The 115,343-nt window shown below is 71.9% G+C and carries 92 protein-coding genes (2 of these 92 only partly in view); 42 read left to right on the plus strand and 50 right to left on the minus strand.

What is annotated here, in order from left to right; genetic code table 11:
* A protein-coding gene (locus tag BJ964_RS44710; RefSeq protein ID WP_188126321.1) for an NACHT domain-containing protein crosses the window boundary here: on the minus strand, positions 1 to 1,083 show its start. Its footprint begins 2,040 nt before the window's first position; only the first 1,083 of its 3,123 coding nucleotides appear in the window; it begins with the start codon at positions 1,081 to 1,083; its stop codon lies off the left edge, out of view.
* Between the two features lie 107 nt (positions 1,084 to 1,190).
* On the opposite strand from BJ964_RS44710, the gene BJ964_RS44715 reads away from it, so the two are divergent.
* Positions 1,191 to 1,481: a type II toxin-antitoxin system Phd/YefM family antitoxin gene (locus tag BJ964_RS44715; RefSeq protein WP_203832689.1), complete on the plus strand. Its 291-nt coding sequence runs from the start codon at positions 1,191 to 1,193 to the stop codon at positions 1,479 to 1,481.
* Positions 1,478 to 1,744, plus strand: coding sequence for a Txe/YoeB family addiction module toxin (locus tag BJ964_RS44720; protein ID WP_407650830.1), 267 nt, complete (start codon positions 1,478 to 1,480; stop codon positions 1,742 to 1,744). The genes BJ964_RS44715 and BJ964_RS44720 overlap by 4 nt, the downstream gene beginning before the upstream one ends.
* 50 nt (positions 1,745 to 1,794) lie before the next feature.
* Here the strand turns inward: BJ964_RS44720 and BJ964_RS44725 are convergent, their stop codons facing one another.
* Positions 1,795 to 4,053: a beta-galactosidase gene (locus BJ964_RS44725; RefSeq protein ID WP_229807133.1), complete on the minus strand. Its 2,259-nt coding sequence runs from the start codon at positions 4,051 to 4,053 to the stop codon at positions 1,795 to 1,797.
* Between the two features lie 209 nt (positions 4,054 to 4,262).
* Here BJ964_RS44725 and BJ964_RS44730 point away from each other — a divergent pair, with 209 nt between their 5' ends.
* The 6 genes from BJ964_RS44730 (at position 4,263) to BJ964_RS44755 (ending at position 10,869) form a co-directional block, all read left to right on the plus strand.
* Positions 4,263 to 5,576, plus strand: a complete 1,314-nt coding sequence (locus BJ964_RS44730) for an ABC transporter substrate-binding protein (RefSeq protein WP_188126323.1) — start codon at positions 4,263 to 4,265, stop codon at positions 5,574 to 5,576.
* Positions 5,577 to 5,634: 58 nt separating this feature from the next.
* Positions 5,635 to 6,606, plus strand: a complete 972-nt coding sequence (locus BJ964_RS44735; protein WP_188126324.1) for a carbohydrate ABC transporter permease — start codon at positions 5,635 to 5,637, stop codon at positions 6,604 to 6,606.
* Position 6,607: 1 nt separating this feature from the next.
* Positions 6,608 to 7,453 (plus strand): carbohydrate ABC transporter permease, encoded by an 846-nt coding sequence (locus BJ964_RS44740; protein ID WP_188126325.1) that lies wholly within the window; start codon positions 6,608 to 6,610, stop codon positions 7,451 to 7,453.
* Positions 7,454 to 7,467: 14 nt separating this feature from the next.
* Positions 7,468 to 8,484 carry a LacI family DNA-binding transcriptional regulator gene (locus tag BJ964_RS44745; RefSeq protein WP_229807132.1) on the plus strand — a complete coding sequence of 339 codons (1,017 nt, stop codon included), beginning with the start codon at positions 7,468 to 7,470 and terminating at the stop codon, positions 8,482 to 8,484.
* Positions 8,485 to 8,573: 89 nt separating this feature from the next.
* Positions 8,574 to 9,671: a glycoside hydrolase family 53 protein gene (locus BJ964_RS44750; RefSeq protein WP_188126327.1), complete on the plus strand. Its 1,098-nt coding sequence runs from the start codon at positions 8,574 to 8,576 to the stop codon at positions 9,669 to 9,671.
* Between the two features lie 94 nt (positions 9,672 to 9,765).
* Complete coding sequence (locus tag BJ964_RS44755; RefSeq protein ID WP_188126328.1) at positions 9,766 to 10,869, plus strand: glycoside hydrolase family 53 protein; 1,104 nt, start codon at positions 9,766 to 9,768, stop codon at positions 10,867 to 10,869.
* Positions 10,870 to 12,347: 1,478 nt separating this feature from the next.
* On the opposite strand, the gene BJ964_RS44760 is transcribed toward BJ964_RS44755, so the two are convergent.
* From BJ964_RS44760 to BJ964_RS44775, 4 genes are all read right to left on the minus strand, one after another.
* The gene (locus tag BJ964_RS44760; protein ID WP_188126329.1) at positions 12,348 to 14,534 is read right to left on the minus strand and encodes an MMPL family transporter; all 2,187 of its coding nucleotides are present in this window, start codon (positions 14,532 to 14,534) and stop codon (positions 12,348 to 12,350) included.
* A gap of 28 nt (positions 14,535 to 14,562) precedes the next feature.
* Positions 14,563 to 15,111, minus strand: coding sequence for a TetR/AcrR family transcriptional regulator (locus tag BJ964_RS44765; RefSeq protein ID WP_188126330.1), 549 nt, complete (start codon positions 15,109 to 15,111; stop codon positions 14,563 to 14,565).
* Between the two features lie 67 nt (positions 15,112 to 15,178).
* Positions 15,179 to 15,919: a hypothetical protein gene (locus tag BJ964_RS44770; RefSeq protein WP_188126331.1), complete on the minus strand. Its 741-nt coding sequence runs from the start codon at positions 15,917 to 15,919 to the stop codon at positions 15,179 to 15,181.
* Positions 15,912 to 17,483, minus strand: a complete 1,572-nt coding sequence (locus BJ964_RS44775; RefSeq protein ID WP_188126332.1) for an AAA domain-containing protein — start codon at positions 17,481 to 17,483, stop codon at positions 15,912 to 15,914. The genes BJ964_RS44770 and BJ964_RS44775 overlap by 8 nt, the downstream gene beginning before the upstream one ends.
* A gap of 91 nt (positions 17,484 to 17,574) precedes the next feature.
* Here BJ964_RS44775 and BJ964_RS44780 point away from each other — a divergent pair, with 91 nt between their 5' ends.
* Positions 17,575 to 19,203 carry an amidohydrolase gene (locus BJ964_RS44780; protein ID WP_188126333.1) on the plus strand — a complete coding sequence of 543 codons (1,629 nt, stop codon included), beginning with the start codon at positions 17,575 to 17,577 and terminating at the stop codon, positions 19,201 to 19,203.
* A gap of 4 nt (positions 19,204 to 19,207) precedes the next feature.
* Here BJ964_RS44780 and BJ964_RS44785 read toward each other — a convergent pair whose 3' ends face one another.
* Positions 19,208 to 19,864, minus strand: a complete 657-nt coding sequence (locus tag BJ964_RS44785; protein ID WP_229807131.1) for a hypothetical protein — start codon at positions 19,862 to 19,864, stop codon at positions 19,208 to 19,210.
* A gap of 231 nt (positions 19,865 to 20,095) precedes the next feature.
* Here BJ964_RS44785 and BJ964_RS44790 point away from each other — a divergent pair, with 231 nt between their 5' ends.
* Complete coding sequence (locus BJ964_RS44790; protein WP_188126335.1) at positions 20,096 to 20,803, plus strand: laminin G domain-containing protein; 708 nt, start codon at positions 20,096 to 20,098, stop codon at positions 20,801 to 20,803.
* A 37-nt stretch (positions 20,804 to 20,840) separates the two neighbouring features.
* Here BJ964_RS44790 and araA read toward each other — a convergent pair whose 3' ends face one another.
* From araA to BJ964_RS44815, 5 genes are all read right to left on the minus strand, one after another.
* On the minus strand, positions 20,841 to 22,325 hold the full coding sequence (gene araA, locus BJ964_RS44795; protein ID WP_188126336.1) for an L-arabinose isomerase: 1,485 nt from the start codon (positions 22,323 to 22,325) through the stop codon (positions 20,841 to 20,843).
* A gap of 37 nt (positions 22,326 to 22,362) precedes the next feature.
* Positions 22,363 to 23,367: a galactofuranose ABC transporter, permease protein YjfF gene (gene yjfF, locus BJ964_RS44800; protein ID WP_188127528.1), complete on the minus strand. Its 1,005-nt coding sequence runs from the start codon at positions 23,365 to 23,367 to the stop codon at positions 22,363 to 22,365.
* 11 nt (positions 23,368 to 23,378) lie between these two features.
* Positions 23,379 to 24,401 carry an ABC transporter permease gene (locus tag BJ964_RS44805; protein WP_188126337.1) on the minus strand — a complete coding sequence of 341 codons (1,023 nt, stop codon included), beginning with the start codon at positions 24,399 to 24,401 and terminating at the stop codon, positions 23,379 to 23,381.
* Positions 24,398 to 25,924, minus strand: a complete 1,527-nt coding sequence (locus tag BJ964_RS44810; RefSeq protein ID WP_188126338.1) for a sugar ABC transporter ATP-binding protein — start codon at positions 25,922 to 25,924, stop codon at positions 24,398 to 24,400. The genes BJ964_RS44805 and BJ964_RS44810 overlap by 4 nt, the downstream gene beginning before the upstream one ends.
* Before the next feature lie 69 nt (positions 25,925 to 25,993).
* Positions 25,994 to 26,977 (minus strand): ABC transporter substrate-binding protein, encoded by a 984-nt coding sequence (locus BJ964_RS44815; RefSeq protein ID WP_188126339.1) that lies wholly within the window; start codon positions 26,975 to 26,977, stop codon positions 25,994 to 25,996.
* 320 nt (positions 26,978 to 27,297) lie between these two features.
* On the opposite strand from BJ964_RS44815, the gene BJ964_RS44820 reads away from it, so the two are divergent.
* The 3 genes from BJ964_RS44820 (at position 27,298) to araD (ending at position 29,576) form a co-directional block, all read left to right on the plus strand.
* Positions 27,298 to 28,290, plus strand: a complete 993-nt coding sequence (locus tag BJ964_RS44820; RefSeq protein ID WP_188126340.1) for a LacI family DNA-binding transcriptional regulator — start codon at positions 27,298 to 27,300, stop codon at positions 28,288 to 28,290.
* A gap of 72 nt (positions 28,291 to 28,362) precedes the next feature.
* Positions 28,363 to 28,785, plus strand: coding sequence for a hypothetical protein (locus tag BJ964_RS44825; protein WP_188126341.1), 423 nt, complete (start codon positions 28,363 to 28,365; stop codon positions 28,783 to 28,785).
* 83 nt (positions 28,786 to 28,868) lie between these two features.
* Positions 28,869 to 29,576, plus strand: coding sequence for an L-ribulose-5-phosphate 4-epimerase AraD (gene araD, locus BJ964_RS44830; protein WP_188126342.1), 708 nt, complete (start codon positions 28,869 to 28,871; stop codon positions 29,574 to 29,576).
* A 1,086-nt stretch (positions 29,577 to 30,662) separates the two neighbouring features.
* Here the strand turns inward: araD and pstS are convergent.
* From pstS to BJ964_RS44860, 6 genes are all read right to left on the minus strand, one after another.
* Positions 30,663 to 31,736 carry a phosphate ABC transporter substrate-binding protein PstS gene (pstS, locus tag BJ964_RS44835; protein ID WP_188126343.1) on the minus strand — a complete coding sequence of 358 codons (1,074 nt, stop codon included), beginning with the start codon at positions 31,734 to 31,736 and terminating at the stop codon, positions 30,663 to 30,665.
* The gene (locus BJ964_RS44840; RefSeq protein ID WP_229807130.1) at positions 31,733 to 33,079 is read right to left on the minus strand and encodes a hypothetical protein; all 1,347 of its coding nucleotides are present in this window, start codon (positions 33,077 to 33,079) and stop codon (positions 31,733 to 31,735) included. Before BJ964_RS44840 ends, pstS begins: the two co-directional genes overlap by 4 nt.
* Before the next feature lie 76 nt (positions 33,080 to 33,155).
* Positions 33,156 to 34,358 (minus strand): esterase-like activity of phytase family protein, encoded by a 1,203-nt coding sequence (locus tag BJ964_RS44845; protein WP_188126344.1) that lies wholly within the window; start codon positions 34,356 to 34,358, stop codon positions 33,156 to 33,158.
* Positions 34,359 to 34,460: 102 nt separating this feature from the next.
* Positions 34,461 to 41,480, minus strand: coding sequence for a DUF4011 domain-containing protein (locus BJ964_RS44850; RefSeq protein WP_188126345.1), 7,020 nt, complete (start codon positions 41,478 to 41,480; stop codon positions 34,461 to 34,463).
* An 81-nt stretch (positions 41,481 to 41,561) separates the two neighbouring features.
* Positions 41,562 to 43,088, minus strand: a complete 1,527-nt coding sequence (locus tag BJ964_RS44855) for a hypothetical protein (protein WP_188126346.1) — start codon at positions 43,086 to 43,088, stop codon at positions 41,562 to 41,564.
* A gap of 165 nt (positions 43,089 to 43,253) precedes the next feature.
* Positions 43,254 to 44,249, minus strand: coding sequence for an NADP-dependent oxidoreductase (locus tag BJ964_RS44860; RefSeq protein WP_188126347.1), 996 nt, complete (start codon positions 44,247 to 44,249; stop codon positions 43,254 to 43,256).
* Positions 44,250 to 44,297: 48 nt separating this feature from the next.
* On the opposite strand from BJ964_RS44860, the gene BJ964_RS44865 reads away from it, so the two are divergent.
* The 5 genes from BJ964_RS44865 (at position 44,298) to BJ964_RS44885 (ending at position 47,857) form a co-directional block, all read left to right on the plus strand.
* On the plus strand, positions 44,298 to 44,921 hold the full coding sequence (locus BJ964_RS44865) for a TetR/AcrR family transcriptional regulator (RefSeq protein ID WP_188126348.1): 624 nt from the start codon (positions 44,298 to 44,300) through the stop codon (positions 44,919 to 44,921).
* A gap of 21 nt (positions 44,922 to 44,942) precedes the next feature.
* Positions 44,943 to 45,593, plus strand: a complete 651-nt coding sequence (locus BJ964_RS44870; protein WP_188126349.1) for an NADPH-dependent F420 reductase — start codon at positions 44,943 to 44,945, stop codon at positions 45,591 to 45,593.
* Between the two features lie 216 nt (positions 45,594 to 45,809).
* Positions 45,810 to 46,142 (plus strand): ArsR/SmtB family transcription factor, encoded by a 333-nt coding sequence (locus BJ964_RS44875; protein ID WP_188126350.1) that lies wholly within the window; start codon positions 45,810 to 45,812, stop codon positions 46,140 to 46,142.
* The gene (locus BJ964_RS44880) at positions 46,139 to 46,624 is read left to right on the plus strand and encodes an SRPBCC family protein (protein ID WP_188126351.1); all 486 of its coding nucleotides are present in this window, start codon (positions 46,139 to 46,141) and stop codon (positions 46,622 to 46,624) included. Before BJ964_RS44875 ends, BJ964_RS44880 begins: the two co-directional genes overlap by 4 nt.
* Positions 46,625 to 46,696: 72 nt before the next feature.
* Positions 46,697 to 47,857 (plus strand): methyl-accepting chemotaxis protein, encoded by a 1,161-nt coding sequence (locus BJ964_RS44885; protein ID WP_188126352.1) that lies wholly within the window; start codon positions 46,697 to 46,699, stop codon positions 47,855 to 47,857.
* A gap of 26 nt (positions 47,858 to 47,883) precedes the next feature.
* On the opposite strand, the gene BJ964_RS44890 is transcribed toward BJ964_RS44885, so the two are convergent.
* The 5 genes from BJ964_RS44890 to BJ964_RS44910 form a co-directional block, all read right to left on the minus strand.
* A complete protein-coding gene (locus tag BJ964_RS44890) occupies positions 47,884 to 48,498 on the minus strand; it encodes a TetR/AcrR family transcriptional regulator (RefSeq protein ID WP_188126353.1) in 615 nt (204 codons plus the stop codon).
* Positions 48,499 to 48,520: 22 nt separating this feature from the next.
* On the minus strand, positions 48,521 to 49,249 hold the full coding sequence (locus tag BJ964_RS44895; protein ID WP_188126354.1) for an ABC transporter permease: 729 nt from the start codon (positions 49,247 to 49,249) through the stop codon (positions 48,521 to 48,523).
* A 55-nt stretch (positions 49,250 to 49,304) separates the two neighbouring features.
* Positions 49,305 to 50,027 (minus strand): ABC transporter ATP-binding protein, encoded by a 723-nt coding sequence (locus BJ964_RS44900; protein ID WP_188126355.1) that lies wholly within the window; start codon positions 50,025 to 50,027, stop codon positions 49,305 to 49,307.
* Positions 50,028 to 50,102: 75 nt separating this feature from the next.
* A complete protein-coding gene (locus tag BJ964_RS44905; RefSeq protein WP_188126356.1) occupies positions 50,103 to 50,735 on the minus strand; it encodes a phosphoribosyltransferase in 633 nt (210 codons plus the stop codon).
* A gap of 8 nt (positions 50,736 to 50,743) precedes the next feature.
* Entirely contained in the window at positions 50,744 to 51,409 is a 666-nt protein-coding gene (locus tag BJ964_RS44910) for a dienelactone hydrolase family protein (protein WP_188126357.1), read from the minus strand.
* 326 nt (positions 51,410 to 51,735) lie between these two features.
* Here BJ964_RS44910 and BJ964_RS44915 point away from each other — a divergent pair, with 326 nt between their 5' ends.
* Positions 51,736 to 53,232: a family 43 glycosylhydrolase gene (locus BJ964_RS44915; protein WP_188126358.1), complete on the plus strand. Its 1,497-nt coding sequence runs from the start codon at positions 51,736 to 51,738 to the stop codon at positions 53,230 to 53,232.
* A gap of 314 nt (positions 53,233 to 53,546) precedes the next feature.
* Positions 53,547 to 54,698 (plus strand): RNA-guided endonuclease InsQ/TnpB family protein, encoded by a 1,152-nt coding sequence (locus tag BJ964_RS44920; RefSeq protein ID WP_223149717.1) that lies wholly within the window; start codon positions 53,547 to 53,549, stop codon positions 54,696 to 54,698.
* Positions 54,699 to 54,739: 41 nt separating this feature from the next.
* On the opposite strand, the gene BJ964_RS44925 is transcribed toward BJ964_RS44920, so the two are convergent.
* Together BJ964_RS44925 and BJ964_RS44930 are read right to left on the minus strand one after the other, a co-directional pair.
* Positions 54,740 to 56,122 carry a pyridoxal phosphate-dependent decarboxylase family protein gene (locus tag BJ964_RS44925; protein WP_188126359.1) on the minus strand — a complete coding sequence of 461 codons (1,383 nt, stop codon included), beginning with the start codon at positions 56,120 to 56,122 and terminating at the stop codon, positions 54,740 to 54,742.
* Between the two features lie 79 nt (positions 56,123 to 56,201).
* Positions 56,202 to 57,530 (minus strand): jacalin-like lectin, encoded by a 1,329-nt coding sequence (locus BJ964_RS44930; RefSeq protein WP_188126360.1) that lies wholly within the window; start codon positions 57,528 to 57,530, stop codon positions 56,202 to 56,204.
* Between the two features lie 160 nt (positions 57,531 to 57,690).
* On the opposite strand from BJ964_RS44930, the gene BJ964_RS49425 reads away from it, so the two are divergent.
* The gene (locus tag BJ964_RS49425; RefSeq protein WP_188126361.1) at positions 57,691 to 59,607 is read left to right on the plus strand and encodes a phosphatase PAP2 family protein; all 1,917 of its coding nucleotides are present in this window, start codon (positions 57,691 to 57,693) and stop codon (positions 59,605 to 59,607) included.
* 143 nt (positions 59,608 to 59,750) lie between these two features.
* On the plus strand, positions 59,751 to 61,094 hold the full coding sequence (locus BJ964_RS44940) for a phthalyl amidase (RefSeq protein WP_188126362.1): 1,344 nt from the start codon (positions 59,751 to 59,753) through the stop codon (positions 61,092 to 61,094).
* Between the two features lie 87 nt (positions 61,095 to 61,181).
* Here the strand turns inward: BJ964_RS44940 and BJ964_RS44945 are convergent, their stop codons facing one another.
* Positions 61,182 to 64,565, minus strand: coding sequence for a proline dehydrogenase family protein (locus BJ964_RS44945; RefSeq protein ID WP_188126363.1), 3,384 nt, complete (start codon positions 64,563 to 64,565; stop codon positions 61,182 to 61,184).
* A 105-nt stretch (positions 64,566 to 64,670) separates the two neighbouring features.
* Here BJ964_RS44945 and BJ964_RS44950 point away from each other — a divergent pair, with 105 nt between their 5' ends.
* Positions 64,671 to 65,579 (plus strand): LysR family transcriptional regulator, encoded by a 909-nt coding sequence (locus tag BJ964_RS44950; RefSeq protein WP_188126364.1) that lies wholly within the window; start codon positions 64,671 to 64,673, stop codon positions 65,577 to 65,579.
* A gap of 393 nt (positions 65,580 to 65,972) precedes the next feature.
* Here BJ964_RS44950 and BJ964_RS44955 read toward each other — a convergent pair whose 3' ends face one another.
* The 3 genes from BJ964_RS44955 to BJ964_RS44965 form a co-directional block, all read right to left on the minus strand.
* On the minus strand, positions 65,973 to 67,532 hold the full coding sequence (locus BJ964_RS44955; protein WP_188126365.1) for an HNH endonuclease signature motif containing protein: 1,560 nt from the start codon (positions 67,530 to 67,532) through the stop codon (positions 65,973 to 65,975).
* Positions 67,533 to 68,085: 553 nt separating this feature from the next.
* Positions 68,086 to 68,868, minus strand: coding sequence for a polyprenyl diphosphate synthase (gene uppS / locus BJ964_RS44960; protein WP_188126366.1), 783 nt, complete (start codon positions 68,866 to 68,868; stop codon positions 68,086 to 68,088).
* Positions 68,869 to 69,412: 544 nt separating this feature from the next.
* On the minus strand, positions 69,413 to 70,036 hold the full coding sequence (locus BJ964_RS44965; protein ID WP_188126367.1) for a maleylpyruvate isomerase N-terminal domain-containing protein: 624 nt from the start codon (positions 70,034 to 70,036) through the stop codon (positions 69,413 to 69,415).
* Positions 70,037 to 70,094: 58 nt separating this feature from the next.
* Here BJ964_RS44965 and BJ964_RS44970 point away from each other — a divergent pair, with 58 nt between their 5' ends.
* Both BJ964_RS44970 and BJ964_RS44975 read left to right on the plus strand, forming a co-directional pair.
* Entirely contained in the window at positions 70,095 to 70,685 is a 591-nt protein-coding gene (locus tag BJ964_RS44970; RefSeq protein WP_188126368.1) for an HAD family hydrolase, read from the plus strand.
* Between the two features lie 10 nt (positions 70,686 to 70,695).
* On the plus strand, positions 70,696 to 71,601 hold the full coding sequence (locus tag BJ964_RS44975) for a class I SAM-dependent methyltransferase (RefSeq protein WP_188126369.1): 906 nt from the start codon (positions 70,696 to 70,698) through the stop codon (positions 71,599 to 71,601).
* Here the strand turns inward: BJ964_RS44975 and BJ964_RS44980 are convergent.
* On the minus strand, positions 71,567 to 72,046 hold the full coding sequence (locus BJ964_RS44980) for an Lrp/AsnC family transcriptional regulator (protein WP_203832808.1): 480 nt from the start codon (positions 72,044 to 72,046) through the stop codon (positions 71,567 to 71,569). The two genes, BJ964_RS44975 and BJ964_RS44980, sit on opposite strands and share 35 nt — an antisense overlap.
* Positions 72,047 to 72,115: 69 nt before the next feature.
* On the opposite strand from BJ964_RS44980, the gene BJ964_RS44985 reads away from it, so the two are divergent.
* Both BJ964_RS44985 and BJ964_RS44990 read left to right on the plus strand, forming a co-directional pair.
* A complete protein-coding gene (locus BJ964_RS44985) occupies positions 72,116 to 73,132 on the plus strand; it encodes a Glu/Leu/Phe/Val dehydrogenase dimerization domain-containing protein (protein ID WP_188126371.1) in 1,017 nt (338 codons plus the stop codon).
* 15 nt (positions 73,133 to 73,147) lie between these two features.
* Positions 73,148 to 73,768 carry an RraA family protein gene (locus tag BJ964_RS44990; RefSeq protein ID WP_188126372.1) on the plus strand — a complete coding sequence of 207 codons (621 nt, stop codon included), beginning with the start codon at positions 73,148 to 73,150 and terminating at the stop codon, positions 73,766 to 73,768.
* On the opposite strand, the gene BJ964_RS44995 is transcribed toward BJ964_RS44990, so the two are convergent.
* The 6 genes from BJ964_RS44995 to BJ964_RS45020 all read right to left on the minus strand — a co-directional run bounded on the left by BJ964_RS44995 (position 73,756) and on the right by BJ964_RS45020 (position 79,922).
* Entirely contained in the window at positions 73,756 to 75,216 is a 1,461-nt protein-coding gene (locus BJ964_RS44995; RefSeq protein WP_229807425.1) for an aldehyde dehydrogenase family protein, read from the minus strand. The genes BJ964_RS44990 and BJ964_RS44995 overlap by 13 nt on opposite strands.
* 4 nt (positions 75,217 to 75,220) lie before the next feature.
* The gene (locus BJ964_RS45000) at positions 75,221 to 76,225 is read right to left on the minus strand and encodes a branched-chain amino acid ABC transporter permease (protein ID WP_188126374.1); all 1,005 of its coding nucleotides are present in this window, start codon (positions 76,223 to 76,225) and stop codon (positions 75,221 to 75,223) included.
* Positions 76,222 to 77,091, minus strand: coding sequence for a branched-chain amino acid ABC transporter permease (locus BJ964_RS45005; protein ID WP_188126375.1), 870 nt, complete (start codon positions 77,089 to 77,091; stop codon positions 76,222 to 76,224). Before BJ964_RS45005 ends, BJ964_RS45000 begins: the two co-directional genes overlap by 4 nt.
* Positions 77,092 to 77,164: 73 nt before the next feature.
* Positions 77,165 to 77,881 (minus strand): ABC transporter ATP-binding protein, encoded by a 717-nt coding sequence (locus BJ964_RS45010; RefSeq protein WP_188126376.1) that lies wholly within the window; start codon positions 77,879 to 77,881, stop codon positions 77,165 to 77,167.
* The gene (locus BJ964_RS45015; RefSeq protein ID WP_188126377.1) at positions 77,878 to 78,618 is read right to left on the minus strand and encodes an ABC transporter ATP-binding protein; all 741 of its coding nucleotides are present in this window, start codon (positions 78,616 to 78,618) and stop codon (positions 77,878 to 77,880) included. The genes BJ964_RS45010 and BJ964_RS45015 overlap by 4 nt, the downstream gene beginning before the upstream one ends.
* Positions 78,615 to 79,922: an ABC transporter substrate-binding protein gene (locus BJ964_RS45020; protein ID WP_188126378.1), complete on the minus strand. Its 1,308-nt coding sequence runs from the start codon at positions 79,920 to 79,922 to the stop codon at positions 78,615 to 78,617. The genes BJ964_RS45015 and BJ964_RS45020 overlap by 4 nt, the downstream gene beginning before the upstream one ends.
* 100 nt (positions 79,923 to 80,022) lie before the next feature.
* Here BJ964_RS45020 and BJ964_RS45025 point away from each other — a divergent pair, with 100 nt between their 5' ends.
* From BJ964_RS45025 to BJ964_RS45045, 5 genes are all read left to right on the plus strand, one after another.
* Positions 80,023 to 80,832, plus strand: coding sequence for an IclR family transcriptional regulator (locus BJ964_RS45025; protein WP_188126379.1), 810 nt, complete (start codon positions 80,023 to 80,025; stop codon positions 80,830 to 80,832).
* Between the two features lie 110 nt (positions 80,833 to 80,942).
* Positions 80,943 to 82,403, plus strand: a complete 1,461-nt coding sequence (locus tag BJ964_RS45030; RefSeq protein ID WP_188126380.1) for an aldehyde dehydrogenase family protein — start codon at positions 80,943 to 80,945, stop codon at positions 82,401 to 82,403.
* 75 nt (positions 82,404 to 82,478) lie between these two features.
* Positions 82,479 to 82,820, plus strand: coding sequence for a hypothetical protein (locus BJ964_RS45035; protein WP_188126381.1), 342 nt, complete (start codon positions 82,479 to 82,481; stop codon positions 82,818 to 82,820).
* 526 nt (positions 82,821 to 83,346) lie between these two features.
* Positions 83,347 to 84,174 carry an aldo/keto reductase gene (locus tag BJ964_RS45040; protein ID WP_188126382.1) on the plus strand — a complete coding sequence of 276 codons (828 nt, stop codon included), beginning with the start codon at positions 83,347 to 83,349 and terminating at the stop codon, positions 84,172 to 84,174.
* Between the two features lie 108 nt (positions 84,175 to 84,282).
* The gene (locus BJ964_RS45045) at positions 84,283 to 84,555 is read left to right on the plus strand and encodes a YggT family protein (protein ID WP_188126383.1); all 273 of its coding nucleotides are present in this window, start codon (positions 84,283 to 84,285) and stop codon (positions 84,553 to 84,555) included.
* Here the strand turns inward: BJ964_RS45045 and BJ964_RS45050 are convergent.
* Positions 84,536 to 86,470, minus strand: coding sequence for a hypothetical protein (locus tag BJ964_RS45050; RefSeq protein WP_188126384.1), 1,935 nt, complete (start codon positions 86,468 to 86,470; stop codon positions 84,536 to 84,538). The genes BJ964_RS45045 and BJ964_RS45050 overlap by 20 nt on opposite strands.
* 45 nt (positions 86,471 to 86,515) lie before the next feature.
* Positions 86,516 to 87,493: an acetylxylan esterase gene (locus BJ964_RS45055; RefSeq protein WP_188126385.1), complete on the minus strand. Its 978-nt coding sequence runs from the start codon at positions 87,491 to 87,493 to the stop codon at positions 86,516 to 86,518.
* 59 nt (positions 87,494 to 87,552) lie between these two features.
* Between BJ964_RS45055 and recD2 the strand changes: the two genes are divergently transcribed.
* Together recD2 and BJ964_RS45065 are read left to right on the plus strand one after the other, a co-directional pair.
* Positions 87,553 to 89,736: an SF1B family DNA helicase RecD2 gene (gene recD2 / locus BJ964_RS45060; RefSeq protein WP_188126386.1), complete on the plus strand. Its 2,184-nt coding sequence runs from the start codon at positions 87,553 to 87,555 to the stop codon at positions 89,734 to 89,736.
* Between the two features lie 160 nt (positions 89,737 to 89,896).
* Positions 89,897 to 90,541 carry a DUF4360 domain-containing protein gene (locus BJ964_RS45065; RefSeq protein WP_188126387.1) on the plus strand — a complete coding sequence of 215 codons (645 nt, stop codon included), beginning with the start codon at positions 89,897 to 89,899 and terminating at the stop codon, positions 90,539 to 90,541.
* Here BJ964_RS45065 and BJ964_RS45070 read toward each other — a convergent pair whose 3' ends face one another.
* From BJ964_RS45070 to dhaK, 5 genes are all read right to left on the minus strand, one after another.
* Complete coding sequence (locus BJ964_RS45070; protein ID WP_188126388.1) at positions 90,542 to 91,792, minus strand: YibE/F family protein; 1,251 nt, start codon at positions 91,790 to 91,792, stop codon at positions 90,542 to 90,544. It lies immediately after the preceding gene.
* Positions 91,793 to 91,846: 54 nt separating this feature from the next.
* Positions 91,847 to 92,518: an acetoacetate decarboxylase family protein gene (locus tag BJ964_RS45075; RefSeq protein WP_188126389.1), complete on the minus strand. Its 672-nt coding sequence runs from the start codon at positions 92,516 to 92,518 to the stop codon at positions 91,847 to 91,849.
* A 40-nt stretch (positions 92,519 to 92,558) separates the two neighbouring features.
* Positions 92,559 to 94,127, minus strand: coding sequence for a methyl-accepting chemotaxis protein (locus BJ964_RS45080; RefSeq protein ID WP_229807426.1), 1,569 nt, complete (start codon positions 94,125 to 94,127; stop codon positions 92,559 to 92,561).
* Positions 94,128 to 94,200: 73 nt separating this feature from the next.
* A complete protein-coding gene (gene dhaL, locus BJ964_RS45085) occupies positions 94,201 to 94,845 on the minus strand; it encodes a dihydroxyacetone kinase subunit DhaL (RefSeq protein WP_188126390.1) in 645 nt (214 codons plus the stop codon).
* Position 94,846: 1 nt separating this feature from the next.
* Positions 94,847 to 95,845 carry a dihydroxyacetone kinase subunit DhaK gene (dhaK, locus tag BJ964_RS45090; RefSeq protein ID WP_188126391.1) on the minus strand — a complete coding sequence of 333 codons (999 nt, stop codon included), beginning with the start codon at positions 95,843 to 95,845 and terminating at the stop codon, positions 94,847 to 94,849.
* A gap of 121 nt (positions 95,846 to 95,966) precedes the next feature.
* Between dhaK and dhaM the strand changes: the two genes are divergently transcribed.
* From dhaM to BJ964_RS45105, 3 genes are all read left to right on the plus strand, one after another.
* Positions 95,967 to 96,353: a dihydroxyacetone kinase phosphoryl donor subunit DhaM gene (dhaM, locus tag BJ964_RS45095; RefSeq protein ID WP_188126392.1), complete on the plus strand. Its 387-nt coding sequence runs from the start codon at positions 95,967 to 95,969 to the stop codon at positions 96,351 to 96,353.
* Positions 96,337 to 96,597, plus strand: coding sequence for an HPr family phosphocarrier protein (locus BJ964_RS45100; RefSeq protein ID WP_188126393.1), 261 nt, complete (start codon positions 96,337 to 96,339; stop codon positions 96,595 to 96,597). The genes dhaM and BJ964_RS45100 overlap by 17 nt, the downstream gene beginning before the upstream one ends.
* Before the next feature lie 136 nt (positions 96,598 to 96,733).
* Positions 96,734 to 98,101 carry an endo-1,4-beta-xylanase gene (locus BJ964_RS45105; RefSeq protein ID WP_188126394.1) on the plus strand — a complete coding sequence of 456 codons (1,368 nt, stop codon included), beginning with the start codon at positions 96,734 to 96,736 and terminating at the stop codon, positions 98,099 to 98,101.
* 666 nt (positions 98,102 to 98,767) lie between these two features.
* On the opposite strand, the gene BJ964_RS45110 is transcribed toward BJ964_RS45105, so the two are convergent.
* The 3 genes from BJ964_RS45110 to BJ964_RS45120 all read right to left on the minus strand — a co-directional run bounded on the left by BJ964_RS45110 (position 98,768) and on the right by BJ964_RS45120 (position 102,512).
* Positions 98,768 to 99,373, minus strand: a complete 606-nt coding sequence (locus tag BJ964_RS45110; RefSeq protein ID WP_203832807.1) for a hypothetical protein — start codon at positions 99,371 to 99,373, stop codon at positions 98,768 to 98,770.
* 2,233 nt (positions 99,374 to 101,606) lie between these two features.
* Entirely contained in the window at positions 101,607 to 101,948 is a 342-nt protein-coding gene (locus BJ964_RS45115; protein ID WP_188126395.1) for a hypothetical protein, read from the minus strand.
* 54 nt (positions 101,949 to 102,002) lie between these two features.
* Positions 102,003 to 102,512 carry a GNAT family N-acetyltransferase gene (locus tag BJ964_RS45120; protein WP_188127533.1) on the minus strand — a complete coding sequence of 170 codons (510 nt, stop codon included), beginning with the start codon at positions 102,510 to 102,512 and terminating at the stop codon, positions 102,003 to 102,005.
* 549 nt (positions 102,513 to 103,061) lie between these two features.
* On the opposite strand from BJ964_RS45120, the gene BJ964_RS45125 reads away from it, so the two are divergent.
* On the plus strand, positions 103,062 to 103,685 hold the full coding sequence (locus BJ964_RS45125) for a hypothetical protein (protein ID WP_188126396.1): 624 nt from the start codon (positions 103,062 to 103,064) through the stop codon (positions 103,683 to 103,685).
* 10 nt (positions 103,686 to 103,695) lie between these two features.
* Positions 103,696 to 104,112 (plus strand): hypothetical protein, encoded by a 417-nt coding sequence (locus tag BJ964_RS45130; RefSeq protein ID WP_188126397.1) that lies wholly within the window; start codon positions 103,696 to 103,698, stop codon positions 104,110 to 104,112.
* On the opposite strand, the gene BJ964_RS45135 is transcribed toward BJ964_RS45130, so the two are convergent.
* Entirely contained in the window at positions 104,096 to 105,016 is a 921-nt protein-coding gene (locus tag BJ964_RS45135) for a MaoC family dehydratase (protein WP_188126398.1), read from the minus strand. The two genes, BJ964_RS45130 and BJ964_RS45135, sit on opposite strands and share 17 nt — an antisense overlap.
* 1 nt (position 105,017) lies before the next feature.
* Positions 105,018 to 106,358: a 3-oxoacyl-ACP reductase gene (locus tag BJ964_RS45140; RefSeq protein WP_188126399.1), complete on the minus strand. Its 1,341-nt coding sequence runs from the start codon at positions 106,356 to 106,358 to the stop codon at positions 105,018 to 105,020.
* A gap of 51 nt (positions 106,359 to 106,409) precedes the next feature.
* Between BJ964_RS45140 and BJ964_RS45145 the strand changes: the two genes are divergently transcribed.
* The 3 genes from BJ964_RS45145 (at position 106,410) to BJ964_RS45155 (ending at position 109,572) form a co-directional block, all read left to right on the plus strand.
* Positions 106,410 to 107,687, plus strand: coding sequence for an acetyl-CoA C-acetyltransferase (locus tag BJ964_RS45145; RefSeq protein ID WP_188127534.1), 1,278 nt, complete (start codon positions 106,410 to 106,412; stop codon positions 107,685 to 107,687).
* A gap of 81 nt (positions 107,688 to 107,768) precedes the next feature.
* Positions 107,769 to 108,980, plus strand: coding sequence for an acyl-CoA dehydrogenase family protein (locus tag BJ964_RS45150; protein ID WP_188126400.1), 1,212 nt, complete (start codon positions 107,769 to 107,771; stop codon positions 108,978 to 108,980).
* A 73-nt stretch (positions 108,981 to 109,053) separates the two neighbouring features.
* A complete protein-coding gene (locus BJ964_RS45155; RefSeq protein ID WP_188126401.1) occupies positions 109,054 to 109,572 on the plus strand; it encodes a DUF6879 family protein in 519 nt (172 codons plus the stop codon).
* Here BJ964_RS45155 and BJ964_RS45160 read toward each other — a convergent pair.
* Positions 109,562 to 114,862, minus strand: a complete 5,301-nt coding sequence (locus BJ964_RS45160; RefSeq protein WP_188126402.1) for a DUF3320 domain-containing protein — start codon at positions 114,860 to 114,862, stop codon at positions 109,562 to 109,564. The two genes, BJ964_RS45155 and BJ964_RS45160, sit on opposite strands and share 11 nt — an antisense overlap.
* Positions 114,863 to 114,971: 109 nt before the next feature.
* Positions 114,972 to 115,343, minus strand: partial view of a bifunctional NAD(P)/FAD-dependent oxidoreductase/class I SAM-dependent methyltransferase gene (locus tag BJ964_RS49430; protein ID WP_188126403.1) — the end only. It continues 1,203 nt past the right edge of the window; the window shows 372 of its 1,575 coding nt (coding positions 1,204–1,575); its start codon lies off the right edge, out of view; its stop codon occupies positions 114,972 to 114,974.

Raw genomic sequence — 115,343 nt, forward strand, 5'->3', positions numbered from 1 at the left:
CACCTTGGTGAGAACCGATTTGCCGGCGCCCGGCTGGCCGAGCACGACGAGCGGCGCCGTCTGTGCCCGTGGGGACGTGAGATAGCCGGTGAGGTACTTATGCAGGTCGCCGCGAACGGGCACGTCCGCCCAGAATCGCTCGTCACTGGCCGGCTGGTCGGGCACCGCCTCCATAGCCCGGAACAGGGAGGGCAGATAGGCACGGCGCAATGTGGGCATGTCGACGTCAGCGGTCCGCTCGCCCGTGCCAACGACCGGCCGGTCCAACAAGCCGGCATAGGCGCGGGCCAGCGCCCGCGGCACCTCAGCCGCGGTAGCCGGGCCGGCGACGCTCCGCATCAACTGGTGGATGTCACGCACCGACTCCAGAAGGGCGCCGGTGTCCCAATCGCGGACCCAGAGATCCGCCTCCGGGCAGTCGGCCCGGAGGTCGAGGAGCATCCGTTCATAACGGACGAGGGCCCGGTCCGGGATGTCCGCCAATTCCCGATCCACGCGCTCCTCCTCACCCGGACTGAGTTCGTCCCAGACCGCGAGGCCGCGCAGGAAGCCGTTCACCGTGCCGGCGAGACGCTGGTAAGTGGACCGAAGCCGGGCGCGGTGATTCTGGCGCGGTCCGTGTGGTTCCGGCAGGTGAACCCCTGTCTGTAGGACGGCTCCGGCCAGATCGCGACCCCGAACCACCGCCGGGCCGAGAAGCCTACGGTCCTTCGCCCCTGCATCGGTGAGCCGAAGTTGATCGTCAGCGGTGATTCCCAGCGCCGAGGTGTCGAACGGCAGGTCCGCGCCGTTGAGGGCATCGAACCAGGCGGCGATCACGATAACCGTGTGGGCGGCGGCGATCCGCTCAGTCCGGTCGAGCCGGTGAGCGCCCACGAGGCGCTGCCCCACCGTACCGGCGAGTTGCTGTGACAGCCGGGCGAACACCGCATAGGCATCGAACCACTGGAGCACCGTCGCCGTCGTCACCGATGCGCCGAGCAGCGCTCCCCCGGTCAAATCGTTGAGGCGCCGCATCGACTCGGCACCGGACCCCTTGCCGAGGATCCGCACCGCCTGCGCATAGCTGAGAGCTTTGGGCACTGTTCCATCCTGTCGATGACCGACCGTCCCCGCCACTCCGAACTCCCCGTCGCGGCCTCTTGCGAAGTACGCTAGGTCGTACGTCAGGAGGTACAAGAATGAAGGTGATGACGGTCAGCGAGGTTCGGAAGAATTTCGCCGCCGTGCTCGACGCGGTGATCGACGATGCCGAGGAGACGGTGATTCCGCGCGGTGGCGGCCGGGCGGTGGTCATCGTCTCGCTGAACGAGTGGAACGCGATGCGGGAGACCTTGCACCTGCTCAACAACCTCGGCAACGCCCGGAGATTGCTGGAGAGCATCGCCCAGGCCGAAGCCGGCCTCTCGCACGAGCGCCAACTCGTCGACCCCGACACCTTGGAGGCCGAGGCGGGCGGCGACGCCAAGGCTGTTGCGTGAGGCTGAGCGTCAAGTTCACCCCACACGCCTGGGAGGACTACACCTCTTGGCGGGATCCCAAGGTCATCCGTCGAATCAATCGGCTCATCGCCGACATTCAGCGGGACCCGGACGGCACCGGGCTCGGTAAGCCGGAGCATCTGCGTGGCGCCCTGGCCGGCTGGGCGTCACGGCGCATCGATGAGGAGCACCGGCTCGTCTATCGGGTACGCGGCGATGTGCTGGAGATCGCCGCCTGCGCTGGGCACTACGAGGAGAAGTGACGCAGGGAGCGCGGCCCCGGGTGGGGCCGCGCTCCCTCCCCCCGTTCGGGTCAGAGGGTCACGGTGGAGATCGTGCGGGCCGTCACCTCGACCGTGTCGATGGCCAGCAGCTGGGTGTCGGTGGCGGCCAGCCGGGTGCGGGCCTCCTGCGGGACCGAGACCGGGGAGCCGGCGGCCAGGGGCAGCAGGTGCAGGGTGAGCTGGGCGCCGGCGCGGTAGCCGATGTCGGTGAGGTTGACCGTCCAGCCGGAGCCGTCCCAGTAGCGGTCGGTGACGGTCCGGCCGTCGACCCGCAGTTCGCCCACGTCGCCGGCCCAGATGACGCGCAGCAGCGGGTCGCGGGTGGGGTCGGCGGCGTAATCGGGCAGGCGCAGGCGGTAGACGGCGGCCAGTTCGTCGAAGACGTCGGCGGACGGGGCGGACGGGCGGCCCTCGTGCTTGCCGTAGCTGACCGGGACCGTGGGGGCGGCCGGGCGCAGCCGCTCGACGGTGACGTCCTCGGTCACCGGGGCGCTGTCCTGGGTCACCTCGACCGGGCGGAAGGCACGGAGCGCCGGGTCGTACACCCGTACGTCCGCGGTCTTGGCGGCCTTGACCGTCACCGTGCCGGAGGCGTCCCACTGGAGCTCGTCGTCGCTCAGCAGCAGGCGGCGGCCGCCGTCCTCGGGCGCCCAGACCGATCCGGCGACCTCGGCCGGGAGGACGAGGACGTCCGCGCCGTCGAGCCGGACCGGCTCGAAGCCGGGCGTGATGTCGTGAACGGTGCCGGCCACGGCGATCTGGGGTTCGATGCCCGGGGCGGCGATGAGGACGAGGGTGGGCACGTCGCCGGGCAGCAGGGTGAGCGCCGAGGCGGTGGCCCAGGTGATCGTGGTGCCGCCGAGGGTGAGGTTCAGCGGCCAGCGGGCCAGGGTGCCGGGCGGGATGTCGATCGGCCGCGCCGGGAAGTCGATCACGTGGTCGTCGGCGAGCGTGACCTGGAAGCGGGCGCCCCGGTAGGCGGGGAGCGGGAAGTGCGGCTGGTGCCGGGAGAGGAACAGGAAGCCGCTCTGCCCGTCGCCGCGCAGCGCCCACCGCAGGGTGTCGGAGTCCTCGACGTCGGCGGGCCGTACGTCCGGAAGGCTGGACGGCATCTCCGCGAGCACATGACCGAACGCGGACAGGAAGGCGTGCTGGCGGCGTAGTTCGGCGTGGCTCGGGGCGAGCGTGCCGGCCTCCCCGATCGGGGCGTGGAAGTCGTAGCCGAGGCGGGCGATGTCGTTGGGGTAGCCGCTGGCGTGCGACTCGTGCATGTCCGGGCCGGGGTTGGTGCCGCCGGCGTACATGTAGTAGCCCTGCCAGGCCGAGCCGTTGCCGATCTTGCAGTGGGCGATGGCCGCCACGTCGAGCGCCTCGGGCCGCGGCCGCCGGTGGTACGCGGTGGCCATGCCGCCGCCGAGCTCGCAGGTGGCGGGCGGGAACTCGTCGGACGGGGTGCGCGGGCCCCCGGAGGCGGCCGCGATCGCCTGGGCCCGGCGCACGTCGGCGCCGATGCCCGCGTCGTCCCAGACGTGGGAGAAGAAGTAGTGGTCGCGGAACGTCGGGTCCCACGGCGCGCCGGCGTCGACCCAGAAGCCGTCGCCGTAGCCGCCGTAGAGGGGCAGCACCTCGGAGGCGGGCAGGTCGGCGCCGCCCCACGCGGTGGCGGTCCAGAGCGGAGCGGACATCCCGGCCGCACGGGCCAGGCGCTTGAGCGTGACGAGGTGCCCGGGCTGGTCGTAGAGCTCGTTCTCCAGCTGAATGCCGATGATCTTGTCGAAGCGGGAGCCGACGGCGGCCGCGATGGACGCGAACCAGGGTGCGACCAGGTCGAGGTACGCCGGGTCGTCGGTGCGGTGCCGGACCGGGGCCTGCTGCACCCAGTCGGGGAAGCCGCCGTTGCGCGTCTCGCCGTGGCACCAGGGTCCGATCCGCAGGACCACGTCGAGGCCGATCTCGACAGCCAGGTCGACGAACGCGCCGACGTCCAGGTCGCCGTCGAAGCGGGTCTCCCCGGGCGTGGGCGCGTGGTGCAGCCAGAAGACGTAGCTGGCCACCACGGTCACGCCGCCGGCCTTCATCTGGCGCAGCCGCTCGGCCCAGCGCGCCCGCGGGACCCGGCTGTAGTGCAGCTCGCCGGAGACCGGGATGACCGGCACCCCGTGACGGCTCAGATAGCGGTTGGTCAGCGAGATGCCGTCCCGTACGTCTTCGGAGTTGCTCATCCGCGGCCGGCGCAGCGGCGTCGCCCAGGGTTGGTGGCGAACGGTGAGCGGCTCGAGCCACGACATGGGATCAGCTCCTTGCGGGTTTGACTGTAACCGGTCACAGGCCGGCAAGCCCGCACGATACACAGGCGTAACGGGTGGGACGCAAGGGCTTGACACAACGCCGTAACAGCAGCACTGTAACCGGTCACAGGGGCCGCACCGAGCGACACGCTTCCGGCGCGGCGCCGTCCCCGGCTTTCCGCTCCGGCCAAGCCGATCAAGGAGGATCAATGAAGACGAAATACGCCCCGCTCATGGCGGCCCTCACCGCCGCGGCTCTGTTTACCGGCACCGCCTGCTCCAGCTCCGACTCCTCGTCCGAGACGACCACCGACCCGAACGAGAAGGTCTCGCTGACCTACTGGACCTGGGCTCCGAACATGGACAAGGTCGCCGCGGCGTGGAACGCCAAGAACCCGAACATCCAGGTCACGGTCAACAAGCAGGACGGCGGCGACCCGGCCGTCACCAAGCTGCTGACCGCGATCAAGGCGGGCTCCGGCGCGCCGGACGTCATGCAGGCCGAGTACCAGAAGATCCCCACGCTGGTCTCCGCCGACGCGCTCGCCGACATCTCCGCCGACGCCGGCTCGCTCAAGGACAAGTTCCCGGCCGGCGCCTGGAACGGCGTGACCCTCGGCTCGGACGCGGTCTACGGCGTGCCGCAGGACACCGGCCCGCTGATGTTCTTCTACCGTTCCGACGTCTTCGAGAAGAACGGCCTCGCGGCCCCGAAGACCTGGGACGAGTACGCGACCGCCGCCGAGAAGATCCACAAGGCGAACCCGAAGCAGTACCTGGGCACCTTCTCGGCCACCGACGCGGGCCTGTTCACCGGTCTCGCTCAGCAGGCCGGCGCCTCGTGGTGGGGCGTGCAGGGTGACGCCTGGTCGGTGAAGATCGACGAGCCCGCCACCCAGAAGGTCGCCTCCTACTGGGGTGGCCTCGTGGAGAAGGGCGTCATCGACAACAAACCGATGTACACCCCGGAGTGGAACGCCGCCCTGAACGACGGCACCCAGGTCGGCTGGGTCAGCGCCGTGTGGGCGCCGGGCGTCCTGGAGGGCTCGGCCAAGGACACCAAGGGCAAGTGGAAGGCCGCCGCGATGCCGCAGTGGGACGCCGCTGCCCCGGCGACCGGCGCGTGGGGCGGTTCGGCCACCAGCGTGACCACCCAGTCCAAGCACAAGAAGCAGGCCGCCCAGTTCGTGTCCTGGCTGAACAGCGACCCCGAGGCCGTGAAGCTGCTCGCCACCGAGGCCAGCGTCTACCCGGCCGCGAACGAGGCCACCAGCGTGCTGACCAGCCCGCCGGCCTTCTTCGCCGACCAGGCCGACTACTACACCATCGCCGGTGAGGCGTCGAAGCAGCTCGCGCCGTTCACCTACGGCCCGAACGTGAACGTCGCCTACAGCGCCTTCAACGACGCCTTCGGCAAGGCCGCCGAGTCCAAGAAGGCGTCCGCCTTCACCGAGTCGCTGACGACCATGCAGAAGACGACGGTCGACGACCTGAAGAACGCCGGGTTCAACGTCGCCGGATGAGATCGTCTCCGGGCGGGCACGGCCCGCCCGGAGCGCTCCTTCGAAAGGAGAGTCGGCGATGTCGCTGATCACCACAGCCGCGCCCCGCACCACCGCCACCCCCGCGGCCACGGCACGCCGCCGGCCCGCCCGGAGCGCGGGCACCCCGTACGCCTTCCTCGCCCCCGCCATGATCCTGTTCGCCGCGTTCCTGGCCGCGCCGATCGTCTACGCGGCCTACCTGAGCCTGCGCAAGGTCAAGGTGAGCGGTCTCGGGCTGGGCGCGAAGTCGCGGACCGAGATCTGGGCCGGGCTGGACAACTACGCCCGGTCCCTGAGCGACCCCGACTTCCTGCCGAGCGTCGGGCGGATCGGCCTGTACGGCCTGATCGTGGTGCCCACCATGCTCGGCCTGGCCCTGCTCTTCGCGCTGCTGCTGGACGCGAACCGGACACGCCGGTCGGTCGGCAAGTTCGCCCGGATCTCGATCTTCCTGCCGTACGCGGTCCCCGCCGTCGTCGGCTCGCTGCTCTGGGGCTTCCTCTACCTGCCCCGGGTCAGCCCGATCACCGACGCGTTCGAGGCGGTCGGCATCACCGCCCCCGAGCTGCTCTCCCGGGACCTGACGCTCTGGGCGGTCGCCAACATCGCGGTCTGGGGCGGCACCGGCTTCAACATGATCGTCATCTACACCGCGCTGCGGGCCGTCCCGCTCAGCCTGTACGAGTCGGCCCGGATCGACGGCGCCTCCGAGGTCGCGATCGCCTGGCGCATCAAGATCCCGATCGTGACGCCGTCGCTGATCATGACGTTCGTCTTCTCGCTCATCGCCACGTTGCAGGTCTTCGCCGAGCCGATGACGCTGCGGCCCCTGGCCAACACGATCTCGACGACGTGGACGCCGCTGATGAAGGTCTACCGGGACGCGTTCACCCGCAACGACCTCTACGCGGCCGCCGCCACCTCGGTGATCATCGCGCTCGCCACGTTCATCCTGTCCTTCGGCTTCCTGAAGCTCGTCGGGCGCCGGGCCTTCAACCAGGAGGACTGAGATGTCGGTCATTTCGGCAAGAAGGCGCAGTCCACTCGCCACCACGATCCTTCTGCTGGGCGCCGCGTACTGCCTGCTCCCCGTGCTCTGGGTGCTGATCGCCTCGTCGAAGAGCTCCGGGGAACTGTTCTCCACGTTCACCCTCGCCCCGAGCACCCACCTGTTCGACAACCTCGCCGACCTCAGCGGCTACCGCGACGGCCTCTACTGGCGGTGGATGGCCAACACCGCCCTGTACGCCGGAGTCGGCGCCGCCGCCTCCACCCTGATCTCGGCGATGGCCGGGTACGCGCTCGCCAAGTTCGACTTCCCCGGCAAGAGCACGGTCTTCAACGTGATCCTGGCCGGCGTCCTGGTGCCCGGCGTCCTCCTCGCCATCCCGCAGTACCTGCTGCTGGCCAAGGTGGGGATGACCAACACCTACTGGGCGGTGCTGCTGCCCAGTTTCATCAGCCCGTACGGCATCTACCTGGCCCGGATCTTCGCGGCCGCGTCGGTGCCGACCGAGATCCTGGAGGCGTCCCGGATCGACGGCGCCGGCGACTGGCGTACCTTCTTCACGGTGGTGCTGCCGATGATGCGGACCGGCCTGGTGACCGTCTTCCTCTTCCAGTTCGTGGCGGTCTGGAACAACTTCATGCTGCCGTACATCATGCTCGGCGACGACCGGCTCTACCCGATCACCGTGGGCCTGAACGGTCTGCTCAACCAGGGCGCCAACCAGCCCGCCATGTACACCGCCGTGGTGACCGGGGCGCTCGTCTCGATCGTCCCGCTGATCGCCATGTTCCTCACGTTGCAGCGCTACTGGCAGGTCGACCTGGCCGCCGGCGGCGTGAAGGCCTAGCTATGATCCCGAAGGTGTCGCGCAAACGCCCCACCATCCGCGACGTCGCGGCTGAGGCAGGGGTGTCCTACGCGACGGTCTCCCGGGTGCTCAACGGCCGGGACTGGGTCAGCCCCGAGGCCGTCCGCGCGGTCCGCGACGCCATCTCCCGTACCGGGTACACCGCCAACCCGCACGCCCGGTCGCTGGCGACCGGGAAGTCCGGCTCGATCGCGTTCCTGCTCACCGAGCCGCAGCATCTGCTCTTCGAGGACCCGAACTTCTCGGTGCTGCTGCGCGGGGTGGCCCAGGCGCTCTCCGACCGGGAGCTGACGCTGATCCTGATGATCGCGTCGACCCCGGTGGAGCGCAGCCGGGCCATCGCCTACCTCTCCGGCGGCCACGTCGACGGGGTGCTGCTGGTGTCGCCGCACTCCGGCGACCCGCTGCTGCGGCAGCTCGTCGAGGCCGAGGTGCCGATCGTGGCCTGCGGTCAGGTGCTCGGCTTCGAGGACCGGATCAGCTCGGTGTCGGCGGACGACTGGGGCGGCGGCCGGTCGGCCGTCGAGCACCTGCTCGCCCAGGGCTGCCGGCGGATCGCCACGATCACCGGGCCGCAGGACACCTTCGGCGGCGTGTTCCGGCTGCGCGGCTACACCGACGCGCTGACGGCGGCCGGCATCACGGTCGACCCGGCGTACATCGTGCACGGCGACTGGAGCCGGGAGAGCGGCGCGGCCGGCATGCGGGCGCTGCTCGACCGGGTGCCCGAGGTGGACGCGGTGTTCGCCGCCTCGGACGCGATGGCCGCGGCCGCCCTGCCGGTGCTGCGGGAGGCCGGGCGCGAGGTGCCCGGCGACGTGCGGGTGGTCGGGTTCGACGACTCCGGGCTGGCGGCCACCACCGAGCCGCCGCTCACCACCGTCCGGCATCCGCTGGAACGGATCAGCGAAGAGATGGTCCGGCTGCTCACCGACGTGATCGCCGGGCGCACCCCGCTCTCCATCACCGTGCCCACCAGCCTGGTCGTGCGGGGCAGCTCTCCCGCCTGAGACCGGCCGGCCTCGATACACCCCCTTGATCGAGGCCGGTCTTGCACAAATACAGCCCCTTTTGTCATGGAAGACCATAAAGGAGCGTCATGAAACCATCCCTCACGGTCGCCGCCTTCCTCGCGGTGGCTCTCATCCCCGCACCCGCCGTCGCGCACGACAGTGACGCGTGGCGCATGCGCGGCGCGGACGTGTCGACACTCCAGCGCTCGCTGGAGCTCGGCCAGCGGTTCTACGACGTACGGGGGCGCCGCGACAACCCGTACGACATCCTCAAGCAGGCCGGCGCCAACTACGTCCGGCTGCGCATCTGGAACGACCCGACCAGCGGCTACTCCAACAAGGCGAAGGTGCTCGAGCAGGCCCGGGCGGCGAAGGCCCGCGGCATGAAGCTGCTCATCGACTTCCACTACTCGGACACCTGGGCCGACCCGGGCAAGCAGTACACCCCCGCGGCATGGGAGGGGCACGACCTCGCGCAGCTCCAGAAGGACGTCTACGACTACACGTACGACGTCTGCACCAGCCTGAAGAGGCAGGGCACCACCCCGGACAGCGTGCAGATCGGCAACGAGATCAACGTCGGCATGCTGTGGCCGGTCGGCTACGTGAACAACAGCGACTTCGGGCCGCTCGCCAAGCTGCTGAACGCCGGCTACGACGCCACCAAGGCGTGCAGCAAACGCACCGAGGTCATGGTGCACACCGCGCTGGCCGGCAACATCGGCGCGGCGCACTGGTTCTACGACGGCATCACGGCGGCCGGCGCCAGGTGGGACGTCACGGCACTGTCCTACTACTGCATGTGGCACGGGACGCTGGACAACCTGACCACGGTCATCGGCGACGTCACCGACCGATACGGCAAGCCCGTGGTGATCGCGGAGACGGCGTACCCGTACACCACCGAGAACTACGACCACCTCGAGAACATCATGCTCTCGGCCGCACCCTGCGACGGCATCCCCGCGACGCCCCAGGGCCAGGCACAGGAGTTCGCCGCGGTGCAGAACACCGCCCGGGCGGCCGGCGCGATCGGCGTCTTCTACTGGGAACCCACCTGGACCGCCATCGACGGCAACGGCTGGGACACCGAGGACATCGAGAACTCCGGCAACGCCTGGGAGAACATGGCCACCTTCGACGACAACGGGAAGATCAACCCGTACGTCCGCTGGCTCCGTTGATCTTGATCGTGGCCCGGGCTCGCACCGGGCCACGAGGCAAGCCGGCGTCCATCCCCGGCGCCGGAGATCCGTTCCTCGTCACTGAAGGAGCGCAATGAAACCGTCCCTACGAGCCGCCTTCTCGGCCGCGGTCCTCGCGGTCACGCTGGTGGCAGCCCCCGCCCCCGCACAGGCCGCCTCCCTCACCATGCTCGGCGCCGACGTGTCGTCGCTGCAGCGCACGCTCGACCTCGGCGGCAAGTACTACAACTCCTCGGGTGTCGCGGCGAACCCCTACGACATCCTCAAGACGGCCGGCGTCAACTACGCCCGGCTGCGCGTCTGGAACAACCCGGCCAGCGGTTACAACAACAAGGCCAAGGTGCTCCAGCAGGCCGCGGCGATCAAGGCCAAGGGCCTGAAGCTGATGGTCGACTTCCACTACTCCGACACGTGGGCCGACCCGGGCAAGCAGTACCCCCCTGCCGCCTGGGCGTCCTACTCGCTCACCCAGTTGCAGACGGCCGTCTACAACTACACCTACGACGTCTGCACCAGCCTCAAGTCGGCCGGGCTCACCCCGGACAGCGTGCAGATCGGCAACGAGATCAACGTCGGCATGCTGTGGCCCAAGGGCCAGGTCGTGAGCAGCAACTTCGCCCCGCTGGCGTCGCTGCTGAAGCAGGGCTACAACGCGACGAAGGCCTGCAACAGCGGCACACAGGTGATCATCCACACCGCGGACGCGGACAGCATGACCAACATGCGCTGGTTCTACGACGGCATCAAGGCGGCCGGCGTGACCTGGGACATCACCGGCCTGTCGTACTACTGCATGTGGCACGGCACGCTCGCCAACCTGTACAACGTGATCGTCGACGCCCGGACCCGTTACAGCAAGCCGGTAGTGATCGTCGAGACGGCGTACCAGTTCACCACGGCCGACGCCGACAGCGAGGCGAACTCCATCCCCGGAACCGTGCTCTGCGACAGCATCCCGGCCACCTCGGCCGGACAGGCCCAGCAGTTCACCTGGGTGCAGAACACGGCCCGCAACGCCGGCGCCATCGGTGTCTTCTACTGGGAACCCACCTGGTACGCCATCAAGGGCAACGGCTGGGACCCGGCGAACATCAACGGCACCGGCGACGGCTGGGACAACATGGCCACGTTCGACTGGTCCGGCAAGGTGAACCCGTACATCAAGTGGACCGCCTGACGTCCCCCTCCGCGGCCAGGTCCGGATCCCCGCCGAACCACTGACGGCCGCACCCCACGCGACCAGGTCCGGCTTTTGCCGGCCCCCTGACGGTCGCACCCCACGCGACCCGGTCCGGCTCCCCGCCGAACCACTGACGGTCGCACCCCACGCGACCCGGTCCGGCTCCCCGCCGAACCACTGACGGTCGCACCCACGGCGACCCGGTCCGGCTTCCTGCCGGGCCGGGCTCGCTGCCTTTCCCCGGTACGGGCTTCCCGAACCCGCCGTACCAGACCCGCGAGCCGGGTGGGTGGCCCGGACCGTGCCGCGCCCGCCGGGCGTGAGCGGTGTGTCACCCACCGAAACCCGGTCCCACCCTCTGCCGGGAACCGCAGGCTTGCCCCGGGCGGCCCGTATTCCGTCGCTGAGCCACATCTCAACCGCACGAGCCGCACCAAGCTCACTCACCGTAATCAAAGCGATGAGTGCGTGGAGGATCGTGGTTGCTCCTGAGCCTGTTTCCCGGCCGTGAGTGGCCGCGATGTCAAGTTGCGCATTCGAATGGCTGCGGCGTCATCCCGACTCGCCGGCGATCTTGGGTGATGGTGGCTGTCGGGCCGATCTTGGTTCCCGGTTGCCGCCCGGCGATCAATCATCGCCCATGATCCACTTCCGCTGGAAGACCTTGGGTTATCGGATACATCCGGGAGTCTTCTTCTTGGTCGCCCACGGCCGGATCCGCAATCCCTCGACAGCAGGACGCGTCACCCGGAGCGATCTTGAACGATTCACCACCCGAGGCGGTGGTAAATCGTTCAAGATCGCACAACAGCGGCACGTAAAGCGGGCGAAACGGGCACCCGTTTCCGGCGAAAGCCCCATTTCCGCCTAGCGCGGCGGACGGCGCCCCCATTTGGCGGTTCGCCCGACCGGGCGCTTGACAACCGGGAAAGAGACTCCCTGGCTACCCCTGCGCACCCACCCTCACGAAAGCGCGACCACCCGCACCGGGCGACCGGCGCAACGGCCGGGAGCAGGCAACCCCATGCCTGGCCGGCAAGACGGTGACCAACGGCCGAGCGTCACCGGCGGCAGGAACGGGGGCGAGGCCAGACTCCTAGGAGCGGCAGCGGGAGCGAAGCCAGACTCCTAGGAGCGGCAGCGGGAGCGAAGCCAGACTCCTAGGAGCGGCAGCGGGAGCGAAGCCAGACTCCTAGGAGCGGCAGCGGGAGCGAAGCCAGACTCCTAGGAGCGGCAGCGGGAGCGAAGCCAGACTCCTAGGAGCGGCAGCGGGAGCGAAGCCAGACTCCTGGGAGTGGCAGCGGGAGCGAGGGCAGAGCGACGCGCAAACGCAGGACGGGAACGCGGACCGGCCGTCGCCCTCCGGGCGACGGCCGGAGGGCGACGGCCGGAGAGCGACGGCCGGAGAGCGACGGCCGGAGAGCGACGGCCGGAGAGCGACGGCCGGAGGGCGGCGGCCGGTCGTACCGGAGCGGTCAGGCGGAGGTCACGGCCGGCTCGGACGGGAGCGGGTCGACCGACGGTGGGTGGCGCTCCAACGCGGCGCCCTCCACGTCCAGTTCCGGCAGCCAGCGCAGCCAGGCCGGGAGCCACCAGGCGGAGCTGCCGAGCAGGGCGAGCGCCGCCGGGACGGCGATCATGCGGACGATGAAGGCGTCGAAGGCGATGCCCACGGCCAGGGCGAAGGCGATCGGCTTGATGGTGTCGTTGCCTTCGGGGACGAAGGCGGCGAAGACCGCGAACATGATGGTCGCGGCGGCGATCACGACCGGGGCGGCCTGGCGGAAGCCGGTCACGATGGCCTCGCGGGGCGCCGCGCCGTGGGCGTGGGCCTCGTGCATGCGGGAGACCAGGAAGACCTGGTAGTCCATGGCCAGGCCGAACAGGATGCCCACGATGATGATGGGGGCGAGGCTCAGGATCGGGCCGGTGGAGCCGGCGTTGACGGCGTCGGCGGCCCAGCCCCACTGGAAGACCGCGACCGTCGCGCCGAAGGCGGCGCCGATGGTGAGCAGGAAGCCGAGCACGCCGACGACCGGCACGAGCAGCGAGCGGAAGACCAGCACCAGCAGCACGAACGCCAGGCCGACGACGAGCCCCAGGTAGACGGGCAGGGCGTCGTTGAGCTTCTGCGACACGTCGATGCTGACCGCCGTGTTGCCGGTCACGTAGACCACGGAGCCCTCGCCGCCCTCGACCGAGTCACGGATCGCGTGCACCACGGCGACGGTCCGGTCGTCCTCCGGGCCGGTGACCGGGATGATCGTGACGAGGGCGGCCGAGCCGTCCTGGTTGGGCTGCGGGGGCAGCACCAGGGTGCCCTTCGGCAGCACCTCGGTGAGGTGTTTCTGCACCCGGGGCGCGAACCGCACCGAGTCGGGGCCGTCGATCAGCACCAGCAAGGGGCTGCTGACGCCGGGGCCGAACCGGGTGTCGATGATCGCCTGGGCGCGGGCCTGGGTGGTGCCCTCGGCGGCGCGCTGGGCCAGGGTGGTCTTCATCGAGAAGAACGGGACGGCGACGACGGCGAGGGCGGCGACGGCCACGATCAGGCTGAGCCAGCTGTGCCGGGTGACCAGGTTCGCCCAGCCCCGGATGAAGCCGCGGCCGTCGGAGACGTCGGACGTGGCCGGGACTCCGCGCAGCTTCCGGGGCAGCGCCCGTACGCCGATGAAGCCGAGGATGGCCGGGACCAGGGTGATCGCGACCAGCACGGCGATCACGATGGTGGCGGCCGCGGCGATGCCCATCTCGGAGAGGAACGGGATGCCGACGACGGAGAGGCCGACCAGGGCGATGACCACGGTGAGGCCGGCGGTGACGACGGCCGCGCCCGCGGTGCCGACGGCCATCGCGGCGGCGGCTTCCACGGACAGGCCGCGGCGCAGTTCGTGCCGGAACCGGGTGATGATGAACAGCGCGTAGTCGATGCCGACGGCGAGGCCGAGCATGACGGCCAGGATCGGGGTGGTCGACTGCAACTCGGTGAACCCGGTGAGGGTGACGAGGCCGGCCGCGCCGATGCCGACGCCGACGATCGCGGTCAGCAGGTTCATGCCGGCGGCGACCAGCGAGCGGTAGGTGAGGGCCAGTACGAGGAGGGCCACCACGACGCCGAGGATCTCCGAGGCGCCGCCGATGTCGGCCGGGTTGCTGAGTGCCTCGCCGCGGGCTTCGACGGTGAGCCCGCCGGTCCGGGCCTGCTCGATCGCGGCGGTGACGGCTTCCCGCTGCTCGTCGGTGACCTCGGAGGGCTGCACCGGGTAGCGGATCGAGCTGTACGCGGCGGTCTGGTCCCGGGAGACGGCCGGCGCCTCGGGGTCGAGCGGGTTGGACGCGCCCGCCGCGCCGGGCAGTTTGCCGAGGACGGCGACGATCCGGGTCACCTCGGTGGCGTTCGCCGGGTCGGTGATCTTCTGGCCGGGCGGGGCCGCCATCACCACCTGGACCACTGCGCCGGCCGATGCCTCGCCGAACCTCTCCTTCATCAGCGCGAGCGCGGTGGTCGACTCCTGGCCGGGAATGCTGAACGTGTTGGCCGTGGCGCCGGAGAGCGTGCCGGCTCCCACGCCGACGGCGACCAGCGCCACGAGCCAGGCGACGGTGACGAGTATCCGGTGCCGTACTGACGCCAGCCCGAGCCGGTGCAGCAGCGTTGCCATGAGGGGTTCCTTTTTTCCGTGTGGGGCTTCAGTGACCGAGGGCGTCGAAGCCGACCTCGGCGAGGCGGGTCGCGGCGCCGGGATGGAGCTGGCCGCAGAGGGCGATGCTGGCCACCGCGACCGCGCCGAGCGCTCCGGTGACCCGCAGCGCCCGCTCGGTGTCGGCGTGCGGCTCGTCGCCGAACGCGCCGGCGATGGCTTCACCGATCACCGCGAGGGCCTCGCCGATCTCGCTCTCCGGCTCGGCGAGCAGGGAGGAGAGCAGCAGGGCGACCGTGCCGGGCTGGGCCACCGCGAGCTCGGCCAGCCCGGTGAGCACGGCCCGGTCCCGCTGCGGGCCGGGCGGGAGGTCCGCCACACCGGAGGCGGTGTCGTGGATCTGCTCGACGCAGCGCCCGATCACCGCGGTCTGCAACGCCTCCTTGGTCGGGAAGCGGTGCAGCAGGCCGGTCTTGGAGTAGCCGACCGTGTCCGCGATCCGCTGGACCGAGGTCTCCTTGAGCCCGTGCCGGGCGAAGAGGTGCGCCGCGGCCTCGAGGATCTCGTCGTCGATCTGCTGCTTGGTGGGGCGGGGCATGGGACCACCGTAGACCGTAATGGACCAACCTGGTCTGGGAGGGACCGTGTCGGTCCCCACACTCCTGTCAGTCCGCTTCTGATTGCCCACGGTGGCGGTCGTAAACATCACGGAGGTACGGGTCCGGCCCGTCCACCGCCCAGCCGAACACCAGCGGCTCGTCCTCGCACTCGACCGCGTAGACCGGCAGCCACACCGGGCGCGGGACGGCCGCGGTCACCTCGACGGGCACCGCCGGCCCGGTGAAGTCGGCGGCGTCCGGCCTGCTCAGCAACAGTTCGATGGCATCCGGGGGCAGCGGGTGGGCGGGGCCTACCGGGTCGAAGACGGTGCCGTCGGGCAGGGTCAGCGCGGGCTCGCCGAGCCACACCGAGTGGGTGGCGTGCGCGTACGGCACCGGCTCTCCCCCGCAGCCGTCGAACCGGAGGGTGATCCGGCGGCCCGGCGTGAGCACGTGGCGGCGCCCGTCGGCGACGGACAGGTGCCCGAGTTCGGTCAGCGCGAGGTTGTCCCCGTCGTACCGCAGGTGCCCGATCCCCACCAGGAACCGCACGGCCCGGGTGACCAGTGCCGGCTCCACCCCGAAGAACGCGGCCAGCTCGGCGGGGCGCCGCAGGCCGGTCTCGGCGACCGCCCGGCTCAGGTAGCGGTCGAAGACGTCGTACGAGTGCGCCTCCCGGACCTCCGCCACCACGTCCACGGCCCACATCGGCAGCAGCAGCGGCACGAACCGCCGCGGCCGCACGCCCGGCAGCGCCCCGGCCCGGCGGACCACCTCCCGCATCGGCAGGTGGGCCGCCTCAGCCACCCGGCCGCCCGGTGGCCGGCCCGGGGTCGCCGGGACCCGGCCCGGCCGGGTTCGCCGCCGGCGCGCACGCCGCGACCCGGTCGAACACGCTCCCGGTGAGCAGGCCGGTCAGCTCCTCGGCGTCCACCCCGGCCGGGCACCGGGCGGCCACCCAGGCCCGGGCCACCGCGACGTCACGCAGCGGCGGCCGCCCGGTCTCGCCGACCAGCACCGCCCGGCGGGCCCGGACCAGCGGCACCAGCGCGGCCGGCACCGCGACCCGGCCCGCGTCCTCCACGACGACCAGGTCGTACTCCAGGTCGGCGTGCTCCGGACGGCCGGCGCCCAGGCAGGTGGTGGCGACGACGTCGGCGTACCGGAGCAGCTCGGCGTGCAGCTGCCGGCTGGGCCGGGTGGCCCGCTGCCGCCACTCGCGCAGCAGCCCGGCCCGGCCGCGCAGGGTCGGCTCCAGCTCGCGGCAGCGCTCGGCGAAGCCGGTGAGCCCGGCCTGATCGGCGGTCCACTCGGGGCGTGCGGTGACGCCGTCGAGCATCCGGGTGAGCTGGTGGGCGGAGCGCTCGGCGGATTCCAGCGCGCGCCGCGCGGCCAGGTCGGCGAACGCGGCCCGTTCGGCGGCGGCCCGCACCACACTGTCGTTGCCGACCACGATGTCGTGGTCGCGAGCGCTTTCCGCGTACCCCGCATCGATCTTGTGAAAGGCCGACCGGGCAGCGGCCGCGTGCCGGACCGCGTGGCTCAGCGACGTCCGCAGCCGCCCGGCCTGCCACCGGCGCAGCCGGGAGGTCTCGGCGCGGCGCAACGCGGTGGTGAGCCGCTCCACCTCCCGGGCGGTCGCCGCGGCGGCCCGCTCGGCCGTCGCCCGCTCGCGCGCGATCCCGGCCAGCGGCGCGCCGAGCCGGTCCCGGGCGGCCCGCACGGTCGCCTCATGGTGCGCGGCGGCCCGCACGGCGCGTTCCCGTGCCTCGGCCGCCTCGGTGAGCGCGTTGTCCAGCCGGCGCAGCCAGGCGTGCGCCGGGGCGGGATCGCCGAGCCAGGGCTCCAGGGAGCGGGCGGCGACCTGCGAGCGGGCGAGGATGCGCTGCTGGACCGCGGCCGAGGCCGCGTCGATGCTGCCCGGCCCGGACCCGGTCTGGTCGGTGCGGATCACGGTGGCGCCGTCGGGCAGGCAGGCGATGACGGCGTCGACCGACGGCGGCACGGGCGCGGTGAGCAGCACCCGCTCGCCGCGTTCCGCGGCCTCGCGCACGATGTCCAGGACGGTCCGGGCGCGTGCCGTGCCGGGCGCCACGACCAGGCAGACCAGATCCGGTACGCCCGCCGCGAGCCGCCCCTCGGCCAGCAGCCGCAGCAGGCCCGGGTTGACCGCGGTGCCGGAGCGCAGCCGCCGGATCGCCTCCCGCTGGACGCGCTCGTCGAGGCCGGCGTCCCGGGACGCGCGCGGAGCGGGCACCCGGTCGGCGCCGGAGTCCAGCTCGCGGGCGGCCGCGAGGGCCAGCTCCAGGACGGCGCAGAAACCCTCGTTCCGGTACGGCGGTTGATCTAGATCGACAAGGGTCGACGCCATCCGCTCACCTTAGTTGTGCCGCATGCGGAGCATCAAACACCGCACGATTGAATGGGGCGTCGCCCGTCGCCGCACAGATCGGAATCGCCTGATGTCCCGTGACCACGCAGACCTGATCTTCGCCGGCGGGCCGGTGTTCTCCGCGGGCGCCGGGCCGGCCACCTCGGTGGCGGTCCGGAGCGGCCGGATCCTCGCGGTCGGCGACGACCTGAGCGGGCTGCGCGGCCCGGCGACCGAGGTGGTGGACCTGGCCGGGCGCCTGCTGCTGCCCGGCTTCCAGGACGCGCACGTGCACGCCGTGATGGGTGGCGTCGAGCTGAACCAGTGCGACCTGACCGAGACCACCGATCCGGACGAGTACCTGCGCCGGGTCGCGGTGTACGCGGCCGCCCACCCGGAGCTGGAGTGGATCTCCGGTGGCGGCTGGTCGATGGAGTCCTTCCCCGGCGGGGTGCCCGCCCGGGAGCTGCTCGACCGGGTGGTGCCGGACCGGCCGGTGTACCTGATCAACCGGGACCACCACGGCGCGTGGGTGAACAGCCGGGCGCTGGAGCTGGCCGGGATCACCGCGGACACCCCGGACCCGGCGCACGGCCGGATCGACCGGAACCCGGACGGCTCACCGGCCGGTGGCCTCCAGGAGGGCGCCATGGAGCTGGTCGGCGACCTGCTTCCGGAGGTGACCACGGCGGACCGGATCGCCGGGCTGCGCCGGGCGCAGGCGCTGCTGCACTCGCTCGGTGTCACCGCCTGGCAGGACGCCATGGTGTGCGCCACCAACGGCTACCCGGACGTGGCCGACGCCTACCTGGCGGCCGCGACCGAGGGCTGGCTGACCGCGACCGTGGTCGGCGCGCTGTGGTGGGACCGGGAGCGGGGCGCCGAGCAGATCCCGGAGCTGCTGGCGAAGCGGGAGCGGTTCAGCGTGGGCCGGCTGCGCTGCGACAGCGTGAAGCTGATGCTGGACGGGGTGGCGGAGAACTTCACGGCCGCGATGACCGAGCCGTACCGGGACGCGTGCGGCTGCGCCACCACCAACCGGGGACTCTCGTTCATCGACCCGGTATCTCTGCCCGGCTTCGTCACCGAGCTGGACGGGCACGGCTTCCAGGTGCACTTCCACGCGCTCGGCGACCGGGCGGTGCGCGACGGGCTGGACGCGGTGGCCGCGGCCCGGGCGGCGAACGGGTTCCGGGACACCCGGCCGCACCTGGCCCATCTCCAGGTGGTGCACCCGGACGACGTGCCGCGGTTCCGGGCGCTGGGCGCGACGGCCAACCTCCAGGCGCTGTGGGCGTCGCACGAGCCGCAGATGGACGACCTGACCATCCCGTTCCTGGACCCGGCACTGGTGGAGCGGCAGTACCCGTTCGGCGACCTGTGGCGGTCCGGGGCGCATCTGGCGTGCGGCAGCGACTGGCCGGTCAGCACGCCGGACCCGTGGCAGGCGATCCACGTCGCGGTGAACCGGGCACACCACGGCAGCGGGCTCGGCCCGTTCCTGCCGGGGCAGCGGCTCGATCTGGCCACCGCGCTGGCCGCCTACACAGCCGGTTCGGCCTACGTGAACCGGCTCGACGACACCGGGACGGTCCGCCCCGGCAACCGTGCCGATCTGGTGGTCCTGGACCGGGACCCGTTCGCCGCGCCGCCGGACGAGATCGCCGCCACCCGGGTCGCGATGACCTTCGTCGACGGGGATCTCGTCCACGGCGCGTGACGGGTTACCGGTCCTCGTCGTCCTCGTCGTCGTCCTGCTCCTCGGCCAGCTCCTCGGCGTGCGCCTGCGCGTGCCGGGCCTGGACCGGGGCGGCCTCGAGGACCTCGGCGACCGGCTCCTCCTCGACGTACTCGCTCATCTGCGGTGCGTCGACCCAGAGGGCGCGCAGCTGGCTCTGCATGAAGCCGGTGAGCCGGCCACGGTACTCGCGGTCGAACTGCTCCAGCGCCTCGATCTGTTGCTGGAGGGCCTCGCGCTTGGCGCCGAGGCTGCCGACCACGTCGTCGTAGCGCTGCTGGGCCTGGTACTTGAGCTGCTCGGCGCCGGCGATCGCGTCGGCGTTGACGGTCTCCGCGCGGGAGCGGGCGTCGGCCACGATCTTCTCGGCGGTGCGCCGCGCCTCCTCGGCACGCGCCTGCGCGTCGCGGGCCATCTGCTCGGCGCCGGCGCGGGCCTCGGCCAGCACCCGGTCGGCCTCACGGCGCACGTTGTTGGCGTGGGCCTGGGCGTCGCGGGCGATCTGCTCGGCGGCGGCCAGCGCGTCCGTACGGATCTTGTCCGCGTGGTGCTGGGCGCTGGCGACGTGTTCCTCGGCGGTGCGCTGGGCGAGGGCCAGCACCTGGAGGGCCTGGTTCGGCAGGCCGGGGTTCGGGGCGATCACCGCATGCTCCGAGGTCTCTCCGTTAGTCCCATTGAGCAGCACTTCGACACGATCCTTCTCTGCGAGGGGTGGATCCGGGGGGTTCACAGCGACGGCACCCGGCCATGATCGGCGGATGCTACCAAGCTGAACTCAAGGTTTGCGAGGCCTACTTTGTGAATGTCCGACAAATTGGACAACACTCGCATTAGTCTTGAATGGACCATTCTTCCTGCGCAGTGAGGACGAGCCTTGAGATACCGCCGCACACTGGCCGTCACGGCCGTACTGACCTGCGTGTTCGCCGCCGCAGCCACTCCCGCCCGGGCGTCCACCGGCTACGAGATGGCGGTCTGGAACCTGGACGAGAGCCGGGGCTCGCACTGGATGGCCGACAGCACCGGGCGCGGCCACACCGGCCGGATCGGACCGGAGGTCGGCATAGGTATGCCCACCGAGTCCAGCCGGGGCTACCGGTTCGACCGGCTGGAGCCGGACACCCCGCCCACCCGGCCCGGCCATCTGGTCAGTGTTCCCGACCATCCGGACCTCGATCCCGGCGATCGCGACTTCGCCGTCACGGTACGGCTGAGGACCACCCACAAGTTCGGCAACATCGTCCAGAAGGGCCAGGCCACGGTGCCCGGCGGAAGCTTCAAGATGCAGATCCCGAGCGGGCGCCCGACCTGCACCTTCCGGGGATCGGTGGGCACCCTCGAGATGTGGTCGCCGGTACGGATCAACGACGGCAACTGGCACACGGTGCGCTGTCTGCGGGTCCGGGACGGGGTGGCGCTGCTCATCGACGGGCAGGAGGTCGTCTCCAAGCCCGGCTGGACCGGCACCATCGCCAACACGTGGCCGGTAAGCATCGGCGGCAAACTGGACTGCGACCAGATCGACGTCGGCTGCGACTACTACGCCGGCGACCTGGACTGGATAGTGATCGAGGCGGCCTGAGCCCCGGGAATCAGGCCGCCTCGCCTCTAAATCCGGGTCAGCGGCCGAAGCCGCGGGCCAGGCGGTGGTACGCCTGGTTCCAGCGCACCTCCTTGGCGAACGAGCGCGTGGTGGTCGACCCGTCGATCACCAGCAGCTCGGTGCCCACCATCTCGGCCAGATCGGCCAACTCCTCCGCACCCACCGCCGACGACAGCACGGTGTGGTGCGGGCCGCCCGCGGTCAGCCAGCACTCGGCCGACGTGGACAGCGACGGGGCCGGCTTCCAGACCGCCCGGGCGACCGGCAGCTTCGGCAGCGGCGCGGTCGGCGCGACGACCTCGATCTCGTTGGCCACCAGGCGGAACCGCTCGCCCAGGTCGGCCAGGCCGAGCACCACGGCCGGGCCGGGCGCCGCGTCGAAGACCAGGCGGACCGGGTCCTCGCGGCCGCCGATGCCGAGCGGGTGGATCTCCAGCTTCGGGGTGCCGGCCGCGATGGTCGGGCACACCTCCAGCATGTGGGCGCCGAGGATGACCTCGTTGCCCGGCGTCAGGTCGTACGTGTAGTCCTCCATGAAGGAGGTGCCGCCGCCCGGGGCCATCGCCTTGAGCGTGTGCACCAGGACCGACGTCTTCCAGTCGCCCTCGCCGCCGAACCCGTACCCGTCGGCCATCAGCCGCTGGACCGCGAGTCCGGGCAGCTGCCGCAGCCCGCCCAGGTCCTCGAAGTTCGAGGTGAACGCCCGGAACCCGCCCTCGGTGAGGAACTGCCGCAGGCCCAGCTCGATCCGGGCGCCGTAGCGCAGCGAGTCGTGCCGCTCGCCCAGCAGCGCAGGCGCGATCTCGTAGGTGTCCCGGTACTCGGCGACCAGCTTGTCGATCTCCGAGTCCAGCACCTGGTCCACCACGGCGACCAGGTCGTTCACCCCGTACGTGTTGACCGAGACCCCGAAGCGCAGCTGCGCCTCGACCTTGTCGCCCTCGGTGACCGCCACGTCGCGCATGTTGTCACCGAAGCGGGCCAGCTTGAGGCTGCGCATCGCCGAGTAGCCGCGGGCCGCCTTGACCCAGGTGGCGATCCGCGCGACCACGGCCGGGTTGCTGACGTGGCCGGCCACCGTCTTGCGCGGCACCCCGAGCCGGGCCTCGATGAACCCGAACTCCCGGTCGCCGTGGGCGGCCTGGTTGAGGTTCATGAAGTCCATGTCGATCTCGGACCAGGGCAGCTCGACATTGTGCTGGGTGTGCAGGTGCAGCAGCGGCGCACGCAGCGCGTCCAGGCCGGCGATCCACATCTTGGCCGGCGAGAACGTGTGCATCCAGGCGACCACACCGAGCACGCCGGGCGTCGAGGAGGCCCGCCGGCAGACGTCCAGGATCTGTTCCGGGCTGGTGAGGACCGGCTGCCAGACGACGTCGGCGTCGAGCTGGGCGTCCAGCTGGGCGGCGATCTCACGGGACTGGGAGGCGACCTGCTCGAGGGTCTCCGGGCCGTACAGTCCCTGGCTACCGGTGAGGAACCAGATTTCCCCGTTGCTCATTTGACGCCCTTCTCACGCTTGTCGCGATTCATGTGGTTCATCTCGCCTTTCTCGTGACCAGACGCTGCAACACGATGAAGGCGAAGAGCAGGACGCCGACGATGATCCGGGTCCAGGCCGAGTTGAGGTCGCCCTGGAAGTTGATGATCGTCTGGATGAGGCCGGTGACCAGGACGCCGAGCAGGGTGCCCCAGACGTAGCCGGAGCCACCGGTCAGCAGCACACCGCCGATGACGCAGGCGGCGATCGCGTCCAGTTCGAGACCGTTGCCCTGGAGGGCCCAGCCAGAGGTGGAGTTGATGCTGAACAGCACGCCGCCGAGCGCCGCGCAGAAGCCGCTGAGGGTGTAGACGGCGATCTTCGTACGGCCCACCGGCAGGCCCATGAGCAGCGCCGAGTCCGCGTTGCCGCCGATCGCGTACACGTTGCGGCCGAACCGGGTCCAGGCCAGCGTGACCGCGGCGATCAGCACGGCGAGCATCGCGACGAGGGCGATCGGCTTGGTGACGACGCCCTCGGCGAGCACGATCCGGTACTCCGAGATCGCCTTCCACATGTCGTCCCGGATCGGGATGGACTGCTGGTTGATGGTCAGCGCCGTGCCCCGTGCCAGGAAGAGGCCGGCCAGGGTGGCGATGAACGGCTCCACCTTGAAGAAGTGGATGACCGCGCCCTGTCCGGCGCCGATCAGGGCGCCGAGGATCAGCACCGCCGGCAGCACCACCAGCGGGGGCCAGCCGCCCTTGAGCAGCGTCGCGGTCAGCACGGTGGTCAGCGAGATGACCGCGCCGACCGAGAGGTCGATGCCGCCGGTCAGGATCACGAAGGTCATCCCGACCGCGACCACGAGCAGCACGGCGTTGTCCCGGAACAGGTTGACGAAGACGCTCGGGTCGCCGAAGTTCTCGTAGTTCGCCACGCCGCTGCTGTACATGATCACCAGCAGCGACAGGGTCGCGATGATCGGGATGTACTTGGCATTCGGCCGGTAGATCCGCCGGCGCGGGTTGGTCGGCGTCCCCTTGTCGGTAACCGGGGTCATGTCGACGGTAGTCACGCGGGAACCTCCGCTCGGGCGGCACTACTCGGGGTGAGTCGCCCGAAGACCTTCTCCCGGAGGGTCGGCGACTGGAACAGACAGAGCGCCACCACGACGACCGCCTTGAACAGCAGGTTCGCCTCGGACGGGATGCCGACCGCGACCACCGTGACGGCGAGCGTCTGGATCAGGACGGCGCCCAGCACGGTGCCGGCGATCGAGAACCGGCCGCCGACCAGGGCGGTGCCACCGATCACCACGGCCAGGATGGCGTCGAGCTCGATGAGGTTGCCGGCCGAGATGCTGTCCGCGCTCTTGATGTTGGCGCTGTAGATCAGGCCGGCGAGGCCGGCGAGACCGCCCGCCACCACGTACACCATGATCGTGATCCGCCGGGCGCCGATGCCGGCCAGCCGGCTCGCCGTGGGGCTGCCGCCGACCGACTCCAGCAGCAGGCCGAGCGCGGTGCGCCGGGTCAGCAGCAGGATCAGGACGGTGGCCGCCACCGCGATGAGCAGGGCCACCGGCAGGGCGACGAAGAAGCCCGAGGCGATGGTCGCGTACGGGCCGGACTGCACGTTGATGATCTGGCCGTCGGTGATCAGCTGGGCGATGCCGCGGCCGGCCACCATCAGGATGAGCGTCGCGATGATGGGCTGAATGCCGATGATCGCCACCAGGGCGCCGTTCCAGAGGCCCATGAGCATCGACACCGCGATCGCGATCGCGATGATCAGCAGCACCGATCCGACGCTGTTCTGGTCGTCGAGTTCCTGGATCAGCAGACAGGCCACGGCCGCGGAGATCGCCATCACCGAGCCGACCGAGAGGTCGATGCCGCCGGTCGAGATGACCAGCGTCATGCCGAGCCCGACCAGGATCAGCGGCGCGCTGTTGCGCAGGATGTCGATGAGGGTGCCGAACAGGTGCCCGTCCTGGATCGTGACGAACTGCCGCGAGGTGAACATGTTGACGACCAGCAGCACCACCAGGATCGCCGCTGGCCAGAACAGCCGGTTCTTGAAGATGCTGGTCATGAGGTTGCTCCGCTGGCGATGGTCTGCATGATGCGGTCGGCGTCCACGCCGGCGGTGTTCTCCAGCTCCTCGATCAGGCGGCGGTCACGCAGCACGCCGATCTTGTGGCTGAGCCGGAGGACCTCCTCCAGCTCGGCGCTGACGAACAGCACCGCCATGCCGCCGTCGGACAGTTCGGCCACCAGCCTCTGGATCTCCGCCTTGGCGCCGACGTCGATGCCACGGGTCGGCTCGTCGATGATCAGGAGCTTGGGCTCGGTGATCAGCCACCGGGCGAGCAGCACCTTCTGCTGGTTGCCGCCGCTGAGGTTGCGCACCGGGCGCTCCGGGTCGGCGGGCCGGATCTGGAGGGCCTTGATGTACTTGTCGACGATCTCGTCCTGCTTCTTGCGCGGGATCGGCCGGGTCCAGCCCCGGGTCGCCTGCAACGCCAGGACGATGTTCTCCCGCACGGTGAGGTCGCCGATGATGCCCTCGGTGCGCCGGTTCTCCGAGGAGAAGGCGATCCCCTGCTTCATCGCGACCTGCGGGTTGCGCAGGTTCACCGGCTTGCCGGCCATCGCCAGCTCACCCTGGTCGGCCTTGTCCGCGCCGAACAGCAGACGGGCCAGCTCGGTACGCCCGGACCCGAGCAGACCGGCCAGCCCGACCACCTCACCCTCGTGGATGGTCAGGTCGTACGGGGCGATCGCGCCGGTCCGGCCCAGCCCCTTGGCCTCCAGGACCGGCTTGGCCTCGGCCGCCCGCTCCCGGTTGCGCTGCGCCTTGTCCTCCAGGTCCTCCAGCGCCGCGAGCTCCTTGCCGATCATCTTCTCGATGAGCTGCACCTGGGACAGCTCCTCGACCCGGTGCTCGCTGATCAGCTGACCGTTGCGCAGCACGGTGAGCCGGTCGGAGACCTCGTAGATCTGGTCCAGGAAGTGCGAGACGAACAGGATCGCCACGCCGCTCTCCTTGAGCTGGCGCATCACCCGGAACAGCTGCTCCACTTCGGAGGCGTCCAGGCTGGAGGTCGGCTCGTCGAGGATCAGCACCCGCGCCTCGACGTCGACCGCCCGCGCGATCGCCACCATCTGCTGGATGGCCAGCGAGTACGAGCTGAGCGGCGCCGACACGTCGAGGTCGAGGTCGAGCCGGGCGAGCAGCTCCGCGGCACGGCGCCGCATCTTGCCCCATTGGATCTTGCCGAACCTGCGGGGCTCGCGGCCGATGAAGATGTTCTCCGCCACCGAGAGGTTGGTGCAGAGGTTGACCTCCTGGTAGACCGTGCTCACGCCGGCCTGCTGGGCCTGCAGCGGCCCGGAGATGCTCACCGGGGCGCCGCCCAGTTTGATCTCGCCGCCGTCGATCGTGTAGACGCCGGTCAGGGTCTTGATCAGGGTGGACTTGCCGGCCCCGTTCTCGCCCATGAGGGCGTGAACCTCACCCGGGAACATGCGGAAATCGACGCCGTCGAGGGCGACGACGCCGGGGAAGACTTTTCTGATCCCGGTCATCTCGAGGACCGGGGACTGCTCGCCCATTGAGTGCTCCGTTTCGAGCGCCGCAGGCGCCCCGGCCGGTGCCGGCCGGGGCGACCGCGAGCAGATCAATCAGTACTGGCGGGTGGGAAGCGCGGCCTTGGCCTGCTCCGTGTTGAAGGTGGTCTCCTCGGTCAGGACCCGCTTCTCCACCGTCTCGCCGGCGTCGACCTTCTTGGCCAGCTCCATCAGCTGCGGGCCGAGGAGCGGGCTGCACTCGACGATGAAGTTGATCTTGCCGTCGGCCAGGGCGGTCATGCCGTCCTTGACCGCGTCCACCGTGATGATCTTGATGTCGGCACCGGGCTTCTTGCCGGCCGCCTCGATCGCCTCGATGGCGCCGAGACCCATGTCGTCGTTGTGAGCGTAAAGCACGTCGATGTCCGGGACGGACTGCAGGAAGGTCTCCATGACCGTCTTGCCGTCGGCGCGCTTGAAGTCACCGGTCTGCGACTTCACGACCTTCAGGTTGGGGTTCGCCGTGATCGCGTCGGCGAAGCCCTTCTGCCGGTCCAGGGCCGGGGCCGAGCCCGTGGTGCCCTGGAGCTCGACGATGTTGACCGGCTCCTTCGCGTCCTTGTACTCGGCGGCCAGCCAGACGCCGGCCTTCTTGCCCTCCTCGACGAAGTCCGAGCCGATGAAGGACGCGTACAGCGAGGTGTCCTGCGCGTCGACGGCGCGGTCGGTCAGGATCACCGGGATGCCGGCGTCCTTGGCCTCCTTGAGCACCGCGTCCCAGCCGGAGACAACCACCGGCGAGAAGGCGATGACGTCGACCTTCTGCGTGATGAACGAGCGGATAGCGGAGATCTGGTTCTCCTGCTTACCCTGCGCGTCGGAGAACTTCAGCTCGATCCCGGCGGCCGCGGCCGAGTCCTGGATCGACTTGGTGTTCGCGGTACGCCAGCCGCTCTCGGCACCCACCTGGGAGAAACCGAGAACCAGCTTGTCGTCGCCGCCACCCTCGGACCCGCTGTCCCCGCCGCCGCAACCCGCGAGCGAGGAGACCAGCATGAGACCACCGAGGACCGCGGCCGCGTAGTTCCTGCGCACCATAACCTCCCGAAACTGTTACCGTTCACAAATAATTAGCGGCTGGCGCATCCACGCCCCAGGCCGCGAAGATCGCGGTGTGTTGCGATCGCCGTCACAGCTTGCGTTTCGAGAGTGTTACCGTTCTCATCCCGCTCGTCAAGAGATCCTGATCGCTGTTTCGTAAAGGTTGCAAGAACGCCCACGTCACCGCTGGTGATCGGACACAAGCTGCTAGGAATCATCCAATGGCGACATCTGAGCCGGCCCCGGGAGCTCCCGAAGCCACCGCTGACCTGCCCGTACCCGTCCCCCGGCGATCGCCCAAGGAGCGCGGGAGCGTCATGCGCGACGTGGCCAAACTGGCCGGTGTCTCGCACCAGACCGTCTCGCGGGTCATCAACGAGCATCCCAACGTTCGGGCGGAGACCCGGGAGCGCGTCCTGGCCGCGATGCGATCGCTCAACTACCGGCGGAACCTCGCCGCGCGGACCCTGGCCACCCGGGAGTCGCACACCCTCGGCATCGTCGGCTTCGAGACCACCCTGTTCGGGCCGGAGTCCATGCTGTACGGCATCGAGAGCGCCGCGCGTGCCGCCGGCTACCTGGTCAGCGTCGCCACCGTCCGGGACCTGTCGCACCGCCCCGTGCTCGAAGCCGTCGACCGCCTCGTCCAGCACGGCGTCGACGGGATCATCGCGATCGCCCCGAAGCCGGCCGTCACCACGGCGCTCACCCACGCCCCGGCCGGGATGGCGTGCGTCGCGGTCGGCGGGGACGGGCAGGCCGGCTTCCCGACCGTACGGGTGGACAACACCGCCGGCGCCCGTCTCGCCACCCGGCACCTGCTCGACCTCGGTCACGCCACCGTCCACCATGCCGCCGGCCCACTCGACTGGCCGGAGGCGCAGGCCCGGGTCGACGGCTGGCGCGAGACCCTGTACGCGGCCGGCGCCGTCGTACCGCCGGTGACCGCCGGCTGGTGGGACGCCGCCGCCGGCTACGAGCAGGGCCGCCGGCTGGCCGCCGACCCGGCGGTCACCGCGGTGTTCTGCGCCAACGACCGGATCGCCCTGGGCGTGCTGCGCGCCATGCACGAATCCGGCCGCCGGGTGCCCGAGGAGGTGAGTGTGGTCGGTTTCGACGACATGCCTGACTCGGGATATTTCCTACCTCCGCTCACCACCGTCCACCAGGACTTCGCCGAACTCGGCCGGCGGGCGCTCGCCCTGCTGCTGCGCCACCTGGACCTGCCCGACGGCGACACCCCACCGGACGGCGTGGTCGTCGCCCCCCGCCTCGTCCCCCGGACCAGCGCCGCGGCCCCGGCCGGGTGACGGACGGTTGCGTCCTGGCCACGGAGCACTACAGTCCGAGGAGTGCTCAACGACGAGAACGGACGGTGAACAGTGGCCTCCGGGGCGGGCGGGTGGTTCCGGCGCAAGGTGCCCCGGCTCTCCGGCACCCTGCACATCCGTGACGTCACCGGGCACGAGCTGGTCGTGCCGCTGCGGGGCCGCGCCTCGGTGCTGACCGCGGGCGGCACCGGCCTGCGCGGCTACGGTGAGGTCTGGGCCGTGCACACCACGGCCGGCAGCCCCACGGCGGAGACCCGGCTGATGATCGTCTACGGACACGGCGACGTCGAGGGCGAGCGCATGTCCGGGCTCTGCGCGGCCGGCGAGACCATCGAGCTCGACGGGGTCCGGTTCACCTGGCGCGCGCCGTCGCTGCCCTCCGCCTCCACCCGGGTCCCGCAGCCACGGCCACCGGCCGGGAACGTCCCCCGCCACCTGGAGCGCCCCGCCCGCCGAGCCGGAGTTGATCGCTAACATCCCCCGCGTTTCAGACTTGTGTCTTCACGCGGAAGATCTCTATCGTTAGCGCTAACAATGGCGGTCGAGGAGACGACGACGTGACTTACGGTTCACCGGACCTGCGCCGGGCCGTGCTGCTGGCCAACCAGATGATCCCGGCGGCCGGGCTCGCCCAGCTGACCTGGGGCAACGTCAGCGGCATCGACCGCGACGGCGGCTACTACCTGATCAAGCCGTCCGGCGTGGCGTACTCGGACCTCACCGAGGACGACATGGTCCCCGTCGACCTGGAGACCGGCAAGGTCATCGAGGGCGGCCTGCGCCCGTCCGTCGACAGCGAGAGCCACCGCGCCTTCTACCTCGCGTGGCCGTCGATCGGCGGCGTCACCCACACCCACTCGACGAACGCCGTCGCGTTCGCCCAGGCCGACCGCGACATCCCGGTCCTCGGCACCACACACGCCGACACCTTCGACGGCCCGGTCCCGGTCACCCGCGGCCTCACCCCCGACGAGTGCGCCACCGACTACGAGCTCAACACCGGCCGCGTCATCGTCGAACGCATCGGCGACGACACGGCCGCCGCCGGCATGCCGGCCGCGCTCGTCGCCAACCACGGCCCGTTCACGTGGGGCGCCACCCCGAAGAAGTCCGTCGAACACGGCATCATCCTCGAAGCGGTCGCCGAGATGGCCATCAAGACACTCGCCCTCAACCCGGCCGCCTCCACCCCGCCCCACCTCCAGGAACGCCACTTCAAACGCAAGCACGGCCCGGGCGCCTACTACGGCAACCCCCGCCCCTGACGCGCGTTCCCGGGTGGCCAACCTTCCCCTTCGCCCCGGCCACCCGGGAACTGTGCTCGATTGCTCCGCTTCGCTCCGCGGCAAAACGCTGGGCCTAATTGCTCCGCTTCGCTCCGCGGCAAAACGCCTTGTAACCGGTGTCGAGGCAGGTGATTTCCCGCCGCCAGCAAAACCCGCTGGCGTCGGCAAATCAGCTGCCTCGACACCGGCGGCGTTTTGCGGGTGTGTGTGTTGAGTGTGCCGCCGGCCCGTTTGGTGCCGGGCGCGTGTCGTTCTTCAAACCCTTTTCGGTACGGGCTACGCCGCACCCGGCGCAACAGGGCCGTCCCGCCGAGCTCCGCGATCCTCTGCCGGGTCGAGGCTGTGCCGCGACCGCCGGGCTGAGCTGCCCGATCACCCTCACCCCGCCTTCACGCGATCTTGGACGTTGCCCACCCGCTCGAGTCTTCTTCTTGGGTGTTTGCGGTTCTACGTCAAGCGGCCGGTCGGGCGAATCGCCGAATGGGTCCACCGTCCGCCGCGCTAGGCGGAAATGGGGTTTTCGCCGGAAACAGGTGCCCGTTTCACCCGTTTTTCATGCCGACATTGTGCGATCTTGAACGATTTGCCACCCGACAGAGTCTTCTTTCTGGCTGCCCACGGGCGAATCCGGAATCCCTCGTCCAGCGGACGCGTCACCCTGAGCGATCTTGGTCGATTTATCACCGTCTCGGGTGACCAATCGTTCAAGATCGCAGAGCGTCGGCATGCAAAGCGGGCGAAACGGGCATCTGTTCCCCGCGAAAGCCCCATTTCCACCTAGCGCGGCGGATGGCGGCCCCTTCGCCGATTCGCCCGACCAGGCGCTTGACGTCGAACCGCAAACGCCCAAGGAGAAGACTCTCCGGAGCGACAAAACGCCCAAGATCGCGTTACGCGTGTCAGCGAGGGCCGGCGGTGGGCGATCTGGGACGTTTGGTTACCGGATGGGGTGGTCAAACGTCCAAGGTCGTGTAGCGCGGGGTTGGCAAGCGCGAGCGTGGGCGATCTTGAGCCTTTGGCTGCCGGGTGAGGTGGCAAACCGTCCAAGATCGTCGCGAATGCGGGTCAGCGGAGGGTGGAGAGGGTCTGGGCCACCCGGTCGCGAAGGGCCGGGGGCAGCGGGGTGAAGCCGGCGTGTTCGGCGGCGGACTGGCCGGGGCCGCTCGCCGCGTAGGCGAGGAAGCTGACCGCGGTCTCGGTGACGGAACCGCGGCACACCAGCTCGTAGGTGACCGACACGATGGGGTAGGCGCCGCCGGGCGCGGAGGCGTGGTCGATCTCCAGGCGCAGGTCGCCGCCGGTGCCGGTGACCTGAGCGGCGGCCACCGTGAGGCCGGCGGCGTGGTCGGACGGGCCGGTGAACCGGCCGTCCGCGGTGCCCACCTGGACGGTCGCCAGCGAGTCCACCCGCGCGTAGGAGAACTCCACGTACCCGATCGCCCCGTCGGTGCGGGCGATCGCGGCGGCGGCCCGCTGGCTGCCCCGGTACCCGGTGCCGCCGGGGACGGGCCAGTCGCCGCCGGTTCCGTGCGGCCAGTCGGCGGGGGCCGACGCCGCCAGGTAACGCAGCAGGTTGTCGGTGGTGCCGGAGCCGTCCGAGCGGTGGACGACCCGGATCCTCGTGGCGGGCAGGGCGGCGCCCGGGTTGTCAGCGGCGATGGCCGGGTCGTTCCAGGCGGTGATCCGGCCACCGAAGATCTTCGCGATGGTGGCCGGGGTGAGCCGCAGTTCCCCGACGCCGGCCACGTTGTAGGCGAGCGCGATCGGCCCGATCACCAACGGCAGGTGTACGGCCGGGCCGCTGCCGCACCGCCGATCCGCCAGGCTCTGATCAGATCCGGACAGCGGGGTGTCGGTCCCGGCGAAGTCACCGGTCCCGGCGAGGAAGGCCTTCACACCGGCGCCGGAGCCGGTGCTCGCGTACTCGATGGACGCGTCGGGGCAGGCGATCTGATAGCCCTTGATCCAGGCGTTGACCGCGTTGGTCTGCGCCGACGACCCCTGCCCGGCCACGGTGCCGGCCGCACAGGAGAACGGCGGCGCGGCCGGTGCGGCGGGCGCCTCGCAGCCGGTCAGCGCGAGCAGCCCCACGACCGCGAGGATCCGCGATCTCCTTCGGACGTTCGGAGACGGGGTCATCGGTATTCCGCCAATCGCCGGCGTACCCCGTACGGGATCAGAAGAGCGATCAGCGTGAGGGTCACGACGGGCAGGACCACCCACCCGGTCGTGGTGCTCTCCGCGGCGCGCAGCGCCCGGTCGAACTCCTGCTTGCGCGTCTCGGTGACGCCCGCCAGCGCCGCGTCGAAGTAGGCGAAGTCGAAGGCCGCGTCGCCCCGCCGGATGCCGGTCAGCAGCCGTACCGCCTCGGCGGTCCGGCCGTCGTCGGCCAGGGTGAGGATGCGCTCGTGGCCGGTCCGGTAGGCGGTCCACCGGTCGGCCGTCTCGGTTCCGGCCAGGCGGATGAGACCGCCGTGGGGCGAGGCGGCGGCCGGCTCGTTCTCCCAGGTGACGAGCGAGCGGCAGGCGGGCGTACCGGTGAGGCACGCCGACTTGCCGTCGAAATCGTCCCGGTAGTAGGCCAGATTGGCGCTGACCACATACCGCCCGGTGTCGGCGGCGGCGTCGTAGCCCAGCGCGCGCAGTTCGGAGAGTGCCAGGTAGGGGCCGAGGCCACGGTCCCGGCCGTCGGCGAGCTGCCCGGACTGGGCGTGCAGGACCACGATCGAGGCGAGCGCCAGGATCGCGCCGAGGACGGTCGCCACGGCGAGCGGTGGGCTCCACGTCCGGCGGAAGCGGCGGGCCAGCCAGATCTGGAGGCCGAGGAGGAGCCCGAGGAGCGCGCCGCCGCAGAGCAGGACGAGGGCCACCCCGGTGCCTTCGGTGGCGGTTTTCCGGGCGTACGCGTCATCGAGCCGTTCCGTACCCGCCTCCCGCAGCTGCCGGGCGGCCGGGAGCAGCCGTTGATGCAGCAGGTTGGTGGCCTGGGTGTAGTAGCCGAGGGCGTCCGGGGCGAGCCGCCCGGCGCCGGCGGCGGGGGTGGCGGCCTGGGCGGTGACGGCCTGCCCGACCCGCTGCCGGTAGACGGCGAGCCCGTCCATCAGGTCGAGCACGATCGCCCGCTCGGCCTCCCCGGCGCCGGTGGTCAGCGACCGTTGCAGGTCCTGGTCCACCTGGTGGCCGCGGTCCCGGTAGGCGCCGAGCGCGTCGATCCGGCTGCCGGCCAGCTCATCGCTGTCACCGGCCAGCAGGATCCGGGTGACCTGGGCGTCCAGGTCGCTGAGGGCGAAGTAGAGGTCGGCGGCGGTGGCGGCCTGCGGGGCGGCTTCCCGGCCGATGACCCCGATCTGGTCACGCACCTGGGCCATCACCAGGCTGACCGAGAGCAGCAGCACGACGGCCGCACACACCGCGGAGGCGGTCCACAGTCTCAGGCGTGCCGGTGTCTCGTTCCGGAACATCGCCTCGATAAACGCGGGCACGCCGTCAAGGTAAGCCATTACCGCAATTCCCCGACGGCGCGCCCGGTCGTTTCCTATTCGTTTACCGTACGTCTATCTAGCGGCCGTGAGCTGGAAAGATGCGCTTGTCCGGGTGCAACGAGGAGGGCAGCGCAATGGTGATCCACTCATTGTTGTCGGCCACTCCGGCGGTCCGCCCACTGGAGAAGGGGAAGTTGTTGTCGTTCAATACCGCGACGGTCTTCTCGTCCAGGACGACCACGTCCTCGATGGTCTGGAACGGGAAGGTGAAGGTCTCGCCGAAGCCGGCCAGCTTCCGCGGGTCGGCGATGTTCATCAGGTCGACGAGAAGGGTCTTGTCGAGCAGCCCGTCGGAGTCCCGGTCCCGCTTGTCGGCGAGGTAGAGCCGCTTGATCACGGCGGTGGCGCCCTGACCACCGTCCCGCTCGATGATCAGGAACCGGTTCTGGTCGATCGCGATGGCGTCGCCGATGGCCAGGTTGGGCGCGCCGAGCCGGTAGACGTACCGCTTGCCGGTGTACTTCCCGGTGCGGGTGTCGAACTCGTTGAGCCGCAGGTCGCCCGCCGTGTCACCGGTGACCGTGCCCTCCAGCAGCGCGTACAGGTGACGGCCGTCGGGCGACTTCGCCAGCCCCTCGAAGCCCTTGCTGCTGCCGAGGTTCGCGGTGGCGCCGGTCCGGGTGGCGGTCTCCGGGGCGGTCACGCCGTCGAGCGGGACCGGCGCCGAGAGCAGACGGCCGGCCCGGTCGAAATGCAGCAGGTACGGGCCGAACTCGTCACCGATCCAGTAGCCGCCGGACGAGTCCCCGACGATCGACTCGACGTCGAAGTCGGCCCCGGTGAGCACCCGGTCCTCGCGGGTCAGCTTCCACGGCACCCGCTTGCCGGGGTCGGTCAGGTTGATGCCGCCGACCACGTCGACCGTGCCGGTGGCGAAGGCCGGGGCCAGCCGCTGGACGCGCAGCAGGAAGTCGCCCGAGTTCGCCTGGTTGCCGTAGCCGTTGTCGGAGAGCACGCCGAAGGTGCCGTCGCCGTTGTTCACGATGCCGGAGAAGCCCTGCACCGGCTGGTCGGCGAAGGGCACCGCGTACCCGTTGGTGTTGCCGGTGATCAGGCTGCCGGACGGCTCGCTGCCGGGCACGAAGGTGGCGGCGGGCAGCGAGGCGAACCCGGTCAGGGTCGGGGTGGTGACCTTCGCATGCCCGCTGGCCTGCGCCGCGCCGGCCAGCGTCACGGTCAGCACCAGCGCCAGCGATCCGCTCTGAATGGTCTTTCGCATGTGGCCGGACCTTAGGGAGCACGGATGAACCGCGGCCGACGGTACGGTAGCGGCCGGTCTGCGCCGAGGCACACGCCCGGAGCCACCCGCCGCGATCACCCGTCAGGTACGGGACCGGCGCCGGCTCGACCGGCCCGGGACGGCGTCGTGCCGCGGCAGCGACAGCGGATCCGGCAGATCGTGTGCGGCGCTGAGCCCGTCGGCTCGGCGCAGCAGCCGCCCGTCGGCGACCAGGCCGGCGATGATCGTGGTGAGCCGGGCGTCCACCCCGGTCGACCGCCGCGACGCCCAGCCGTAGAGGCGTCCGGTCGCGGCGAGCAGCCCGTCCACGTCGATCGCGCCCGCATCGACGACCAGCTGTTCCAGGGCGATCCTCAGCTCCGAGTCGGCGATCTGGTCCGCCTTGCGGGCCACCCCCTCGGCCCGCAACCGCACCACCGGCGCCAGCTGGCCGGGGTCGCTGAGGAACTCGCCGTCCCACCCCACCCCGGACTCGTCGATGGCCGCGTCCACGACAGCCCGCGCCTGCTTCGTGATCCGGGTCAGCGCCCACTGTTCACGCATCCGTTGCAGCGCGATCGTGATGTGGACCGGCCCCTCCACCTCGGCGATCCGCCGGATCGCCTCGACGATCCGCTCGCGGGTGCCCGCGTCGGTGAGACCGGCTCCGGCCGGGAGCGGGGCGAGTTCCGCTGTCCGGTACGGCTGAGCCCACTCCTCCGGCCCGTGCCCACCCTTCACGGCCGCGCCGCCGGTCCCCTTCCGGGAGGCGCCCTCGGTGGACTTCCTCGCCTCGGCCGACCGGGTCCGCACCGCGGCCTCCCGGGCCCGCACCATCTGCTCGGCGAGCGACGCCTGCCGGGCCAGCCCCGCTTCCCGGGCCCGCTCCCTTTCCCGCGCCCGTTCCGCCGCCTCGGCCCCCGCCACGTCCTCCCTGCTCACCCTTTCGAAGACGGCGGGAGCAACGTTCATCCCGGCCTCTTCCCCCATTTCGGTACGGGTGACGCGCCCGAGAACCGCCCCGGTCCCGTCCTCGGCGGCGGTCTCCTGATCCCGGCTCACCCGCTCGAAGACAGCTGGCGAGACACGGGGCTCCCCAGCCCTCGCCGAACCGATGCCCGGCTCGTCTGCCCTGCTCACACGCTTGAAGACAACCGGCGAGACACGGGGGCCCTCGGCCGGGCCCATCGCATCGGAATCCGCATGGGACGGCGCCTCCCGGCCGGCGTCCCCGGCGGGGCCGTCTGGCTCGTCCGTGTGGCTCACCCGCTCGAACGCCGAGCGTGCGACCCCCGGCTCCGTCCGGCTGACGCGTTCGAAGACCGGGCGGGTCACCTGTGGCTCGCCGGTCTCCCCCGCCCCGCGCTCGAACAGCATCGAACCCGAGGAGGGCTGCCCGGACCGTTCCCTCCGCTCGTACACCACCCGCGGGGCGCGCGGCTCCCCGGCCGCGCGTTCGAAGAGCACGGAGCCCACCGAGCCCTGCTCGGCCCGGCTGACCCGCTCGAACACGGCGGCCACGATTCGCGGCTCGTCGTCGGCCGGTTCCGCGAAGCCGGCCGGCCTCTCGGCAGCCGATTCCGCGAAAGCGCCCGTTCCTTCGGCCGCGGGTTCGAGATCGGGCTCGGCCATCGCCGGAACCTGATCCGGCGATACCGGCCACATGTGGGCCCGGCTGACCCGCTCGAACGCTGGAACCTGCTCCTCCTGGGCAACCGAACCGGCCGACGCGGCCGAACCGGCGGCGGCCGGGCCGGTGGGTGCGGCGGTGAAGGGCTGCTCCTGGCCGGGGCCGATCCGCACGCCGGGCTCCGACGGCTCGTCCGGCCAGGTCGGCCACGCGGGCCCCCGGTCCGGTTCGGCGGCCGGCATCTCCCCGGCCCGGGAAGCGGGAACGCCGTCCCACTCCTCGGCGGCGTGCTGTTCGACGTCCTCGGCCCCGGCCCGGTAGGCGTCCGCCTCCTCGCCGACCTCGGCGATCGCCTCGGCCACGGTTTCGGCCACCTCCTCGGCGAATTCCTCCACCTCGGCGTCGAACGCGTCGTCCTCGACGGGGATGGGGGTCGCCATGTCGACGGTCATGTCCAGGTCGACGTCGGCGACCGTCCCGAAGTCCGGTTCCGACGCCGCGAGGTCCTCCTCCGATTCGCCGAACCCGTCCGGGATCCCGGCCATCGGCAGATCCGTGGCCTGACCGGCCTCCTCCGGACCGGATCCGGCCGGGGCCAGATCGAACAGATCCTCGGCATACCCGGCAACGGAACCGCCTGCCGCGTAATCCGGCACCAAATCCTCATACCCGCCGGTGGAGACGATCGCCGCATAGTCCGGCACCTGCTCGGCGTACCCCTCTGAGGTGACAGTGACCGGCTCGCGCTGCTCGGCCCACGTCTCGCCGCCGGCGGCGTCCCCGACCTCGACGGTCAGTTCGGGCGCCGCGTCCTCCGGTGGCAGGCCGGCCAGCGCCTGCTCGATGGCGGCCTGTAGGCGCTGTTCCTCGCGTTCCCGGTCGAGGTACCAGGCGGTGCCCCAGATCCGGTGCAGCCGCCAGCCGTGGTCGCGCAGCACCTGCTCGCGGAGCCGGTCGCGGTCGCGGGCGGCGGGCGCCGAGTCGTAGGTGGTTCCGTCGCACTCGATGCCGAGCACGAACGGCGCGTTGCGGCGGGGCGAGCGGCATACCGCCAGGTCGATGCGGAAGGCGCCGGTGCCGACCCGGGTACGCACCCGGTAGCCCCAGGACCGCACCACGTCGCGGACCGACTCCTCGAACGGGGTCTGTCCCTCGGGGCCCGGCTCGTCGAGGCCGAGTGCCGCCTCGCCGCGGGTCGCGTAGTCGAGGTATCCGGCGAGCGGGCGCATCTCCTCGGTGTCGGGCAGGTCGTGGGCCCGGATCGAGGAGATCACCTCGATCCGGCGGGCGGCCCGGGTGGTGGCGACGTTGAGCCGCCGCCAGCCGTCGGCGCCGGCCAGTCCGCCCAGTTCGGCGCCGATGGCGAGGATGATCACGTCGCGTTCGTCGCCCTGGACGGTGTCCAGGTCCTTGACGAAGAAGCCGCGGAGCCGGTCGTGTTCCGGCGGGATGACCATGTCGGCGACGGCGGTCTCGATCTCGGCGGCGAGTTCGGGGGTGCAGGCGATGACGCCGAGGGAGAGTTCGGGGCGGGTGACGAAGTGGTGCGCGACCCGCCCGGCGACCATCCCGGCCACGTCGTGCTCGCCGGTGCCGGTGTCGGTGTCGGCCGGGAAGAGCTGGACGCCGGTGTCCGGTCCGGCCGGCGCGACCGGCGGGAAGGTGTTGAGCGCCCGCTGGTAGAAGGTGTGGTTGGCGAAGGTGATCAGCGACTCGTGCCGGCTGCGGTAGTGGGTGCCCAGGTCGAGGACTCCGAACGCGGCGCAGCCGATGGCGAGTTCGAGGATGGACCGGCCGCCGCCGGGGGTGGGCAGGGCGGTGAGCTGCCGGTCGTCGCCGGCCACGATGAACGAGGCGCCGCGGAAGACGCAGGTGACGGCATCCGGGATGGGTACCCGGGACGCCTCGTCGATGATCACCACGTCGAAGATCAGGTCGGCGGGCAGCAGGCGGCTGACATCGGCCGGCACGGTGAGCACGCAGGGTTTGACCGCGAGGGTGGCGTTGCGGGTCTGCCCGATCAGATCGCGAACCGGCAGGCGGCGGGCGGTCTGTGCGGCGGAGGTCCGCAGCAGGGCGGCCTCGCCGGCGACGGCGCCGGTCGGCTGGAGTTCGTCGACGGCGTTCATCACGTCGGCGGCCGCGGCGCGTTGCAGTCGCTCGTCCCAGTGGCGGAACTCCTCGACCAGCCGTTCGCGGGCGGCGGCGTCGAGCGGTGGGAGTCGGTCGTCCTCGCGGATCGCGGTGTCCACCCAGGACTGGAAGAGGGCGCGCCCGAGCACCGGCAGGATCTGCGCGACCGGCAGGTCCTCGCGGGCGCAGAAGTCGATGACGGCGTCCAGCCCGTGTTCGGTCAGGACGGTACGGGCGGCCTGGTACTCGAACCACTCCTGCTGCCCGTCGCCGTCCTCGATCAGCGCCCGGATCAGTTTCCCGGCCTGCTCGTAGTCGTCCAGGGCGGCGGTCAGCGACGGGTGCCGGCGCGGGGCGAAGGCGCGCAGGAGCCAGTCCCGGGCGGCCTGCCATTCGGCGACCCGGGAGGGCAGCGCGTCGGTGGGCCGGGATCGGGACAGGGCGGCGGCCTGCGCGGGGGTGAACGCCGTGTCGGCGCCGGTCCGGATGCTGCGGGCCTCGGCGGTCCAGGCCATCGCGGAGGCCAGTGCCTCGACGTCGGTCTGGATGCCCTGGAACACCGGCCCGAGCACCCGGCCGTACCCGCCGGCGTCGGCGGACAGGACGGCGGCCGCGTCGGCGGCGCTCTCCCGCAGCATGCCGATGGCGGCCGACTCGGCGAGGGTGAAGTCCCGTCCGGCGGCCGCGCTGTAGGCTTGGACGAGTTCGGCCGCGGCGGTCAGTGGGTCGACGTGTGAGCGCAACCAGGTGATCGCGTCGTGGATCGGCCCGGCGGCGAGCTGTGGCCGGGGCGCGGGCTCGGGTGGCGGGTGCAGGGCGGCGGTCCATCGGTCGAATTCCTGGCCGGCCTCGCTGACGATCCGGATGATCGCGTTGTTCGGGGTGGCGGCGCTGACCCGTTCGGTGACGGCGGGCAGGGCCTCCGGCGGGGTCACCCGCATCACCTCGTCGGCGGTGTCGAGGGCCCGCTCGATGGCGTCGAAGTCGGTGTCCAGGCGGCGCCAGTGGCGGCCCAGGATCCGGGCGTGTTCCTCTTCCGCCTGGTCCAGCTTCTCTGTCGACTTCTTCCAGGCGGACGCGGCGCCGAGGTTGGCGACCACCTGCGAGCGTCTGACGTCCGGCCGGCCGATCTCGGCGGCCGCCCTCCGGTCCCGCCGGTAGGGCGCCCGAAGTTTCCGAAGTCCCTTGTGCACGGTGGCGAACCGGGTGGCCAGTTCGTCGACCGGGTGGGCGAGCGCCGTCTCGTTGAAGTGCTCGCGCGCCCTGGACTCGGTGGCCCTGGCCACCTCGACGGCGCGGCGCAGGATCCGGGCGGCGGTGCGGGCGTTCGCCATCCCGGCCGGGCTGAACCAGGTGGGCTCCGGTTTGTCGGGCCGGGTCAGCAGGCCGACGATGTCGGAGACCCGGTGGATGTCGGAGAAGGCGATCACGTTGGGCAGCCCGAGCCGGGCGGTGACCCGGTCCAGGCTGTGCTGATGCTGTTCCAGCCGGTCGGCCTCCTCGGCGAAGCGGCGGGCCAGGCCGCGGGCCTGGGCGGCGGTGAGCGGCAGCAGTTCGATCGCCGGCGGGTCGAGGTGTACGAGGGTCGGCACGATCGGCAGCTTGCCGGGGATGGGCAGCGACTCCCAGGTGACGCCGGATCGTGCCCGGACCGCTTCCCCGGCCTGGTGCAGTGCCTCGAGGTGGTGCAGCAGGTTCTCGGCGGCGCGGGCCACCGGTTCCAGGCTGTCCATGATGAGCCACTCGTCGGCGGCTTCGGCGGGGCGGCGGGCGGCGTGGCCGATCAGGGTGGTGAGGGCGATCGCGTCGGCCAGGTCGCGGGGCCGGAAGGCGGACGCCATCGGGTCCGTGCCGACCGCTCCGGCGAGGTGGTCGAGGGCGGTCTGTGCCTGGTGCAGGCGGGCGTCGAGCCGGTTGTGGTCGATCACCTCACGCCACAGGAAGTCCTCGCCCTGCAACGCGGGACGCCAGGCGCGGCCGATCCGTTCGGCGGCGTCGCGGACGGTCTGCAACGACTGGGTGGTGAGCGGGACCGGGAGGGCCGGCGGGACGGGGGCGGGCGGTACGTCGATCATCTGCGCGCACATGCCGAGGACGTCGTGCAGGCGGTGGCCGAGCGGTTCGCGGACCTCGTTCATCGCCTCGGCGTACGCGTTGAGCCGTATCCGGTGGTCGCGCAGTTCCTCCCGCTCGTCGGTGGACAGGCCGGGCGGTGGGAGCGGGATGAAGTCGAGGGCGGCGGCGAGGGTGGTCGCGACCCGGTCGCGGCCGCTGTGTTCGCTGTGCAGTTCGAGCAGGTAGTCGTCGAGCCCGACGCCGGCCAGCCGCTCCTTGACCACGTCCAGGGCGGCGGCCTTCTCGGAGACCAGCAGGACCCGTTTCCCGGCGAAGATCAGGCCGGCGATCATGTTGGCGATGGTCTGCGACTTGCCGGTGCCGGGGGCGCCGCGCATCACGAAGCTGCGGCCGGACATGGCGGCCGCGATGCAGGCCCGCTGGGCGGCGTCGGCGTCGAGGACGAGCGGGACGTCGTCGGGTGAGGCGACGTCGTCGATGCGCCGGCCGGGGATCGGCTCGAACTTGAACGCGTCGATCTGCGCCCGGGCGTCGGTGGCCAGCGCGCGGACCACCGGGTGGGCGAGGATCTGCCGCTCGTTGTCGACCAGGTCCTGGTAGACGACCTCGCGGTGGACGGTGAACCGGGACAGCAGGATGGCCTCGTCGGTGTGCCACTCCTGGTGCCCGCTGATCGCGGCGTCCAGCCGGGCCCAGAAGACGGTGACGTCGAGGCCGGTCAGGCTCTCGACGGCGGGCAGTTCGACGCCCATCCGCTTGAGCCGGACGGCGAGCGCCGGGTTGACCAGCGGATCGTCCGGGCGGGCGCGCAGCCGGGGGTAGTCCAGCGGGCCGGTGCTGACCAGGTCCACCGGGAGCAGCAGGATCGGGCTGGCGTACTCACGCTGGTCGTCCGCCCAGTGCAGGGTGCCGACGGCGAGGAAGAGCGTGGACATGCCGTACTCGAGCTCGTCGCGGTGGGCCCGGCGGCTGAGCACGCGCAGGGTGGCGTCCATCTCGGCGTCGGTCATGTGGGTCTGGAAGGCGTTGGTGACCCGTGGCCGGGGTCCCTCCGCCTGTTCCTCGACGCCGAGGAAGCCGCACTCGCGGCCCTGCTGGAGGGCTTCGAGGACGCTGCGTGGTGAGGGGTCGTCGATCGCCACCACGCCGGCGCCCCACGGGTCGACGTGGATGAGCGGGTTGATGGCGCTGAGGTCGAGCAGACCGGTACGCCAGGTCTCCAGCACTCCGCGTACGCGCGCATCCGGCCGCCCGGTCAGCCCGTCAGCATCATCCCACCGCATCTCCTCATTCCAGCAAGGCGAGGTGGGTCACCGTGCCGTTTTTCCGGGTTAATCCGACGTATCCGGCTTTATCCGGTGAAGTCAGCCCCAGGCCGGGACCCACCACTGCCATCCCGCGGGGGCCGGGGACCAGGCCGGATCGGGTCGCCAGCCGTCCGGCGGATACCACCCGGCGGGCGGGGTCGGCCAGTCCGGCGGCACCACGAACCTGATGCCGGTGGGCGCGGGCGGGATCGGCGGGTGCGGGTCGACGGCCGGGGAGACCGGAGACACCGCGGACACCGCGGAGACCGGGTTCATGGTGCTGAGCGCGCCGGAGTTGGCCTTCACCACGGCGGCCAGCGCCGGGATGACCGTGGTCTCGGCGATCTCCATGGCCTGGATGTCGGCGGGGGCCGGGGACACCGGGGTGGGCATCGGCTCGGTGAGCGTCGCGGTCTGCGGGACCACCCGGGTGACGGGCTGGTCGAGGTACGGCACGCCGGCTCCGGGCAGCGAGCCGGTGGCGGGCAGGCCGGGCAGCGCGCTGCTCCCGGCCGCCCACGTGGGCACGCCGTTGCTGGGAACGGCCCAGCTCGGCAGGCCGCCGCCCGGCTCGGCCCACTGCGGGGGATCATCCGCCGGGGACACCGGCGGCTGCATCGTCGCCGGCGACGCCCAGCTGGGCAGCGGCTCGCCGGTGGTCACCCAGTTCGGCACGAGGCCGCCGGAGCCGGGCCCACCGGACATGACCGGGCTGCCGGCCGGGGCGGGGGTGGTGCCCGGCGTGGCCGGTCCCGTGGCCACGCCGGAGCCGGGGACGCTCGCGGTGCCGCGGCCGGGGGCCGGGGCGGCGGCCGGGCGGCGGGCCGGGGCCTGCCAGCTCTCCGGCAGGTCCTGGACGCGGGCGATGTAGAGCATCACCTCGTTCTTGTCGGTACTGCCCCGGACGATGGCGCGGGCCGCGGTGACCAGGCCCTGTTCGGCCATGTGCCGCAGCACCGGGAGCAGCTCGCCGCTCATCTTCGGGCTGAGGTCACCGACCCGGGCCTCGCCGATGCGCACCTCGACCAGGTGGTCGGCCATCTCGTGCAGCGTGACGTACGCCCAGCACTCCCCCTCCGGGCGCAGCACCAGCCGCAGCGCGTCGAGGGACGGCTGCTGGCCGACGACCTGGACGGCCGAGCCGGAGGGCAGGAGCCGGTGCTCGCTCAGCGGCGGCGAGTTGGCCGGGACGAGCATGTGCGGTTCGGCGAGGTCGAGGCGGATGGAGGCGTCGAAGGCGGCGGGACGGCCGTCGGCGGCGACCCACTCCCGGCCGGTGATCCGCGCGTTGACCTCGGGGATCAGGTCCCGGGTGGTGAGCGAGGTGAACACCTGGACGTACCGGGCGGCCTCCGGCCGGGGCAGGTGCCCGAGCAGGCTGGAGCCGGACCAGACGCCGACGGCGTTACGGTCGTGCCGGTTGTTGCGGTCCGGGATGAGCTGGACCGGGACGTTTATGTCGGTCCCCTGCGGGTTGAAGTCGTCGCCGAAGAGCGCACGTATCGCCTTTGCGTAGTGCGTTTCGCCGACCACCTCGGCACTCGCCCAGCCCGCTTGTCCCCAAAGTTGGAACCGATTCGCCACGCGGAAACGCTAGTGTCTGCTTTCCGTCAGTGACCTCACCCATACGGATGAGTGCGATCAACCGTACGTTCCGTATCCGGGCCACTCGCGAGAGCAACTAAATTACCGTTCAGTCGCGGATCAACCCGGCGACCCGCCCGAAACGGGACGCCGGGCAGCGCGAACCTAGAGCCGGACCACCATCTTGCCGGTGTTCTCCCCACGAAGCAGACCGAGGAACGCCTCCGGCGCGTTCTCCAGCCCGTCCACGATCGTCTCCCGGGCGGTGATCCGGCCGTCGCGCAGCCAGCCGCCCACCTCGGCGACGAAGTCGGGGGCCCGGTGCCCGTGGTTGCCGACGATGAAGCCGCGCAGGTTGAGCTCCTTGCCGATGGCCGCCGCCAGGTTGCGCGGCGCGGCCGCCGGGGTGGTGTCGTTGTACTGCGCGATCGCGCCGCAGAGCGCCACCCGGCCGAACTTGTTCAGCGAGCCGATCGCGGCCTCCAGGTGGTCGCCACCGACGTTGTCGAAATACACGTCGATGCCGTCCGGCGCGGCCGCGCGCAACTGCTCGCGCACCGGGGCGTCCCGGTAGTTGAACGCGGCGTCGAAACCGAGGTCGTCGACCAGGTGGCGGGCCTTCTCCGCGGAACCGGCGCTGCCGATCACGCGCTTCGCTCCGCGGAGCCGGGCGATCTGGCCGACGACGCTGCCCACCGCGCCGGCCGCGCCGGACACGAAGACGGTGTCACCCTCGCGGAATTGCGCGATGTCCAACAGCCCGACGTACGCCGTGAGGCCGGTCATCCCGAGCAGCCCCAGGTAGGCGGAGAGGCTCGGGGCCGCGGCCGGGTCGACCACCTGCACCCGGGTGGCGTCGGCCGCCGCGAACTCCCGCCAGCCCAGGTTGTGGCTGACGAAGGCGCCCACCGGCACACCGTCGGCGTTGGAGGCGACCACCTCGCCGACCGCGCCGCCGTCCAGCGGGCGGCCCACCTGGAACGGCGGGATGTAGGACTTCACATCGTTCATCCGGCCCCGCATGTACGGGTCGACGGACATGAAGGCGTTGCGGATCAGCACCTGGCCGGGGCCGGGCTCGGGGACCTCGGTCTCGGCGAGCTCGAAGTTGTCGACGGTGGGCCAGCCCACGGGGCGGGACGCGAGGCGGATCTCTCTCATGGACTCGACACTACGTCGAGAAACTCGACACCGCGTTAGGGTGTCTGCATGAGCACACTTCCCGGCCCCGGCCGGCGCCGCGGCCCCAGCAAGGGTGACCAGCGCGAACGCGCCATCCTGGAGACGGCGCGCACCCTGCTGGCCCGGAAGCCCCTCGCCGACATCACCATCGACGAGCTGGCCGCCGGCGCGGACATCTCCCGGTCCAGCTTCTACTTCTATTTCGACTCGAAGCTCGCGGTGGTGGTGGCGCTGCTGCACGGGCTCACCGGCGAGCTGGGCCGCGACTCCGGCCCGTGGCTGGAGGGCTCCGGCCCGGACGAGGCGGCGCTGCGCCGGTCGCTGACCACGCTCGCCGTGCTCTGGCGCGATCAGGGCCGGCTGATCTCCGGCGCGCTGGCCGCCGCTCCCGGCTGCCCGCCGCTGGCCGAGTGGCGGGCCGGGCTGCGGGCCGCCCACGTGGAGCGGCTCGCCGCCCGGATCAGCCGGGACCGGGCCGCCGGCCTGGCGCCGGACGGGCCGGCGCCAAGCGTGCTGGCCGGGCTGGTCGACGATCTGCGGACCGCCGCGTTCGCCGCCGCCGCCGATCCGGAGGCGCTGGTGGACGACCTGGTCACGGTCGAGTTGCGGATGCTCTACGGCGATTTCCGGATTCCCCACCCGATCCGGTGACCCGGCGCGCACCCTGGGTTCATGCGTATCGGTGTCATTGGAGCGGGTCGGCTCGGCGGCACTCTTGCCAGGTGGTGCGCCGAGAGTGGGCACGAGGTCGCGGTCACCTCGCGTCATCCGGAGCGGTTGCGTGCCGAGATGGACGGCGACGGCGCGCCGCTGCGGGTGATGCCGATCCCCGAGGCGGCCGCCTTCGGCGACGTGGTCATCTTCAGCCCGAACTGGTCCTCGGCGCGGGAGGCGATCGACATGACCCGCGACGCGATCGCCGACAAGGTGGTCATCGACGTGACCAACCCGGAGCCGGACGGCGAACCGGGGCCGGGCGGCCTGGCCGGGATCGGCATGCCGGGCGGGCTGAGCGGCCTGGAGACCCTGATCGAGTGGGCGCCCGAGGCGCACTGGGCCAAGGCGTTCAACACCATGTCGACCGAGGTGCTCAACCGCCGGCGCGGGCATGACCCGCTACTGACCGAGTACGTCTGCACCGATCAGCTGGACGCCCGCGAGGCCACCGTCCGGATCATCCGGGATCTCGGGTTCGCCCCGTTCTACGTGGGCGGCCCTCACGCCGCGCTGCTCACCGAGACCGGCGGCCCGCTGCGGATGCTCGAGGTCGACGTGCAGGACGCCACCGACGCGCTGGCCGGCGCCCTCGTCACGCTGCACTGACCGAACGCCGGCCCGCCGTCGTCGCGCCGGCGCAGCCAGGCCGCGTGTGTGTCGCGGGCCGTGGGCGAGCCGGATGTCCCGATGCTGATGGTCACTGCTACCTCCCCGTTGAGGTTCGTCGCTGCGGCCCGGTTCATCGGCCGCGGCGCCCTCGTCTGAAGGAATTCCGCCGAGCCGGGTTGTCGGGAGCCCTCGCACCCCCTAACGTACAACCACATGGTTGTAGATTCCGGGGTTGCCGACGCCGACCGCGTCTTCCACGCCCTGGCCGACGCGACCCGGCGCGACATCCTGACCCGGGTGATCCGCAGCGGGATGTCCGTCTCGGAGCTGGCCCGTCTCTATCCGATGAGCTTCGCCGCGGTGCAGAAGCACGTCGTGGTTCTGGAGCGGGCCGCCCTGGTCAGCAAGACCCGGCGCGGACGGGAGCAGATCGTGCGGGGAGAGGTCGAGGCGCTGCGCCGGGTGGCGCGGCTGCTGGACGCCTACGAGCGGTTGTGGCGGCATCGGGCCGCCGCCATCGAGGAGATCCTGGAGGAGGAGCAGTGACGGTCATCAGCAGCACCAAGGACGTCGGCGCGCTGACGCTGACCTTCGTCGCCGAGTTCGCGGCGCCGGTGGACCGGGTCTGGCAGGTCTGGGCCGATCCGCGCAAGCTGGAGCGCTGGTGGGGCCCGCCGACCTGGCCGGCCACCTTCGACCGGTACGACTTCAAGCCCGGTGGCGCGGTCCGCTACCACATGACCGGGCCGGACGGGACGAAGGCGCGGGGCTGGTGGGCGATCACCGACATCGACGAGCCGTCCCGTCTGGAGTTCGACGACGGGTTCGCCGGCGACGACGGCGAGCCGGTGGACCCGGAGGACGTCACGCACGCCGTGGTCACCCTGGAGGCGGCCGGCCCGGGCACCCGGATGACGACGGTCTCCACCTTCCGCAGCGCGGAGCAGCTGGAACGGATGGCCGAAATGGGCATGGAGGAGGGCATGCGGCTCGCGATGGGCCAGATCGACGCGATCCTCGCGGACTGAAAGGGCCTGCACCGCGTATCCGGGCGCGGTAGCGTCGGAAACGTTCCCGACGAGCGCGCCCGGAGGGGCCTGATGCCCACCTGGCTGATCCTGTTTGCCGCGCTGGCCGCGGTGGCCGCCGGTGTGTTCGTGGTTCGCCGTCGTGCCCGGCCGGCCGGTGGCGGGGCGGGCGATCCGGGCGCCGCGGGGCGGATCACGGAGCTCACCGAGACGCTGCGGGAGCGCGACGCCGAGCTGGAGCGGCTGCGGGCCGAGTTGGACGCGCAGGAGCAGGTGGCGCAGGACCGGCAGCGGGAGCTGAACCAGCGGCTGCGGCGCCGGGCCCGGGAGGCGATCGACGACACGGCCGAGGTGATCGGCGGCAAGCTGGCGGACGTGGTGCGGCAGGTGGGCGCCGCCCGGCACGCGGCGGCCTCCACCCACGAGGGGGTGACGATCACCAGTGACGCGGCGAGCGTGCTGGTCCGGCGGGCGCACAGCGCCGACGAGGCGGCCACCGCACTGAACGCCAGCCTGCGCCAGGTGGCCGGGATCGCCAGCGTGATCTCCGGGATCGCCTCGCAGACCCGGCTGCTGGCGCTGAACGCCACCATCGAGGCGGTCCGGGCCGGCGAGGCCGGCAGCGGGTTCGCGGTGGTCGCCGACGAGGTGAAGGGCCTGGCCGACACGACCGCCGACTCCACCGAGCAGATCACCAGCACGGTCGCGACGCTGGAGGCGGACGTCGCCCAGATGGGCCAGACGCTGAGCGCCATCATCTCCGACGTCGGCGACATCGAGGCCGCGATGCGCCACCTCGACGGGATCGCCGACCAGCAGCACGACATCGTCGGGCAGCTGCACCGCAGCGTCGAGGCGACGATGGCCCAGATCTCGGACCTGTCCGACGTGGCCGAGCGGCTGGAGCGCCGCCGGCACGACCGGCTGCCGGTCAAGGGGACGGTCCGGTTGGAGACGGCGTCACTGTCGGCGCCGGTCACCGCCGAGATGATCGACCTCAGCTCGGACGGGCTGGGCTGCCTGATCCCGGCCGGCGCCCGGATCGCGGACGGTGAGCTGGTGCGCGTCCAGTTCGCGTGGGACGGCCTGGCCGCGGGCGCCGACGCCCGGGTGGTCCGCCGGATGACACGCGGCGACGGCACCGAGATCGGTCTGGAGTTCCAGGGCGTGCCCGAGCACACCCGGGACGAGGTGATCCGCTTCCTGTCCCGGCAGATCCCCGCGCGGCCCTAGCCCTCCACGCCCCGCCGGGCCGCGATTCATGCCTCCTGCGGGAACACGCCCGGTAGGTCCTCGGTGAGATAGCGCTGCACCGCCGGGCCGACCGCGGCGACCAGCGCGTCGGTCGGCGCGGAGGCCAGCGGCTCCACCTTGATCACGTACCGGGCCATCGCGAGGCCGACCAGGTGGCTGGCCGCCAGGGTGACCCGCAGGTGCGCCTCCGCCGGGTCGAGGCCCAGCTTGGGCACCGCCCGGCGCAGGATCTGGGTGATGATGAACTCGCGGAACAGCTTGGTGGTCCACTCGGTGCCGACGACCGATCGCAGCAGCGCCACGGCGGCCGCGCCGCGCGGCCCGTCCCACATGCCGAGGAAGGCGCGGACGAACCGGACACCGATCTCGTCCCGCTCCCCCGCGGTCGCCTCGTTGATCAGGTCGATCGGGTCGACCGGCGAGTTCATCGTCGCCAGGAACAGCTTGTCCTTGGTGCCGAAGTAGTGGTGCACGAGCGCCGGGTCCACCCCGGCGCCGGTCGCGATCGCGCGGATCGAGGCGCCGTCGTACCCCTTCTCGGCGAACGCGCTGCGCGCGGCCACGAGAATCGCCTCGCGCGTGTCCGGGTTGCCGGGCCGGCGTCCGGTCCGTCGCACCATCAAACCCCTTTTCCTGTACGCCCTAAGCGGTCCTCCGGCGCAGGGTGGCCGCGCCGAGGATCAGGGCCACCACGATCGATCCCACCACGACGGTGAGGTCCCGCCACATGATGCCTGTCGGCTCGGCGTGCACACCCACCTCGGTCAGCGCCTCCACGGAGTAGGACATCGGCAGCACGTTGCTGATCGTCTGGAGCCAGCCGGCCATCTCGTCGCGCGGCACGAACAGCCCGCAGAGCAGCAGCTGGGGCGCCACCACGAGCGGCATGAACTGCACCGCCTGGAACTCGGTACGGGCGAAGGCACTGCACAGCAGGCCGAGCGCGACACCGAGCACGGCGTTGGCGACCGCGATCAGGATGACCAGGCCGATGCTCCCGGCGGTCCGCATGTCCAGTGCCCAGTAGGAGAAGGTGGCCGCCACCGTCGCCTGCGCACCGGCCGCGACACCGAACGCCACGCCGTAGCCGAACAGCAGATCGATCTTGCCGACCGGGGTGGTGAAGAGCCTCTCCAGGGTGCCGGTGGTGCGTTCCCGCAGCATGGCGATGCTGGTGATCAGGAACATCACGATGAACGGGAAGACGCCGAGCATGGTGAGGGCGACCCGGTCGAAGACGGCGGGCTGGCCCTCGTACATGAAGTAGATCAGGGTGATCAGCAGCGTCGGGACCACCACGATGAGGCCGATGGTCCGCGGGTCGTGCCGCAGCTGGCCGAGGATCCGCCTGATGGTGCTGACGAGGATCATGCCGAGTCTCCCGACTTCCGGACAAGAGCGCGATCATGACGCTCGCTACGCTCGGTCATGCCGCGACCTCTTCCTGGCGCCGGATCAGGTTGAGGAACGCCTGGTCGAGGTCGTCGACGCCGGCGGTGGCCTTGACGCCGGCCGGGGTGTCGTCGGCGATCAGCGCGCCCTCGCGGATCAGCAGCAGCCGGTCGCAGCGGTTGGCCTCGTCCATCACGTGGCTGGACACCAGGACGGTGGCGCCGTCGGCGGCGAGGCGGCGGAAGTGGTCCCACAGCTCGTCGCGCAGCACCGGGTCCTGCCCGACGGTCGGCTCGTCGAGGACCAGCAGCTCGGGGCGGCTGACGATCGCGCAGGCCAGCGACGCGCGGCTGCGCTGGCCACCGGACAGGTTCGCCACCAGCTGCCCGCGCGCCGCGGTCAGGCCGACCGCCTCGACCGCCTCGTCGGCGGCGGCCGCCTTGAGACCGTAGAGCGAGGCGAAGTAGCGGGCGTTCTCCGCCACGGTGAGGTCGGCGTAGACGCTCGGCGCCTGGGTCAGGTAACCGATCCGGCGGCGCAGCGCCGCGGACCCGGCCGGGTGGCCGAGCACCGTCACCGTGCCGGACGCGACGATCTGCACGCCGACGACGGCACGCATCAGCGTGGTCTTGCCGCTGCCGCTCGGGCCGAGCAGGCCGGTGACGCTGCCGCGCGGGATGACGCAGGAGAAGCCGTCCAGAACGGCCCTCTTCCCGCGTCTCACGACGAGGTCGCGGACCTCGATCGCTTCGGACATCATTCCTCCCGGGGAACTCATCAAGTGTTGAACTCAACGGTAGATGAATTCCCCGGAACGGGGCAAGGCTCCAACTCAACACATGATGAAATGGCCCACGTCCTCGTCGGTGAGCTGCTCGAAGTCCTCGTACCAGCGGCCCACCGCGTAGAACGGGTCGGGCGCGCTCAGGCACACCACCTCGTCGGCCTCGGCGGACAGCGCGTCCCGGGCCTGCGGCGCGCACACCGGCGCGGCCAGGATCAGCCGGCCCGGTCCCTGTTCGCGCACCCAGCGCAGCGCCGCGTGCGCGGTCACCCCGGTGGCCAGCCCGTCGTCGACCACGATCACCGTGCGGCCGGCCACCGGCGGGGCGGGGCGGCCGCCGCGGTAGAGCTGGATCCGGCGGGCCAGTTCGGCCCGCTCGGCGGCCAGGACACCGGCGAGGTCGGCCTCGGTGACCCCGGCGTAGCGCAGGTTGTCCGGGTCGTACACGGGCGGGCCGTCCTCGGCGATGGCGCCCACCCCGAACTCCGGGTACCGGGGCGAGCCGATCTTGCGGGCCACCACGATGTCGAGATCACCGCCGAGCCGCTCGGCGACCGGCCCGGCCACCGGCAGGCCACCCCGTGGGAGGGCCAGGACCAGCGGATGCCGGTCGGCGCCGAGAAGCTGCGCCAGGCGGCCGGCGAGCGCCCGGCCCGCCTCGGCCCGATTCGCGAAGATCATCGCCGGACTCACCTCGCCATCGCCGGCACCAGGTGATCGCCGAACCAGTGGCCCGCCTCCTCGGCCACCGTCTCCAGCGCCCCGGGCTCCTCGAACAGATGCGTGGCGCCGGCCACGATCCGCAGGTCGGCGCGGATCCGCATGGTGTTGCGGGCCTCCTCGTTGAGGTCGATCACCTGAGGGTCGTGCTCACCCACGATGAGCAGCGTGGGCGCGCGCACCTCGACCAGCGCCGGCCCGGCCAGATCCGGGCGGCCACCGCGGGACACCACGGCGCGGACCGCCGACGGCCGGGCCGCCGCCGCGACCAGGGCCGCGCCTCCGCCGGTGCTCGCCCCGAACAGGCCGAGCGGCAGAGCCGCGGTGGGCGGCTGCACCCGCATCCAGTCGATGATCCCGACCAGGCGGTCGGCGAGCAGGCCGATGTCGAAGCGCAGCTCACCGGTACGCGCGTCGCGTACCTCCTCCTCGGGGGTGAGCAGGTCGGCCAGCACGGTGGCGAACCGCCGCCGGTTGAGCTCGGCGGCCACCACGCGGTTGCGGGGACTGTGCCGGGAGCTGCCGCTGCCGTGGGCGAACAGCACCACCCCGGTGGCGTGCTCGGGAAGCGTCATGTCGGCGTCCAGGCGTACCGAACCCAGTTCGATTCGTTCCTGGGTCATCCAGGTCGTCATCGTCCGTCCCTTCTCCTGCGTAGATGACGCCGGGGGGACGACGGTCCACGGCACTGGAATACCCGCGGATGACCGGGAAAACCCTCAACGCCGAGCCGCATGCTGTCCTGGCCACTCCGGTTGAACGAACCCAGCGTCGTTGATCAGCATGGATACCGCCTCTTGACACTCCACTTGTGATCGTTAACATACTGGCAATACATCGAGCAGAATAGGTCCGTCCATCCCCACCGTCCCGGACGGACACCGCGGCGCCCCGGCCCACCGGCAGGGCGCGCCCGACCCCCAGTCGATGCGCCACTCCCCCGCTCCCCGAAGGGACTGTCATGTCTCTTGCACGCCTGAAATCCGTCGGAGCCGTCTTCCTCCTGCTCTTCGCGGTGGCCGTCGCCGTGGAGGCCCGTACCTCGGGCCCGGCCCGCGCCGCCGCCACCTTCACCAACCCGGTGGCCTCCGCGCCGTACGGCGCCGACCCGTGGGTGGGCTACTACAGCGGCTACTACTACCTGGCCGCGACCACGTGGAACAACCAGGTCGTCATCAAGCGGGCGACCTCGGTGGCCGCGCTGCCCGGCGCTACCGAGAACGTCGTCTACACCGGAACCGCCACCGCGAGCTGCTGCAACGTGTGGGCGCCGTCGATGCACCGGCTGAACGGCCCGAACGGGTACCGCTGGTACCTGTACTACTCGGCCGGCACCGCGGCGTGCTGCGACGGGCAGCGGTCGTTCGTGCTGGAGAGCTCCGGCGACAACCCGCTCGGCCCGTACACGTTCAAGGGCCAGCTCAACGTCCAGGCCAACAACGGCTGGGCCATCGACGGCAGTGTGGCGACCATCAACGGCGCCAACTACTTCCTCTACTCGTCGTGGGTCGGTGACCTGCAGAGCCTGTTCATCGCGCCGATGACCAACCCGTGGACGGTGTCCGCCTACGGGACGCGGATCTCCTACCCGACGTACGACTGGGAGAAGGTCGGTGGCAACACCGAGGAGGGCCCGTACGTTCTCCAGCGCAACGGGGTCACCTACCTGACGTTCTCGGCCAGCTCCTGCAACACGCCGGACTACAAGATCGGCATGCTGACCCTGACCGGCACCAACCCGCTGTCCGCCTCGTCGTGGACCAAGAAGAGCACCGCGATCTTCCAGCGCAGTGACGCGAACAGCGTCTACGGCCCGGGCCACCACTCGTTCTTCACGTCGCCGGACGGCACCGAGACGTGGATGGCCTACCACGCCAACGAGACCACCGCCCAGGGCTGCGGCGCCACCCGGACCACCCGGCTCAAGAAGGTCAGCTGGAACTCGGACGGCACCCCCAACCTGGGTACGCCGGACAAGCTCTCCACCACGCTGACCGCACCCGCCGGCGACCCGGGCGGCACCGTCTCCTACCCGGTGGCCGGCACCAAGTACCGGATCATCAACCAGGCCAGCGGCAAGGTCCTCGACGCGGCGAACTGCGGCACCGCCAACGGCACCGCCATCCAGCAGTGGTCGTCGCTGGGCAACGCCTGCCAGCAGTGGACGTTCACCAAGACGACCAGCGGCTACTACCGGATCACCAACGTCAACAGCGGAACCGTGCTCGACTCGGTCAACTGCGGCACCGCCAACGGCACGGCCCTCAACCTGTGGGCCAGCCTCGGCAACACCTGCCAGGAGTGGAGCCTGACCCCGATCAACGGCGGCTACCTGATCGCCAACCGGGGCAACGGCATGGTCCTCGACGTCACCAACTGCGGCACCGCCGACGGTGTGGCCGTACGCCAATGGGCGTCGCTGGGCAACTCCTGCCAGCAGTGGAACATCACGGCCTGACCGTCCCCATCAGCACCACCCACGGCTCCCCGCCGACCCGAGGCGGGGAGCCATCCCCTTTTCAGTAGTCCATAAGGCGGGACCTCCGGCCATTCACGGCCGGGAGGAACGCCGTCACCCACCTGGACGGTTCTGGTTTCGCGTGCGCGCGGACGATGCTGAGGGGTGGCCGCCGCATGGTCGGTGAGGTGCCACGGGTGTTCGCGGGTGCTCGCGGCGGGCTTGATGCAGTTGTGGATGGTCTGACGTTGTGTGCCCGAACATCGGGATAAAGTGTCTGTTCGGGTGACATAGTCGTATCTAGACTGATCGGCGTGAAGCTGGTGGTGCAGGTGAAGCTCCTGCCGACGCCCGTGCAGACGTCGGCGTTGGAGGCCACCCTGCGGGCCTGCAACACCGCCGCCTCCCAGGTTGCCGCCACCGCACGCACCGTCGACTGTTACCGCAACTACGACCTACGGAAACACTCCTACCAGGCGATCAAAGCGGATTGCGGGTTGGGTGCGCAGGCCGCGCAACATGTGATCAAGAAGGTCTGCGACGCGTACACGACGTTGCAGGCCAACCTCACAGCCGGCCGCTACGGCAAGCCCGGCAGCAGGCGCCGCCGCAGAGTCGAGGCCGGCCCGGTCGTGTTCCGCTGGGATGCGGCGCAGCCGTATGACGCGCGGATGCTGTCCTGGCAGCACGACGCCCGGACCGTGTCGATCTGGACGGTCGGCGGGCGGCTTAGGGATGTCGCGTTCACCGGCTCGGCGGATCAGCTCACAGCGGTCGCGACCCTACCGGTCGGTGAATGCGATCTGCTGCACCGCGACGGCATGTGGTTCCTGTACGCCAGCGTGGAGGTGCCCGAGCCGCAGCTGATCGAGCCGGCCGGGTTCCTCGGTGTTGATATGGGCATCGTCAACATCGCCTACGACTCCGACGGCACCCGGCACGCCGGGGCCGAACTCAACGGCTATCGCCGCCGGCAGGCCCGGCTGCGTCAGCGGTTGCAGGCCAAGAACAGCCAGTCCGCGAAACGGCTGCTGCACCGCCGCCGTCGTAAGGAGGCGCGGCACGCCGCGGACATCAACCATGTGATCGCCAAGACCATCGTGACCGAGGCTGCACGCACCGGCCGCGGTATCGCCGTCGAACAGTTGACGGGGATCCGTGACCGGGTCCGGCTGAGAAAGCCCCAACGGGTCACGCTCTCCTCATGGTCATTCGGTCAGCTCGGCGCGTTTCTGGCGTACAAGGCCTGCCGGGCCGGTGTACCGCTGGTCCAAGTGGACCCCCGCTACACCTCGCAAACCTGTCATCGGTGCGGGCACCGCGACAAACGGAACCGGCCGAACCAGGAAACCTTCACCTGTCGGTCGTGCGGGGTCGTTGCCCACGCCGACCACAACGCGGCCCTCAACATCGCCCACCGCGGTGTCGAGGGCTGGGGCGCAGTCAGCCGCCCACACGTGGCCTGACCTCGCAGCCAGCGGGGGAAGAGATCCACAAACCCACCCATTCATGGGCAGGTAGTTGACAGGGCTTTGCGGACGGCCTCGACGACCCGGTCCGCGTCGGCCCCGGCGGTGCGCCAGTTGCTGAACGCGGCACGCAGCGCGGGGCGGCCGTGCAGGACGGTCGGGGTCAGGAACGCCTCGCCGGAGTCGGCCACCGCCCGGAGCACCGTGGCGACGTCGCCGGGGACCGCGAAGCAGACGACGTTCAGGCGGACCGGGGACAGCAGCTCCACGCCGGGCAGGGTGCTCAGCCGTTCACCCAGGCGGTGGGCCGCCGCGACGGTCCGGGTGACGATCTCGGCATGGCCGTCCACACCGTACGCCGCCAGCGTGAACCAGGCGGCCAGGGCGCGGAGCCGGCGCGAGTTCTCCGGGGTGAGGTGGCAGTGGTCCGGGTCGCCGGTGATCGCCGGCAGATAGGCGGCGGTGTTCTGGAAGACGGCCACCTGCAGATCCCGGCGGCGGGTGAACTGGACCGCCGAGTCGTACGGGACGTTGAGCCACTTGTGCAGGTCGACGCAGACCGAGTCGGCCCCGCCCAGACCGTCGACCAGGTGGGCGTGCTCCGGGGTGAGGGCCGCGAACCCGCCGAAGGCCGCGTCCACGTGCAGCCAGAACGGGTACCGCTCGCGCAGCGCCAGGATCGCGCGCAGGTCGTCGAAGTCCACGGTGTTGACCGTTCCGGCGTTGGCCACCACGATCGCCGGGCGGCCGTCCAGCGCGGCGAGAGCGTCGGCCAGCGCGGCGACGTCGACGGCTTCCCGGCCCGGCAGGGTCCGGACCGGGCGCAGCGACGCACGGCCCATGCCGAGCACGGACAGCGCCTTGTGGACGCTGGAGTGCGCGGCCCCGGACAGGACCGGGATCTCGCCGAGCGCCGCGAGGCCCTGCCGGGCGACGCTGACCCCGAGCCGTTCGCCGGACCATTCGCGGCCGATCGCCAGGCCGGTCAGGTTGGACATGGTGGCGCCGCTGACGAACGCGCCGGCGTGGTCCGGGCCGAGGCCGAACATGTCACGCAGCCAGGAGACGGTCTCGTCCTCCAGTGCGGCGGCCGTGGAGCCGGCACGGTTCGAGACGTTCTGGTCGAAGGCCGCGGTCAGCCAGTCGCCGGCGAGCGCGGCCGGAGTGGCGCCGCCGGTCACGAACCCCAGGTAGCGGGGGCCGGCGCTGCCGGAGAGGCCGGGCGCCCAGCGGCGTTCGAACTCGGCCAGCGCCCCGGCCGTGCCGGCGCCGCCGACCGGGAGCGGGGCCGGTTCGACGGCGGCCGGGGTGGGCGCCACGGGGCGTTCGGCGAGGCCGGCCAGGACCCGGGTGGCGTAGTCCCGGGTGGCCTGGAGCAGGGCGGGCAGGTCGTCGAGGTCGTGGGCGAGTCGCTGATGCACGGCCTGAACGCTAGGAGCGACCGCCGGGCGTTGTCGCGGTCCACTTCGGCTCGCCTGGCCCTGCCCCGGCCGTCCGCGGTCAGCGACGGGTGTAGATGACGCCCAGCTTGTCCACGGCGGACCCGGATCGCCCGTGGAACCCGGCGATCTGCCAGCCGGCCGGCGCCGTCCGGGTGACGCAGTCCGACGTGGTCGTGCCACCGGCGACGCTGTTGCCGAGGTTGGTGGTGAACCTCGCGTAGAAGATCCGGGTGTGCCCGCTGTACGCGGCACGGCACAGGTAGGCACCCGTCACGTACTCGCCGCTGCCCAGGGTGAGCGACTTCGCCGTGCCGCCGGTGCCGCCGTGGGCCAGGACCGTCCCGGTGGCGAGGGTGAGGTTGACCTGGTCGACCCGGGAGCTGGCGCGCAGCCCGATCACGGTGGCGCGGGCCGCCGCCGGGACCGACACGATGTCGTTGTAGTGGTCGCCGTGCGGTCCGCCGAACTGGTCACTGAGCTGGTAGTCCGGGTTCGCCGTCCAGCCGAACGCGGTGCTGACCGGGAAGTGGTCGGAGAGCATCAGGCCGTCGTCGGTACGGAATCCGGCGTCCTCGTTGTGGTAGTCCGTCGCGGTGAGAGTGACCGCCCGGCCGCTCCGGTAGAGGATCTTGTCGACCACCTCGCAGGTGTCGGTGACCGCGGCCGCGTCGCACACCAGCGCGTCCGAGCCGGCGGCCGGGGCGCTGCCGCCGCGTTCCAGCCGCACCCAGGCGTCGGTGAGCCCGTTGGCGGCGGTGAAGTCGCGGATCGTGTCGGCGGCGCGGGTGTAGCGGGTGTTGGTGTCGCCCATGACGATCACCGCGTTGCCGGCCGAGTGGGTGGTGATGAAGGCCGTCAGCTGGTTCAGGTTGTCGGCGCGGGACTCCTGGTCGCCGCTGCTCGTACCGGCGTTGGTGTGCAGGTTGTAGAGGTCGACGAAGACGCCGTCGGTGATCCGGTGACGGGTGAGGGTGAAGCCCTTGGGGGTGAGGCAGTCACCGGAGTCGAACTGGCAGGAGTCCCAGTCGCCGCGTTCGAAGTCGTCGGTGTCGTACGGAATCTTGGAGAGTGTGTTGAGGCCGGAGCCGATGCCGGCGCCGCCGCTGGTCGGGGTGCGGTACGCGTGCGTGGTGTCGGCCGCGTACAGGTAGGCGTGGTAGTTGAAGTCCTCCTGGACGTGCACGATGTCGTACGGGCCGAGGCGCTGCCCGATCAGGGTGTGCGCGGTCTCGCGGTCGGTCTCGGCGCTGGAGATCAGCTCGGGGAGGCCGGCGACGTTGTAGGTGAGGACGTTGAAGGAGCCGCCGGTGGGGGCGGCGGCCGAGGCGGGGCTGGGAGCGGTGACCAGCGTGGCGAGCACGCACACCGTGAGGATTCTCCGGACCATAGAGGGCAGCCTATGGCCTTTCCTACCCGGCGGTAACCTCACGTCGAGAAATGTTCACGTTCACAACAGCGAGCGTTGTCCTCGCCGCCGCCTGATCCACCGAAGCTGGGTCCCGATCTTGACCCCTCTCGATCCTGACCCCTCTGTCGATGGAGTTCCCGTGAACGTCAGCCGCCGCAGCCTCCTGAAAGCCGCCGGAGCCGCCGGAGCCGCCGGTCTGGCCGCCGCTCCCGGCCTGGTCCCGACGCCGGCCTTCGCGGCGGCCGCGTCCGTCACCGGCTCGTTCACCGGCTCGGTCACCAGCCCCGTCATCGGCTCCTTCGTCGACTCCTACAAGACGAACACCACGGCGAACCTGACCGCCGAGACCAACGCGGCCGTCCGCATCCTCTCCGGCTTCCAGCGGGTGTGGAGCACCGGCGCCGCATGGAACACCGGCACCGTCCTGGACGAGGCGTTCCTGCGGGCCAACGTCCGCTACGTCGTCCGGACCACCCGCAACCGGACCGCCGCCGAGGCCGCCCGCTCGTTCGTGGTGGACCGGCAGCACCAGAGCTACTCGGTGATCGCCGGCCTCGGCCCGCTCGCCGGCGTCTACCAGGCCGGATCGCTCGCCGTCACCGGCATCACGGCCGCCCCGGAGACCACCCCGGCCACCACGGTCAGCGACGCGGTCCCGGCCGGCGCGCCCGCCGGATCCACGCTCGGCGCCGGCAACCCCGCCTCCGCGCTCGGCAAGGTGGTCACGCTGGTCAACACCGTGCGCGGCAACTGGTCGTCGGGCAACCCGAGCAAGTTCGCCTTCCAGTACCCGCGCCCGTGGCGGATGACCGACGACAGCGAGGTCGTCGACACCGGCGCGGTCGACGAGTTCGGCTACCCGGTCTACGACTCCGGCGTCGTGGTCACCCCGCAACTGCTGCGCCAGCGCGGCACCAACCCGGCCGAGGACGGCGGCTACGTCAGCGGCCACACCAACGCGCTGTTCATGGCCGCGCTCGCCTTCGCGTACGCCGTCCCGGAGCGTTTCCAGGAACTGGTCACCGCGGCCTACGACCTGGCGCACACCCGGATCGTCACCGGCATGCACTCCCCCGCCGACGTGATCGGCGGCCGGGTCCTCGGCACCGCGCTGACCGCCGCGATCCTCAGCGACCCGGCGAACGCCGGCCTCAAGGCCGAGGCCCGCGCCCAGGCGCTCGCCTACTTCCAGGCCCGGGTCGGCACGGACGTCTTCGCCGCCGCGCACGCCACGGCTTCCGGCGACGCCTACGCCGACCACGAGGTCAACGCCGCGATCGTCCGGCCCAAGTTCACGTACGGCCTGCCGGCCCGCCGCCCGTCCACCGCGTCCGTCCCGTTCACCGTCCCGGCCGGCGCCGAGGTGCTGCTCGAGACGCGCCTGCCGTACCTGGACGCCGCCCAGCGCCGGGAGGTCCTGCGCACCACCGGCCTGGCCGCCGGCAACCCGATCCTGGACGGCCCGGAGCAGTGGGGCCGGCTCAACCTGTTCGCGGCCGCCGACGGCTACGGCGCCTTCGACGCGGGCGTGGCGGTCACCCTCGACGCGGCGGCCGGTGGATTCTCGGCCGCCGACACGTGGCGCAACGACATCGACGGGCGCGGTGGGCTGGTCAAGCTCGGCAGCGGCTCGCTCACCCTGGCCGGCGACAACGCGTACCGGGGTGGCACGACCGTCGCCGAGGGCACGCTGGTCGCCGCGTCGAAGTCCGCGCTCGGCTGCGGCGACGTCACCGTCTCCGGTGGCACGCTGCGGCTGACCGCCCCGAAGGTGCACGTCAGCGGCGGTTTCCGGCAGAGCTCCGGCACCCTCGCGGTGACCGTGCGCCCGCACGGCGCCGCGCCGCTCACGGTGGGCGGCGAGGCGGTCATCGGCTCCGGCGCGACCCTCTCGGTGACCGTCGGCCAGGCCGACCGGTACGACTCGCCGGTCCCGGTCCTCAAGGCCCGGCGGGTCCGCGGCCGGTTCGCCGCGGTCGTCGTGACCACCCCCGGTTACCGCGCCGACCTCGTCCAGCAGGGCGACGCCCTCGCCCTGCGTCTCCGCAAGGACTGACCCCCACGGCACCGACCCGGCCAGGGTGCGTTTCATGGCGGCCTCGTCGGCGATCTCCTTGGCGACCAGCTTGCCGTCGGCCGGCAACCGGCGCTTGACAGACATCGAGCGCGGTCATTGGATGTTACCGGGAGGTAACGCCAATGATCGTCCGCCGTGCCGTAGTCGTCGCCGCGCTGTTCGCCGGCATCCTCACCGGTGCGCCGGCCACGGCCGCGCCCGAACCCTGCACCGCGCCCGTGCCGAGCGACACGAAGCCCGGCTATCTGGTCGCCGACCCGGACTGTGGACTGGACGGCACCCCGTTCACCGCGCTGCCCGGCGCCCGTACGCACACCGGGATCAAAGACGGCGCGGCGTACCGGATCGAGGTTCCGAACCGGTGGAACGGCCGGCTGGTGGTCTACGCGCACGGCTACCGGGGCACCGGGACGACCGTCTACGTGTCCGATCCGGACCTGCGGCAGCACTACGTCGACCGTGGGTTCGCGTGGGCGGCGTCCAGCTACGCGACCAACGGCTACGACGTGGCGCAGGGCGTCTCGGACACGTACGCGCTGGTCGGCCTGTTCCGGGAGCTCACCGGGAAACGGCCGGGGAAGGTCTACATCACCGGTGTGTCGATGGGCGGGCACGTCACCGGCGTGGCGATCGAGCGGTACCCACGTACCTTCGCCGGGGCCATGCCGATGTGCGGGGTGCTCGGCGACGTCGAGTTGTTCGACTACTTCCTGGACGCGAACGTCACGGCGGCGGCCCTCGCGGGTGTGCCGATCGAGTTCCCGCTGCACCCGGACGCCGGATATCCGGCCCGTTTCGCGGGACAGGTCGGCCGGATCCGCGCAGCGCTCACCGGCACGGCCGCCGGGGCCACCTGGTCCGATGTGGTGGAACGGCGCAGTGGCGGCGAACGGCCCGGCTTCCCGGCGGCGCTCGCCTACTGGAACGCGGCCACCCAGGGCGGGCTGCCGTTCCTGTTCAGCCTCTACCCGGGCCTGAACGGCGGCACGGCCGGGATGGCGGAGGGCAATCTGACCGACAACCGGCGGACCCTCTACCGCTCCACCGACGGAAGGCGGCTCACACCGGAGGAGAAGCGCCTCAACGCGGAGGTGCTGCGGGTCGGCCGGACCGCGACGACCGGAGTGCCGCGCATCGCCGGCCGGCCGTCGATCCCGGTGCTGTCGCTGCACGGCATCGGCGACCTGTTCGTGCCGTTCTCGATGGAGCAGGAGTACGCCCGCGAGGCCGCCGCGAACGGCCGCTCCCGCCTCTTCGTCTCCCGCGCCGTCCGGGACGTGGCGCACTGCGGCTTCACCCAGGCCGAACAACGCCGCGGCTTCGACGACCTGGTCACCTGGGTCGAGCGGGGCCACCGCCCGGCGGGTGACGCGATCCTGGACCGGCGCACGGTCGCTGCCGCGTCCTTCGGCTGCCGTTTCACCGAGGGGGTACGCGCGGCGTACGCGAACCTGCCCTGCCCGTAAAAACTGCCCTGCCCGTAAAAAACCGGGGGTACGCCCTCCGCGCGGAAGAAGAGGAAGAACGCGGAGGGCGTACCGGGAAAGGGTCTGCTAGAGGACGTCGGCAGCGAGGGTGAGCGGATTTCCGAAGCGGTGGGCCGTCACGCTGACCGCCTGCTCGCGCAGGAAGGGCAGCAGCTCCACCCGCCCGGCCTCGGTCACCGGACCGGACCAGACCGCCAGGTCGGGCCGCCCGCCGGTGGCCGCGGCCAGCGCCGCACCGTCGCCGCCGATCAGCCGGACCCGTCCCGCGGAGAGTCCCGCGGCGAAGGCCGCGTCGTCCTCGACGGTGATCGAACGGCACCGCGCGGCCAGCGCGTCCGGCAGCGGCTCCGCGGTGGAGACGTGCACGTCGGCGCCGGTGAGCAGGCCGGCGGCCAGTACCCGGACCAGGTCGGCGAGCGGGGCGCCGGCCGCGAACCGGACGGTGACCGGAGTGGGCAGGTAGCGGAACACGTTGCGTTCCGCCTGGAGGCCGGAGACGTCCGTGGGCGTACGGAAGTCGAAGGCGGCGTCGCTGCGGGCGGCCCGTTCCACCGAGGCGACCTGCTCGGCGGTGAGCAGGGCGCGCGCGTCGGCGAGCAGGACCCGTACGCCGGGATGGGTGACCTCGGCCGTCGCGGACGCCGGGCGGGGCGCCCAGCCGGTGAGCCCGGTCAGGTAGTTCGGACCGCCGGCCTTGGTGCCGGGGCCGACCGCCGAGCGCTTCCAGCCGCCGAACGGCTGCCGCCGGACGATGGCGCCGGTGATGCCGCGGTTGACGTACAGGTTGCCGGCCTGGACCCGGTCCAGCCAGGTGCGGACCTCGGTCTCGTCGAGCGAGTGCAGGCCCGAGGTGAGACCGAAGTCGACCTCGTTGACCAGGTCGATCGCCTCGTCCAGGGTGTCCGCGGTCATGATGCCGAGGATCGGGCCGAAGTACTCGGTGCGGTGGTAGGCCGACCCGCGGCGCACCCCGTCCCGGACGCCGGGGCTCCACAGCTTCCCGGAGTCGTCGAGCTTGCGGGGCTCGAGCAGCCAGCGCTCGCCGGCGCCGAGCGTGGTGAGCCCGTCGAGCAGTTTGCCGGCGGCCGGCTCGACCAGCGGGCCGACCTGGGTACGCGGGTCGGACGGGTAGCCGACGTCCAGTGAGGAGACCGCGTCGAGCAGCTGGGTACGGAACCGCTGCGATTTCGCCACGCTGCCGACCAGCACCACCAGGGACGCGGCCGAGCACTTCTGCCCGGCGTGACCGAACGCCGACGACACGACGTCCTTCACGGCCAGGTCCAGGTCGGCGCTCGGGGTCACGATGATCGCGTTCTTGCCACTGGTCTCGGCGAGCAGCGGCAGGTCGGCGCGGAACGAGCGGAACAGTTCGGCGGTCTCGTACGCGCCGGTCAGGATCACCCGGTCGACGAGCGGGTGGGCGATCAGCTCCCGGCCCAGCGCGCCCTCGTCGACCTGGAGCAGGGTGACCAGGTTCGGGTCGGCGCCCGCCGAGGAGAGTGCGTCCCGCAGGATGCCGGCGAGCACGGTGCCGCAGCGCTCGGCCGGTCCGGCCGGCTTGAGGACGACCGAGGAACCGGCGGCCAGGGCGGCCAGCACCGAGCCGGCCGGGATCGCGACCGGGAAGTTCCACGGCGGCGTGACCAGGGTGAGCCGGGCCGGGACCGGGGTGGCGCCGTCGGTGCCGTCCAGTTCGGCCGACAGCTCGGCGTAGTAGTGGGCGAAGTCGACCGCCTCGGACACCTCCGGGTCGGCCTGGTCGATGGTCTTGCCGGCCTCGGCCGCCATCACCTCGAGCAGGGTGTCCCGGTGCTCCTCCAGGGCGACGCCGACGGCGTGCAGGACGGCGCGGCGGTCGATGGCGCCCCAGTGCGCGGCGGCGGCCTTCTCCAGCGCCTCGTCCAGGTGCTCGCGGTCGGTGATCCGGGGCAGGTCCAGGCCCAGCGTGGAGCGCTCGACCCGGCCGAGGATCGCCCGGGCACGATCACGGTGCACGGCCACGGCGGGGTCGGTGTCCGGGGTGTTGACGAACAGTCCGGGCTCGGAACGGGGCACGGCCGCGTACCGGTCGGTGACCCGGTGCGGCGCCGGCACCTTGCCGTCGAGGTCGTTGTCGGCGGGGTCGTTGTCGGCGAGGTCGTCGAGAGACGCCAGGAAGCGGTCCCGCTCCCGGGCGAACAGGGCCGAGTCGGAGTGCAGCTCGAAGACCGCGGACATGAAGTTGTCGGCGCTGGCGCCCTCCTCCAGCCGGCGGATCAGGTAGGCGATGGCCACGTCGAACTGCTCCGGGCGTACCACCGGGGTGTAGAGCAGCAGACCGCCGACCTCGCGCCGGACCGCCTCGGCCTGGCCTTCGGCCATGCCGAGCAGCATCTCGAACTCGATGCCGTCGCGCACGCCACGCTCACCGGCCAGGATCCAGGCGTACGCGACATCGAACAGGTTGTGCCCGGCCACCCCGAGGCGGACGTTGCGGATCCGGTCCGGGTGCAGCGCATAGCCGAGGACACGCTTGTAGTTGGTGTCGGTGGCCTGCTTGCTGTCGCAGGTCGCGACCGGCCAGCCGTGCAGTTCCGCCTCGACCCGCTCCATCGGCAGGTTGGCGCCCTTGACCAGGCGGACCTTGATGCCCGCTCCCCCGCGCTCGCGGCGCGCCGCCGACCACTCCTGGAGGCGGATCATGGCGCTCAGCGCGTCCGGCAGGTAGGCCTGGAGCACGATGCCGGCCTCCAGCCCGAGCAGATCAGGCCGGTCCAGGAGACGGGTGAAGACCGCGATCGTGAGGTCGAGGTCCTTGTACTCCTCCATGTCCAGGTTGACGAACTTGCCGGTCTTCGCGGCCAGTGTGAAAAGCGGGGTGAGCTGCTCGACGATGTCGGCGACCGCCTCGTCGAAGGCCCACGGGTTGTGCGGGGCGACCGTCGACGACACCTTGATCGACACGTAGTCGACGTCGGGGCGGGCCAGCAGGCGCTCGGTGTTCTTCAACCGCTGCGACGCCTCGCCACGGCCCAGGACGGCCTCGCCGAGCAGGTTCACGTTGAGCCGGACGTTGCGCCCGCGGATCCGCTTGATCGCCTTGCCGAGGCGGGCGTCGGTGGCGTCGACGATGAGGTGGCCGACCATGTGGCGCAGGGCGCGGCGGGCGATCGGGACGACCACCCCGGGCATCACCGGGGCCAGCGCGCCGCCGGTCTTCACGGCCAGGCGCAGGTGCGCCGGGAGGAAGCCGGGCACGTCCTTGGCCAGGGCGGACAGCGCGCGGGCGCTGACCCGCAGGTCCTCGGGGCGGACGACGCCGTCGACGAAGCCGACGGTGAAGGCCAGGCCCTTCGGGTCGCGCAGCACGCCGGCGAGCTGCGCGGCCGAACCGCCGACCGGGACGTCCGCGGCCTCGCGCAGCCAGCGCCGGACAAGGGCGATCGTCTCTTCGGCGATCTCAGACATCGGGATGCTCCTTCCGCTTTCCGCCACAGTCTGTATGCCCATTTACGGTTAGGAAAAGCGATGCTTTATGAGCGATGTTCTTAAGTTGAGCTAACGTTTTTGCTCATGCTGGAGATTCGCCGCCTCGTCCTGCTCCGCGAACTGGCCATCCGCGGCACCATCGCGGCCGTCGCCGACGCGCTGAACTTCACCCCGTCCGCCGTGTCACAGCAGCTCAGCCAGCTGGAAAAGGAGACCGGTATGCAGCTGCTGCGCAAGGCCGGCCGCCGGGTGCAGCTCACCCCCCAGGCCGAGGTGCTGGTCGCGTCGGTCGGGGAGGTGCTGGACACCCTGGAACGTGCCGAGGCCCGCCTCCAGGCCGCGGCCACCCGGGTCACCGGCCGGGTCCGGGTCGCCGTCTTCCAGTCGGCGGCGCTCGCCTTCATGCCGGCCACGCTGCGGGCCATGGCATCACTACACCCCGACGTCCGGGTGGAGATGACCCAGCGCGAACCCGAGGAGGCGCTGCGCGAGACCTGGGCCCGCGACTTCGACATGGTCATCGCCGAGCAATACCCGGCGCACGCCGCCCCGCACCATCCCGGCCTGGACCGCCGGAACCTGACCACCGACGCGATCCGGCTGGCCCTACCCCCGGTGCCCGAATCGCTGCACCCGGTCGACTCCCTGATCACGGCCCGGCACATGCCGTGGGTGATGGAGCCGCGCGGCGCCGCCTCCCGCCACTTCGCCGAACAGGTGTGCCGCCTGGCCGGCTTCGAACCGGACGTGCGCTACGAGACCGCCGACCTCCAGGCACACATGCGGCTCGTCGAGTCCGGAAACGCGGTCGCCCTCATCCCGGACCTCATCTGGGCGGGCCGGAGCACCCCGGCGCGCCTGCTGGAACTGGACGGCGCTCCGCGGCGCACCATCTTCACCGCCCAGCGCCTGGCCGGTTCGGCATCACCGGCGGCCCGCGCCTTCCGCGACATCCTCGAACAGGCCGTCCGGCAGTCCGCCGCGCCCTCTTGACCACGCCCCGCGGGGACGGGCGACAGCAGAGGCGCGCCATCGGCAGAGGCCGCGCCATCAGCAGAAGCCATGCCATCAGCAGAAGCCATGCCATCAGCAGAAGCCATGCCATCAGCAGAGGCCTCGCCGCCGGCAGTGCCCCACCCCAGCAGAACCCCGGCCAGCACCATCGCCCGCGCCACCACCAGCGCCCACGCCCCCGCAAAGCCCGCGCCACCACCAGGGTCCGTGCTCCAACAGAGCCCGCACCCCCCGCAAGCCCGCGCCACCACCAAGGCCCGTGCCCGAACAAAGGCGCGGCGACGGACTCGGACCCGGGCACGGCAGCAGAGGCCGCCACGGCGGACCCGGATCTGGCCCCGCCCGAGTCGAGCCGTTGCGGCAGAACCGAGATCACGTTCGCCGGTGGTACTGGTTGCGGCGGGGGCGGCGATCTTGGTCCAGCCAGCTCGGAGGCAAGAACTCCGGGCGGCCGTCCGAGGCGACGCGGATCTGCCAGCCGGCCTCGTCATGGATAAGGCGATGGTGGTGGCCGCAGAGAAGAGTCAGGTTGGCGATGTCGGTTGGCCCGCCGTCTGCCCAGCTGACGATGTGGTGGGCGTCGCACCAGCGAGCGGGGCGGTCGCAGCCGGGGAAGGTGCAGCCCGCATCGCGGACGTTGATAGCTTGCCGGAGCGTGCCGGTGGCGGTGCGGCGAGTGCGACCGGCGTCGAGGATCTGGCCTTCACCGTCGAGGATCAGCGGTAGGACCCGGGCGTCGCAGGCGAGGCGTCGCACGGTGGCGGCGGAAACGGGTTCACCGGAGTCGAGCGTGCCGGAGCGCAGTTGCCGTCGAAGGACGTCGTACTCGACGGTGATCGCGATCTGCGGACGGTCGCCGCCGTTGCCCGGTAGCGCTCCCCCGGACAGAACCAGCCGGCACACCTCGACCAGGGCATCCGCACGGCGCTGGCCCGGCGTGCGGGCCTCACCGGTGGAGACGAGTTCGGCGGCGACAAGACCACCAGCGAAACCGGTGCTCGCAGGATGAGCGGCAGAGCCGGAGCCAGCGGAGCCAGCGGAGCCAACGGAGCCAACGGAGCCAGCCGAGCCAACGGAGCCAGCCGAGCCAACGGTGGAGCCGGTGCCAGCAGAACCAGCAGTGGAGCCGGTACCAGCGGAACCAGCGGTGTCTGCCAAACCGGTGACTCCGGAACCGGTGACTCCGGAACCGGTAGTCGAGGAGCCCGTGACGCTGTCCGGTTTGCACAGCGGGTCCAGGGCCGCGGAGACGATGGCGGCGGCCTCGCTGTCCAGGATGCCGCGCAGGCGGACGCGGCCGTCGCCGAGCGGGCTGAGCGTTACGTGGCGATGCGCGTGGGCCTCACGCTCCTGCCGGTGCAGCCATCGGCCTTCCACGGCTTCGGCGATGTCGGGGGCGACATGATGCAGAATCCGGCGACCGGCGGTCCGCAGCCCGATGGGGTCGAGGTGGGGCGCCCAGCCGGCCAGTGTGGCCGCTGCTTCGCCACGGATCTGCGGGCTCAGGTCATCGGGCAATTCGGTGAGCGCCATGGTGATCGCGGCGAGTTGTTCGGCATTTACCCGGCCGTCGGCGACGGCCGCGTCGAGTTCGGGATTGCGGTCGACCATCTCGGCTTGGGCGAGCAACCGGCCGGCGGCGCCTGGGCTGATCCGGAGCACGCCACGCAGCCAGGCCCGGGCCGATGGGGCGCCCTGGTCGGCGGGGATGCTGCGCCGGCCAGCCTCCTGGACGGCGTGCAGCACGGCTGCCTGCAACAACTGCTGGGCGGTGTGCACGTCGTCGAGAAACTCGAGCAACTCCGGCTGGGACAACGGCGTCAGACGCAGGGCAGCGCAGTCGCCCGCCAGGCCGACGAGCGCCCGGGAAGCGGTCTCCGTCGGAGCCGTCCCGGGGTGGGTGGCTTCGGCGTTCAGCGATCCGGTGGTCATGCCGCCGATTCTCGAACATACGTACGACAAACTTGAAGCGCCTCGGGTGTAAATCGCGCCTCTCCGCCACCGCCGCACAAACGGGCGAAACAGTCGACCGTAGATCGGCCGGTCGTGCGATAAGCGCCTACTTGGACCGCGACGTCCCTGCTGCGCCGCGAGACTCCCTCCCGGCCCGGCGGAGCCGCAGCAGAGTGGCCGGGCCGGCAGCGCGAACAGCGCGAGCATGCAGCGAAGACAGCGGTTCCGGCCGGCTCGCAGCACGGTCGCGGCATGCGTAGCGGAGTGTGGTCGCCTGCGGGCCGAGCGCGGCCGAGCGCTGGCTAGGCGCGGGGCCTGGGGGCAGGCGCGGGCCCGGATCAGGCTCCGACCGCCCGTGAGCCAGGGCGGGCCGGGCTCCGGCCGACCATGGGCTGGGCGCGGACCAAACGCGAGCCAGGCGCGGACCGACCACAGGCCGAGCGCGAGCCAAGCGCGGGGCGGGATCAGGCGCGGGGCGGGATCAAGCGCGGGGCGAGATCAAGCGCGGGGCGGGATCAAGCGCGGGGCGAGATCAAGCGCCGAAGCGGCGGTTGCGGGCGGCGTAGGAGCGGAGCGCGCGGAGGAAGTCGACCTTGCGGAAGCCGGGCCAGTAGACGTCGCAGAAGTGGAGTTCCGAGTAGGCGGCCTGCCACACCAGGAAGCCTGAGAGCCGGCGTTCGCCGCTGGTGCGGATCACCAGGTCGGGGTCGGGCTGGCCGCCGGTGTACAGGTGGGCCGAGATGCGGTCGGCGGTCAGGCGCTGGGCTATGTCGTCGATGCCGTACCCGGCTCGGGAGTCCTCCTCCAGCAGTGACCGGAACGCGTTGACGATCTCCTCGCGGCCGTCGTAGCCGATCGCGATGTTCAGGTGGAATTCCGCGGCGGTGTCCCGGGTGGCGGCCTCGGCCAGTTTGAGGGCGTGCCGGGTGGTGTCCGGCAGGACGTCGAGGCGGCCGGCCAGGTGTACCCGCCACGGGCTGGCCGGGCGGGCCAGCCGCTCGGCGACCACCTGCTCGATCATCAGCATCAGGTTGCCGACCTCGCCCGCGTCGCGTTTGCGGACGTTGTCGACCGATGCCACGAAGACGGTGACGTGCCGGATGCCGGTCTCGGTACACCAGCCGAGCACCTCGTCGAGGTGCTCGGCGCCGTATCGGTGGCCGATCCTCGGGTCGTCGAAGCCCATCTGGCGCGCCCACCGGCGGTTGCCGTCCATCACCATGGCCAGATGCCGGGGCAGGTTCGCCGGGTCGAGTTGGGCGCGCAGGCGCCGGGTGTAGAGCGCGTAGGCCACGTTTCTCAGCGACGTCAGCATGGCCGCGATCGAACCACCGCCCAGAGATGATCGGGGCTGTCTTCACCGAACCGCCACAGGATCCGCACAAGTCAGCGACTGGGGGCCAGCGAGCGAGGGCGGGCGGCGGGCAAGCCGGGGACGGGCAAGCCGGGGCAGGCACACGGGCGGCAGGCACACGGGCGGCAGGCACACGGGCGGCAGGCGAGCCGGGGGCGGGCCAGTCTGGGGGCAGGCCAGTCCGAGGGGCGGGCGGCGGGTGGGCCGCGGACGGGCCGGTCTGGGGGCAGGCCAGTCCGAGGGGCGGGCGGCGGGTGGGCCGCGGACGGGCCGGTCGGGAGTACGGGCCGGGCCGCCGTCGCTGGAGATCGGCTTGTGTCTGCCGCGATCGGCTTGGGTCTTGGGGTGGGCTGTCTGGGCGGTGCAGAAGAGGGTGGGGCTTGTTCTGGCATGGACCACCGAGGTCAGCCCGGCGGGCGCGGCACAGGCTCGGGCCGGCAGCAGGTCGCGAGGTACGGCGGGACGGCCGCCGTGTGGGTGGGGCCGCTCCCGCGCGTACGGGAAATCAGATCATCGAGTAACCCGCCGGAAGGGTGTCGCGGCCGGTGAGCGCGCCCAGCACGGTTTCGCCGTCGCCGAGGGCGACCGCGACGCGGGCGGCGAGCGCGGCCGTCTCGGCGAGGGCGTCCGGGTCCAGGTCGATCGGTACGCCGGCGGCCGTGGCCACGTCGCGTCCGTGCACCACCAACTCGAAGGTGCGGGTGGGCAGCCAGTCCCGGACCCGCATGCCGCCGGCGGGGGTGGCCACGACGTCGTCGTCGCCGGCGCCGGCGAGTGCGGCGGTCGCCTGGCCGATGTAGCCGCTGACCGCGGTGGCCGGCTGATCGCCGAGGGCGGCGCCGGTGATCCGGGCGTCGTCGGTGGAGGCCTTGCGGACGGCCGCGACCATCTCGTCGGAGGCCGACCGGACCAGGGCGAAGTAGAACTCGGGGCCGGGCACCAGCAGCGTGGGGGCGCGGTCGGCGAGGACCGTGGGCACCTGGCGCAGCGCCGAGCTGACGGTGTGGCCGAGCAGGTCGCGCAGCGTCCACTCGCCGAGGCCGGGGGTGTCGAGCCGGCCGGGCGGGATGCGGGAGACGAGGTCGGCGAAGGCGATGGCGGCGGAGCGGTACGTGCGGCGGTAGTCCATGTCACCAACCTGCCACGTGGGCGGCCGGTCGCGCGGCCCCGGCCGGTAGCCTGCCCCGGTGCTGCTACCCCTGCCGGACGGCGACTTCAAGGCGTACCTGTTCGACTGCGACGGGACGATCACCGACTCGATGCCGGCGCACTACCGGGCCTGGTGCAAGGCGCTCGGCGAGTGGGGTGCGGAGTTCCCGGAGGAGCTGTTCTACGCCTGGGGCGGCCGGCTCGTGGTGGACATCATCGCCGACCTGAACGAGCGGCAGGGCCTGCGCATGCCGGTGGCCGAGGTGGCGGCGCGGCGTGAGGAGCTGTTCCAGGAGCTGCTCCCCGGGGTGGCGGCGGTGCCCGGGGTGCTGGAGCACATCGAGGCGTCGTACGGGCGGATCCCGTTCGGGGTGGTGTCCGGCAGCACCCGCGAGTCGGTGACCGCGTCGCTGACCGCGCTCGGCCTGCTGGACCGGTTCGAGGTGCTGGTGTGCGCCGGGGACTACGCGCGCCCGAAACCGGACCCGGAGGGCTATCTGCTGGGCGCCCGGCTGCTCGGTGTGGACCCGGCGGACTGCCTGGTCTTCGAGGACACCGACATGGGCGTGGCCGCGGCCGAGGCGGCGGGCATGGGATATTCGCGTGTGCCACCGCCGTGGGAGCGATGAGAATCGATCCATGATTCATCAGCGGGCGTTGGAGTACCTGCTCGGCCTACAGGGTGCGGCGCTGCTGCGGTCGTTCACCGAGGAGTCCGATCCGGGGTTCGGCCGGGCCCGGGTGGCCGAGATGCGGCGCCTGCTCGACCGGGCCGAGCTGGACGTCGAGCCGGTGGCCGTCGAGCGGGTGTCGGCCGTCGACGGGTACCGGGTGTGGTCGCGGACCTACGACGAGCCGGGCAACGGGCTGTTCCCGCCGGAGGAGGAGACGGTCCACGGCATCCTCGGCGGGCTCCCTCCCGGGACGGCGGTGGACGCGGCCTGCGGCACCGGCCGGCACAGCGAGTGGCTGGCCGGGCAGGGGCACCGGGTGATCGGGGTGGACGGTTCGGCCGACATGCTGGCGCGGGCCCGTGAGCGGGTGCCGTCCGGTGAGTTCCACGAGGCGCCGCTGGAGCGGCTGCCGATCCCGGACGCGCACGCCGACATCGTGGTGTGTTCGCTGGCGCTGACCCACGTACGCGATCTGGGCCCGGTGTTCGCCGAGTTCGCCCGAGTGCTGCGGCCGGGCGGGCATCTGGTGGTCTCGGACGTCTCGCACGAGCTGGCCGCGATCGGCTCGGTGCCCCGGGCGCGCATCGACGGTGAGCGGCCCGCGCTGCTGGTCGACCACCGGCACCGGGCGTCGGACTATCTCGGCGCCGCCGTCCCGGCCGGTCTGCGGGTGGTGTCGTGCGCCGAGCCGCGGATGTCGCCGCCGGTGCCGCTCGACACGCCGGCCGAGCTGCCGGACGCCCTGGAGACCGGGCCGTGGGATCAGTGGCCGTGGTCGCTGATCAGCCTCACCCCCGAGGTGTGCCGTGCGGTGACCGGCGACATGCCCGTACTGATCATCTGGCATTTTCGGCGGGACCCGGATCGATGATCCGGTTGCGGTGGTGCTGGTAGATCACCGAGCTGCGGAACCCGACGATCTCCCGGCGGGCGGAGAACCGGTCCATCAGGAAGGCGTGCAGACCGTCCACGCTGGGCACCGCGACGTGTACCAGGAAGTCGTCGCCGCCGGCCAGCACGAACACCGACAGCACCTCGGGCAGCGCGGCCGCGTAGGCCTTGAAGCCCTCGATCACCTCCCGGTTGAGCGGGCGGACCTGTACGTGCAGCAGCGCCTGGACCTCGCGGCCGAGCGCGGTGAGGCTCACCTCGGCGTGGAAGCCGGTGATCACGCCGCGCTCGCGCAGCAACCGCACCCGTTCGAGGCAGGTCGACGGTGCGACGCCGACCGCGCGGGCCAGGTCGCGGTTGGTCTGCCGGGCGTTCGCCTGGAGTTCCCGTACGATCGCCGAATCAATGTCGTCCACGGCCGTCATTCTTCCTGATCCATCGAACATCGTTCGGTGAGATCGTTCCGCCGCCGATGGGCGTCCTAGCTTCAACGCATGTCGCTCGAACATGTGCGTGTGGTGGCGGAACGTGGTCCACGGTCGGGGTTCCCGGTCATCGTGGCGGTCCATTCGACGGCTCTGGGGCAGGCGATCGGCGGGTGCCGGCTGTCCGTCTACGACGACTGGCGCGACGGTCTCGAGGACGCGCTGCGGTTGTCCGCCGCGATGACCGCGAAGGCGGCGCTGGCCGGGCTGCCGAACGGCGGCGGCAAGACGGTGGTGGCGCTGCCCGCGGGGGTGGTGCCGGACCGGCGGGCGGTGCTGCACGACGTGGCCGACATGATCGAGAGCCTGGGCGGGGACTACGCGACCGGGCCGGACGTGGGCACCGGGCCGGACGACATGGTGATCATCGGCGAGCGTACGCCGTACGTGTTCTGCCGCGGCTACGACTCCTCCCCCGGCACCGCCGCCGGGGTCGTGGCCGCGCTGCGCGCCGTCGTCGCCGACCGGTTCGGATCACACGACCTGGCGGGCCGCAGCTTCGCCGTCCTGGGTGTGGGCCGGGTCGGCGGGCACGTGCTGCGGCTGCTCGCCGAGGCCGGCGCGCGGGTGGTGGCGTCCGATGTGGACCCGTCCCGGCGTGCCGTGGCGGACTCCTTCGGCGCGGCCTGGACCGATCCGCACGGTTGTCTCACCGCCGACGTGGACGTGCTGGTGCCGGCCGCGCTCGGTGGCGTCCTCACCCCGGAGACCGTGCCGGAGCTGCGCTGCGCGGCGGTCGCCGGGCCGGCCAACAACCAGCTCGACCGGCCGGGCACCGCCGCGCTGCTGCACGAGCGGGGCATCCTGTGGGCGCCGGACGTGGTGGTCAGCGCCGGCGGGATCATCCACGCCATCGCCACCGAGCTGCACCGTGAGGCGCCGGACCGGGTGGCGGCACGGATCGGCGGGATCGGGGACACCCTCACCCGGATCCTGGACGCGGCGCGGGAGACGTCGTCCACCCCGGCGGAGGCCGCGGCCCGGCTCGCGGGCTGGCTGGTTGACTACCCTGCGAAGATCGCCTGACTGGGGAGGGACCGTATGACCGGGTTCGAGAGCATTCCGCCGACCACGCTCGCCGACGTGCTGGACCGGAGCAGGGTGATGGACATCGGCATCCGGCCGCTGTGGACGCCGGTGCCGCGGGTCGCCGGGCCGGCGTTCACGGTGCGCTGCCCGCCCGGCGACAACCTGATGCTGCACGCCGCCATCTACCGTGCCGAGCCCGGTTCGGTGATCGTCGTCGAGTCCGGCGACCTGGACTACGCGCTCGCCGGCGGCAACGTGTGCGCGGTCGCGCACCGGCGCGGTGTCGCGGCGTTCGTGCTGGACGGCCTGATCCGTGACCTGGGCGAGGTCCGGGAGATCGGCTTCCCGGTCTTCGCCCGCGGCGTCATCCCGATCCCCGGCACCAAGTCCGAACCGGGCACCCATCAGGAGCCGGTCCGCTGCGGCGGCGTCGAGGTCGCACCGGGCGACATCGTGGTCGCCGACGAGGAGGGTGTCGTGGTGGTCCCGGCCGCCCGGCACGACGAGGTGCTCGCCGCCGCCCGGGCGAAGCTGGCCAAGGAGGAGGCCGAGACCCTCGACGACTGGGAACGGGCCCACCGCGCCCGGATCGACAAGGCGCTCGCCGCCCACGGCCTGGATCAGAACGGGTAGGGGCGGGTCTCCTGGCGGGCGGTCACCCACTGGACCTCGGTGAACTCCTCGGCCGCGAACCCGATGCCGAAGCGGCCGGCGCCCGAGTCCTTGACGCCGCCGAAGGGCATCTGGGGTTCGTCGTTGACCGGTTGGTCGTTGACGTGCACGATCCCGGCCCGGAGGCGGCGGGCCAGGTCGAGGCCCCGGTACGGGTCGCCGGTGATCACGCCGGCGGTGAGCCCGAAGTCGGAGGCGTTGGCCCGGCGCAGCGCGTCCTCGGCGTCGTCGGCCTCCTCGAGCAGGACGACCGGCCCGAACGTCTCGTCGAAGGCCAGTTCCGCCTCGGGCGGCACGCCGGTCAGGACGGTCGGCGGGAAGCAACGCCCGCTGGGCACCCCGCCGGTGAGCAGCCGCGCCCCCAGGTCGACGGCTTCCCGGACCCGGCGTTCGAGCAGCGACAGCGCCCATTCGTTGATGACCGGCCCGACGACGGTGGCCGGGTCGGACGGGTCGCCGACCGGCAGTTGCGCGGCGCGGGCCACGAACCGGGCGGTGAAGTCGGGGGCGATCGACCGGTCGACGATGAGCCGGCGGGCGCACATGCAGGTCTGGCCGCTGTGCACGAACGCCCCGTAGACGGCCGCGTCGACGGCCTGGTCGACGTCGGCGTCGCCGAGCACGAGCAGCGGGTTGTGGCCGCCGAGCTGGAGGACGGCCCGTTTCAGGTGGCGGCCGGCGGTCTCGGCGATCCGCCGCCCGGTGACGGTGGAGCCGGTGAAGCTGATCCGCCGGACCCGCGGGTCGGCGATCAGGGTCTCGGCGACGGCGCCGGCCTCGCCGGGGGCGTGGGTGACCACGTTGAGGACGCCGTCGGGCAGGCCGGCGTCGGCGAGCAGTTCGGCCCAGAGGGCGCCGCCGGTGAGCGGCGCCTCCTCGGAGGGTTTCAGCACGACGGTGTTGCCGGTGGCGATCGGCGCGACGACGGCCCGGCCGGCCAGGACGAGCGACGCGTTCCACGGGGCGATCGCGGCGACCACGCCGACCGGGCGGCGCATGGCCAGGGCCCGGGTGCCGGCCAGGTCCGAGGGCAGGATCTGGCCGGCCGGCGCGTACGCCAGCCCGGCCGCCTGCCGCAGCAGATTGACGCAGAAGTCGAGCTGGACCCCGGCGAAGTGCACCCCGCAGCCGGTCTCGGCGGCGAGCAGCCCGCGCACCTCGTCGCGCCGCCGGTCGAGCGCGTCGGCGGCCCGCAGCAGGATCCGCTGGCGCTCGATCGGCAGGCTCTCCGCCCAGGCCGGGAACGCCTTGCCGGCGGCGTCGAGGGCGGCCCGCGCGTCGTCGGCGTCACCGGCGGCGACCCGGGCGAAGACACGGCCCGTCCACGGGTTCAGCTTGTCGTACGTCCGCCCGTTCGCCGCATCCACCCAGCTCCCGCCGATGTGATGCCGCACGCCCTCGAGAAACACCTGTTCACCTGGGCCTATCGAAACCTGGTCCATCGCGTCGCAGATGGTATCCGACGGGCAGCAGCCGCACCGGGACGAGACTCCACAACCCGCGTGGCAGGAACAGCGCGAACGCTCCGGCGGTGAGCCCGAGCCCGATCAGGTACCAGGCGTCGTAGTCGGCGAAGAAGTACTGCACCCCGAAGAAGAGCAGCGCGCCGAGCAGTGGCCCCTCGAACGTGCCGATCCCGCCGACGAGCACCATGAACAGCATGTACGCGGTCCACTGCACCCCGAAGATCGAGCGCGGTTCGATGAACAGGGTGTTGGCGAGGATCAGCGCCCCGGCCGCGCCGCCGCCGAACCCGGCGAGCACGTAGAGCCCGGCCTTCATGGGCCACACCCGCACGCCGAGGGACGCGGCCGCCTCCTCGTCGTCGCGGATCGCCTGCAACCCGGCCCCGGTGCGGCTGCGCAGCAGCACGAACACCGCCCCGAGCAGGAGCACCAGGAAGGCCAGGGCCAGCCAGTACGTGTACGCGCGCCGCTCGTCCGGGCGGAACACGTTGAGCCCGCGCAGCGACACCCCGGTCCCGCCGCCGAGGCTGTGGTCGAGGACGACGAGCAGGGCCAGTGTCTCGGCGACCACCCAGGTGCCGACCGCGAACGGCCCGCCGCGCAGCCGCAGCACGAGCGGCGCGAGGACGGCGGCGAGGACCGCCGAGGCGCCGGCGGCGATCAGCACCGCGAGGTACGGCGGCACGTCGCGCTGGGCCAGGAACACGGTCCCGTAGGCGCCGAACCCGATGAACGCCTGCTGCCCGACCGACACCAGCCCGCCGTAGCCGGCCAGCGCGTTCCACATCACCGCCAGGATGACGAAGATGAACAGGCTGGTGAGCTGCTGCACGACGGTCGCCACGAAGAACTGCGGCACGGTCGCGAGGATCAACCCCAGAGCGATGAGTACGGACGACCCGATCCGTGAGGCGCGGCTGCTCCGGTCGATCCGGTAGGCCAGGGCGGTCATGTGGTGGGCACCAGCCTTCCCGGGCTGAATCGGACGAGCAGGACGATCAGGAAGACCAGGTGGCCGGCGAGGATCGAGTACTGCGGGTCGATCTGGGCGCCGATGGTCTGCGCCACACCCAGCACGAGGCCGCCGATCAGGGTGCCGCGCAGCGAGCCGAGCCCGCCGATCACCACCGCCTCGAACGCGAAGATCAGCTGGGTGGGGCCGCTGGCCGGGTCGATGGTGGAGTGGATGGCCAGGAAGGTGCCGGCCAGGGTGGCGGTGGCCACGGCGATCGCGGTGGCCCGGGCGTAGACGGCGGTGGCCGGCACCCCGACCAGCGCCGCGGTGTCCGGGTCCTGGGCGGCGGCCCGCATCTCCCGGCCGAACCCGGTGCGTTCCAGCACCAGTTGCAGCCCGCCGAGCACCCCGGTCGCGATGATCAGAATCAGCAGACCGAGGTACGGCACGGTCACGCCGCCGATCCGCCAGCTGCCGGTGGACAGCGACCCGGTGACGGTGGCGAGCGACCGCACGTCCGGGGAGAAGATCAGCAGCAGCGCGTTCTGGATCACGATGGCCAGGCCGAACGTGGTGAGCAGTGGGGTGAGCTCCCCGCCGCGCAGGCTGCGGGTGAGCACCGTGACCTGCAACAGGTAGCCGAGCGCGAGGGCCAGCGGCAGCGCCCCGATCAGGGCGAGGGCCGGGGGCGCCCCGAGCGAGGTGGCCGCCCACCAGACCACGAAGGCGCCGAGGACGGCCAGGTCGCCGTGCGCCAGGTTGATGATCCGCATGACGCCGAACATCAGCGACAGGCCGCAGGCGAACAGCGCGTACAAGCCGCCGAGGAAGATCCCTTGCAGAACGGCGTTGGCCCAGGTCATGTCGCCACCTCCGCTGCGCTCCGGCGTCGCCATGACTTCAGAACCGAGCCCGATGATTCGCTCGCAAGCTCGCTCATGTCGCCGCCTTGCGGCCGCGCAAGCCGAAGTAGGCTTCGGTGACCTGCTCGCGGGTGACGTCGCCGGTCGCGGCGGACAGCGCGATCCGGCCCTCCAGCAGGCAGATCACCCGCCCGGCCACGTCCAGCGCCCGGGACAGGTCCTGTTCGACAAGCACCAGCGTGGGTCTCCCGTCCAGGGTGGTGAGGGTCTCGTAGACGGCGTCGACGGCGACCGGGGACAGCCCGAGCGACACCTCGTCGATGAGCAGCAGCCGCGGGTTGGTGAGCAGCGCCCGGGCGATGGCGGTGAGCTGCTGCTGGCCGCCGGAGAGCTCCGACGCCCGCCGGTCCCGCAGTTCGGCGAGCACGGTGAACGTGTCGTAGACGCGGGTCAGGTTCCAGGGACCCGTGCGGGCCCGCCGGGCGGCGACGGCCAGGTTCTCGGCCACCGTCATGCCGGGGAACAGCCGCCGCCCCTCGGGCACCAGGGCCAGGCCGAGAGCGACCCGCTCGTGTGCCGGCCGGGTGGTGATGTCCGTGCCGTCGAGCAGGATGCGGCCAGCGGCGGCCGGGTGCGCGCCGGCGATCGTACGCAGGAGGGTTGATTTTCCGGCGCCGTTCGCCCCGACCAGGGCGAGCGTCTCACCCTCCGCGATTTCCAGGGACATTTCCGGTACGGCGGTGAGCAGCCCGTGGCGTGCCGTGACCGACTGGAGCGACAGGAGGGTCATGATCGTGCCTTTCCGAGGTAGGCGTCGACCACGACGGCGTCGCTGAGCACCGCCGACGGCTCCCCGTCGGCGATCACCCGGCCCGCGTCCATGCAGATGAGCCGGTTCACGACCTGGAGCAGGACGTGCACGATGTGCTCGATCCAGACCACCGTGACGCCACCGGCGTTCAGCTCGCGGATGGTGGTGACCAGTTCGGCGGCCTCGGCGTCGGTGAGGCCGGCGCCGATCTCGTCGAGCAGCAGCACCCGCGGCCGGGTGGCGACCGCGCGGGCCATCTCGAGCCGTTTGCGGTGCAGCAGGCCGAGTGTGTCGGCCCGCCGGTTCGCAAGGTCGAGCAGTTCGCAGCGGCGCAGCACCTCGATGCTGTGCCGGTGTGCCTCCCGGTGCCGCAGCCCGGCCCCGTAGGTGGCGCCGACCAGGACGTTCTCCAGGACGGTCATGCCACCGAAGGGGCGCGGGATCTGGTGTGCCCGGCCCACGCCCCGGCGGCAGCGGATCTGCGGGCCGGAGCGGGTGACGTCGGCGCCGTCGAGCCGTACCGTGCCGGAGTCCGGGGTGACCGATCCGGCGAGCACGTTGAGCAGGGTGGTCTTGCCGGCCCCGTTCGGCCCGACGATGCCGATCGCCTCACCGTCGGCGGCGGTGAAGCCGACATCGTCGAGCACGTGCAGCCGGCCGTACCGTTTGTGCAGGTGTTCGCCGTGGAGCACGGTGTCGCCAGGGAACACCGTCACGCGAGGGTTCCGAACTGCTTGAGCTGGCCGGCGACCGGGACGTTGGGGTCGGAGGAGTTCTCGCAGAGCACGAAGTCCAGCGGGTAGGCGCCGGTGCCGGGCACCCACTGGCCGCCGAGGATCGGGGTGGAGACGACGTTCTTGTTCGGTCCGGTGCCCCACTTGAGCTTGCCGACCGGGGTCTCCACCTCCAGCTTCGCGATGGCGGCGGCGACCGCGTCGCGGTCCCGGGGTGTGCCGGCGGCGGTCAGCGCGGCGGCCGCCACGTCGAACAGGGCGAGGCTGGGCCCGAGCTGCTGGGTCCACTGCTTGCCTGCTGCCTGCTGGTAACCGTCGCCCAGGGCCTGCGAGCTGACGCCGGTGAGCGACGAGGTGTAACCGTAGGTCGGTGTCCAGTAGGCGGCGCTGGCCACCCCGACGCCGATGTCGCCGAGCGCCTCCACCTGGGACGGGAACAGCCCGGTCTTGGCGGCCTGCGCGATCTTCGGCCGGAAGCCCTGCTGGGCGGCCTGACGCCAGAACGTCGCGAAGTCCGACGGGATCGGGAACGTGGAGAAGATCTCGCAGCCCTCGGCCTTGAACTTGGCGATCTGGGCGGAATAGTCGTTGCTGCCGTTGGTGTAGGCGCCCGGGTCGACGATCGTGTAGCCGGACTTCTCCAGCATCGGGCCGAGCGAGGCGCGGATGGCGTTGCCGTCGCTGTCGTTCGGCCACATGACGGCGACCTTCTTGTTGGTCTCCACCTGCGGCCACAGGTGGGTGTAGGCACTGTGGAACTGCTCGACGCCGAAGCAGAAGTGGAACGTGTACTTGTAGGCGTCGGTCTGGTCGGGTTTGGCGCCGCGGCCGAAGTACCAGGCCTGCCACGGCACGACGGTGGAGATGCAGGGGACGCCGGCCGCCTCGCACGCGTCGGAGACCGGGTTGACCGTCTCCGGGGTGGAGGTGGTGAGCATCAGGTCGACGCCGTCCGAGTTGATCAGGTCGTTGGCGACCTGGGCGGAGCGCTGCGGGTTGGACTGGCTGTCCTTGTCGACGACCACGACCTCGTATTTCGTGCCGCCGATGGTGAGGCCTTCGGCGAGTTTCTTGCGGGCCAGTTCGAGGACGTACGAGTCGGGCTCGCCGAAACTGGCGGCCGGCCCGGTCCGGGGGCTGACGAAACCGATCTTCAAAGTGTCCGAACCGCCGGACTGCTCGGCGCCCTTGCAGGCTCCGAGGGCGAGGCCGGCGGTGCCGAGCCCGATTCCCTGAAGCAGCCGGCGGCGGGTGAATGTACCGAATGAGGACGGGGGCGTTTCCACGGTGACCTCCCGCGAGAAGTGGTGGCGGAAAGGTAAGGCGGGTCACACCAGCGGTCAACACAGCGTTTCAACAGTTCGAACAGCGAGGTTAGGCTGCGCCATGCCCATCGACGATGAAGCCGGTAGCGGGGCCGCGTTCTCCCAGTCCCTGGAACGCGGTCTGATGATCCTGTCCTCGTTCAGCGAGACCCGGCCGGTGCTGGGGATCGCCGACATCTCCCGTGCCGTGACGCTGAACAAGAGCACCACCTACCGGTACGTGGCGACCCTGGCCCGGCTCGGCTACCTGCAACAGGACCCGGAGACGAAGAAGTACTCGCTCGGGCCGAAGGTGGTCGACCTGGGCTTCGCGGCGCTCAACTCGCTGGAGATCAACCGGGTGGCCGCGCCCTGCCTGCAGAGCCTCGCCGACGAGACCGGGTACACGGTGAGCATGGCGGTGCTGGACGGGCCGGACGTGGTCTATGTGGAGCGGCGCCGCAGCGGCCGGGCCACCAGCGCGTTCGCCATCTCGCTGAACCTGCACGTGGGGTCGCGGCTGCCGGCGTACTGCACGTCGATGGGCAAGGTGCTGCTCGCCCACCAGGAGCCGGCCGTGCTGCGGGCGCTGCTGGACCGGACCGATTTCGCCCGCCGCGGCCCGAAGACGCTGACCAACCGGGAGCAGCTGACGGCGGCGCTCGCGAAGATCCGGCAGACCGGGGTGGCGGTCAACGACGAGGAGCTGGCGGCCGGGTTGCGCTCGGTGGCGGCGCCGGTGCGGGACCGGACCGGCCGGGTCGTCGCGGCGATCAACATCGCGGTGCACCTGACGGTGTGGGCGACCACCGCGGACACCGTGGTGGCCCGGCTGGAACGCCCGCTGCGGCACACCGCCGCCGAGATCTCCACCCGTCTCGGCTACCGATGATCCGGTGTTCCACTTTCCGAATCCGCGTTCGGATGGGTGGAACGGTCCGTTGATCTGCCGGAAACACGGGCATACCGTCGGCGCACCCGTGCAGCCCTGGAGGGACCCCCATGTTTCTCGACGACAAGCTCTGGACCGGCAACATCTTCATCGGCGGCGAGTGGCGGCCGGGGCGGGGCGGCGCGTACGACGTGACCGAACCCGCCACCGGCACGGTGCTCGGCCGGATCGGGCGGGCCACCGCCGAGGACGTGACCGAGGCCGCCGGTAGCGCCGCCGAGGCCCAACGCGCCTGGGCCGCCACCCCGCACACGAAGCGCGCCGCCGTGCTGCGCCGCGCCGCGCAACTGTGGACCGAGCACGGTGAGGAGATCGCCGGCTGGAACGTCCGCGAGGTGGGTGCGATCGGCGCCATGGCCGGGTTCGCGCTGCACGTCGCCGAGCAGGAGTGCTACGAGGCGGCGTCGCTGCCCGCCCGCCCGTACGGCGAGCTGCTGCCCAGCGAGGAGCCGCGCCTGTCGATGGCCCGGCGGGTCCCGGCCGGGGTGGTGGCGGTGATCGCGCCGTTCAACGTGCCGATCATCCTGGCGATCCGGTCGGTCGCCCCGGCCCTGGCGCTCGGCAACGCCGTCCTGCTCAAGCCGGATCCGCGGACCGCGGTGACCGGCGGTGTGACGCTGGCCCGGATCTTCGAGGAGGCCGGGCTGCCGCCGGGGGTGCTCCAGATGCTGCCGGGCGCCGCCGACGTCGGCGAGGCCCTGGTCACCGACCCGAACGTGCGGGTCATCTCGTTCACCGGCTCGACCGCGGCCGGCCGCCGGGTGGGCGCCCTGGCCGGTGAGCACCTGAAGCGGGCCCACCTGGAGCTGGGCGGCAACTCGGCGCTGATCGTGCTGGACGACGCGGACGTCGACAAGGCGGTCGCGGCGGCGTCCTTCGGCTCCTGGTTCCATCAGGGCCAGATCTGCATGACCACCGGGCGGCACCTGGTGCACGAGCGGCTGTACGACGACTTCGTGGAGCGGCTGGCGGCCAAGGCGGCGACCCTGCCGGTCGGCGACCCGGCCCGCGAGCAGGTGGTGCTCGGCCCGGTCATCGACGCCGGGCAGCGCGACAAGATCCACGGGGTGGTGACCCGGTCGGCGGGCGCCGGGGCCCGGGTGGCGGCCGGCGGCACCTACCGGGACCTGTTCTACGCGCCGACGGTGCTGGCCGACGTCTCCGGCGACACGCCCGCATTCCGGGAGGAGATCTTCGGGCCGGTGGCTCCGGTTATCCGGTTCTCCGACGCCGACGAGGCGGTCCGGCTCGCCACCGCGAGTGAGTACGGGCTGTCCCTCGGCATCGTCACCCGGGACGTGATGCACGGCCTGGCGCTGGCCGACCGGATTCCGACCGGCATCGTGCACATCAACGACCAGACCGTGAGCGACGAGGCGAACAGCCCGTTCGGCGGGGTGGCCGCGTCCGGGACCGGGTCGCGGTTCGGTGGCGCGGCGGCGAACGTGGAGGCGTTCACCGAGACTCGCTGGGTGACTGTGCGTGACGAACTCCCGGGCTACCCGTTCTGACGAAAGTTGTTTCCGTGCCGTTACAGGCACTCCGGGAGCCTTGCGTTAAATGCACGTTCATCAATAATGAGCGCCATGACTCGAGCCGAGGCGATACCGGTTGCCGGATCCCGGAGCACGACCGAGCCCCCCGAAGGCCGCACGCCGACGGCACCGCCGCCGGCTCCCGGCCGGGCCCTCACGTCCCAGGTCACCCCGCCGGCCCGGCCGGCGGGTGGCGGTCCTCCGGCGGTACGGCCGACGGTGCGCCTGCGCCCGCCGGCCCCCGCTCCTCCCCCGTACCGCGGCCGGGCGGCCGTGGTGCCGCACCGCGGTGACTCCCCGCTTCCGGAGATCCGTACCCCGGGCGGCTCGGTGACCCGCCGTACCCGCGGTCACCGTGGCGCGGTCACCGCCCGCAGGCTGGTCGGCCTGTGAGCGCCGCGACCCGGGCATCCGGGCCACCAGCGGCGGCGACCCGGACCGCCCGCCGCGACCGGGAATACGCCGAACGATCGGACACTCACCCACGTGCGGTGACGGGGGAAGCACGACGAACCGGACGGGGCAGGTCACCGCGTACGACGGAACGCCTGCTGCTGGTGATCGCGCACCGGGGCCTGCCGTCCCGGGCCGCGCCGGACCGGCCGCCACCATCGGGAAGACGCCGGCGACCGGTCTACGCCGACCCGGCGGCCCGGAGCCACGAGTGTGCCGCCGGGCCTACGGGAACGGCCGGGCGGGCAACTTCACCGGCGGGTACGCGTAGCCGTACCGAAGAAATCGCCGTGCGAGGGACGCCTGGCCGGACCGACCGCCGGCCGCCGGATGTGGCGCACGCGGGACGTCCACCACCGAGGCCGGCCGAGCCGGAACGGGGGAATGGGAACCTGTTCAGGGTATGAGGGAAGCATCCGGCCATCGCCGGGTGGCCGCACCCGCTGAATGAGGGGAACCACTCTCCATGGGCCAAACGCCTGTCATCACGCTCAACAACGGCGTCACGATTCCGCAGATCGGCTACGGCGTCTTCCAGATCCCGGAGGCGGAGACCGCCTCCGCCGTCACCACGGCGCTGCAGGCCGGCTACCGCAGCATCGACACGGCGGCGATCTACCACAACGAGTCCGGCGTCGGCGCCGCGCTGAAGGCGGCCGGGGTGCCACGGGACGAGCTGTTCGTCACGACCAAGGTCTGGAACACCGATCAGGGGTACGACGAGACGCTGCGCGCCTTCGACGCCAGCCTGGCCCGGCTCGGGCTGGACCGGCTCGACCTGTACCTGATCCACTGGCCCACCCCGAAGCGGGGGAGGTTCCCGGACACCTGGCGGGCGCTGGAGACGCTGCTCGCCGACGGCCGGGTCCGGGCCATCGGTGTCTCCAACTTCCTGCCCGAGCATCTGCGGGCCGTGGCCGACCTGGGCGGCACGGTGCCCGCGGTGAACCAGATCGAGCTGCACCCCCAGCTGCAACAGCGGGAGGCGCAGGCCGCGAACGCCGAGCTCGGGGTGGCGACCGAGGCGTGGAGCCCGCTGGCGCAGGCCGGGGTGCTCGGCGACCCGGCCATCACCCGGATCGCCACCGCCCACGACCGCACCCCGGCGCAGGTGGTGCTCCGCTGGCACGTGCAGCAGGGCCGGATCGTGATCCCGAAGTCGGTCACCCCGGCGCGGATCAGGGAGAACCTGGCGATCTTCGACTTCGAGCTGACCGCGGACGAGATCGACGCGATCGACGCGCTGGAGTGCGACGGCCGCACCGGTCCGCACCCGGACCACTTCAACAGCTGAGGAAACGCGGCCCGTCGTCATGGCGGGCCGCGTCACAGCGATCGCCAAGCGAGTTCACAGGAATCCGCCGCATAGTGGGGTGGTACGTTCGCTCACACGGAGGTTCTGATGGGTCTTCTCGGTCTGGTCAGCTTCGCGCTGCTGCTGGTCCAGCTGGTGCTGGTGGCTCGGGTGATCCTGGACTGGAGCGTGACCCTGGCCGGTCCCGCGATGCCGGGCTCCTTCCGGTCGAAGGCCCTGGACGTCGTCTACACGATCACCGAGCCGATCCTGGCCCCGGTTCGCAAGGTCATCCCGCCGCTGCGGGCCGGTGGCGTCTCGATCGACCTGGCGTTCATCGTGCTGTTCCTGGGGATCAGCGTCATCCGCTCGTTCCTCTGACCGGTTGCGGCGCCGGGGTCTCGGCCACGGCGCCGTCCGCCTTCCCGGCCAGCATCGTGGCCAGTGGCAGCAGCAGGACCAGCGCCCCGGGCAGCACCGAGACGCCGTCCGCCGGGTAGCTGGTCCCGTCGATCTGGAAGAGCAGCTCCGCGACGAAGGCCAGCATCATGGCCGCCGCCAGCAGCAGCGGAACGGTCGCCACCACGGCGCCGGCGGTCAGCGCGGTCCACAGCGCCACGGTCCGGCCGCGCCGCCGTGGCCGGTGCCGCCGCAGCAGGGCGGTCACCACGACCGCCATCGGCAACCCGAACAGCATGCCGAGCCCGGCGAGGTTCTCCAGGGCCAGGCCGCCGCGCAGCCCGGCCCCGGCGACCAGCAGCCCGAGCACCGGCAGGCCGGTCAGCAGGACGATCAGCACCGGGTGCGGGCGGTGCCGGCTGGTGGCGACCGCCGTCACGGTGCCGAGCAGGGTGAGCCCGATCGCCACCCCGACCGTCGTGACGGGCAGCCCCCACGGCATGAACGGGTGGTTCTCCGGCGGGGTGCTCTGCGCGAAGAGCAGCGGGCCGCAGGCGGCCGCCACGATCGCCGCGGTGGTGGTCCGGCGCCGGATCAGCGCCGGGCTCGCGGCACGGCCGGCGGCCGTCCAGCTCACCGCGATCACCACGGCCGCCGCGAGCAGGGCGACCCGCAACCCGGCCGCCCCGGTCATCGGCAGGTTGAGCAGCACCGACTCGACGGCCAGCAGGCCTACGCCGAGCACGACGGCGGCCCGGGTGCTCGCGGTGGCGACCAGCGCGCCGAGCGCCGCCAGCAGGACCGCGGCCCAGCGCAGCTCGGCCACCCACAGGTAGATCTCGCCGTCCCCGCCGGGCATCGGGGCGACCGCCGACCAGTCGTCCATCGCCGGGCTCAGGCAGGTGACCGTGTACGCCCACGCCAGCACCCCGGCGACGACCGCGGTGAGACCGGCCGCCCGCGCCACCGCCGGCCGGTCGGGCCGTTGCCCGGGGACCTCGGCGGCCGCCGGTTCGCGGAGCCGGACCGGGCGCTCGGGCGCGGTGGCCGCCCGCAGCCCGTAGAGGACGGCGAACCAGCCGTAGACCAGGTACACCGGGAACGTGTAGCCGGTGAGGACGAACCAATCGGTGCCGGGTTCGTACATCCCCGCCCAGTCCCCCATGAGCATCGACGCGACGGCCGCGTCCCAGCCGTACCGGGTCAGCACCGGGATCGTGGACAGGGCCGTCGTCGCCACCGCCGCCACCGGCACGCCGGCGATCAGGACCAGGGTTCCGGCCCGGCCGGAGCGGACCCCGGCCCAGCCGGTGAACGACGTCAGCGCGGTCCAGGCCAGCGCGCCCACCACGGTGGTCAGCGACAGCGCCATGAGCCCCACCCCCGGCGTGGCCGGCGCCAGCAGGGCCGGCAGCACGGCCAGCGGGGCGAGGACCGCCGGGCCGGCCGTGCCGAACCGGCCCGTGCGGGACATCGGCAGCCGGCGGCCGAGCCACCACGCCATCGGCAGGCACCAGAGCGCGCGGACCGCCCCGTCGATCAGCCGGTCGGTCCCGGCCGGATCGATCGCGAGGGAGTCGAACAGCAGGTAGAGGAACTGGCCCACGAGCCCCGGCAGGCCGGCGCCGATCAGGGCGACGAGGAACAGCGCGGCGGCCGGGCCGATCCCCGGCCGGGTCTCGGCCCACCCGCGAGGGACGCCCGCGGCGTCCCTCGCGGGTGGGGAGGCGAGCAGGCTGAGCGCGAACCCGAGGCGCCGGGCGGCGGAGCCGGGCCGCGTCTCCAGGTACGCGAGCTCGGCCTCCCACTCCCGGTACAGTTCCTCGCGCAGGCCGGCGGGCCAGCGCCGGGCCGCCGCGCGCAGCGCCCACCGGGTGAACCGGGTCAGCGAGATCATGTGCGTCACCGTAGCCCACCCTGTGCCGTTTCTCTACATAGGGTTTCAGCTCAGGCGATCGTCCACGAACTCCAGCGCCGTGACGTCGAAGTAGCTACGGCCGCCCTCGTGGCCGTCCCACTCGTACACCTCGATGTGCTTGTTGTCGCCGGGGATCGCGTGATAGGCCGCGAACACCCCGGACGGCGGGCACACGTCGTCCATCAGCGCCGCCGACAGGATGGCGGGCGCGGTGATCCGGCGTGCGAAGTGGACCGCGTCGACGTGGTCCAGGGTGCCCAGGGTCCGCTCGGCGGCCGTCGGATTGGCCCGCAGGAACCGGACCACCTCGTGGTACGGGTTGCTGTCGGTGATCGTGACGGCCCGCCGGATGTCGCAGAGGAACGGCACGCCGGACACCACGGCCGAGACCCGGTCCGGGGCCAGGCCGCCGGCCGCCAGGGCGAGCGCCCCACCCTGGCTCTTGCCGGTCACCACGAGCCGGGAGGCGTCGACACCGGGCAGTTCGGCGGCGGTCTCCACGGCCCGGACCGCGTCGGTGACCAGCCGGCGGTAGTAGAACGTCTCCGGCGACAGCACACCCCGGGTCACAAAGCCCGGGGTGGACGGGCCGGCGCCGTGCTCGTCCGGGTCGGGGGTGTCGCCGGCGCGCCAGGAGCCGCCCTGCCCGCGGGTGTCCATGACCAGGTGGGCGTACCCGGCGCTGGCCCAGGTCAGCCAGTCGATCGGCAGGCCGCGGCCACCGCCGTACCCGATGAACTCGACCGCCACCGGCAGCGGCCCGGGTACGCCGGAGGGACGGTTCAGCCAGGCCCGGATCGGCTGGCCCGCATAGCCGGTGAAGGTGACGTCGTACGTCGTGATGCCACTCAGCGGGGTCCGGACCTCGTGCAGCTTGGGCGGCAGGGCGAGCCGCCGGGCGGTGGCGAGGGTGCCGTCCCAGAACTCGTCGAAACCGGACGGCTCGGGACGGTCGAGGCGATAGTCGCGCAACTGGGAGAGGGGAAGGTCGAAGAGCGCCATGCCGATCACGTTAGGGGCCGGGACTCGACTCGTTCCACCCCTACCGGCACGATGGGCGCGTGCCACCAGAATCGTCCACCCGCCCGCCGCACGTCCTCGAGGCCGTCCTGGAGCGGCTGACCTATGTGAACGAGGAGACCGGCTACACGGTGGCCCGGGTCGCCCACAAGAGCAGCACCGACCTGTTGACCGTGGTGGGGTCGCTGCTCGGCGCGCAGCCCGGGGAGAGCCTGCGGTTGAGCGGCTGGTGGTCGTCGCATCCCCAGTACGGGCGGCAGTTCGAGGTCGTCTCGTACACCACGGTGCTGCCCGCGACCATTCAGGGGCTGCGGCGCTACCTGGGGTCCGGCCTGGTCAAGGGCATCGGGCCGGTGTTCGCCGAGCGGATCGTGGACCACTTCGGACTCGACACCCTGGAGATCATCGAGACCGCCCCGGAGCGGCTCATCGAGGTGGCCGGGCTGGGCCCGAAACGCACGAAGAAGATCACCGCGGCATGGGCCGAGCAGAAGGCGATCAAGGAGGTGATGGTCTTCCTCCAGGGGGTCGGGGTGTCCACCTCGATCGCCGTGCGGATCTACAAGAAGTACGGCGACGCGTCCATCTCCGTGGTGAAGAACTCGCCGTACAAGCTGGCCGCCGACGTGTGGGGCATCGGCTTCAAGACGGCCGACACGATCGCGCAGGCGGTCGGCATCCCGCACGACAGCCCGGAACGGGTGAAGGCCGGCCTCCAGTACACGCTGTCGCAGGCCACCGACAACGGGCACTGCTTCCTGCCCGCCCCGGAGCTGATGGCCGACGCCGCCAAGATCCTCGACGTGCCGGGCTCGCTGATCCCCACCTGCCTCGACGAGCTGGTCGAGGAGGAGGGTGTGGTGCGCGAGGACGACGACGTGTACCTGGTGCCGTTCCATCGGGCGGAGCAGTCCCTCTCCTCGACCCTCATCCGCCTTTTGCACGATAAAGCTGACCGGATGCCACATTTCGCCGATGTGGATTGGGCCCGCGCGCTCGCCTGGTTGCGGCAGCGGACCTCCAACAGCCTCGCGCCGGAGCAGGAACAGGCCGTCCGGCTCGCTCTCACGTCGAAGGTCGCGGTCCTGACCGGCGGGCCCGGGTGTGGCAAGAGCTTCACCGTACGATCGATCGTCGAACTCGCCGCGGCCAAGCAGGCGAAGATCCAGCTCGTGGCGCCGACCGGCCGGGCCGCGAAGCGGCTCGCCGAACTGACCGGCCATCCGGCCGCCACCGTGCACCGCCTGCTCAAACTGCAACCGGGCGGCGACGCCACCTTCGACCGCGACAACCCGCTCGACGCCGACCTGGTGGTCGTCGACGAGGCGTCCATGCTGGACCTGATCCTGGCGAACAAGCTGGTCAAGGCGATCCCGCCGGGCGCGCACCTGCTGCTGGTCGGCGACGTCGACCAGCTGCCCTCGGTGGGCGCCGGTGAGGTGCTGCGCGACCTGCTCACCGCCGAGGTGATCCCGCGGGTGCGGCTCACCCAGATCTTCCGGCAGGCCGCCGAGAGCGGTGTGGTCACCAACGCGCACCGGGTCAACAAGGGACGGCCGCCGGTGTTCGACGGGATGCGCGACTTCTTCCTCTTCCCGTGCGACGACACCGAGGCCACCGCCGGGCTCACCGTGGACGTGGCCTGCACCCGGATCCCCCGCAAATTCGGCCTCGACCCGCGCCGGGACGTGCAGATCCTCACCCCGATGCATCGCGGCCCGGCCGGCGCGGGCGCGCTCAACACGCTGCTCCAGCAGCAGCTCACCCCGGCCCGGGAGGGGCTGCCGGAGCGGCGGGTGGGCGGGCGGGTGTTCCGGGTCGGCGACAAGGTCACGCAGATCCGCAACAACTACGACAAAGGGGTCGCGGGAGTCTTCAACGGCACGGTGGGCGTCGTCACCGCACTGTCGCCCGAGGAACAGACCCTGAGCGTGCGGACGGACGAGGACGAGCTGATCGACTACGACTTCGACGAGCTGGACGAGCTGGCCCACGCGTACGCCATCACGATCCACCGTTCGCAGGGCTCGGAGTACCCGGCCGTGGTGATCCCGCTGACCACCAGCGCCTGGATGATGTTGCAGCGCAACCTGCTCTACACCGCGATCACCCGGGCCAAGCGGCTGGTGGTGCTGGTCGGCTCCCGGCGGGCCCTGGCCGCCGCGGTGCGCACGGTCGGCGCCGGCCGCCGGCACACCGCCCTGGCCCGGCGACTGGGCTCTTAGCAGATCACCCACCGGGCTGGGCGGCGTTTGCGCAGGTCCGGCCGATCAGCCGTCTTCTCCGAACTCCGGTACGGGCGTTCCACAGCTCACTCCCGGCGGCTCTCCCCATGGCTAGCGTGGGCCATTATCCGATCCGCGAAAAACCGACGGGGGGATTGTCATGTTGCGTTCGATAACGGCCGGAACCGCGCTTCTGGGGGCACTCGCGGTATCCGCGCCGGCCCAGGCACAGCCACGATTCGTGCCGGACAACGACAAGATGATGGTGATCGACGTGGTGTCCGCCAACGGTTCGGGCTGTCCGTCCGGAACCGCGCAGATCCAGGTGTCACCGGACTACACGGCGTTCACGGTGACCTACTCGACCTACACGGCGCTGGTCGGCCCGACCGCCACGCCGCTGGACTTCCGGAAGAACTGCCAGCTCGTGCTGAACATCAAGGTGCCGGGCGGATTCACCTTCGCGATCGCCAGCGCCGACTACCGCGGATACGCCAGCCTGCGGGCCGGGGCGTACGGCCAGCAGGCGGCCAACTACTACTTCCAGGGCCAATCCCGGACCGCCCGTAGCGAGCACAACTTCAAAGGCCCGATGGAGGACTCCTGGCAGAACACCGACAAGGTGGCGATCACCGCGCTGAACTACCTGCCGTGCGGTGAACGGAAGTACCTGAACATCAACACGGAATTGCGGGTGAACCGCGGCTCGTCGAACAGCCGGAAGGACACCAGCTTCCTGTCCATGGACTCCACCGACGCCGCCATCAACACGCTCTACCGGGTGGTCTGGAAGAAGTGCTACTGACTAATCCGCGCGGTCCGCGAACGCCGCCCACGGATCCTCGACCGGCCGCTCCGCCCGCTTCGGCCGCGGGGTCACCGGCCGGGCCCGCCGGGTGGCCAGCAGGGCGGCCAGGGCCGTGGTGATCGGCACCGCGGCGACCAGCCCGATCGTGCCGACCGCGCTGCGGACCAGCTCCTGCGCGATGAGCTGGCTGGTGAGCAGCTCGTCGACCGGGGTGTCGCCGGCCGCGAACAGCAGCATCAGCGGCAGTGAGGCGCCCGCGTACGCCAGCACGATCGTGTTGATCACCGAGGCGATGTGCGCCCGGCCGATCCGGGTCGCCGCGCCGTAGAGGCGGCGGAACCCGTACGCCGGATTGGCCGTCGCCAGCTCGGTGACCGTGGCCGACTGGGTGACCGTCACGTCGTCCAGCACGCCCAGCGAGCCGATCACGATGCCGGCCAGCAGCAGGCCGCGCATGTTCACGTCGCCCTGGGTGATGGTCAGGAAGTTGGACGTCTCGTCGGCGACGCCGGTCAGGTGCACCGCCCCGGTGGCGATCGCGGCCAGGATCGCGGTGATCGCCAGGCTGGCCAGGGTGCCGGCCACCGCGATGGTCGTGGTCATCGACAGCCCGTGCGTCAGGTAGAGCACGATCAGCATGATCGCGGCGGCGCCGACCACCGCCACCAGCACCGGGGACCGGCCGTCCAGGATGGCCGGCACGATGAACCACACCAGGATGCCGAAGGTGACCCCCAGCCCGGCCAGCGCCGTGACCCCCCGCCACCGGCCGAACGCGATGACCGCCAGCGCGAACGCCGCGCCGAGCACCCACAGTGCGACGCCGCGCTGGTGGTCGGAGATCGCGTACGTCGTCTCGCCCTCGGCGTTGAGCTGGAGCAGCTCCACGTCGTCGCCGGGCGCCACCTCGGGCGCGCCCGGCCCGTTCGGGATGTCCGTGGTGATCTGGGTGCCCGACGCCGCGCCGCTGGTGAGCCGGACTGACACGGTGCCGCAGTTCTCCAGCGGCTGGTCGCCCTCCGGCACCTGCGGGCACGGGGCCGGCTGGACCGCCACCACCTCACCGGTCACCTGCACCGGGCCGTCGCCGGCCGCGGCCGTCACCGGGCTGTCGCCCGGCCAGAGCAGGAACATGCCGACCAGGGTGATCAGCACCGCCGGGATCAGCACGAGCAGGGTGAGCCGCCGGGCGCCGGGGAACTCGGGGAGGTCACCGTGCGTGTGGTGATGGTGGTCGGCCGGGCTCATCGTGCTCCTCGTAGCGGTCGGCGGAAGGTCCCGCCGAACCGTACCCGGAGCCGGTCAGGGCGCCGAACGCTCGCGGCGTTTCGCCCGGTCCTCCGCCGAACGCCCGAAAACCAGCCAGAAGTCGGTGATCGCGAGGGTCAGCACCGGCCGCCGCCCGGCCAGGTAGCCGAGCGGGCCGTCCGGTTCGGGACGCCAGGCCGCCGACGCCGTACGCAAGCCGGCCCGGCCCCGCACCGGGGTCCGCTTGACGTGCTCGCCGAACGCCTGCGCCACCGTGAACCCGAGCGGGAACCGGCCCGGCATCCGCCGTTTGAGCCGGACCAGCGCCGAACAGAACGGGCCACCCGCCCCGGGCTCGGTGATCGTGGCGTCGACCAGCGGGTCGCTCTCCGCGTCGAGGGTGAACTCGGCCAGCTCCTTGGGGATGCCCCAGAGCCGGCGGCCGCCCTCCCGGGAGGCGACGCTGTCCACCCAGATGTCGGTGATGCTCACCCGGGGGCGGCCGCCCTCGCGCACCAGGACGGCACTGAGCAGCTCCCGGTAGTGCAGGACGCCGCCCGGCTCGTACGACACCCAGGCGGCGCCGACCGCGACCCGGCCGCCGACCGTGAGCGGGCGCACTGCGGCGCCCAGGACCGGGGGCAGCGCCGGCGCCTGTGCCGCGGGCAGCAGGAAGACCGACAGATACATCTGACCACGCAGATGCCAGGGCTCGGGCGGGTACATGCCCTCCACAGTGTCAGCTGACGCGGGCGCGCACCAGATGTCAGTAGCGGAAACGCGAGACCACGGTCTGCAACTGGGCCGCCGTGCTGGTCAGGTCGTCGGCCGCGGTCCGGGTCTCGCCCACGGTGGCGGTGGTGCGGCGGGTCGCGTCGGAGACCGTACCGATGGTCTGGGCGATGTCGCCGGCGCCGGTGGCCGCCTCGGAGAGGGTCCGGTTCATCTCCTGGGTGGTGGCGGTCTGCTCCTCGACCGCCGAGGCGATGGTCAGCTGGATGCTGTTGATCCGCTCGATGATCTCGGAGATCTCGCCGATCGCGGTGACCGCCCCGCTGGTGTCGGCCTGGATGGCCTGCACCCGCTGGGAGATGTCCTCGGTCGCCTTGGCCGTCTCCTGGGCCAGGTCCTTCACCTCGCCCGCCACCACCGCGAAGCCCTTGCCCACCTCACCGGCCCGGGCCGCCTCGATGGTCGCGTTCAGCGCCAGCAGGTTGGTCTGCTCGGCGATGCTGGTGATCACCTTGACCACGGTGGCGATCTCCTCGGACGACGCGCCGAGCCGGGCCACGATCGCGTTGGTCTCCGAGGCGACCCGGACCGCCTGCGCGGCCACCTCGGTCGCCTCCGAGGTGGAGACGCTGATGTCGCGGATCGCCGAACCCATCTCCAGGGAGCCGGCCGAGACGACCTGGAGGTTGTGCGACACCGTGTCGGCCGCGGCGGCGACCGTGCCGGCCTGGTTGGATGCCTCGCTGGCGGCCGCGTTGACCGCCCCGGAGACCGAGCTGAGCCGGTCGGCCGCGCCCTGGAGGGTGGTCGCGCTCCCGGCCAGCTGCACGAGGTCGGCGCGGAGCCGGCCCACGGCCTCGTCCAGCGACGAGGCCATCTGCCCGATCTCGTCCCCACTGCGCACGCCGGAGGTGCCGGTGAGGTCGCCCTCGGCCAGCTTGTCCGCCAGCCGGGAGACGGCCTGTACGGTCTTGCTCACCCGGGCCGCGACCCGGAATCCGACGAGAAGACTGAGCAGGACACCGAGCGCGAGCACGATGCCGACCGTCCACGCGGCCCGCTTGCCGTCGGAGTTCGCGTCGCTGATGCTCTGCTCCGCCAGCTCCACCCCTCGCTGCTGGAGGGCGTCCTGGTCGACACCGAGCGCGGTGTGCAGCTCGTCGTACTTCTGGAGCGCCGCGGCGCGTTGCGCAGCCGACGCGGTGCTGCGGTCCGCGCTGATGAGGGCCAGGAACTCCGCCCAGTCGCTCTCGGCCTTGGCGACCGCCTCGTCGCCGGGCAGGAGGGTGTTGAGATCGTCGACGGCGGCATCGATCGCCTGCCGGTTCGCCGCTATGTCCCCCGAGATCCGCTCGGCGAGGTGGGGGTAGAGCTGGAGCGCCGAGACGTTCCCGCTGATCAACTCGATGTTCGTGCTGTACGAGTTGATCGCCGTGGCGAGGGCCAGGGACTTCCGTTGCGCCGCGGCGCCGTCCTCGTTCAGATTGTGAATCGTCATCACGGCCAGACCGCCGACCAGCATGCCACTCAGCGTCGCGATCATCACCGCCGTGCCGATCTTGGCGCGCAGCGACCGGTCCTCGAAGATCCCACTCAGCCCCACCTCCGTAGTCTGGAGCCGAAAAGCCCACATCGGTGTCAACTCCACCCGATTGACAGGTGGGGCCGATGGGATCTCAGGGCGCGGTCACGTCCGCCAGGGCCTGGAAGATCAGCCAGGTGGAGGTCGCTCCCGGATCCTGGTGACCGGCGCTGCGCTCGCCCAGGTAGGACGCCCGGCCCTTGCGGGCCGTCAGCGGCACCGTGGCGCGGGCCCCCTCCCCGGCCGCCCGGGCCGCCGACGCCGCCACCTCGGGCAGGGCCGCACCACCGGCCACCGCCTCCTCGAAGGCGTCCAGCGCCGGGCGGAAGGCGTCCACGATCGTCTTGTCCCCCGGTTCGGCCCCGCCCAGCTTGCGGACCGCGTCCAACCCGGCGTGCAGGGCGGCGGCCAGGTCGGCGAGGTCGGCCGACGCGGCGCCGGGCGGCAGCGCCTTGCCGACGGCCCGGAAGGCGGTGCCGTACAGCGGGCCGGACGCGCCGCCGACCTTGGAGATCAGGGTCGCGCCGGCCCGGACGAAGACGTCGCCGACCGCGGCGAACCCGGCGCCGTCCAGGGTGGCGGCCACGGCCGTGAAGCCGCGGGCCAGGTTCACCCCGTGGTCGCCGTCGCCGATCGCCGCGTCCAGGCGGGTGAGCTGGTCGGTCTCGGCGGTCACCGACGCGGCGGCCGCGCGCAGCCAGGCGACGGCCAGGGCCACGTCCAGGTGGGTGGCGTCCATGTCAGACTCCCCAGCGCAGCCCGGGCGTACGGACCGGGGCGTCCCACAGCCGGATCATCTCGTCGGTCAGCCGGGCCACGGTGATCGACAGGCCGGCCATGTCGAGGCTCGTCACGTAGTTGCCGACCAGGCGGCGGCTGATCTGGACGCCCCGTTCGGCGAGCACCGTGGCGACCTCGCCGAAGACCAGGTACTGCTCCAGCAACGGTGTCGCGCCCAGGCCGTTGACCAGCACGAGCGTACGATCGCCGGGGTTCAGTGGTTTGGCTTCGAGGATCGCGTCGAGAGCGGACCGGACCAGCTCGCGGGCCGGGCGCAGCTTCTCGCGCCGGCGCCCGGGCTCGCCGTGGATGCCGACGCCGGCCTCGATCTCGTCGTCCGGCAGGTCGAAGCCGGGCCGTCCGGCGGCGGGCGTGGTGCAGGCGGTCAGCGCGTAGGCGAAGGACGCCGAGGCGGCGTTGACCTCGCGGCCGGCGGCGGCCACCTCGCCCAGCTTGGCGCCCTCCTCGGCGAGCGCCCCGGCGATCTTCTCGACCAGCAGGGTGGCGCCGGTGCCGCGGCGGCCGGCCGTCCACGTCGAGTTCTCCACCGCCACGTCGTCGTCGACCAGCACGGTCTCGACGGTGATCCCCTCGTCGGCGGCGAGTTCCGCGGCGAGCTGGAAGTTCATCACGTCACCGGTGTAGTTCTTCACGATGTGGACCACCCCGGCGCCGCCGTCGACGGCCTTGGTGGCGGCCACGATCTGGTCGGGAACCGGGGAGGTGAAGACCTCGCCGGGGCAGGCGGCGTCGAGCATCCCCGGCCCCACGAAACCGCCGTGCAGCGGTTCGTGCCCGGAACCGCCGCCGGACACCAGCGCCACCTTGCCGGGGCGGGGCGCGCCGGCCCGGGCCACGTACTGCCCGGTCACGTCCACACGCAACTCGGGGTGGGCGGCGGCGAGGCCGGCGAGCGCCTCGGCGACGACGTCGGCGGGATCGTTGATGAATTTCTTCACGGCCGGCTCCTTTGCCTCGCTCCGCACAGCATGGTCGCGCCTCGGGGTCGCGCCTCGCTCCCCACAGCATGGTCGCGCTGAGCGATTCGGCCAAGGCTTTCGGTGACTACCATCGGGATCCATGGCGTACGTGGGGATCGTGCTCGTCTCACACAGTTCGTCGCTGGCGTCCGGCGTCCGCGATCTGCTCACCCAGGTGGCCGGCGCGGACGTCCGCGTGGAGCCGGCCGGCGGCACCGGCGACGGCGGCCTGGGAACCAGCGCCGAGAAGATCGAGGCGGCGATCGCCCGCGCCGAGGCCGGAGCCGGGGTGCTGATCCTCGCCGATCTGGGCAGCGCCGTCCTGACCACCCGTGCCGTGCTGGCCGAGCTGCCGGACGGCCCGCTGCTCGTCGACGCCCCGTTCGTCGAGGGCGCGGTGGCCGCCGCGGTCCTCGCCTCGACCGGCGCCGATCTCGCGACGGTCGCCGACGCCGCCCGGGAGGCCCGCGATGTCCCCAAGCTCTGAGATCCCGGTGGTCCTTCCGGCCGCGTTGCACGCCCGCCCGGCGGGCGCGGTGGTCCGGGCCGCGGCATCCTTTCAAGCCCAGATCGAGGTACGGGTGGGCGAGCGGTCCGCGAGCGCCCGCAGCGCCCTGCGGCTGATGTCGCTGGGCGCGGACACGGGCACCACGGTCGTCGTGCACGCCACTGGCGAGGACGCCGCGGCGGCGGCCCAGGCGGTCGCTTCGGCCCTGCTCTCCTCCGAGTGATCTTCCGAAAGTTTCGGGCTCGACTGCCTGGTGATTCATCGACTGAACCGGTTGAGGTTTCCGGAACATGTCGGTAGCGTTCCGGGGTGGCGTCGATCCCCGTCGATGCCTTCCAGATCCCCGACTGGAGTTCCCCATGAGACGATCCCGCGCGATCCTCACCGTCCTGGCCACCGGCGCCCTGACCGCCGGCGCGCTCACCGTCCTGTCCCCCTCGGCCGACGCCGCCAGCACCCTCGGATCGGCCGCCGCCGCACAGGGCCGCTACTTCGGCACCGCGGTCGCCGCCTACAAACTGTCCGACTCGGTCTACTCCGGAATCCTGAACCGGGAGTTCAACTCGGTGACCCCGGAGAACGAGATGAAGTGGGACGCCACCGAGCCCACCCAGGGCACCTTCAGCTACACCTCGGCCGACACCATCGTGAACCGGGCGATCACCAACGGGCAGAAGATCCGCGGGCACGCCCTGGCCTGGCACTCGCAGCAGCCGTCCTGGGCGCAGAGCCTCAGCGGCACCACGCTGCGCAACGCCATGGTCAACCACGTCACCCAGGTCGCCACCCACTACAAGGGAAAGATCGACTCCTGGGACGTGGTGAACGAGGCCTTCGCCGACGGCTCCACCGGCGCCCGCCGCGACTCCAACCTCCAGCGCACCGGCGACGACTGGATCGAGGTGGCGTTCCGCACCGCGCGGGCCGCCGACCCGGCCGCCAAACTCTGCTACAACGACTACAACACCGACGGCGTCAACGCGAAGAGCACCGCCGTCTACAACATGGTCGTCGACTTCAAGGCCCGCGGCGTACCGATCGACTGCGTCGGCTTCCAGTCCCACTTCAACTCGGCCTCCCCGCTGCCGTCGGACTACCAGTCCAACCTCCAGCGCTTCGCGAACCTCGGCGTCGACGTGCAGATCACCGAACTGGACATCGAAGGCTCCGGCACGGCACAGGCCAACTCGTATTCCACGGCCGTCAAGGCGTGCCTCGCGGTGACCCGGTGCAACGGCATCACCGTGTGGGGCATCCGCGACAGCGACTCGTGGCGGGCCAGCGGCACCCCGCTGCTGTTCGACGCCAACGGCAACCCGAAGCAGGCGTACACCGCGGCCCTGACCGCCCTCGGCGGCTCGACAACTTCGCCGTCCCCGTCGGCATCCTCGTCGTCGGCGTCCCCGTCCCCGTCGGCCAGCCAGTCCTCCGGCACCCGCTCCTGCACCGCGACCGTCACGGTGAACGCGTGGACCGGCGGTTTCGTGGCCACCGTCAAGGTGACCGCCGGCGCGGCCGCCCTGACCGGCTGGACCGCCGGCCTCACCCTGCCCACCGGCAGCGCCGTGACCAACACGTGGAGCGCCACCGCCTCCGGCACCAGCGGCGCGGTCTCCTTCACGAACGTCGGCTACAACGGCACGGTCGCCGCCGGCGGCACCACCGAGTTCGGCTTCCAGGGCACCGGCACCGCCCCGTCCACCACAACCACCTGCACGGCCCGCTGACTCCCGGCCCCACCCCCGCCGCGCGGCCTGCCCTTCCCCGGGCCGCGCGGCGCTCCTATACCGCTAGACCTGCACTCCTCCGAGCCACCCGGCGCTCCCACACCGCTCAACCCACAATCCGCGGTGCGCGGGGCCGCTCCCACACCGCCCGACCTACACCCCCGGACCACCCGGCGCTCCCACACCGCCCGACCTGCAATCCCCGGGCCACGGGGCGCGAGGCCGCCTACCCACCGCCCGACCTACACCCCCGGACCACCCGGCGCTCCCACACCGCCCGACCTGCAATCCCCGGGCCACGGGGCGCGAGGCCGCCTACCCACCGCCCGACCTACACCCCCGGACCACCCGGCGCTCCCACACCGCCCGACCTGCAATCCCCGGGCCACGGGGCGCGAGGCCGCCTACCCACCGCCCGACCTACACCCCCGGACCACCCGGCGCTCCCACACCGCCCGACCTGCAATCCCCGGGCCACGGGGCGCGAGGCCGCCTACCCACCGCCCGACCTACACCCCCGGACCACCCGGCGCTCCCACACCGCCCGACCTGCAATCCCCGGGCCACGGGGCGCGAGGCCGCCTACCCACCGCCCGACCTACACCCCCGGACCACCCGGCGCTCCCACACCGCCCGACCTGCAATCCCCGGGCCGCCTGGGCGACCCTAGGCCGCGGACCCGGACGATGCGGCCACCGTCAGCGTGTATTCCGCCTCCACCTCGAGACTCCCCGACGTCCCATGGATGGAGACCCGGTGCTCACCGGCGCCGAGCGGATCGATCCGGGCCCAGAGCCCGCACCCCGCACCCTCGGTGCTGCCGCCCACACCGGTCACCGGGTTACCCACTCCGGCGACGAAGGTGATCGGCTCCTCGTCGAAACGCTCCAGCGGCACTTCAGCGCCGTCGAGCTCGACCACGCCCGAGGCCTCTGTCATGAAGGCGAAACAGTCCCACGCTTCGGTGGCGACAAGGTTGACCGCCGGCACGACCACCGGAACCCCGAGCGGAACCGTGCACCGCCGCTCGACCCGGCCACCGAACGTCCCGGCGAGGAACCACACGTCCCCAGGCTGATTACGGGCGCAGTGCTCACCGGTCTCGTCGGCAACAGGATTGGTCTCCTCGGACTCGGCGGCCGCCCACTCCCACCAGCGGGCCTGAATCGACCGCTCCGCCGGCGACTCCTCCGCCGCCCTGCCCGCGCCGGTCGACCCGGTACAGCCGCCAAGAAGAAAAACACAGGCCACCGCAGCAGCACGATTCCACATGATCAAGAACGCTAGCGACCCCCATCAACACAGGCCACTCCGCCAGAAACTCGTCACACAGACTCCACCATCCACCCGGGCACCCGCGCTCCCACCTCCCCTTGATCGCCGTCGCCGTCGCCGTGTTGCCGTCGCTGCCGCCGCCATCGTTGCCGCCGCCGTCCTTGCCGCCGCCGTTGCCACCATCAGCCTCCACACTGCCGATGGCCATCACCCTCCACCTCCACCGCCACCCTCCGTAGAAGCCTTGGCTGCCCTCTTCACGCCGCCACTCCCTACACTGACGTCATCCTCGGATCCGGTTGCGGATTCCGCCCGGCAACGCGCACCCCAGCCCGGCGTCAACCGCGCCCCTCCGTCGCAAACCATCTCGACTCGTTCGCAAACCATCTCCACTCGGTCCTCGCCGCCGTGGCCCCTTCGGCTGCGCTCCGCACCATTCTTCGTAAAGGGATTCGAAGTAGAAGCACGAAGGCCAGTCCTCGAGGAACGACTGACAGTTTGCAGGGCCACCACAAATCGTGGAACCGCCACAACCGTCGTAATGGCCACCGCTCCGGAGCCCCTGAAATGGCAGGCCGTTTACGCCTTTAGAAACGGCGGAAATTCTGGGAGAAGCTGACATTCTTAGGACCACCTCGACTCCCGCAGCAGCTGACACTTCGAGGACCGCCACCGCTGCCCGGATGGGTGACATTTCCGGACCTACCCCACCGGCCGGGCCGGCCGACATCTCCGGGAGGGCCTCAGCCACTGGAGCAGCCAACACTTGCAGGATCGGCACAGCTGCCGAGACTGCAGACGCACACGGAACCACTACAGCCGCCGAGGCAGCGGGCACTCCCGAAGCAACCGATGGCATCGGTACCGGCGCGGCTCGCCGGGACAGCACAACCTCTGGAGTGGATGTTGCCCGAGGACCGGTTGCCACTTCCGAGGTCTCCTCCGCCAGCGGGACAGCGGACACCTCCGAGCCCTCCACGACCAGCGGGACAACGGATACCTCCGAGCCCTCCACGACCAGCGGGACAACGGATACCTCCGAGCCCTCCACGACCAGCGGGACAACGGATACCTCCGAGCCCTCCACGACCAGCGGACCAGCAGACGCCTCCACGGCGACCGCGACCGACGGGACAGCAGACGCCTCCAATCCCTCCGCGGCCAACGGGGCGACGCGCCGCGGGGCGCCGACTCCCGGCCGGGAAGTAGGTGCCGCCGGACAGACCGGAACGACGCTGGGGGCAGGCCTTGTCGGTGTGATGCGGTCACTATGGCGGGCACGGCTCAGCTTTTCGGCATGGCGGCGCCGAAGACCCCATGCGCGGTGCCGCTCATGTTCACGGCGAAATTCGTCGCGGGTGGCGGAATAGTTCCGCGACGCGGAGTGATCGCGCATACCGGCGATTTCTGCCCTGCTGAACAACGACGACTGCCTCATACGAGAATTCTCCCGAACCCCGGATCAGAAGTGTAAGAAGTCGATCATGCCAACCTGGCGCCCCATTGCTTTGTAACGGCATGTCAGCACGTTCTGGAAGGTCTCGGTTACTTTGCACTACACGGTTGTCAAGATTCGTCGTAGCTCTGCTGAATATGACCGCGCCGACAGCCACGTCCGACCGAATCACCATGATGGGCAAGCGAGATTTGTCCGGGGATGATGAGGTTCAGCAGGAAGACGGCCGCGGAACATGCGGGCAGGCGAAATCACGCTGTGAACCACCCCATCACGGATCCGGTCCGCAGCGGCTGGATGCACCGGTATCTGGCCATGACTCGAACCTGGTCCGCAGCTCACCTGCCACGATTCGGTTCGGGGAAGGCGCGTCAGGAAACCGGCCGCGTCGAATCCGATCCCGCCCCAACAGCCTCACCTCCAGGCTCGGCGGCTCGGCGGCTCGACGGCTCGACGGCTCGACGGCTCGACGGCTCGACGGCCATCTTCCCCGGGTGGGCGACGGTCCCGTGGATCAGGCGCACGGGGCTTGGCCAATGGATCGGACAACCGCGCGGACAACCGCGCGGACAACCGCGCGAACAACGGGGACCACGCAACCAGGCCCGAAACAACCGCGCGGACATGACGGTCACGCAACCAGACCCGGACAACCGCGCGGACGACGACGGCCGGGAACCAGGTGCAGAAGCCGCCGGAATCGTGATGAGGCCGAACCCGATGCCTCTGCTTGCCGCAGACCCCATGCGGCATCGAGTCGAGATTCGCAGAAGATCAGAACGCCGACGGCGTCCTCTCGGCCAGGCCGATCAGGGTGTCGCCAGCGGCGTCCCGCGACTGTCGCACGTGCCCATGGGTGAAAGTGCGGCGGAAGGAGCCGAGCCTCGAAGGCACGGCGCTGTCGCTGATCGGGTTGAGCCTGCCGACCAGCAAGGGCACGAACCGGCCGGGAAGGTCGCCCCGATCGTGTTGCGGAATCCATGTGGAAGCGGCCTGCTCGGCAAACCGCATCACCAGCGCGGGACCGGCCGACGACACCGGATGCGGATCATTGACCGTCACGGCCGTCACCGGCGCGGCAGAGCGTGATCTCACCTGCCAGGAGAGCTTCCTCATCCCTGGGGCTCCGAGGAGATCATCATCGGTGGTTCGGGCTCAGACAGCGGCTGGTCACGTCATCTCGCCGGCGAGGAGGTCCATCAGGAGGCCGTCGTGCCAGGTGCCGTCCGGGCCTCGCTCGTATCGGCGCATGACGCCGACCGGGCGGAAGCCGACCTTGGCGTAGCAGCGGATCGCCGCGTGGTTGTCGGCGGCGGGATCGATCACCAGGCGGTGGTGGCCGAGGTCGTCGATGAGATGCCGGGCGACGGTACGGACGGCGTCGGTGCCCAGCCCGAGGCCGTGCACCTCCGGGCTGAGGTAGATGTCGATGCCGGCGTGCCGGTAGTCGGGGTCCGCCTCCTCGCTCCATTGGATGGCGCCGACGACGCGGTCCTCGTGCAGGATGACGAGCACTCGCGTATCGGGATCGGCGAGGCCCTCGGCGACGGTGGCGGTCAGGTCTTCGTCGCCGCCCCACCGCTGGTACACCTCGGGCTCCGCCCGGATCCGGGCGAGCACCGCGATGTCGTCCCGGATCGCCGGCCGCAGCCGCACCATCGCGCCCGCGAGATCACCCATCCGCATGCCCGGAACCTACCGAAGCCGCGTCCGCCGGATCAACGCGATAACGCGCCGGATGCCGGGCCGGCGCGGCGAAACGCCGGATGCCGGATCAACGCGGCAAGGTGCCGGATGCCGCGGTGTCGTCACGGAGGTACCGGCTGGACGGTCGTCCATCTCCACCAACATGCTCGAGTCGATCGTTTCGCCACCGTGCGGCGCCTTCCGGCCGACGCGGGCGGGGAAGCCATGGAGGAGGTAGACGCGGGCGAGGGCCAGGAAGAAGACCGACACGGACGAAGGCCAGGAAGAAGAGCGGAGCGACGATCCGGCTCCACGTGGTCGAGGATGGCGATGAACGACCATGACAGCGGCGGCGCCTGTCGGTTCAACGACCGTGGGCCTTGATGACCTCGATCGCCGGGCATGGATTCATACATGGCAGGTCGAGGTGCGGTTGCCGAAAGGGCCGCCGAGCCCGGGCCCTCTCCGGAGGCCGGTCGGCGGTCGCGGACGCCGGCGGTTGTCACCGCGGCTATGGGGGCGTTTGGGCTTCTCGGCGTTTTCGTGGCGGAGCAGGACGAGCCGGCGAAGCTGTGGAACCTGGTGAGCGTGCTTGTCGCGACCGGGGCCACGGCGCTGACCGTGTGGCTGGCGCCGCGCCGCTGGATCGCCGGCGCGGTGGCATCGGTTCTTCTGGCGATCTCGGGGATGGCGTTGAACCCGTTCTACGGGGCCCGGAACCGGGGCCGGAACCGGAGCCCGGAACCGGGGCCGGGGCCGGGCCGGGCCGGGCCGGAACCGGAGCCCGGAACCGGGGCCGGGGCCGGGCCGGGCCGGGCCGGAACCGGAACCGGAACCGGGGCCGGGGCCGGGGCCGGGCCGGAACCGGAACCGGGGCCGGGGCCGGGGCCGGGCCGGAACCGGAACCGGAACCGGGGCCGGGGCCGGGGCCGGGGCCGGGGCCGGGGCCGGGGCCGGGGCCGGGGCCGGGGCCGGGGCCGGGCCGGGCCGGGCCGGGCCGGAACCGGAACCGGAACCGGAACCGGAACCGGGGCCGGGGCCGGGGCCGGGGCCGGGGCCGAGGGCGGGGCCGGGGCCGAGGGCGGGGCCGGGGCCGAGGGCGGGGCCGAAGGCGGGGCCGAAGGCGGGGCCGAAGGCGGGGCCGAAGGCGGGGCCGGAACCGGGTGACGAGATCCGGATGCACGAGATCTGGCCGAGCAGCACGCAGAACGTCGCCCACCCGTTGAACCGTCGTGACTGGGTGGCGACCCAGTTCCGGGTGACCGGGTCGCGGATCCATTCGGTGGAGGTCGCGGCGGGCGGGGAGGGCGCCCGGTTGCTGCTGGCCGTCGTCGACGAGCGGGGGACCGGGATCGCCTCGGGTGAGGCGGACGTCCGCGACTGGCGCGCCAAGGTCACCTTTCCGGTTCCGGTCGACGTCGCGAGGCATCTGCGGGTGCACCATCTGTGGCCGGCGGCGGCCAGGGTGTATTTCACCGGGACCGACCTCGATCCGGGCGTCGGCACCTATGTGCGCTGTGAGCGACCGCGGTTGACCGACTGCCCCGATCCGGAGCCACGTGACCTGTGCGCCATCGTCATCGGCCGGCGGTGACCGTGCCGGACAGGTGCGGATGTCGCGAGTGGACGGTGAGATCCCAGCCGGTGGCGGTCTGCGTCGCGGCGAACCGGACCGTGGCCGGCAGCAGGACCGGCTTCTTGAAGGTGACATCGACGGTGTACGCGCCGGGGAGGCGGCCCTCCAGGGCGGCCAGGCAGCGGGCCTTGGTCCACATGCCGTGGGCGATCGGGCGGGGGAAGCCGAAGAGCCGCGCCCCCAGCCGGGAGGTGTGGATCGGGTTGCGGTCGCCGGAGACCGCGGCGTAGTCACCGCCGACCCGGGCGGGCACCCGCCACACGGCCCCACCGGCCGAGGACGGGCGCGAGCCGGTGAGGGAGTCACCGGAAGAGGACGATGCGGCGTCGGCGGGACGCGAGCCGGTGAGGGACGATGCGGCGCCGGCGGGACGAGAGCCGGTACGGGAGTCGGACAGGCGCAGGTACGTGGAGACGCCCCGCCACGCCTCGGCCCCGTCGACCGTGGCGGTGGCGACGACGTCGAACTGGCGGCCGCGTGGATGCTCCCGCAGGTCGACGGCCCGGACCGACAGGTTGAGCACCGCGCTCGACGGGATGGCGCGGCGCACGGTGATCCGGTTGGCGACGTGTACCAGGCCGATCAGGGGGACCGGGAATCCCTCTCCCGTCATCAGCCGCATGGCCAGCGGGAACGCCAGCACGTGCGGGTACGTCGCGGGCAGCGTGTCGGTGAGCCGGAACCCGCAGGCCCGGTCGTACGCGGCCAGGTGCCCCAGGTCGACCGTCACGCCCCGGTGCTGGACCTCGACGTCGGGGAGGGTGTCGCCGGAGCGGCCGAGGCCGGGCAGCAGGCCGAGGGCGGCCCGGGCGTACGCGGCCGTGGTGCCCGGCCCTTCGCTGAGCTCGACGACCGCCACCATGTCAGGCCCCGAGCAGGCTCTGGCCGCAGACCCGGATCACGTTGCCGGTGATCGTCGCCGACCCGGGCGAGGCGAGCCAGGCGATGGTCTCGGCGACGTCGACCGGCAGGCCGCCCTGGGACATGCTGTTGAGCCGCCGTCCGGCTTCGCGCAGCCCGATCGGCATCTTGGCGGTCATCGCCGTCTCGATGAAGCCGGGCGCCACCGCGTTGATGGTGATGCCGCGCGGGAGCAGCACCGGGGCGTACGACTGGACCCGCCCGATCACGCCGGCCTTGCTGGTGGCGTAGTTGGTCTGTCCGCGGTTCCCGGCGATGCCGGCGATCGAGGCGACGCCGACGATCCGCCCGCCGGCACCGATGAGCCCGCGTTCCAGCAGCAGGTCGTCGACGCGTTCGGGGGCGGTCAGGTTGACGCCGATGACCGAGTCCCACCGGTCCTCGGTCATCCGGGCGATGGTCTTGTCCCGGGTGATGCCGGCGTTGTGGACGACGATGTCGACGCCGGTGTGCGGTCCGGCGGCCAGGTATCCGGCCAGGCGTTCGGGCGCGTCGGCGGCGGTGAGGTCGAGTTGCAGGGCGCGGCCGCGGGTCTCGTTGGCCACGTCGGCGAGGGCGTCGCCGGCGGCGGGCACGTCGAGTGCGATCACGTCGGCGCCGTCGCGGGCCAGCACCCGGGCGATGGCCGCGCCGATGCCCCGGGCCGCGCCGGTGACCAGGGCGAGTCTGCCGTGGAGGGGCCGGTCCCAGTCGGCCGGTGTGGGCACGTCGCCGGCGCCGATCCGGACGACCTGGCCGGAGACGTACGCCGAGCGGCCGCTGAGCAGGAAGCGCAGCGTCGACTCGATCGCCTGTTCGCCGCCGGGCGCCACGTAGACGAGCTGTGCGGTCACCCCGCGCCCGAATTCCTTGCCGATGCTGCGGGTCAGGCCTTCCAGGCTCCGCTGCGCGGTCGCCTCGGCCGGCGTCGCGGTGGCTTCCGGTGGGGTGCCGAGCACCAGCACGCGTCCGGAGACCTCCAGGGAGCGGGCGTACGGGTGGAAGAAGTCGTAAAGTGCCCGCAGCCCGGTGCTGTCGGTGATCCCGGTGGCGTCGAGGACGAGTGCGCTCACCCGTACCCCGTCCCGGGTTTGATCGGTGACCTCCGCGCCCGCCGCGCCCAGGAGCTTGCGGATCGGCTCGGAGAGCCGGCCGCCCGGCGCCGCACCCAGCAGGACCGGGCCGCTGACCAGCGGATCTCCGGCCCGGTAGCGGCGCAGCCGGGGCGGATCAGGCAGTCCGAGGCGCTTGACCACGGTCCGGCCGAGACCGGAGTTGGCGAAGTTCGCGTACCTGTCAGCCATGCGAGTAGCCTACCGGTGAGTAACCGAGATTCTTCGATGTGGAGGATAGTCGTGGTGGACGTGCGCCGTGTGGCCGTGCTGGGCGGGAACCGGATTCCGTTCGCCCGCTCCGACAGCCGCTACGCCGAGGCCTCGAACCAGGACATGCTGACCGCCTCGCTGGACGGGCTGATCGCCCGGTTCGGGCTGGCCGGTGAGCGGCTCGGTGAGGTCGTGGCGGGGGCCGTGCTGAAGCACTCGCGCGACTTCAACCTGACCCGGGAGACGGTGCTCGGCTCGCGGCTGGACCCGCGCACCCCGGCCTACGACATCCAGCAGGCCTGCGGGACCGGCCTGGAGGCGGCCATCCTGGTCGCCAACAAGATCGCGCTCGGGCAGATCGACTCCGGCGTGGCCGGTGGCGTGGACACCACCTCGGACGCTCCGTTGCAGCTCAACGAGGACATGCGGCGCGCTCTGCTCCAGCTGAACCGGGCCCGGAGCCTCGGTGACCGGCTCCGGGCGGTGGCCAAATTGCGCCCGCAGCACGCGATCCGGCCGGAGCTGCCGCGCAACGCCGAGCCGCGGACCGGGCTGTCGATGGGCGAGCACGCGGCGGTCACGGCCCTGCGGTGGAACATCGGGCGGGCGGAGCAGGACGAGCTGGCGCTGACCTCCCACCAGCGGCTCGCGGAGGCGTACGATCGCGGGTTTTTCGATGATCTTCTGACGCCCTATCTGGGGCTGACCCGGGACCAGAACCTGCGCGCGGACAGCAGCCTGGAGAAGCTGGCGAAGCTGAAGCCGGTGTACGGCGAGGAGAACGCCACCATGACGGCGGGCAACTCGACACCGCTCACCGACGGCGCCTCGACCGTGCTGCTCGCCTCCGAGGAGTGGGCGGCCGCGCGTTCGCTGCCGGTGCTGGCCTGGTTCGCCGACTCGGAGACCGCGGCGGTCGACTACGTGCACGGCGACGAGGGCCTGCTCATGGCGCCCGCCTATGCGGTGCCCCGGATGCTGGCCCGCAACGGCCTCACCCTCCAGGACTTCGACTTCTACGAGATCCACGAGGCGTTCGCGTCGCAGGTGCTGGCCACCCTCGCGGCGTGGGAGTCGCCCGAGTTCTGCAAGGAGAGGCTCGGCCTGGACGCCCCGCTCGGCTCGATCGACCGGGCGAGGCTCAACGTCAACGGGTCCTCGCTGGCGGCCGGCCACCCGTTCGCGGCGACCGGCGGCCGGATCGTCGCGTCCCTGGCCAAGCAGCTCGCGCAGAAGGGCTCGGGCCGGGGCCTGATCTCCATCTGCGCGGCCGGCGGTCAGGGTGTGGTGGCGATCCTGGAGCGTTGAGACCCATTGATGGGGCTTGTCCCGGAAGTTACGCCCTCGTAAGGTTACCGGCGAGTTAACCTGCCGGCGGAGGGGCTGACCGTGGAGTTCTGGCTCGACCTCAACGACGAACAGCGCGAGCTGCGCGACTGGGTGCACGGGTTCGCCGAATCGGTGGTCCGGCCCGCGGCCGCGGAGTGGGACGAGCGGGAGGAGACTCCCTGGCCGGTCCTCCAGGAGGCCGCGAAGATCGGCCTGTACGGGTTCGAGTTCCTCGCCAACACCTGGTCGGACACGTCCGGGCTGAGTCTGCCGGTCGCCAACGAGGAGCTGTTCTGGGGCGACGGCGGCATCGGCATGGCGATCTCCGGCACCTCGCTGGCGGTGGCCGCGATCTTCGGCTCGGGTACACCGGATCAGCTGATCGAGTGGGTGCCGCAGTGCTTCGGGGACGCCGCCGACCCCAAGGTGGGCGCGTTCTGCAGCACCGAGCCGGAGGCGGGTTCGGACGTGGCGGCGATGCGCACCCGGGCGATCTACCACGAGGCGACCGACGAGTGGGTGATCCGCGGGCAGAAGGCGTACGCCACCAACGGCGGGATCGCCCACGTGCACGTGGTGACGGCGAGTGTCGACCCGTCGCTGGGGTCCCGTGGGCAGGCCGCGTTCATCGTGCCGCCGGGGACGACGGGGCTGGTGGGGACGAAGAAGCTGAAGAAGCTGGGGCTGCGGGCCTCGCACACCGCCGACGTGTTCCTCGACGACGTCCGGGTGCCCGGCAGCTGCCTGCTCGGCGGCAAGGAGGCGCTGGACAAGCGGCTCGCGAAGGCGCGTGAGGGGCAGCGGCGGTCCGGCCAGGCGGCGATGCGGACCTTCGAGCTGTCCCGGCCGGCGGTCGGCGCGCAGGCGATCGGCATCGCCCGGGCCGCCTACGAGTACGCGCTGGAGTACGCGAAGACCCGGGTCCAGTTCGGCCGCCCGATCATCGAGAACCAGGCGGTCGCGTTCGCGCTGGCCGACATGCGGATGGAGATCGACGCGGCCCGGCTGCTGGTGTGGCGGGCGGCGTGGATGGGCCGCAACGAGCGGCCGTTCACCGCCGGCGAGGGCTCGATGTCGAAGCTGAAGGCCGGTGAGGTGGCGGTCACGGTCACCGAGAAGGCGGTGCAGATCCTCGGCGGCGCCGGTTATCTGCGTGAGCATCCGGTGGAGCGGATGTTCCGGGACGCCAAGATCTACACGATCTTCGAGGGCACCTCGGAGATCCAGCGGCTGGTGATCGCACGCGCCATCTCCGGTGTGCAGATCCGCTGACGTTTTCCCTCCACGTGCGTCAACGTCACGGGCGGGCTGGACCGGTCTCGTCCACTGTGGTCAAGGTGGGGGCATGCGGCTGCTTCGGGGTGACGCGTTCGACGGGCTGTTCCGGTCCTTCGAACGGACGGCGTTCCACCTGGAGGTGCAGGACGTCTATCACACGCGGGAGGAGTCGGCGCCGTTCCAGCGGTTCCTCGACGGCGAACCGGATGATCTGGGCTGGCAGCGGCCGTGGCTGGAGCTGGTCCGGGAGGTCACCGACGCGGGCCGCAGTGTCCGGCGGCTGCGGGTGGTGCCGGTGCCGCACCTGGACTACACGCGGTGGCTGCTGAACATCTCCGGGTTCAACGTCGAGGCCGGCGAGGACATCCGCTGGCTGCCCCGGCCGGAGACGGGCGGGCTGGCGGTCGCCTTCGACGACTTCTGGCTGTTCGACGACCGCCGGGTGGTGTTCACCCTGTTCGGTCCGGACGGCGGGTTCGCCGGGGGCGCGCTCACCGAGGATCCGGCGATCGTCCGGCACTGCGCGCGGACCCGGACGACCCTGTGGACCGCCGGGACCCCGCACGACGACTACGTCAAAGGTTGACCTCGGTCCGTACCGGCCGGCCGGTCTCCTCCCGGCGCGGCAGCATCGCCGGGTCGGGCAGGTCGAGCAGGTCGCTCGCCGGGGCGGCGATCAGCCCGTTGCGGTGCGCGATCAGCCGGTCCGCCTCGACCAGGTCGTCGAGCATCGCCGCGAGCCGGGCCGCGCCCGCCCGGTTGCCGCTCCAGCCGAACAGCCGCCCGGCCGCGGCCAGCAGGTCCTCCCCCTCGACCAGGCCGGCGTCGAGGACCAGATACTCCAGGGCCAGCTGGATCTCGGCGTCGGCGACCTGATCGGGTTTGCGGGTGACGCCGTCGGCGGGCACCCGTACGGCCGGGATCGGGGTGTCCGGGGCGGTCACGAAGGTGCCGTCGAAACCGGCGCGGGAGTCGCGTACGGCCCTCTCGATCGCCGTCCTGATCTGCTGGGTGAGGCGGGCGATTCCCCAGCCCTCGCGGATCCGCCGGGTCACCGTGGCCAGGTGCACCGGGCCCTCCACCTCGGCGACCCGCTCGACGGCCTCGATCAGCAGCTGCCGGGCCACCGCGTCGGCGAGGCGGGTGGTGGCCGGCAGCGGCTCGATCACGGCGCGCTCGTAGGGCAGCGCCCACTCGGGCCGCTGCGCCGGGCGGGCGGTCAGCGTCTCGTCCTCGGTCTCGGCGAAGACGTCCGGGACGGCCAGGGCGCTCTCGACCGCCGTCCGGAGCCGGGCCTCCTCGTTCTCCCGGTCGTGGTACCACGCGACCGACCAGATCCGGTGCAGGTGCCAGCCGAGGCTGTGCAGCACCTGCTCGTGCAGGCGGTCCCGGTCCCGGGCGACCGGGGACAGCTGGTAGCCGGGGCCGTCGCAGCGGACGCCGAGGGCGTACGACTCGCGGGTGTCGTCCGGGTGGCGCACCCCGATCTCGACCCGGTAGCGGCCCGCGCCGGACCGGACGTGCGCCGGGTAGCCCCAGTTCTCCAGGGTCTCCCGGATCGACTCCTCGAGCGGGGTGGGCTCCTGCTCGGTGAGCGCCGGCCCGCCGTGCTCGGCGTAGTCGAGGTACGCGGCCAGCCGGCGTTCCCCCTCGTCGGCGGGTTCCTCACGGTTCCCGGCGCCGATCGCCGACACCACCTCGACCCGGTGCCGGGCCCGGGTGACGGCGACGGCGAGCCGCCGTGCGCCGGTGGGTCCGCCGGCCGCGTCCAGGCTCGCGCCGGTGGACAGGATGATCACGTCGCGTTCGTCGCCCTGTGCCGTCTCGGCGCCCTCGACCACGAAGTCGCCGAGGAAGCCCTCCAGGTCGGGGCGCCCGGCCAGTTCGGCCTCGACGGCGTCGGCGATCTCGTCGGCGTGGGCGGCGGTGAGCGTCACGACGCCCAGCGACAGCGACGGCCGGGTGGTGAGGTGGTGCAGGACCCGTTCGGCGACCAGCCGGGCCTCGCCGGCGACCGCGGCCGGGTGGAGCTGGACGCCGAGATCCGCGCCGGACGGGTGCGGGCTCGGGAAGGTGTTCAGCCGGCCCTGGTAGAAGGCCTCGTTGGCGAAGGCGATCAGGCTCTCGTGCCGGCTGCGGTAGTGCCAGGTGAGGGCGAGCCGGGTGAACGCGCCGCAGTCGTTCGCCACCACCAGCACCGACGGCTGGTCGCCGGCCGGGGGCAGCTGGGCGTCGTCGCCGACGATCACCAGCGACGCGCCCCGGTAGGCGCAGGCCACCGCGGCCGCCGGGGTCATCCGGGACGCCTCGTCGATCACCACGACGTCGAAGGACGCCTCGGCCGGCAGCAGGCGGCTCACCTCGGCGGGCGGCATGACCAGGCACGGTTTGAGGGCGGCGATCGTGTCCCAGGCGCCGGCGAGCAGGTCGCGTACCGGGAGGTGGCCGTCGTTCTTGAGGCCCTCGGCCCGGATCAGCGCGGCGCCGTCACCGCCGGTGACCTCCGGCCGCCGCCGGTCGAGCACCTCGATGACCGATTCGGCCGCGTCGGTGAGCAGATCGGAGTCCAGGCGGCGGAACCCGGCGGCCATCTCGTCGCGCACGACGGCGGCGACCGGCTGGAGCCGCTCGTCCTCGGCCAGGACGTGGTCGGTCCACGCCCGGTACGCGCTGCGTTCCAGCACGTCCCCGAGCCGCTGTACGTCCACCGCGTGGTCGGCGCAGAAGTCGATGACGGTGTCCATCCCGTACTCGGCGAGGACCGCGCGAGCCTCCAGGTACTGGAACCACTCCTGCTGGCCGGTGTCGTCGTCGAGCAGGTCGCGCAGCAGGTCGTGGGCGGTCTCGTAGCGGTCCAGGGCGGTGCCGAGCCGGACCTGCCGGGCCGGGCCGAAGGCGTCGATGATGCGCTGCCGTGCCTCCTGCCACGCCGTGGACGCCGGGGTCAGGTCGGGGGCGGGGTGGCCCGCGACCAGTGCCTCGGCCTGTTCGCCGGTGAGCGCGGAGTCCGCGCCGGTGCGCAGCGTACGGGCGTGCGCCGTCCACTCGATGGCATCCTCGAGGGCTCGCAGGTCGGTGTGCCGTCCCTGGAACACCGGCCCGAGGGTGGCCTCGAGGGACCGGGTCGCGGCGCTGAACGCGTCCTCGGCGTCGATCACGCCCCGCCGTACCTCGATGATCCCGGCCGCCTCGGCGCCGTTGAGGTCGCGGCCGACGGCGTCGCCGAGCCGCCGCAGGATCGCGGCGGTGCCGCGCAGCGGCGCCACCTGGGCGCGCAGCCAGGCGATCGCCTCGTGCACCGGGCCGTGCCCGAGTTCCGGCCGCCCGGCCGGGTCGGGCTCCGGCCGCAGGGTGCCCCGCCAGTACCGGAACACGTCGCGGGCCTCGGTGACGGCCCGGACCAGGTCGTCGGCCGGGTGCATCGCACAGACGTAGTCGATGACCGCGGGCAGCGCCTCGGGCGGGGTGACCCGCAGCACCTCGCCGGCCGTCTGGAGGGCCCGGCCGATCGCCGGGAAGTCGGTGTCGGCCCGTCTCCAGAAGCGCCCGAGCAGGCCGGCGTGCTGTCGCTCGGCGGCGATCAGGCCCTCGTGGGCGCGCCGCCAGGCGACGGCCAGCCCGAGTTCGGCGACCGCCTCGTCGACGGTGACGCCCGGCTGGGTGAACCCGGCCACCGTCTCCCGGTCGCGCCGGTACGGGGCGAGCAGCTTGCGGGCGCCGCGGTGCAGGGTGACGAACCGCTCGGCGAGGTCCTCGACCGGTTCGGTGAGCACCGCGCCGGTGAAGATCTCGTGTGCGGCGGCGCGGGCCGCGGCGACCGCGTCGATGTGCAGCCGCAGCGTGCTGGCGGCGTTGTGCACGGCGGACTGGGCGCCCGGGGCGAACCACGTCCTCTCCGGCTTGTCCGGGCGGCCGCCCAGCTCGGCGACCAGGTGCACCAGTTCGACGTCGGAGAAGGTGACCACGTCCGGCAGGCCGAGCCGGACGGTGGCCCGGTCCAGGCTCTGCTGCTGGTGCTCGAGTTCGTCGGCGTCCGCGGCGAACCGTCCGGCCAGCGCCTTGGCCTCGTCCGCGGTGAGCGGTTCGAGCCGGACCGCGGGCGGGTCCAGCCGCGGCGGTTCGGGCAGGGCGTCCAGGTCCATCGGGGCGGCCAGCGTCTCCCAGCCGACACCGGCCCGGTTGCGGACCGCCTCGGCGGCCCGGCGGGACACGTCGATGCGCTGGGCGAGTTCCTCGGCGGCGATCCGGACCGGGCGCAGGGTGTTCGCCATGAGCCACTGGTCGGCGGCGCCGGGCGGGCGCTGCGCGGCGTGTTCGGCGATCTCCCCGAGGGCGGCCGCGTCGGCCGGCGCCCGCAGATGGAAGGCGGCGGCGATGGTCCCGTTCACGGCGACGGCGCCGGACAGCTCCTCCAGGGCGAGCTGGGCCTCCAGCAGGGCCTCGTCGAGCGGTTCGCGTTCGGCCACCTCGCGCCAGCGGTAGCCGCTGCGCTCGGTGGCCGGGCGCCAGGCACCGGCCAGGCGGTTCGCGGCGTCGCGGATCCGGTCCAGGATCTCGTCGGTCAGGCCGGCGGCGGGCAGGGCCGGGGCCGGCGCCTCCGGCAGCCCGGCCAGCCGGGCGAATCGGCCGGCCACCTCGTACAGGCTGCGGCCGAGTGGGTGGCGGATCTCGTTGACGGCTTCGGCGTACGCGTTGAGCCGCTCCCTCCGCTCCCGCAGCTCCTGGCGTGCCTCGTCGCTCATCGGGGTGCCGGGCAGCGGGTCCGCCTCCAGGGCGGCGGCCAGCGTGGCCGCGACATGCCGGCGGGACAGCCGGTCGCCGTGCAGGTCGAGGAGGTAGTTGCCGAGCCCGGTGTCGGCCAGCCGGTGCTGGACGCTGTTCAGGGCGGACGCCTTCTCGGACACGACCAGCACCCGTTTCCCGGCGTGGGCGAGCGCGCCGGCCATGTTGGCGATGGTCTGCGACTTGCCGGTGCCGGGCGGGCCGTCGACGACGAAGCTGTGGCCCTCGCAGGCGGCGGCCACGCAGGCGCGCTGCCCGGCGTCGGCGTCCAGCACGAGTGGCACGTCGTCGGGCGGGGCGAGCACGTCGATCTCGTCCGGGGTGATCGGGGTGAAGGCGAACGCGCCCTCGGTGCCGGCGGCGGTGGCCAGCGCCCGGACCACCGGGTGGGCGAGGATCCGGTCCTCGTTCTCGGTCAGGTCGCGGCGGATCGCCTCGACGGCCGGGTCGAAGCGGGCCAGCACGGCCAGGTCGGCGGTGTGCCAGCCGGGCCGTCCCGCGCCGGCGGCGGCGATCTCGGCGGTGAGCGCCGCGATGTCCACACCGGCCAGGTCGCCGACCTCGGGCAGGGTGACGCCGAGGCGGGCGAGCCGGGCGGCGAGGGCCGGGTTGACCAGCGGGTCGCCGCTGCCGGCGCGCAGCCGGGGCACCTCGCCCGGGCCGAGGGCGACCAGGTCGACCGGGATCAGCAGCAGTGGGCTGGCGTGGCCGGCGCCGGCGCCGTCCTGCCAGTGCAGCAGCCCGGCCGCCAGGTGGAGCACGTCCACCCCGCGGTCGGCCCGTTCCAGCCGGGTCTGCCGGCGCAGGCGGCGCAGCAGCGGCCCGAGCACCCCGTCCGGCAGCTCGGTACGCAGGTCGCCCTTCTTCGCCCCGGCCCCGGCCCCGGCCAGGGTGCAGTCCCGGCCGTGGCGCAGCGCCTCGACGACGCCGGCCGGGTTCGGGGAGACGATCTCCACCAGGTCGGCGCCGCCGCGTGGCAGGTTGATGAGGCGGTCGGCGCCGCCCGGGTCGACGAGCCCGTCCCGCCAGGCCGCGAGCGCCGCCCGGGCGTCCTCGCCCGGATCGGGGTGTCGTTCAGGATCGTCCGGACGCATGTGCCCATTGCAGCAAGGCGGCCGCAGCCATGCTGGCGATTCGCCCGGTTAGCCGGAACTAGGCCCGGAAAACTCGGACAAGTACGCCGACTGCGGCCGCTCTCCGGGGTCAGCCCTGACGCCTCGCCACCAGAACCGCGTCCCGGACGGTGATCACGCGGCCGTCCGGGTCGGTCGCCGTCCGGGGCCGGGCCTCGGCGGTGACCACCTTCCACGCCTCCGGGTCGAGTTCCGCGGCGATCTCCTCAGCGGTGAACAGCATGTCCGGGAAGTGGTGCCGGGCGAAGGTGGCCAGGTCGGACGGGTGGTGGCCGACCACCAGCAGGGTGCCGCCCGGGGCCACGGCGGCGGCCAGCCGGGCGTACAACTCGCGGCGCTCCTCCGGCGGCAGATGCATGAACTGCGCGGACACCAGGTCGTACGCCTCCCCCGGCGGGTCGGCGCGCAGGTCCGCGTGCCGGAACGTGACCCGCTCGGCCAC

The sequence above is a fragment of the Actinoplanes lobatus genome, assembly GCF_014205215.1.
In the GTDB taxonomy this organism is placed as follows: Bacteria; Actinomycetota; Actinomycetes; order Mycobacteriales; family Micromonosporaceae; genus Actinoplanes; species Actinoplanes lobatus.

Coding starts and splice junctions, on each gene's coding strand:
- BJ964_RS44715 (WP_203832689.1), top strand. CDS start 1,191: ATGACGGTCAGCGAGGTTCGGAAGAATTTCGCCGCCGTGCTCGACGCG.
- BJ964_RS44725 (WP_229807133.1), bottom strand. CDS start 4,053: ATGTCGTGGCTCGAGCCGCTCACCGTTCGCCACCAACCCTGGGCGACG.
- BJ964_RS44730 (WP_188126323.1), top strand. CDS start 4,263: ATGAAGACGAAATACGCCCCGCTCATGGCGGCCCTCACCGCCGCGGCT.
- BJ964_RS44735 (WP_188126324.1), top strand. CDS start 5,635: ATGTCGCTGATCACCACAGCCGCGCCCCGCACCACCGCCACCCCCGCG.
- BJ964_RS44740 (WP_188126325.1), top strand. CDS start 6,608: ATGTCGGTCATTTCGGCAAGAAGGCGCAGTCCACTCGCCACCACGATC.
- BJ964_RS44750 (WP_188126327.1), top strand. CDS start 8,574: ATGAAACCATCCCTCACGGTCGCCGCCTTCCTCGCGGTGGCTCTCATC.
- BJ964_RS44755 (WP_188126328.1), top strand. CDS start 9,766: ATGAAACCGTCCCTACGAGCCGCCTTCTCGGCCGCGGTCCTCGCGGTC.
- BJ964_RS44760 (WP_188126329.1), bottom strand. CDS start 14,534: ATGGCAACGCTGCTGCACCGGCTCGGGCTGGCGTCAGTACGGCACCGG.
- BJ964_RS44765 (WP_188126330.1), bottom strand. CDS start 15,111: ATGCCCCGCCCCACCAAGCAGCAGATCGACGACGAGATCCTCGAGGCC.
- BJ964_RS44775 (WP_188126332.1), bottom strand. CDS start 17,483: ATGGCGTCGACCCTTGTCGATCTAGATCAACCGCCGTACCGGAACGAG.
- BJ964_RS44780 (WP_188126333.1), top strand. CDS start 17,575: ATGTCCCGTGACCACGCAGACCTGATCTTCGCCGGCGGGCCGGTGTTC.
- araA (WP_188126336.1), bottom strand. CDS start 22,325: ATGAGCAACGGGGAAATCTGGTTCCTCACCGGTAGCCAGGGACTGTAC.
- yjfF (WP_188127528.1), bottom strand. CDS start 23,367: ATGACCCCGGTTACCGACAAGGGGACGCCGACCAACCCGCGCCGGCGG.
- BJ964_RS44805 (WP_188126337.1), bottom strand. CDS start 24,401: ATGACCAGCATCTTCAAGAACCGGCTGTTCTGGCCAGCGGCGATCCTG.
- BJ964_RS44810 (WP_188126338.1), bottom strand. CDS start 25,924: ATGGGCGAGCAGTCCCCGGTCCTCGAGATGACCGGGATCAGAAAAGTC.
- BJ964_RS44815 (WP_188126339.1), bottom strand. CDS start 26,977: ATGGTGCGCAGGAACTACGCGGCCGCGGTCCTCGGTGGTCTCATGCTG.
- BJ964_RS44820 (WP_188126340.1), top strand. CDS start 27,298: ATGCGCGACGTGGCCAAACTGGCCGGTGTCTCGCACCAGACCGTCTCG.
- pstS (WP_188126343.1), bottom strand. CDS start 31,736: ATGACCCCGTCTCCGAACGTCCGAAGGAGATCGCGGATCCTCGCGGTC.
- BJ964_RS44845 (WP_188126344.1), bottom strand. CDS start 34,358: ATGCGAAAGACCATTCAGAGCGGATCGCTGGCGCTGGTGCTGACCGTG.
- BJ964_RS44850 (WP_188126345.1), bottom strand. CDS start 41,480: ATGCGGTGGGATGATGCTGACGGGCTGACCGGGCGGCCGGATGCGCGC.
- BJ964_RS44860 (WP_188126347.1), bottom strand. CDS start 44,249: ATGAGAGAGATCCGCCTCGCGTCCCGCCCCGTGGGCTGGCCCACCGTC.
- BJ964_RS44865 (WP_188126348.1), top strand. CDS start 44,298: ATGAGCACACTTCCCGGCCCCGGCCGGCGCCGCGGCCCCAGCAAGGGT.
- BJ964_RS44870 (WP_188126349.1), top strand. CDS start 44,943: ATGCGTATCGGTGTCATTGGAGCGGGTCGGCTCGGCGGCACTCTTGCC.
- BJ964_RS44875 (WP_188126350.1), top strand. CDS start 45,810: ATGGTTGTAGATTCCGGGGTTGCCGACGCCGACCGCGTCTTCCACGCC.
- BJ964_RS44885 (WP_188126352.1), top strand. CDS start 46,697: ATGCCCACCTGGCTGATCCTGTTTGCCGCGCTGGCCGCGGTGGCCGCC.
- BJ964_RS44890 (WP_188126353.1), bottom strand. CDS start 48,498: ATGGTGCGACGGACCGGACGCCGGCCCGGCAACCCGGACACGCGCGAG.
- BJ964_RS44895 (WP_188126354.1), bottom strand. CDS start 49,249: ATGATCCTCGTCAGCACCATCAGGCGGATCCTCGGCCAGCTGCGGCAC.
- BJ964_RS44900 (WP_188126355.1), bottom strand. CDS start 50,027: ATGTCCGAAGCGATCGAGGTCCGCGACCTCGTCGTGAGACGCGGGAAG.
- BJ964_RS44905 (WP_188126356.1), bottom strand. CDS start 50,735: ATGATCTTCGCGAATCGGGCCGAGGCGGGCCGGGCGCTCGCCGGCCGC.
- BJ964_RS44910 (WP_188126357.1), bottom strand. CDS start 51,409: ATGACGACCTGGATGACCCAGGAACGAATCGAACTGGGTTCGGTACGC.
- BJ964_RS44915 (WP_188126358.1), top strand. CDS start 51,736: ATGTCTCTTGCACGCCTGAAATCCGTCGGAGCCGTCTTCCTCCTGCTC.
- BJ964_RS44930 (WP_188126360.1), bottom strand. CDS start 57,530: ATGGTCCGGAGAATCCTCACGGTGTGCGTGCTCGCCACGCTGGTCACC.
- BJ964_RS44940 (WP_188126362.1), top strand. CDS start 59,751: ATGATCGTCCGCCGTGCCGTAGTCGTCGCCGCGCTGTTCGCCGGCATC.
- BJ964_RS44945 (WP_188126363.1), bottom strand. CDS start 64,565: ATGTCTGAGATCGCCGAAGAGACGATCGCCCTTGTCCGGCGCTGGCTG.
- BJ964_RS44950 (WP_188126364.1), top strand. CDS start 64,671: ATGCTGGAGATTCGCCGCCTCGTCCTGCTCCGCGAACTGGCCATCCGC.
- BJ964_RS44955 (WP_188126365.1), bottom strand. CDS start 67,532: ATGACCACCGGATCGCTGAACGCCGAAGCCACCCACCCCGGGACGGCT.
- uppS (WP_188126366.1), bottom strand. CDS start 68,868: ATGCTGACGTCGCTGAGAAACGTGGCCTACGCGCTCTACACCCGGCGC.
- BJ964_RS44965 (WP_188126367.1), bottom strand. CDS start 70,036: ATGGACTACCGCCGCACGTACCGCTCCGCCGCCATCGCCTTCGCCGAC.
- BJ964_RS44975 (WP_188126369.1), top strand. CDS start 70,696: ATGATTCATCAGCGGGCGTTGGAGTACCTGCTCGGCCTACAGGGTGCG.
- BJ964_RS44980 (WP_203832808.1), bottom strand. CDS start 72,046: ATGACGGCCGTGGACGACATTGATTCGGCGATCGTACGGGAACTCCAG.
- BJ964_RS44985 (WP_188126371.1), top strand. CDS start 72,116: ATGTCGCTCGAACATGTGCGTGTGGTGGCGGAACGTGGTCCACGGTCG.
- BJ964_RS44990 (WP_188126372.1), top strand. CDS start 73,148: ATGACCGGGTTCGAGAGCATTCCGCCGACCACGCTCGCCGACGTGCTG.
- BJ964_RS45000 (WP_188126374.1), bottom strand. CDS start 76,225: ATGACCGCCCTGGCCTACCGGATCGACCGGAGCAGCCGCGCCTCACGG.
- BJ964_RS45005 (WP_188126375.1), bottom strand. CDS start 77,091: ATGACCTGGGCCAACGCCGTTCTGCAAGGGATCTTCCTCGGCGGCTTG.
- BJ964_RS45010 (WP_188126376.1), bottom strand. CDS start 77,881: ATGACCCTCCTGTCGCTCCAGTCGGTCACGGCACGCCACGGGCTGCTC.
- BJ964_RS45025 (WP_188126379.1), top strand. CDS start 80,023: ATGCCCATCGACGATGAAGCCGGTAGCGGGGCCGCGTTCTCCCAGTCC.
- BJ964_RS45030 (WP_188126380.1), top strand. CDS start 80,943: ATGTTTCTCGACGACAAGCTCTGGACCGGCAACATCTTCATCGGCGGC.
- BJ964_RS45035 (WP_188126381.1), top strand. CDS start 82,479: ATGACTCGAGCCGAGGCGATACCGGTTGCCGGATCCCGGAGCACGACC.
- BJ964_RS45040 (WP_188126382.1), top strand. CDS start 83,347: ATGGGCCAAACGCCTGTCATCACGCTCAACAACGGCGTCACGATTCCG.
- BJ964_RS45045 (WP_188126383.1), top strand. CDS start 84,283: ATGGGTCTTCTCGGTCTGGTCAGCTTCGCGCTGCTGCTGGTCCAGCTG.
- BJ964_RS45050 (WP_188126384.1), bottom strand. CDS start 86,470: ATGATCTCGCTGACCCGGTTCACCCGGTGGGCGCTGCGCGCGGCGGCC.
- BJ964_RS45055 (WP_188126385.1), bottom strand. CDS start 87,493: ATGGCGCTCTTCGACCTTCCCCTCTCCCAGTTGCGCGACTATCGCCTC.
- BJ964_RS45065 (WP_188126387.1), top strand. CDS start 89,897: ATGTTGCGTTCGATAACGGCCGGAACCGCGCTTCTGGGGGCACTCGCG.
- BJ964_RS45070 (WP_188126388.1), bottom strand. CDS start 91,792: ATGAGCCCGGCCGACCACCATCACCACACGCACGGTGACCTCCCCGAG.
- BJ964_RS45075 (WP_188126389.1), bottom strand. CDS start 92,518: ATGTACCCGCCCGAGCCCTGGCATCTGCGTGGTCAGATGTATCTGTCG.
- dhaL (WP_188126390.1), bottom strand. CDS start 94,845: ATGGACGCCACCCACCTGGACGTGGCCCTGGCCGTCGCCTGGCTGCGC.
- dhaM (WP_188126392.1), top strand. CDS start 95,967: ATGGCGTACGTGGGGATCGTGCTCGTCTCACACAGTTCGTCGCTGGCG.
- BJ964_RS45100 (WP_188126393.1), top strand. CDS start 96,337: ATGTCCCCAAGCTCTGAGATCCCGGTGGTCCTTCCGGCCGCGTTGCAC.
- BJ964_RS45105 (WP_188126394.1), top strand. CDS start 96,734: ATGAGACGATCCCGCGCGATCCTCACCGTCCTGGCCACCGGCGCCCTG.
- BJ964_RS45110 (WP_203832807.1), bottom strand. CDS start 99,373: ATGTGGAATCGTGCTGCTGCGGTGGCCTGTGTTTTTCTTCTTGGCGGC.
- BJ964_RS45115 (WP_188126395.1), bottom strand. CDS start 101,948: ATGAGGAAGCTCTCCTGGCAGGTGAGATCACGCTCTGCCGCGCCGGTG.
- BJ964_RS45120 (WP_188127533.1), bottom strand. CDS start 102,512: ATGGGTGATCTCGCGGGCGCGATGGTGCGGCTGCGGCCGGCGATCCGG.
- BJ964_RS45130 (WP_188126397.1), top strand. CDS start 103,696: ATGCACGAGATCTGGCCGAGCAGCACGCAGAACGTCGCCCACCCGTTG.
- BJ964_RS45135 (WP_188126398.1), bottom strand. CDS start 105,016: ATGGTGGCGGTCGTCGAGCTCAGCGAAGGGCCGGGCACCACGGCCGCG.
- BJ964_RS45140 (WP_188126399.1), bottom strand. CDS start 106,358: ATGGCTGACAGGTACGCGAACTTCGCCAACTCCGGTCTCGGCCGGACC.
- BJ964_RS45155 (WP_188126401.1), top strand. CDS start 109,054: ATGCGGCTGCTTCGGGGTGACGCGTTCGACGGGCTGTTCCGGTCCTTC.
- BJ964_RS45160 (WP_188126402.1), bottom strand. CDS start 114,862: ATGCGTCCGGACGATCCTGAACGACACCCCGATCCGGGCGAGGACGCC.